The following is a 115343-nucleotide window of genomic DNA, read 5'->3' as shown; positions in this document are numbered from 1 at the left end:
TCCTTCATGAGATTGCGACCGACAATCCAGGGTTTGCGATTGATGAGAACTTTGAGTCACTCGGAGAAGACTTGAAGTTACCGGAACAATTTGAAGCACATCGCACGGCGATTGCGAATCATGTAACACCTATTACTGTACCGAAGGGGAGACTCGTATGATTCATTTATATCAAGCACCAAAAACAGCAGATGCACCGATCTTTTTACTATTACACGGAACAGGCGGGACGGAACAAGATCTTGTTGGACTCGTCTCTTTGTTAAATCCAGAAGCGGGTTACTTGTCCGTCCGTGGGGAAGTCTCGGAAAACGGAATGCCACGGTTCTTCAAACGACTCGCTGAAGGTGTTTTCGATGAAGAAGACCTCGCTTTACGAACAGCACGATTGATTCAATTTTTACGCGAGCAGGCAGTAGAACGTGATTTTGCCATCGATCGTCTGATTCCGGTCGGCTATTCGAACGGAGCGAACATTGCAGCGAATATGATGTTTGAAGAAGCACTATTTCAACAAGCAATTCTACTTCATCCGATGGTACCGCGTCGCGGAGTGACGTTACCTGACTTATCGAACGTCCGTGTCTTCATCGGAGCCGGCAGCAATGATCCGATTTGTCCGGCTCAGGAAACGGAAGAGTTGTCAGCACTCTTGACGGAGGCCGGTGCAACGGTCGACGTCACGTGGTCGAATTACGGTCACCAACTTGTCATGCCAACGATCGAAGCAGCAACGGATTGGTTAACACACTAAAAAAGGGCTGTCCCATCTGCTTCTCTTATAGAAGGCGATGGGGCAGTCCTCTTTTCGTTTCAAGCAGGGTGATCACTTTTTGGTCGAGAATAGACAATCAGTACACCGTGCTCAATAAGCTGGAGGGCAAGTGTCTGTTTCACTTCCTCTGATGCTTTCGTCTTGGCAAGTTGCCGGTAAAGCAGACGTAGTTCACGACGCATCGTCTTACGAATCAGCCACATGCTATCAATCGTCGTACACCAACTGGTAACGGTCTCGTGTCCGATGTAATATTGCGTCTGACGTTCAAGATAACGAATCCACCACTCGTCACGCGCCATTTTCAGTACGACACCCGTAAGCCCAAGTACAAGGATGGCGAGCGGAATGCTTTCGTACAAAGGAAGACGCCCAAGAACGGTACCAACATTCGTGACGAGGGCAAGCATCGCCCATCCTATGCATCCGATGACAAGCCAATATCCAAAGTTGAGAGTACTTCGATGTCGTAACGTTACTTTTGGCGTAAGCAATGAAGTGGCCATCAGAAACACCTCCTTGTTAAATAATCGAATTTTCTGACAATTTGTAGTTGTCCTTCTACTATAGTTAACTTTTCCCGAATCGTCTAGTCATTAGACATGGAAAATGTGTTTCTTTCTTGACGAAATTCGTGTACGCTAAGTGTAGAAGTGAGCGGTTACATAAAGGGGGATATCACGTCATGATGGATCAAGTTGTCTGGATTGCTGTCGGAATCGTTGCCGTTGCTGTTTTCTCAGCATCGAGCGTCGCAGCCTACATGGGTGTCAAAAACCAAGAAGATTAAGTATTCGAAAGCGGCTCATCCCGGAAATCTGGATGAGCCGCTTTTTTTGATTTAGTTATTTGCTGTCAAATCAGTTTTGAGTGCGTATGGCTTCAGTGCATCGCTCCAGCGGAGATAACCGCCACCAACGAGATGGAGTCCATCGTACGTCATCCGATTTTGCAGGTATCCTTGTTTGTTCGTCAAGGCTGGTCGCAAGTCGACGAATGGTACTTCAAGCGACTGCGCTAGATTTTGTAAATTCCGATTCAATGCTTCGACATCCCGGTTGATTCGGACGGAGTCGGAATATTTAGGAGCTACAGGAACGGTTGACTGGATAACGACGTCGATGTTATTTTTTCGAAGTGTCGTCACGATCGTCGTCATGTTCTCGGTAATTTGTGGAATGGGTGTATAGTGACGGATATCATTGATACCACCCATCAAGAAGACGCGTTTTGGTTTCATCTCGATGATCAAGTCGAGACGCGTCAGGAATCCTTCTGTCGTATCGCCGGGAATCCCGAAGTTAATGATCGTCGGATCTTCCATCAAGATGCGCCAATCGGCAAAATTCGTCATCGAGTCACCTAACATGACAGCGTTCGCGGATTTTGGGTATTGATAAGTATGGAATAGACTATTCAGACGGACATAGTTCGGATTCTTATCGTATTGGAAGGTCGTGACTGGAGTCGTACTCGTTGCAGGTAAGACGCTTTCGAATAGTTCGAGCGGTTTACGTCCCAGTAACAATGCAAGGAGAACGACGTTCAAGACGACAGATAGAATCAGGAGTGTCTTTTTCATAAACATTCGTTCCTTTCGAGGGAGTATAAGGGGTAGTGTAACATGAATCGGAATCCGTGGTTTGATAATATCAAAGGTTTTCTTGTCATTTTCGTCGTCATCGGTCACATGCTGACGGATTTACGGTTTGATTATGACGGAAAGTTACTCGAAACGGTTTATCTATTGATTTACTCGTTTCATATGCCATTATTCATTATTTTAAGCGGTTATTTCTTCCGCGAAAACAAATATTTGCGTGTCATTCAACTATTTGCCGTCTACTGTGTCTGGCAAATTCTGATCGGTTCCTGGGCGACGCTCGGCGAGGGACTACCGCTCCTGTCCGGTGAAAATATCGGGACACATCTACTGCGCCCGTACTGGGCACTTTGGTATCTGTTCGTCATGGTCGTCTGGTACATCGTGACACCATATGTCGTTCATTTACGCGGGTATGTCTGGTTCGGTCTTGCGTTTGCCTTACTGTACGGATTCGAACTCGAGAACACGGGCTTCTTAGCACTCCGTAAATTAATCATGTTCTATCCTTATTTCTTACTTGGGAATTATTTATCGGAGCATCAGTTCATTCGGATTTTCGAAATGCCGAAGAACTTCAAGCGTCGGATGAACGTCCGCTTGATTGGCGGAATCACGTTCGCAGCTGTCATGGCGTTCCTATTGTTTGAATCATGGCGTGATACACCGCAAGAAATCGTTGATTTCGCAAATGCCTTCAAGCATCGTTTCCCGTACGTCGAACAATATGATAGTGACGCGTGGATTGGTGTCCTTAAGCATAGCGTCATCTATCTTCTGTCGATCGCGGCTTCACTCGGCTTCATGATGTTGGTGCCGATGCGTCGCCTACCGCTCATCACACGCGCTGGAGAACTCAGCCTCTACGTCTACTTGCTCCACGTCTTCTTCGTCATGGCGTGGCGTCAATACGTGACGGATGCCTTCGTACCACAAGCATGGCTTGCCTTACTGATCATGATCGGCGCGGCTTTACTGATCGTTGGTATCATCATACACCCGCTCGTCGTCCGTGTCCTCCGTCCTTTGATTGAGATCGACATTCGCCCGATCGTCGAGAAACGGGAAGACCTTTCAAAATAAGACGGAATGCATTACACTTTAAGATAGATGGATTACTAGACGAAGGGCGTGGAAGGTATGTCATATAATTTAAATAACGCAGATGGTGTCGTGAACGTCTCGCAACAAGTCATCGAGGTCATCGCAGGCGTTGCTGTTCAAGAAACGGAAGGCATCGCGTTTACAGCAGATGATTCGAAACTGCAGGAAAAACAGATGGTCAAACTTGTGAAAGTCGAAGATGTCGGCGGCGATATCACAGTTAGCTTGTCCGTCCATATCAAATACGGCATGTCGATCATCAAGACAGCTGGAAAAGTCCAAGAACGGATCGCGCAAGACATGGAAAACATGCTCGCGTTCCAACCAAAAGCAATCAACGTCCGTGTCATCGGACTCTTAAAAGGATAAGGAAAACGTCTCGGCAACTTGTGTGCCGAGACGTTTTTTTATGAAGAAGGTGGGAGATAGCGAAGTCCGAAAGCATCGACATGTGGGGCGGTGCAGGAAAAACGGAGACGGATCGCGTGTTGGCTATGAGCGGGTAACGACAATCCAGGATGGGTAATGTCTGCGAGTGGTGTCTCATCATCCATCAGTTCAAAGGTAAGCGTATCGAGCGTCAGCGTCTGAGCGCTGGCATTACGAACGAGGACGGTCGCAGTCACAACGTCCGGTTCGCGCATGATCGAGACCGGTAATAACGACCACCCGTCTGCTGGTGGTGTCGGGTGCGAATAAGCAACTTGACGGATGATCCGCTGCTCAGCTTCTGTGAAGTCGTCCTCGATGAAGAGTTCCGTCAGCGTCTCACTCGAGAAGACGAGCTGCAGTGGCTCCGTCAACTGTTCGAGATCGACAAAACATTCGTCTTCTTCGAACGTCAACCAAAGCGGTAGCGTCGCCATCGGAAGGATGACTGGGACTTCTTCGATACTGAGTACTTTGCGAGCAACGAGCTCGTCACCAGATAAAGCAAGGACAACGAGATCATTCAGATGAAACGATCGGTCTAACGTGTTTTGGAACAGGGCGATGACGTGAAGCGGACGACGAGATAAGACTTGAAACAGATGGATCGCCATCTGATTGACGTGTAATTCAGGCAATTGTTTCGCGACGTGACGGAAGACGTATTCATCTTCCTTGACGATCGGCATGTCCTCCGTGAAATAGAGTGGGGGACGAAACGCTTCATTCGACGTGTGCATGGTGCAGCTCTCCTTCGCTATCCTGTGTCTGTTCGGCGCGGCAGATGCCAGAAAGGACCTGCTTCTCAAAACTCGCAATGGCATATTCGAAGTAATCCATTCCTTCCCGTTCAAAGATGCGAACGGGTTGTTCTTGACCATAACCCCGGAGGTGGATCCCTTCTTTTAATGTGTTCATCGCCGTCAAATGTCGTGTCCACTGCTCATCGAGTGCAAGGAGGATGAAACGTTTAACGGTCTCTTTTTCAGCCTCAACATGGGCAACGAGTAAGGCTTCGGTTTCCGCAATCAACGGCTCGAGTTGTCGTTTCATTTCGTCGATCGTTTCTAGTCGTTCTAAGGTGACCGGTTGATGAAGTAATTGTTCGAGCTCCGTCACGACGAAGGCGAGCGGCCATTCTTCCGGGACAAGATCGTCAGAAAGCGTTTGGTCGATGATCGACGGAAGAACACGTCCGGCAAACGGTTGGACGATGTCTTCAAGTGACGTCGCGTCAACGATTCTGTTGCGGAGATGATAGATGGCTTGTCGTTGTTCACTGATGACTTCTTCGAGCTGGACAAGTTCATCCCGGACACTCCGATTGACAGACTCACACGTCGACTGAGCAAATTGCAATAAATCCCGAACGTCACGCGTAGCAAGCGGACCGGAAGCAACTCGTACTTTTTGTTGTACGCGCGCTAGACGATCACGCGCGAAGCGACGAGGTAATTCATCTTCGAGCGAGAGATAAAATTGTGTCAATCCAGGGTCACCTTGACGACCTGCCCGACCACGGAGTTGATTGTCGATCCGAATCGACTCATGACGTTCAGTTCCGATGACGAACAAACCGCCTTGTTGTTGCGCCGTTTCGTCGAGTAAGATATCCGTTCCGCGTCCTGCCATGTTCGTCGCAATCGTGATCCGGCCTGCTTGTCCGGCAGAAGCGATGATCCGGACTTCTTGATCGACAGTTTTGGCGTTTAGGATCTCATAGGTAAGTCCGTGAGCGTCGAGTGTTTTCGCAACGCGCAGGGACTGTTCGATTGACGATGTTCCGATTAGAACGGGGCGTCCCGTGACGTGTGCCGATTTCGTCGCCAGTGCGATTGCTTCGAGTTTTTCGTCACGCGTCGCAAAGATGACGTCCTCTGCATCCATCCGGATTTTAGGACGATTCGATGGAATCGTTACGACGTCCATCCCGTACGTCTTTTGGAATTCTTCGCGTGACGTGGCTGCCGTCCCAGTCATTCCTGCTACTTGATGATAGAGGCGGAAGTAATGCTGAATCGTGATTTGCGCTGTTGTCCGGTTCTCCTCCGTGACTGGCACGCCTTCTTTTGCCTCGAGCGCTTGGTGTAACCCGTCGGAGAGACTACGACCCTCCATCAGGCGACCAGTAAAGAGATCGACGAGCGCGATTTTTTGATCCTTGATGATGTAATCGACATCCCGCTTGAGCACGACATGGGCACGTAAGGCTTGGATGACGTAGTGGAAGAGGACGGAATGCTCGGCCGCAAACAGATGATCAATCGCAAACGCTTCTTCAATCGTCTCGATTCCATGATCGGTCAAAGCGACCGCTTTGATTTCTTCATCAAACGTATAATCTCGTTCATCCTCAAACGTCTGGACGACATGACGGACGAGTTGTTGTAAACCTTCGTGGACGCTGTCTCGCTCCGCCATGATGAGTGGCGTTTTCGCTTCATCGATCAAAATGCTATCGACTTCGTCAATCAAAGCGAAGTGAAGAGGACGCTGCAGACGTTCCGTCGGTTCCATGATCAGATGGTCTCGTAAGTAATCGAATCCAAATTCGGTCCCGACACCATATGTAATATCCGCTGCGTAAGCAATTCGTTTTTCATCAAACGTAGCTTCCGCCGAGTTGATACCGACCTGAAGCCCCAAAAAACGGTGAATCTGACCGATTTGCTCGGCATCGCGTTGTGCAAGATATTCGTTGACGGTAATGACGTGAACACCTTTTCCGTGTAACGCTTGCGTAAAGCTCGCAAGGGAAGCAACGAGTGTCTTTCCTTCACCCGTCGCCATTTCAGCGATTTGTCCTTCGAGTAACGCAAGTCCGCCCATGAGCTGGACGTCATAATGTCGTAAGCCGAGCGTTCGTTTACTTGCTTCTCTGACAAGCGCGAACGCCATTGGTGTGATGGCATCGATTCGTTCCCCAGCTTGTAGCCGCTCACGTAATGAGACGGTCAACTCCCGTAACGCTTGATCTGATGTTTGCTCCATTTCTCGTTCTAGGCTATTGATCGTCGTTACAATTTTTTCATAACGATGAATTCTTCGACTTTGATCATTCAACAACTGTTTGACACGTTGAAACATCTTCGTCACTCCCTCATATGCTATGAGGTCATTATAGCAGTTAAAAAATGTAAAACGAATAGTAAAGAACGAAATAAGTAAAATATTCCCTTAAAATTGAAAGCGTTATCTAAAAAGTAAAATACCTCATATAAAAACAAAGAATCAGAAATATTTGATAACGCTTGCAAAGATTCGAGAGAACCAGTAGAATTATTCATGAGGCAAGTGCAATCGTTTGCGCAAAGTCATTCGATTTCTTGCCTTTCATGGACGATGGAAGAAAGGATGGATGTCGGATGGCACCAACGATCGAAGCGGTCATTTTTGATTTAGACGGCGTAATTACCGATACAGCAGAGTATCACTACTTAGCGTGGAAACAACTAGGAGAGGATTTGAATATCCCGTTCGACCGGGAGTTCAATGAGACATTAAAAGGTGTCAGCCGAATGGATTCACTCGAGCGTATCCTTGCGCTCGGTGGAAAACAGGACGCTTTTTCGGAAGATGAGAAGCTAGCACTCGCTGCGAAGAAGAATGAACACTATGTCACATTGATCCAACATATCTCTGAGCAGGATCTTCTTCCTGGAATCACTGCATTCCTCGATGAAATCCGAAACGCTGGGCTGAAGATCGGAATGGCGTCCGCTTCTAAAAATGCGCTGATGGTCGTCGAGGCATTAAAAGTTCGACACTATTTCGATGACATCGTAGACGCTGCGACCGTTGCACAATCGAAACCACACCCTGAAGTGTTTCTCCGTGCTGCAGAAGCACTCGACGTCGAACCGAGTCGTTGCATCGGTGTAGAAGATGCAACAGCTGGCATCACTGCCATCCACGCTGCCGGCATGTATGCCGTCGGAGTCGGACCGGAGTCGGCGCTCCATGAGGCAGACTATCGTGTCGATTCGACAGATTTGCTATCCCTTGAGCAAATCCTCGCTAGTCGCTCCCTTGTCTGAACCATTCCCTGATGGTGAAAGACATTCCTTGAAAGTTATGTGTATGCAAAAAGGATCGCTTCCCTGAGCGATCCTTTTTGGTATGGTGTTGATTTAAAGTGAAGCGAGAATCCCGTCCGCGATTGCTTGCGCGTAGCGTGACTGATACGTCGCGTTCGTGAGTTTCGCACGATCCGCGCTGTTTGAGAGGAACCCGAGTTCCGCTAAGATCGACGGTGCTTTTGTACCACGAATGACAGCATAGTTCGCATAGTGAACGTTCCGGTCGCGCATGCCAGCGTATGAGACGAGACGTTGCTGAACGTTACGAGCGAGGTTGATCGAAGAAGCTCCTTTATAATAGAAGGTCTCTGCTCCATATGCTTGTGTACTCGTTGAAGCATTAATATGGACACTGACGAACGCAGTCGTCGCATGACTGTTCGCTAGGGCACTCCGTTCTCCAAGTGACGGATAATAGTCGTTCGTATAGCGAGACATCGTCACATCGACTTTGCCAGCAAGCCGCTCAGCGACTTGTTTCGTCACCGCAAGGACGATGTCACGTTCAGCGACGCCGTAACGAACTGCACCCGCATCGTATCCACCATGACCTGGGTCGAGGACGAGTAATGGGCGATTCGATGGTGCCGGTTGGAACAACGTTAGATATGTTGCGTCGACATAACCGCTCTGACCACTTGCCGTGCGAACGGCGACGAAGCCTTTCGTTTGATGGCGTGAATTCGTGACAGCAACCGGTGTACCGCGTCCAAGACGAGCTACTTGACCACTGAGCGTCGATGCACTCGCACGGAGCGCAACGCTGCTACCTGACGGGATCAACACATACATCTTCGAACCACTATAATCGACGTTTCCAGTCGTCGAGGCAGGTACGGAAGTGCCCTTCTTGAGATACGTTCCCATGACATAACCCGTTTTTCCTTGGTACTGGACCGTGTGCCAATTCGATTTAACGGCGAGCGAATGGACGGCAGTCCCGCTCGGAATCGTCGTCAGTACTTTTCCGGACGTTGAAGGAGAAGTACGGAAATTCAAGCGATCCGTCGTCGTATAGACCGTCGTTTTTGCTGGGGCGGTCACTTTCTTTAGATAAGAACCAGACACATATCCCGTCTTATTCGCATAGGTCACTTTATACCAACTTCCAGTTTTAAAACTGGATTGTACGCCTGCACCTTTTGGGATCGTCAACAATCGTGTAGAAGACGTCGTTGCTGCACTGCGCAAGGATAGAGCATCCGTCGTCTTGTAAGACGTCTTCGTAAAGGACGTACCGCTCTCGATCTTCTTCAGGTACGACCCGGTCACATACCCCGTCTTTCCTTTATAAGACAGCTTATACCACGTGCCTTTACGATAGCTTGACGTGACTTTCGTCGTCTTCGGGATCGTCAGCAATTTTTTAGAAGACGTCGAGTTCGAACTGCGTAGATTCAAGGCATCTGTCGTCTGATACGAAGTTTTCGTAAAGGTTGTCCCAGAAGCAGCCGATACAGTAGAAGTAGAGGCGAAGCAACCGGATACCAACGAAAGTACTAGAGCGGTCCGAAGTGTTTTAGGTAATTTGCCCATTAAATTTCCAGTCTCCTTTTCGGTAAAATAAGAAAGATATATATTGGATTAGTAGAACTTAAGTATTATTAAAATAGTTAAATGTCGAAATTATATGTTCCGTTTTCACTCCTTTCTGTTAATATGAGGTGTAGCCAATTTATCGGTAAGGATATGAAAATATTACAGGATAATTAAATAATTAAAGAAATTATATATTATCAAGACAAATTATAGTTTAAAATATTTCAAAATACATACAAATGAAACATGATTGAAACATTAATGTATAAAAAAGGAAAGAGGGGCAAGGAATGGGTAACAGTGAACATATCTACCGCGAACTAATGGAAATCGAAGAGGAATACCGTCGCTTGCAGCGTCGTGCCGAGTATTTAATCTCGGAACTAAGTCGTGGAACGGGAGAACATTCGCAAGAAATCGCCGTCACACATGAGCGTCCGTTAAAACAACGTCGCGTCAATCAGCGTTATCCACTAGAAGTCTACGTACATCAAATCAGTGATTTAATGCGAGAGCGTGAATCAATGACAGCACGAGACATTCAAATGGAGCTCGAACTGCGTTACCGTCATCAAATTAGTAACATCTACCAACTGATGGCAAAAGTCGAACAGGCAAACCCTGCCATTAAAAAAGTCGGACGCGGTATCTATACATATGATCCAGCAGCTGAAGTACCAATCTTCATGTAAGAGCCGCTCGTCGGCTCTTTTTTTTTATGATATAATTCGCGCAGGAGCGTGATGTTACTATGTTATGGACTGCGTCCATCGTCTGTTTTATCGCCGCCTTACTGATCACACCCGTCGTGAAACGCTTTGCGATTGCAGTCGGTGCCGTTGACAGTCCAGACGCGCGAAAAGTACACGTCCGAATCATGCCGCGACTTGGCGGATTAGCGATCTATATCGCCTTCATGATCGGATATTTTATCTTACAACCTTCGAGTCCGTACGCGACGCATATTTTAGTCGGTGGGTTCGTTATTATTTTGACAGGTGCACTTGACGATCGATTCCAACTCAATGCCCGTTTGAAGCTGATGGGGCAAATCGTTGCCGCTGTCATCGTCCTCAACGGTGGGATTCGGATCGAGTTCATCAATCTACCGTTCGACCAACAGCTCTATCTCGGTTGGTGGAGTGTTCCATTGACGTTCCTTTGGGTCATCGGAATCACGAACGCCGTCAACTTGATTGACGGATTAGATGGACTAGCAGCCGGTGTCTCGAGTATTGTTTTGTTGACATTGATCAGTCTTGCCGTCATCCAAGGAAACGTCTACGTGACGATTGTCGCGATTCTCTTATTGATGAGTACGTTAGGCTTCTTGTTTCATAATTTTTATCCGGCGAAGATCTTCATGGGTGATACCGGAGCGCTCTTCCTCGGCTATATGCTCGGTGTCTTGTCACTTCTTGGGTTCAAGAATGTGACACTGTTCTCGCTTGCTGTTCCGGTCATCTTGCTCGGAATTCCGATCTCCGATACGTTGTTTGCGATCGTTCGGCGAGTATTGCAAGGAAAACCACCATTTGCACCGGATAAAGCCCATCTGCATCACCGGTTGCTTGATCTTGGCTTTACGATGCGACAAGCCGTTCTCGTCATTTACGGGCTGTGTGCCATCTTCGGGATGACGGCGATTCTCTTTTCACAGACGAATTCGCTCGGCGCCCTGGTCTCACTCATCATGTTACTGATCGTCCTCGACATTCTCGTTGAATCGCTCGGTTTGCTTGGCGAACGCTATCGACCATTGTTGAATTTGTTGGAACGTTTTACATCGAAATAACGTATACCATAAAAGACCGCTCATCCGTGTGAGCGGTCTTTTTTCAGAAAGGGAGTGCTCTATTGGAACAACAATTGAATCAACGCATCGTCTACTTAGATGTGTTACGAGGTTTTGCGTTATGCGGGATCTTATTCGTCAACATGCCGAGTTTTCTAGGCGATCGACCGAATGCGATGATGGGGGAAATAGACCAATCGATTCGTCTACTATTTGATCTCTTCATCCAGACGAAATTTTATACTTTGTTTAGCGTCCTGTTTGGAGCCGGTTTTTATTTGTTCATCAATCGGTTGCGCCAACGTGGTCTACCGATGACGATTTTCGCAAGACGGCTCGGGATTCTGCTTCTCATCGGTCTCGTGCATCTTGTCGTCTGGCAGGGAGATATCTTACATACGTATGCACTGACCGGTTTTATCTTGTTATTATTTGCAAAAACCAAGCCAATCACGAAACTCTTGTTTGCAATAGCATTCCAAATCTATGCCATTCTGCTCTATCTACTTATTTTTTGGGGAGCTCGTCAATTTGGCGATTCTCCCGTCGTCGAGCTGGAAAAGACACTTCAGTCGTTCGTCGCATCGCGCGATCTTCTCGGATTTTTGTGGCATCACGCGACGGTTCAATTACCGGAAGCCCTTATGAATTCCGGTGTCATTTGGCCGGAAATTTTATCATTGTTCCTGATTGGAGCCTACTTGATGGAACGTTTCAGTACACGACCGCCATCGAATCGTTTCCTCTGGTGGGCACTTGGAATCAGCTTACTGCTGACAGTTCCATCGTTCGCAGGAATCATTCAAGCGCATGCTGACGTACCGGACGGATCAATCAATCTGTTTTACGTCTGGCTATCAGGACGCACGCTTGCGATCACGTATGCCTGTGCTGTCGCCTTACTCGTTCGTGCTGGACGAATGCAATGGTTTGCTGGACTAGGTCGGATGGCATTGACGAATTATTTGATGCATACACTCGTCTTTACCGTGTTCGTCTTCTTCAGTGGACAACATGGAACGACGCCGTTATGGCAAGGTCTGTTACTTGTATTCCTACTTTTGATTACACAAGGTATCGCTTCGAACAAATATCTCCAGCATCATCCACAAGGTCCCATGGAGAAATTGTGGCGAAAAGGTACTTATGGTAATAAAAAACGATGAAGTTCACAAGAACTTAACAAATATTTTATACAATGAGAGATGGAGGTGAAGCATGAATCGTCTTATCGAAATCTTTCTTGTATCGTTCAAGCTCGGACTGACGTCGTTCGGAGGTCCAGTCGCCCATCTTGGGTATTTTTATGAAGAATATGTCAAACGGAAAAAATGGATTGATGAGAAAGCATACGCTGATTTAGTAGCACTCTGTCAATTCCTCCCCGGTCCCGCTTCGAGTCAGGTCGGTATGGGCATCGGTCTGATTCGTGGTGGAGTAGCAGGGGCGATCATTTCGTTTGTTGGCTTCACGTTACCGTCGAGTATCGCTTTGATTCTATTCGCGATTCTTGCGACGCAGTTCGATGTCGCAGAGGCCGGATTCATTCATGGCTTGAAGCTCGTTGCTGTTGCGATCGTTGCTGACGCCGTTCTTGGCATGGGAATGAAGCTTGCGACCGGTGTCAAACGCATGACCTTGATGTTGCTGGCGTTAGCCGGTGTACTGTTGATTGCACACCCGCTGGCGCAAGTCGGTGTCTTGTTGCTGGCAGGTCTTCTTGCATTCTTCTGGTTCAAAGAAGAGACGGCAACAGGTGGATCCTTGTCGATTCGCGTACCGCGCTTCCTTAGCGTCACCGCTCTCGTCTTGTTTTTCGTGTTACTCGTCGTCACGCCTTTTCTCGCTCAAGCAACGACAGGAACCATCCAATTGACGAGTATCATGTACAGTGCCGGAGCCCTCGTCTTTGGTGGCGGACACGTCGTCTTGCCGTTCCTTGAGCAACTGCTCGTACCGGGACTGATGAATACGGATACGTTCCTTGCTGGGTATGCCGCAGCGCAAGCGGTACCTGGACCACTCTTCACATTTGCGACGTATCTCGGTACGATCGTCTCTGGTGTATCCGGTGGTCTTCTTGCGACGCTTGCTATTTTCCTACCCGGATTCCTACTCGTTATCGGTGTCTTACCGTACTGGGATCGAATTCGGAAGAACCAAGCAGTTGGACGGATGTTGATTGGAGTCAACGCCGCCGTCGTTGGGATTCTACTTGCTGCTCTTTATGATCCGATCTTTACGTCAAGCATCAAGAGTGGTCTTGATTTCTTGATTGCCTTTGGTTTGTTCTGTTTACTCCGTTTTTATAAACAGTCGCCGTTACGGATCGTGTTGATTGGAGCCGCCCTTGGATTCCTATTCTTTTAAACCGCACAAAGAAGCAGTAGACATCGGTCTGCAGCTTCAAATTGTAGACAAACCCTCATTTTGTAATTGAAATGAGGGTTTGTTGTATGTAGTAGCGACTAAAATACGAATAAAACATGGATAACCGCATCGATTTTACGAACAAACCGGTCCTAAGAGACCAGTTGTTCCAATGTGATGATGACATGCTCTAATCAATGGTGGTGATCTGTCTTACCCGTCATAGAGAGTCCTCTTCCTTCTTCGTTTCTACTTTTTACACCCAGAAGAAAAAGGAGAGAAGCGTTTTGTTCACTCGAAATCGCTTCCTAGGGAAAAACAAGCAGGAGCGACCCTGCAACGAAGTGAAGCGGCGCGATGCTTGTCCCAGGAAAACGATTCGAGATGAACAAAAAAAGTGCAATCTTTCTCGCTAAGAGAAAAATTACACTTTGTCTTCGGTCTACTGCTTCTTTATTTTCACTTATACTATCGCGTCAGAGTCGAGTCAAAAAGACGAGTTCGATTTCTTCGTACCACTCGCGGCGGACTTCCGTGAAGCCAAAATGAGCATAGAGCGTAAGTGCTGGTAGATTCCGTGCACCGGTCATGACGTGTTTAGCGTGACTTTGTTCGAACACATGTTGTAGCAACGACTGTGCAATTCCTTGACGGAAGTATGCAGGGTCGACGACAAGTCGGGTGATTGTCAAATCATCAATCGTGACAGCACCAGTGACGACATCGTCGATCACATAAACAAAACCAATCGGTGATTCAGTGTTGATGTCATCAATCGTTTCGCGTAATGGCGGGAAATCAGTAGCGTCGAGTAATGCGGCTTCTATCTGATAAGCGCGACGTTGTAATTCCAGCAGTGATGCATGATCAGTTGCTTGGAGTGAACGAATCATTTGCAGCCTCCGACGTGATGCTGTCCGTCGTCTCATCGATTGGCAAATTGAGTTGTTCCTTCAATGTCGTCTTCGCGTCAGCCAGTGATGTTGGATCGAGCTGGTAATAATAAGCACCATTGATTTTCGTGTCCGTTCCTTTAAGATCAATCCGATTGATTGATCCGATTTTTTTAACGAATGGTTGCAATTGGAACGCTTCCGTCAACGACATGTTCGTCTGGAAGTTGTCACCGGTCGCATCCATTAAACTGTTCAATTTCGTGATTGAACCAAATGATGTCGACTGATCGATGATGGCTTCGACGATTTGTTGTTGACGTTTTGTCCGACCGATATCACCTTCAGGATCTTGATAACGCATTCGGGCATAAGCGAGTGCTTCCTCTCCGTTCAACGTCTGTTGACCCGGTTCCAATTTGACGCCATTGCGTTTATCGGACGAGTCGAGTGTATCAATCGGTAACTTGACGTCGACATCGATACCACCTAAGGCGTCAACGATTGCGACGACACCATTGAAGTTGATCGATGCATAATAGTCGATTGGAATATCGAGCAATGTCTCGACGGTTTCAATCGTTGAATCGATGCCACCAAAGGCATAAGAGTGATTGATTTTATCCTCATAGCCGACAGAAGGAATCTCGACGAGTGAATCACGGGGGATGCTAACCATATCAACAGTTTGATCGTCCTTGTTGAATGTCGCGACGATCATCGTATCGGCACGTGAGGAGGTGTCGCCAGGGCGTTCATCCGTCCCGACGAGCAGAACGGAAAAGTGGTCTTTCGTCAAATCAATGGCAGCTTCTCGTTTCTCAGACTTGTCACCGCGCGCTAAATCGACGTTTGCATCATTTGCAGTCTGGAACGTCTTATACGCGACGTAAGCGAAGGTCGCACCTCCACCTACGAGCACGACCAGAAAACTGATCACGAACACCTTAAACCACGAACGTTTTTTCTTTATCTGTTTTTTATTACTGCGGGTTCGCTCTTCCACCTTCATTAACTCCTAACATTACTGAATTTTTAAAAAACTTTAAAATTCTTTACAATCAGTATAGCAGGTCAGGAAATAATGTCACGTTCGAGGTAGCGCGTAGAGCCGCTTGACAAATCAGCTTGACCGTTCGTCATGTTCGTCATCCAGTCTAGAAAATCAGGGACATCGGCTGTCTTGACGAGGACGTCGATCTGAACCTGATCGAGGTAATGAATCTGATCAATCGGATGGACACTTGCCCGGAGTTCGTTCTCGAGCTTTCCGAGCCACGTGTAGTCGACGTTGACGGAAACAACGGTATGCTCGATTCGTTCGACGACACCGACCGCGTTAAGTGCTTCAGAGACACTCGAACCATACGCGCGAATCAGTCCACCACCACCCAGCTTGATGCCGCCAAAATACCTTGTTACGACGACGACCGTATCGCGCAAGTCACGCTTTTTTAAGACTTCGAGCATCGGAACACCAGCGGTTCCGCTCGGTTCACCATCATCATTCGCTTTTTGAATCTCATTTCGCTCACCGATGACGTAGGCAGAGCAATTATGGTTCGCATCGTGATGTTTTTTTTTCAGCTCGGAAATGAACGCCTGGGCTTGTTCTTCGGTCGTTGCACGGGCTAAATAGGTGATGAATCGTGACTTTTGGATAATGATTTCGTGGAAACCGTTTTCTTTTACTGTATAATAATTAGATAATGTCATAATCAAAAATGTCCTCCTCGTTAACTAGTTCTTTCTAGCATAACGACGTTCCAAGAGAGAGACAACCGTAGACGACTGGCAAGGAATGGAGGGAGTACCATGACGAATGAGATGAGGGAGCGGCTATCCTTGAATGATATCGTACAGAACATCATCGGCGTCGTAGAAGAGAGTCGGGAAGAAATCGTCCGGATTACGGAAAGTTCTCGCGAACAATATGCCGAAATTCAGCAAGAATTACGCGACCTGAAGATTCGGGTGCACGACTATATAAAAGAAGCAGAACGACTCGAACGCCATATCAAGGATGCGAAAGCGCGACTCGTCGTCGTCAGTAAGAACTTCGACAGCTACTCGGAACAGGATGTCCGGTCGGCCTATGAGACTGCGAACGCATTGCAACTCGAATCGTTCATCAACCAACGAGACGAGATGAATTGCCGAAAGCGTCGCGATGAGCTCGAACGCCGACTGATTCAGCTCGATGAGACAATCGAACGAGCGGATCAATTGATTGGACGTGTCTCGGTCGTCCTCAACTTCTTGACGGACGATATGCAGATGATGAATGAAAAATATGAAAAGGCGATGCAAAAACAGGAGATGGGTTTAAAAGTCTTCCAGTCCGCCGAAAATGAACGTCGCCGCCTATCGCGCGACATGCATGATGGTCCAGCACAGACACTTGCCCACGTTTTGATCCGGGCAGATTTAATTGAAAAGATTCACCAGCACAATGGGGCAGAGGCAGCTTTTGAAGAAATTCACCGTCTGCGGACGTTGATTCGGGATGGGCTTGCCGATATCCGTCGGATTATCTATGATTTACGTCCGATGACGCTTGACGATCTCGGATTCGTTCCGACGCTTGAACGTTATCTTCGCCATATTCAAGAAATTTCGAATATTCCGGTTCACTTCAATTATTTAGGAGGCGGTGAACGCATCGATTCGACGTATGAGGTCGCCGTCTTCCGAATCGTGCAAGAAGCAGTCCAAAATGCAGTTAAGCATTCCAAAGCGAGTGACATTCGTATTATCATAGAACAATATCAACATTCCGTACGAATCCATGTGAAGGATAATGGCGTTGGATTTGATTTTGATTCCATCGTCGCGTCGTGTGACGAGTCATTCGGACTCGTCGGCATGCGTGAACGGATCGAATTGATCGATGGTGAATTCGATATCGAGACGCAGCCCGGAAAAGGTACGGTCATCAAGGTAAAGATTCCAATTGAGGAATCTGAAGCGAGAGGGGAAACACTGTGAACAACGAGCAAGTGAAAGTAGTCATCGTCGACGATCATCAGTTATTCCGCGAAGGCGTTAAACGAATTCTTGATTTCGAAGAAGAGTTCGTCGTCGTAGCGGAGGGAGAAAGCGGAGCGGAAGTCATCTCGCTCGTCGAAACCCATCAACCGGATATCGTCTTAATGGATATCAACATGCCGCAAGTCAATGGTGTTGAAGCAACAAAACGTCTGATGGAAGTCTATCCGGACGTTCGTGTCATCATCTTATCGATTCATGATGATGAGACGTATGTCATGCACGCTCTTGGTGCCGGTGCAGTCGGTTACCTCTTAAAAGAAATGGCAACGGATGAACTCGTCAATGCGATTCGTTCCGTGTACCGTGAAGGTGGATACGTCCACCCGAAAGTCACGCCGAACTTGTTGCAGGAATATCGTCGTTTGATGAAGATGAAACAAACGATGGCGTCACAACCTGTTGAAAAACGGGTTGCGGAAGCACCACTGCACGTCTTGACACGTCGCGAATGTGAAGTCTTGCAATTACTGGCGGACGGATTCTCGAATCGTGCGATCAGTGACACGTTATATATCAGTGAAAAGACAGTCAAGAACCACGTTTCATCGATCCTTCGGAAGATGAATGTCCCGGACCGAACGGGTGCCGTCGTCGAATCGATCCGTCGCGGATGGGTCGTCGTCTGACATCTTGAAAGACAGGAGCAGAGGCTCCCGTCTTTCTTTTTTTATCCAGTAAATAATGCTACACTTATAAGCGATTGTGGCGTGTCGTATTTGGTAACGTCACGACGGAACTATAAAAGCGAGGAAATTCACGGATGAGCCAGATTGTGATCTTAACGGATAGCACAGCCTATCTGCCAACTACCTATTGTGAAGAACATCAAGTGCACGTCGCACCACTTAGTGTCATCTTCGACGGTGACGCCTACCGGGAAGGGTTTGATATCTCAGTAGCTGAATTTTATGAACGCATCCAGACGGGCAGCCTCCCGACGACCTCACAACCGAACATCGGTGATCTCGTGGCGTCGTTTGAGCAGTTACCAGAAGGAACGGATATCATCGGTATTACACTATCGAGCGGGATCAGTGGAACGTACCAAGCGTTACATACGATCAACATGATGGTGGATCATGTCAACGTCCATCCAGTCGATTCACGTATTTCCTGTATGCCGCAAGCGTTTCTCGTCCAAGAAGCCGTTCGTTTGCGAGATGCAGGAGCCACGGCAGAGACAATCGTTAATCGTCTTGAGACATTGAAGGAACAGATTCGTGCCTATTTCGTCGTCGACGATCTCGAACATCTCCAGCGTGGTGGACGTTTGAGTGTCGCGCAGGCATTTGTTGGCTCGTTCCTAAAAATCAAGCCAGTCCTTCATTTCGTTGATGGAAAAATCGTTCCGTTCGAAAAGATTCGAACGTTCAAGCGGGCGGTCAACCGGATTGAGGAAATGATGAAGGAAGATATCCACGGTGACGGTACAGGGTATGTCATCGGTGTCATCCATGCTGAGGATTCTGCGAAAGCAGAAGCAGAGATCGCCGAACTGAAGACACTTTTCCCGCAGGCACGCATCGAGATGAGTGTTTTTGGACCCGTCATCGGTACACACCTCGGACCAGGGGCAATCGGTGTCACATGGTATCACGCAGCAGAATAAGATAAGAGCGGAAGCAGTAGGAATTCTCTTCATGAGGATACCTGCTGCTTTTGTTTTGTTAAAATCCTTGAATTTCATGAATGCGTTTATCTAAAACGATTGATGAAAGTTTCGAGGCTGATGTTGTTTCGAATTGGTCAAGTCAAAAACTCAAAGAGAGCGGTGGAATGCCGACAAGGAGATAGCGAGCGTCCTCGAGAAAAGACGAAACAGAAAAGGAGAGATGACGATGGATCTTCGAGGACGACTCGTACCTGTTGAATGGATGGACACACCAAACGAAACATATCGATACATGCCAGCTGTGACGTGGCGTTGCCAAAGGTGTGGCGCGCTTCCGGTACGGGGTGCTTGTACGTGTGGAAAAGCCTGTTATTATTGTCGGAAATGTCTCGCCTACGGTAAACTGCGAAGCTGTGGACGGCTCGTGACAGATCGACGAAAACTTGATCCAGTGACACCAGCCCAACATGGACCGTTGACGTTGACGCCGGCGCAACTACGCGTTGCTCAAGCGATTCAACGAACGGTTCTAACTAACAAACGGCTTCTCGTCCATGCCGTGTGCGGCGCCGGGAAGACACCGATGCTCTTTCCGGGGATCGCCGACGCTCTCGCTAGCGGACGCCGTGTGCTTGTCGCAGCACCACGGGCAGATGTCGTTCGGGAATTGACGGGACATTTAAAACGAGCATTTACAGACGCTTCCATCGTCTCGTTGTACGGTGGTTCGTCTGAACGTCTCGAGCTCGGTGACATCACAGTTAGTACGACGCATCAATTGATTCATTACCGGAATTGTTTCGATGTCGTCTTTTTAGATGAGGTCGATGCGTTTCCGTACCGGCTTGACCGAACGCTAAATCGCTACGTCAAGCGAGCGATGACGAAAGACGCTGCACTGATCTTATTAAGTGCAACGCCTTCGTTTTGGCATCGGCGTTTTCCGACGGTGCGATTGATGCGCCGTTATCATGGGTATCCGTTACCAGTTCCGAAGCTCGTTGTACCTTATACAGAACAAATCGTGTTCGATTGGTTGGCACGTCATGCTGCTGTACCACGTCTTGTGTTCGTCTCACGCATCGCGGAACTCGAGCGATGGCAAAAACGATTCGCAACGGCAGGCTATGACGTCGAGAAAGTCCATGCTGCGGATTCGGAACGCGTTGAGAAGGTGCAGCGTTTTCGACAATCAACAGGAATCTTACTGACGACGACGATTCTTGAGCGGGGTGTGACGATCGAAAACGTTCAAGTCGCGATTCTGGATGCTGATCAAGGGTTCAGTACGGCAGCGTTGATTCAAATCAGCGGACGAGTCGGACGATCGTCGGCATATCCGGATGGTGACATTTTATTTTGCGCCAATGACCGGAGTGACGCGATGTACGAAGCAATCCATCAGATTAAGAAAGCGAACGCTGTGCGACCATGAGCCGATGCTTATTCTGTCAAGAGGTCTATCTACCTAGTTGGGAACTCGGAAATCTATGGACTAGGCAAGTGACCTGTCCGACCTGTAAAATAAAGTTTGTAAAAAGAGGGGAATGCGTCGATTGTGGGAAGCCAGGTTCGACGTGTTGTTCGGACTGCACAGAATGGCGAAAACAAGGGCTGACGCTCCAAACAACACCTCTTTATTTGTACAATGACGTAGCAAAAACCTTCATGTACCGGTTCAAGTTTCTCGGTGATACCGCGTTGCTTGAGATGTTTACCGATGACTTGAAGAAGGTAAAAATCAAACAAGCTGTTCTTGTGCCGATACCGTTAAGCATCGAGCGTCTCGCGGACCGTCGTTTCAATCAAGCAGAAGCGATCGCACGCCAGATGCGTGGAAAAATCGTTCCTTACTTGAGTCGAGTCGATGGACCAGCCCAAAGCAAGGCAGGTCGACAAGCACGACTTGCACGCAGCAATCCGTTTTGCGTCTCTGGAGACGTCAGGGGCAAGAACATCGTGCTCATTGATGACGTCTATACGACCGGTGTAACGCTTCGTCAAGCGATGATTCGGCTGAAGGAAGCAGGAGCAAAAGAAATTTCTGCTGTAACTTTATTTCGAAGTGTTTAAGAAAGCAACATTCCTGCCGATACTCTATACGAGGTGAAGGAAATGGATGTCATCAATTGTAAATCTTGCGGGAAGTTAGTCATGCGTCAATCTTCAGAACTGTGTATTGATTGCATACGAAAGGATCATACGGATTTTGAGAAGGTACGCGAATTTCTGCGAGAACGACGAAAAATCCGGACTTCACCTAAAGATGTCGAGATCGGAACGGGTGTCGGTCAAGATACCGTCTTCCGTTACATCAAGGAAGGGCGCTTATTGATCTCCGAGATTTCCCAAATGGAAATCATGTGTGAGAGTTGCGGGAAGCCCTCCCGTGAAGGCACGATTTGTGCCGCGTGTCGTGATCGTTTACGACGCGACCTCGCCCAGGCGATGCTTGACTCTTCTGACTCTTCGAAACCAAGGACGTATCGGACTTGAACTAAGAATCTTGTAGTCTAGAAAGCAGGTGTTCACATGCGAATTGATTCTACGAAATGGGTGAACATGCCCAAAACGTACGAAAGAACTCAATCAGTAGAAGGAACAAAAAACCAACGCACGAATCGTCCTGACGAAGTCAGTATCTCAACAGAAGCGCGTGCGCGTTTCAACGAGACACAGACGTCACGGACTGAAAAGATTGAATCCCTCAAACAGGCGATCCAGGATGGAACCTATAAACCGGATGCGAAAAAAATCGCGGAACGTTTCTTGAACCTGTAAGCGGGACATCGTAGACAATGGAGGCGACTCGGGGCACGGATGCGCGGGTCGTTTTTTATATGAATGGAACCTTTTTCAATTCGGAAGGAGAAACCGAATGCAACTCATCAATCAGCTCAATGAGGCGCACGCTCAATTGCTTGCGCTCGCAGAAGAGAAGAAGCAGGTCTTGATCGCAAATGACATGCGCCGCTTGTCTGAAATCGTTAAGGAAGAACCTGTACATATCAAGCGAATCGAAGGACTAGAACAAGAACGACTCGCACTCATGGGAAGCGTGACGATGACAGAGTGGATCAAGACGCACCCGGAAGATGTCGACTCGCTCCGAACGTTGTTGCAGACAATTGGTCAACTGCGACAGCTCAACACACTAAACGCAGAGTTACTAGAACAATCCCTGCACTATTTGGATTGGCACCTCCAACTCTTGATTCCGGAAGCGGACGACTTCACATATGGACAATCCGCACTGAACCAGACACACTTCAATCGAAACGCGTAAGGAGGAATACGGATGGGATCGACTTTCATGGGGCTTGAGACAGGGCGTCGCGCATTAACGACGAACCAGTGGGCCCTGCAATCGACTGGAAATAACATTGCGAACGCCGGAACGGAAGGATTCTCTCGTCAGCGTCTCGTCATGGGAACGACGGAGCAACTTTCGATTTCACTTGGATCTGGACGAAATGGGCAAGTCGGCACTGGTGTCCGCGGAGAAATGCTCGAACGCATTCGGGACGTCATGCTTGATAAGCAGTACCGGGATGAAGTGACGAAGGTCTCGTATTACGGCACGAAGGAAGCAGCATTTGGACGGATGGAAGATATCATCAACGAACCGTCGGAAACGGGTCTTTCAAAAGCATTCGACGGGTTCTGGGAATCCTTGCAGACCTTGTCGACGAATCCGCAAGACTCAGGCGCACGTAGTGTCGTCCGTCAAAAAGCAGAGACTCTCACGCAAACCTTCAATTACATGGCAAAAGCCATCAATCAAGTCAAATCAGACTTAAAGAGTGAAGTCGAGGTCTCGACGAAAAAAGTCAACGACCTCTTGCAAAAAATCCATAACATCAATACGGAAATCCATGTCGTCGAACCGCTTGGTGCTTTGCCGAACGCGCTCTACGATGAACGCGATCGTTACTTCGATGAGCTTGCTCAATATGTTGATTTCGAAAAAGTGACAGTAGACGCTCAGGCGATTGAAACAGGACAGATGGGGAATGCATTACGCAACGCAGAAGGACGAATCGACGTCAATATCAAGTTTCCGAACGGCGATAAACTGCTTGCTGTCGACTCCGATCTGCCGAAAGCTGGTACACTGACGTTCACGACGAACGATCAGGGACTGTATACAGGCTTTAAGTCTGAGACACAGACGTACACGTTTGATCAGCTAGGTGGCTTCTCAACAGGACGTTTAACAGGATTAATCGAAATGTACGGACAAGAACGAGACGGAAAAGCTGTCGGGGAATACGTCAAGATGGAAGACCAACTCGATGAAATGGCAAAGACATTCGCGGATGCCTTTAACGTAGCACACGCAACGAACGTGAAAAAAGATGGTACAGCGGGATCGAATGCTTTCTTCACGTCAACAAGTGGCGAAATCACGGCAGCAACGATTTCAGTCGGTGCAGACATCAAAGCAAGTCTCGATAACATCGCGACGTCGACGGACGGTAATATCGGGGATAGCCAAGGGGCATTGAAACTAGCCAAGATGAAGACGGCGAGCATCACATTCACGCAATCGAACACGACGACGACAATTGGCTCATTCTATCAGAATGTCATCGGTAACATGGCGGTCTCAACCGATCAGGTCGGACGCCTCGGTAAGAGTGCCGCTGTCTTAATGGAAAGTGCGGATCAGCGCCGTATGTCGATGTCTGCCGTCTCGATTGATGAAGAGATGACGATGATGATTCAGTATCAACATGCTTATAATGCAGCAGCACGAAATATTACAACCGTCGATGAGATGCTTGATAAAATCATCAACGGTATGGGACTTGTAGGACGGTGATGAATAGATGAGAGTAACACAAACGATGTTGACGAAAACAAATATCGGGCACTTATCCTCAAGCTATCAGCGCTTGAGCACGCTTCAGGAACAGCTGATCAGTGGCAAGAAGATTCAGCGTCCGTCGGAAGATCCAGTCGTTGCGATGCAAGGCGTTCGGTACCGGACGGAAGTACGGGAAGTGGAACAGTTCAAGAAAAATGCCAGCGAAGCAACCGGCTGGATGGACTTGACGGATTCTGCCCTCAACGAAGTCACGTCAGCGATGAGTCGGATTCGTGAGTTGACGACGCAAGCGGCGACGGATACGTATGATGCGACACAACGTAAAGCGATCCAGAGTGAGGTCGGTCAATTGATCGAACACATCGGGACGCTTGCGAACACGAAATACAATGAAAAAGGGATCTTCAACGGGACAAAGACGGATACACCATTCGTCTCGATGGACGGATTGCGCAATTATTTAGCCAGTGCAGCGGGACCGATCGAAGGCGTCTTCACGGATGGTGATCCGACAGGCAAGGAGACGGAAGCGATTCAGTATGAAGTCTCTTCCGGGATCGAGGTCCAAGTCAACATCTCTCCGATCAGCGTCTTCGGACCGGGAACGTTCGAAACGTTGAAAACAGTCTATGATGCGCTCGGTACGAACGCTGACAATAACGGCGCTGCCTTATCCGGGATGTTGAAGGATATCGATGCGATGCTCAACGGAGCGGTCGAGACACGTGCTGATCTCGGAGCACGCGTCAACCGGATGGATTTGAATACATCACGGCTCGAGGATCAAGAAATCATCGCAAAAACGGTTATGTCGAATAACGAAGACATCGAGGCGGAAAAAGTCATCATGGATCTAAAGTCATACGAGACGTTACACCGGGCAGCGCTTAGCGCCGGTGCACGGATCATCCAACCGACATTACTCGATTTCCTACGATAAGGAGTGAAGGCAGATGAATCTTCCACATCTTGAGATGCGTCAGACGGCGGCACGAATCGGAATGAACATCACACGTCCGCAAATCGAGCAGAAGCAGACACCTGCCTCCCTGTCGATCGAACAACCACGTGGGGAATTATCGATTGAAACGGTCGCAGCGCGTCTTGAGATCGATTCGACACAAGCTTGGATCGAGATGGGGCGCGTTCCTGCGCTTGAGTCCGTTCGACAGTATGCTACTTATGGACGACAAAAAGGACAGGAAGCTGTCGCAAAAGGAGCTTCCGAAGGCGATCAACTGATGCGGATCGAGCAGGGCGGGGGAACTGTCGCGCGAATTGCGAGAGCCAATGATACACCTCCTGCTGAAGTAACGACCCTCGGATTCATTCCACGGAGCCTCGATCGAGTCAAGACGACCTATACACCGGCTGAGGTACGATTAAGTTATACCGCGAATCGTCCGAAGATCGATGTCGAAACGCATCGACCGGAACTGACCGTAAAAGAAGGTCAGGTCGAGATTTACTTACAAGAACAAAATCAACTGAATATGTGGCCGGTTGGCGGCATATTCGATGGGGAAGGATAACGACATGCAGATCGAAACGGATTTTTTTGGAACCATTACGATTGACGAGACGGAAATCATCACCTTCGCGTCTGAATTACCAGGTTTTCCGGAAGCAAAACGCTTCATCTTGCTCCCGCTCGGAGAGGGTGTACCGTTCTGGTCGTTTCAATCGATTGATCAGCCGGAATGTGCCTTCGTCGTGACGAACCCATTCTGGATTGATCCAGAATACGTCTTCGAGTTACCGGAAGCAGCAAAAGAGCAACTCGGGATCGAGGATACGGCGCAAGTCGCCGTCTATACGACGGTCACGTTACGTGATCCGTTCACGACGTCGACGACGAATTTACGGGCACCCTTCGTCATGGAGACGAAACAACGCCTTGCAAAACAAATCATCTTGGACGATACATACACGAATCGTCACCTGATTGGTAGTCTGACGGAAGTAGGTGGTCACTGATGCTCGTACTGAAACGAAAGACGGGAGAAGCGATTCAGATCGGTGACGACATCGAACTGACGATTCTTGCGATTGAAGGCGATCAAATCAAGCTCGGCATCAAAGCACCACGACAGGTCGACATCCATCGCAAAGAAGTCTACTTGTCGATCCAAGAAGAGAACACGGAAGCGTCCCGCAGTACAGGATTGATTGGACAACTCTTGAAACAACAGGAAAAATGATTCCATTTGAATGTCATTGGAACGTATCTTTTTCGCAAACGATGCGCTCCAAACGAGGACGAACAGACTCCCTTTGCCTGAATCTAGCGCAAAGGGAGTCTTTCTTATCATGAAACAAATGCTGAAACGCGTTGAATCGTGTATAGTAATGGAGAGAAAAGAAACCTTTTGAGCCAAAGAGGGAGTTGTCAGGAATGAATGAGACGAAGCAGCTGAAAAAAGACGCGAACCGTGTATTAAAAGCGACGAGTCGCACCTTCTACATCCCGATCAGTCGACTATCGCAAGACTTACAGGAAGCGGTCGGTGCTGCTTATCTATGCATGCGCGCCATTGATGAGATTGAAGACCATGAGGACTTGGCAACGGACGTCAAGACGATGTTGCTCCGTGAGACAGCACTATTGATGCGAGGCACGTTTTCTGCGACAGCGTATCTTGAGTTGATTGCCCCGTATACGGCGCATCTACCGGAAGTGACACTCCGTCTACCGGAGTGGATCGCCTACTGTCCGGCTGCGATTCGTCCAAAGGTCCTCGATTCGACGGCAGAGATGGCAGAAGGCATGGCTGTCTGGGCAGAACGCGACTGGACGGTCGAGACGGAAGCGGATCTTGACGAGTATACGTATTATGTCGCAGGACTCGTCGGAGTCATGTTATCTGATATCTGGTACTGGAAGGCAGGAATCGTGACTGATAAACAGCAAGCGATCGGCTTTGGTCGTGGGTTACAAGCCGTCAACATTCTCCGCAACCAACAGGAGGATGCGGAACGTGGTGTCGGATACTTCCCACCTGGTTGGACGACGGATACGATGTTCGCTTATGCGCGTGAGAACCTCGCAGAAGCCGACGCGTACCTCGCTTCGATCCCAAAAGAGACGACGATCTATGAATTTTGTCATATCCCACTTGCACTTGCGCATGGAACACTCGATGCTCTTGCAAAAGGGAAAGAAAAACTCAGTCGTCCGGAAGTCTTGAAAATCGTCGGCGCTGCCGTATTAAAACGATAAGCCTATTAAACGAACAGCCGCCCGTTTTCCATTAGGAAAGCGGGCGGCTGTTTGGTTAGCGTAATAAATAAAGTGCTAGTCCGATCAGGGCAGAACCGGTCCAGATCAAGACAATCGTTCGTCCGTAAGGGAAACGATAGCCGGCACGACGGGAGACGAGCAGACCAATCGTCATGACTGTCAGGGCGATGAAAAAGGTTAGGAACAATGATAACTGTTGCATGTCATTCTCCTTTCATCAATGCAAATCTGACAAGTACGTCATGACTTTCTCTTCATACGCTTTCCGGTCGTGGGCATAGGACTGGACGTGTCCCCCGTTTTCCGTCACGTAGAGTTCCGACCGTGGAGCCGCCTTTTGGATCTTCATGCTTTCCGTCACCGGAATCGCATCATCGTCCTTTCCGTGGATCAAGAGGATTGGATACTCGATGCGTCGAACGGCTTCGATCGGTTTGACACGCTCCGGATTCAAGCCGGTCAGTGGTGGTGTGATTTCAAGGATGACCGGTGTGAACGGGAAGTTCGGTAACCCACTCCAAACCGGTAAGTTCGTCGATAGATAATTTTCTAGATCGCTAAACGGACTGTCCGCGATGACACCAACGACGTCAGCTTTTGGTGCCGTGACGAGGGAGGTTGCAGCACCCATTGAGATGCCATAGAGGACGACCGGTTTCGAAGACCGCGACTTCGCGTAGCGAACGGCCGTTAGCAAATCGTCTTGTTCCTTTGCGCCGACCGTCGAACGTTTTCCATCCGATTCACCGGATCCTCGAAAATCAAACGTCAGGACGTTATAGCCGGCGTCGTGAAACTTCTTGAATAACGGAAAGACCGGAACATCTTCTTGTTCCCGGTTCTTGCCGTAGCCGTGGGCGAAGACGACCGTCAACTTCGCATCTTCGCTTGGCATCCACCAGCCCGATAGGCGCGTCCGGTCTTTATATGAGCGGAAGGTGACGTCTTCATAGTCGAGCCCTTCCGCCTTTTTCGGTGTCGTCGTCAAGGCTTCGCGTTCCGGTTGCGTCAACGAGGATCCGACGTAACCAGAAATGCCGACCACGACGATGACGACAAGCGTCACGATGATGACCACCCCGCTGATGATTTTCTTACGATGTTTTTTCCACACCCGCGTTCCTTCCTTTCGTTCGGTTAATGGATATCTTTTTTCTTGAAGCGACCGCCATGAACATCATGGATGTTGCCGATCGCAATAAAGGCTTGTTCATCGAAGTCGCGCACGATGTCTTTGAGCTTCGATTCCTCAAGGCGACTGATGACACAAAAGATGACTTTTTTGCCGTCACCGGTAAAGGCACCTTCACCGTTTAAGTACGTCATGCTTCGACCGAGGCGATCCATAATTGCAAGACCGATCTCTTCGTAGTTCTCAGAAATGATCCAGACACTCTTCGACTGATCGAGACCGTCGATGACGACATCAATCGTCTTAAAGGCGACAAAATAGGTGATTAACGAATACATTGCCCGGTCCCAACCGAAGACAAATCCGGCAGCGCCGAGGATGAAGACGTTGAAGAACATCACGATCTCACCGACTGAAAACGGCGTCGAACGGCTAAAGGAGACAGCGAGGATCTCTGTTCCGTCGAGGGATCCACTCGACCGGATGACGATTCCAACACCAATTCCGAGAATCAAACCACCGAAGACGGTCGCGAGTAAGTCAACGCTCGTCAGTGGACCGATGTGTTCCAATAGTTTTGTTGCGATTGCCATGACGAAGATTGCGTATAACGTCGATAAGGCGAACGTTTTTCCGATTTGTTTGTAGCCGAAAAAGATGAACGGGATGTTTAAGAAGAACAGCCACAAGGCAAGCGTCGTGTCCGTCACTTTTGAGCCGATGATCGAGATTCCGACGATGCCACCATCGATGATGTTATTTGGAACAAGGAATCCTTTGAGTCCAAGCGCGAAGATGATGGCACCAATCGTCAGCATCAAGATTCGTCGAAAAAGCTGACCTTTCGTAGAACGGCGATGATGTTTCGTAGGTAGTGGTGACTGCATGCCATTCCTCCCTTCTGAAGTGAAACGCTTTACGATTACTATAACAAAAAAGCACGAAGACGTGTGTGAACGTCTTCGTGGAGAGGTCAAGGGCGATAGCGTAACGATTGGAAGAAACGCATGATCTGTTCCGCTTCTGTCGGATTCGTATATTCGCCGATATAATGTTCATCTTCCTGCCCGGTGATTCTCACCGTACAGGTGACGAGTTGTAAGCCTTCACTCAATCGAATCTCGAATGTTGCATCCGACAACGGTAACGACGTCTTCGTTGAGAAGTAGAGGGCGCGCGTACTCGTCTGATGAGCTTCGATGTCTGAGAAGGTTAAATCGAACGATTGCGCATGATGCGTCAACATGCGGACTTTTCCTGAAACAGAAAAGCGCGGTATCGTGTCGCTCGACAAGGAACAAGCTTCAATCGGATACAAAATCTCGCGCAGGAGGAATGACTCCATGACGTCAGCTGGGACCGGTCGACTAAACAAGTAACCTTGGATGCTTGGACAATTGAGCGTCCGGAATGTATCGAGCTGCCGGAGCGTCTCAATGCCTTCAGCGACGACGGTTAGATTGAACTCGCCTGCCATATAGAGAATGCTTTTGACGATCGCTTGGGCTTTTGCGTCATCCGTGATATGCGTCGCGAACTGCCGGTCGATCTTGATGACATTGATCGGATACCGTTGCAGATAGACCATCGAGGAATAGCCCTTCCCGAAATCGTCGAGTGCGATCCGAACACCGATTCGGCTGACGTATTCAAGCGTCCGACTCGTCATTGGATCATCCATGATCAAAGCCGCCTCAGTGATTTCGAGTTCCAGTAATTCAGGGGCCAATTGATACGTCGATAACATCCGCTCGATGTGATGTTCAAAACCAGGGATCAAGAATCGTTTCGGTGAGACGTTGACGGAAATCGGAACAAGCTCTGCCCCTGTCGTTTGCCAGTGTTGCATCGAACGACAGGCTGTCTCAACGACCCAGTCGCCAATCGCGACGTGTAACGCACTTTCTTCAGCAAGCGGAATGAAGTCGTTCGGTGGAATCCGTCCCCATTCTGGGTGCTGCCAGCGGATCAACGCTTCGAGTCCGACGATTTTACCGGTCCAACTATCGACCTTCGGCTGATATTCGAGGAACAGTTGATCGCGTTCGATCGCATAATGCAAATCTTGCTCAAGGCGATAACGACGGTAGTAATCGATATCGAGATTCGACGCGTAGTGGTGCATCGTACTGTGATTTTCACGACGCGACCGACGTAAGGCAGTGTACGAGTGTTTCAATAGTTCGACAGCGTCTGTACTGTCTTCCGGATAGCGACTGACTCCGACCGAGACACGAGCGAACAAGGCATACGGTTCGATCGAAATCGGTGTTTCCGATAAGTCGAGTAGCGACTGCGCGCATGTCGTTACGTCCTGTTTGTAACTCGTCGGCACGAGTAAGGCATACTCGTCACCACCGAGGTGTCCGAGAAATGTCTCGTCCGGTTTCGTTTGTTGTAATAAGGCAGCCGTTCCTTGTAACCATTGATCACCAGAACCGTGCCCGAAGGCATTGTTGATCTCGGCAATTCGGTTGAAGGAGACGGTGAGGACGAAGAATGATTGATCCTTCGTTTGCCAAGCATCGATTGTCTCGATCAGCGCTTGGCGGTTCGGCAGGCGCGTCACGGCGTCACGCAAAGCAAGTTGTCGCAGCTGTTCCTCATAAGCTTTTTGGAGCGTGATATCATGCATGATGCTATTCGTATAGGCAATCGTGCCGTCGAGCTGGAAGACTGGAATTTGCTGGTCCTCGATCCATTTGATGCGCCCATCCGGGAAATGAAGTCGGTACTGAATCGTACCAGCTTGTCCGTCGACTAGCCGTCCGATGAATTGCTTCATCGCTGTATGATCGCGCGCGTCCAGTCGTTCGAACAACCACTCCTGGCTGAGGATTAAGTCTTGCGGCAACTCCTCAAAGATATGAAGGAATCCTTGGGAGTGAAAAAGAATCCGTCCCGTGAACAGATCGATTTGCGAGATCGCGGCATTCACGGCTTCATAGATTTCGCGTGCCTGCGCCCGCTCCGTAACGAGTTGACGTCGTGCTTCATCGACTTCCGATAAATCATAGAGGACGACTGACAAATGATTCGGATGATGCGGGCGATGGAAGGCTTTCAGCCGTAACAGTTGGTATGTTCCGTCAGCTGTCAGTAAAGAGACTTCCATTTCGAATCGTCCTTTTTCACCCGCAATCAAGCGTTCCATCTCGAACCGGAGCGGGTCGAAGTCGCGCGGATGGATCCGGCTGAACAACTGTTCTTGATCGAGTGTCGTCGCATCCGCCTCTGAAAGTCCCAAAAAATGTAGCAGAGCAGGGGAGAACTCGATCGTTTGTTTTTGAACATCAAAGTGAAAGACAACGAGTTCCGGAATCTGTTCCGTCAGCTCAAGTTGGGAGCGAATCGATGAGACATCTTCTTCGAGTTGTTTCTCACGTGTGATATCACGGGCGACACCGTAGACACCGATCACTTGTCCGTCTTGTTCAACCGGCATGTTCGTAATCTTCAACGTGACCCGGTGTTGATCGGCATGGAGTCCTTGTGCTGTATAATGAACGGTCTCACCATTTAATGCGCGCGTGAAAAAGGACGTCACCGCTTCGACCTGATCAGGCGGATTGAAGACGGCAAAGTGCTCATAGAGCGTCTCAGCTGAATAACCGAGCATGTCTGGTAACTGTTCATTGAAATAGATGATCGTTCCAGAAGCATCGAATAAAAAGATTGCATCTGTCTGTTGCTGAAAGAAGGCTTCCGCCGTTTCCGGACGAAATACTTCAAGTCCACCGATATAGAGTGGGGCTGTGTCGGATTGACGAATCCGATTCATCGCTTCATGAAAAGCCATCCACGTCACCTCCTTACGATACTAACGTTCTCTTTACTAGTATCGGGTGAAGGAAATAGAAATTGCAACCTTCGTTCAAGGAATAGACTTATTTTTCAAAAAAGTGAATCAGTTTGTGAAATTCATGATTAAAAGACAATTGTCCTAACGTGAACACAAAAAAGCCGAAGCTCCGGTGAAAGAGCTTCGGTCTAATCTTTAAATCGCTAAATCGACGGATGTATCACTCGCATTCGGATCCGTATCGGTTCCTTGATCCGGTGCTCCTGGCATGTCGCCATCCGGACCGTGTCCGTGTCCGCGACCATGACCATCGCGCGCCGGACCTTTTTTGAGATCAGCGTAGCTCGAGACCGCATCCGCTCGTGACTGAATGTGTTCCTTGATTTGTTTTGCTTGTTTTTCTGTCAGCTTGCCATCTTTGACTTGTTGATCAATCGCAGCATTTTGCGCTGTTAGGACGGCTTTCTCGAAATCCGCGTAAGCAATCTTGTTCGCTTCCGCAAATTCAGGCAACGATTGCTCTGCAGCTTCGAACTTCGCTTCATCGAGTCCTAGTGCTTTTAGAATCGCGGATGTTGAGTCACCGAAGACACCACCCGGTCCATGGTCACCACGCTTACCGTGATCACCGCGATCCGGTAGATCGTCGTAGCTCTTCGCGTCCTTGTATTCTTCTGTCAGACGAGATTTGATTTCCGTCGCTTGCTTTTCGGTCATCTTCCCGTCTTTGACCATCTGATCGAGTTGGTTTGTCTGTTCCGCAAGCAATGCTTTTTTGTAGTCAGCGAACTTGATTGCTTGTGCTTTTGCGTAGGCCGCAAGCGATTGATTCGCCGCATCAAATTTCGACTGGCTGAGTCCGAGTGCTTTCAAGACGTCAGCAATCAACGATTCATTAAAGAAACCTGGTTCACCGTGACGCCCCATCGGCATCTTGTCTTTTAACTCATCATAGCTTTTGACGCCACTGAACCGTTCCGTTTGACGCTTCAGCATGTCGTCGGCTTGCGATTGCGTTAAATCACCGGATTTGACGAGACTTGCGAGTTGTTCCTTCGCTGCAGCGAGTTCCGCTTTCTTATAATCAGCGAACGAGATGCCTTTTGCTTTTGCGAGATCAGCAATCGATTGTCCTTTTTCACGGGCAGCGTCTGCCTCGGCTTGTGTCAGGTTCAATTTTTTCAAGAGTAACGTCATATCGTGTTTTTTCATACCTTCGAAGTGGTGCCCGTGTTTCGCTTGTTTTGTTGTGCTCGAGTCGTCGTTCGTCGCAGCGTATGCGGATGCTCCTCCGACTGTTAATGCGCTGATTGTCAATGCAGTGATCCATTGTTTTTTGAATGTCATGGGATGATCACTCCTTTCACCTTTTATGGTAGAGGGTCACGAAAGAGAAGTTGTGAGGAAGTTGCAAAGAAACTGCGAAGAAAGGCAAATGCGGATAAAAAGGCGCTACACTAAGAGTGGAGGGATGATAATGAACGTACTATTGATTGAAGATGAACAAAAATTAGCGCAGGTGACGGCACGCTTCCTCCGTCACCATGCGTATGACGTGACGATTGCTGGTTCGTTAGCAGAGGCGAAACAGTGCTTGACGACAACGTTTGACGCTGTCTTGATCGACGTCCGCTTACCGGACGGTGACGGCTGGTCGCTTGTTCAGAGCATTAAATCACAAGTGCAGCCACCGGTCGTCTTCATGATGACGTCACGCGGAGAGGCAGATGATCGGGTATTCGGGCTCGAACTTGGTGCCGATGACTATCTTGTCAAACCGGTCGTCCTAAAGGAGTTGACGATTCGGCTCGAGCGAGCATTAAAAGTTCGTCCGGTCGTCCGCCATGCGTTCGGTGACTTGACGATCGATGAGAAGGGACGTCAAGTAAAGACAGGGGAACGCACGGTCAGTCTCGCGAAGATGGAGTTCGAACTGTTGCTCTATTTCATCGAACATCTCGGGGAAGCACTTAGTCGGGATCAGATTCTCGATGACGTCTGGGGCTATGCATTTGGTGGCGATACACGGACTGTCGATACGCACGTTAAACAACTGCGCGATAAGCTACCCGTCATTAAACAACAATTGAAGACGGTGCACCGGGTCGGCTATCGATTGGAGGCGATCGAATGAAACGACGTCCTTTGATGCGTAAGTTCTTATACGCTGTCGTCGGTCCGTTACTCGTCATGGGAGTTCTCAGTTTCGTCTTGACGGCGTTCCTCGTTAACCGATTCGCAGAAGGTGAACGCTACGACCAGCTCGCGCGCGAAGCGAACATCATCAAACAGTCCCTTGAAGCCGATACTCCGATTCCGCTTGATATCCAAGGATTTTTGACGACGGACGGATTGACGCAACGGATTGGTGCGCGCGGACCCGCTGGACGATTACCGTTTCTTGATAACCTAAAGAAGGAAGACGTCATCGAAGTGCAAGACGAACGGTTACTGACTTATCAGCTGACTGTTGACGAAACGCGAATCACGACGGTCCGCCAAGCACCGCTGGCGAGTAGTGCGCTGAGTGGGGTCTATCTCGCGATTGGACTCGCGTTACTCGTGACGTTACTGCTCGCGTCGTTGCTTGCCTACTACATGGGACGACATCTGACGCGACCAATCGTGACGCTTCGTTCTGTTGCTCAAAAGATTGGTGCCGGCGAAACGGACGTCGTCTTACCAACGCGACCGAAGGATGAAGTCGGAGAGTTGATTGACGCCGTCGATGAGATGCAGACACAACTGAAGCAGAAGGATCATTTACAAAAGACATTCATTGCCGGGATCACCCATGACTTGCGCACGCCACTCGCGATCATCCGAAATGAGACCGAAGCACTCGCAGCAGGAGTCATTCCGCTCGCTGAACTGCCTGACGTGACGACGAGCATCATCGAGGAGACGGACCGACTCGGTCATCTGATTGATGAGACGTTGCTTTATTCGAAGCTTGCCGGTGGGCGGATGCCGCTTGACGTCACCGAGGTGGCAGTTGATGAATTAGTGACAGCGACAGTCGAACGCCTGCGTGGCACGTTTACGCAAGCGGGACTTATACTTGTGACAGATCTCAAGCCGATAAAACAGTCACTTGATCCACGAATGTTCGAACGTGTCTTGATCAACTTCTTGATGAACGCGCGCTTTGCTTCACCGATTAACGGAACGGTCACGGTTCGCTTAACGGATACTGAATTGACAGTTGAGGATGAAGGGGCGGGGGTCCGCGCCGAAGACCGGGCGACGATTTGGGATGTTTACGTCAAACAAGAAGGCAGTGCTGGGCATGGACTGGGTCTTGCAATCAGTCGGATGATCCTTGATAGTCATCAATTCGAGTACGGTGTTCGAGACCGGAGTGGTGGGGGAGCAGTTTTTTATATAAAGCTATTTCTACGCGAAAAGCAGGGCACCTTTAATTAAAAGGTGTCCTGCTTTTTCAAAGAAATACTTATTAATGTTCTTTTCGAACACCTTTAAACGGTGATGAACTACTTGTTTTTTGATCTAAAAAACGACCAGTTTTTGTGTCTCTTTTTACATAATTGCCGTTAGGAGCTTTGAATTGACTTCGTCCTTTAACAGCTCCTACTCGACCTTTTCCTGGAGCACCATTTTTCGCCATAGTTTCACCTTCTTAATAATTAGGATGTCTAAATCTTACTTTTTAAAAGCTGTTTCGTCAACAAAAATAATTATTTTTTGTCCCAAAATAATTATTTTTGTCCCAAAGAGTGTTATAATATGCTCGAGGGGAAGTGATTAAAATGAAGAAAAAAAACATACTAAATTTAATTAAATATCATACTGAGAAAAACGATCTTCAATTTAGAAAAGAGGCAACAGAAATTGCACGTTATTTTGATCAAATTGGAGATCATCAACTCGCTGAATATATCATGGGTCAACTATCTACGGCTAATACGTTTGTTCCTCAAATGAATTCTTTTGAAAGTCATTTTTTAAAGGAACTTGATTTAGATAATGAACCGTTACCGCTTCCAAAATTAATTGCAGAAGATGTAAAAGGAATCATTAATGCAGTTCATCATAGAGTTGGTATTAATAAATTTTTATTTAAAGGTACTCCTGGAACTGGAAAAACTGAGACGGCAAAGCAATTAGCACGCTTACTTGAACGAACATTATACATCGTTGAGTTTAGCGAATTGATTGATAGCAAAATGGGACAGACTTCCAAAAATGTTGTAACTGTATTCAACGAAATCAATCGCATGCCTTATCCGTCAAAAGTAGTTATTCTTTTTGACGAAATAGATGCTATAGCTCTAGATAGAATTAATTCGAATGATGTTCGAGAGATGGGAAGAGTTACTTCAACAATTTTGAAAGAAATCGAGAAACTGAATGAGGAAGTTGTATTAATTGCTACTACAAATCTGTTTGAAAATTTTGATAAAGCATTAATTCGAAGATTTGATTCTGTAATTGATTTTGATCGTTATAGTAAAGAAGATTTGATAGAAATTGCTGAAGTTTTATTGAACTCACTGCTTAAAAAATTTAAAGGAGCAAGTAGAGAGATGCGCTTGTTTAGAAAGATTTTATCAAGTGTTGAAAAGATACCAAATCCTGGTGAGTTGAAAAATATAATAAAAATTGCCTTAGCCTTTAGTGATCCAACTAATGAGTACGATTATCTAAGAAGGATTCTTAGTTCGATTACTAATCGTGAAACACCATGGAGTATACAAGAACTTCATTCGAAAGGTTTTACTTTAAGGGAAATTGAAATTTTGACAGGAGTTTCAAAGAGCCAAGTTTCACGAGAGTTGAAAGAAGGGTGATGTAAATGAATCAAATATTGGAATTGAAAGGTCGGTTTGAACAGAAAGCTAATAGCAGCAGGCCGGGTGCACCAAAACTTCCTAAAGGTGCATCTGTGAATGCGACACATCTAGAAAGCTTAAAACAAGACTTACTTCGCTTAATTAGTTTCTGGGCTACGGAGGAAATATTTGAAGGAGCATTAGTTAGCGTTTATTACAATAAAATTGTTGCTAAAAGCAATCGCTTAAACAGCGTTTTCGCCAATGGGAACATGTCTACCAACGATACGATTGTCGGTGCTAAATTTTCAGATGGACGAATTAAAAAGCATATTATTACGCACTATATTTCGATGTCTTCTTTAGAACGTGCAGTTGAAGTTTTTCAAAAGGCAAAAATGATTTTACTAAACGAGTTTCATGGGAGTATTTCTGAAGAAACATTAAACAAATTAGAAAACGTTAATTTTTCTAGTTATGGAATATCAAAGAGCAAATTTCAACGTGTAGTAGTAGATATTTTTTATGTAGAGAAATTTGATGTAGAAACAAGTGAGGTTGATTCAGCGAAAACATCAATTGTTACAATATACGATACCCAGAACAACACAAAAAACTTACTTGAAAAAATTGGTGTTAAGGTTTTGGATATGCGAATTATTAACGAAACTACTGTGTTGCTGGATGAAATAGATTTAGCTTTATTACTTCAAAAAGCTCCCTATTTAGTTGCAATGGTAACAGAAAACATATCTGATTTAGCACCTATTGATTTTCGAGAATATATAGAATCGGATGCTGCATCAATTCCTTTACCAGCAGAAGAACCGACGATCGGAGTTATTGATACATTATTCGATGATCGAGTTTATTTTAGTGAATGGGTCGAGTTTCATAATATGATTGATAGTCACATTCCAATTGAGCCCAGTGATTATAAGCATGGAACTGCTGTTAGTTCAATCATAGTCGATGGACCGACATTAAATCCGAATTTAGACGATGGCTGTGGCAGATTTAGAGTAAGGCATTTTGGTGTTGCTACAGGAAAAGCGTTTAACTCATTCACTATCATTCGGCAAATAAAAGAAATAATTACAAGTAATCCTGATATAAAGGTATGGAATTTGTCTTTAGGCTCTAATGACGAAGTGAATGAGAACTTCATTTCAGCAGAAGGTGCAGTATTAGATCAAATTCAATTTGAGAGTGATGTCATATTTGTAATTGCTGGTACGAATAAACGCGTAGTAGACACTAATATCAGTAAACGAATTGGTGCTCCGGCAGATTCTATCAATTCAATGGTTGTGAATTCGGTAGATAGAGAAAAGGTGCCAACATCATATTCGAGACATGGTATAGTGCTGTCCTTTTTCACAAAACCAGACGTTAGTTACTACGGAGGATCGAAAGGGGATTATATATCAGTATGCGAGCCATTAGGAAAAGCTCTAGTCAGCGGCACATCATTTGCGACACCATGGATTGCACGTAAACTTTCATATCTTATTGATATAGTCGGACTTAATCGAGAGGTAGCTAAAGCACTTATAATTGATGCTTCGATTGGATGGGAAAAAACGCCAGAGACTTCACAACTGGCATTAAAAGGTCACGGTGTTGTTCCGATTAGAATAGAAGATATCGTAAATACAACTGAAGATGAAATTAAGTTCATCGTATCAGGTGTTTCTGAAAAATATGAAACGTTCAATTATAATTTTCCTGTACCAATTCATAACGGAAAACATCCATACATCGCAAAAGCGACAATGTGCTATTTTCCCAAATGCTCTCGAAATCAGGGTGTTGACTATACCAATACTGAATTAGATATATATTTTGGAAGAATAAATGATAAAGGTAAGTTGATGCCGCTTAATGGTAATAAGCAAAGTCTAGGTGAAGATGGTCACTACTTACGTGAAGAATCAGCACGTAAACTTTTTCGGAAATGGGATAATATAAAACACATCAAAGAAGAAGTGAAAAGTCGTAACAATCCTAAAAAAGTATATAGTAATTCTATGTGGGGAATGAGCATAAAGACCAAGGAAAGATTGAATGCAAGAGACGGAGATGGAATAAGATTCGGAGTAGTCGTGACGTTGAAAGAAATTAACGGCGTTAACCGAATTGATGATTTTATTCAGCGGTGTTCTTTAAAAGGATGGCTTGTAAACCGTATCAATGTGGAAGAAAGAATTGATATCTATGAAACTGCAAATGAGACGATTGAATTAGAATAGACTTTCTTCACTCAAAAAGACGTATGATTTTCTTTTTCCGTTCTAAGGAACTGTAAGAAAATCATACGTCTTTGATTGATTAATCACTTAATTATTCGCCTTCGTTCGCATGAACGAGACTTGGTTTAACGAGAGTATAGAATTCATCGCTCATCCCGACACGGCTCCCCATTTGGCAAGCGAGTTCGAGTGTTTCTTTATAGAAGTTCGCGACGAGATCGTGATTCTTGATGTGCTCATCTTGCATCGCTTTTTTGACCCCAAGGACGACTTTTTCGATTTGCTCATCGGCATCATTACGGACCGGGACGACGTTTTCAGGAAGATCGACTTCCTTATCGTGTCCGTTGAAGCGGAACGATGCACCAAATCCGAGGTGCTCGAGGAAGAAGTGCGGTAACAGTTTACTAGCGAAGAACTGATGCCATTCCGTCTCTTTCATCGCTTCCATGTCACGCTTGAACGACGTTGTTGCTAGTGCATAGCGATCGTGTGTATCCTTCATGAACTTCTCGAGGATCGGAACTTGCATTGCAAACGCATTTTTGAGCAAGTTATCGAGCTGTTCTTGCGTTAATTGTTCTTGTTCAGTCATCGCTTTAACCCCATTTCGTTTCGTTATCCTTATCGTAAGAAATTTAGACAATTCCGTCAAATCTTTTTCGAGAATAGAGTTTACCTATTTCACAAAAGGGAATCCATAACTATCGATCATTTCAAGGAGGAGTCAGCATGAAACGAATCGCAATGACAGGAGTCTTACTCGGAGCATGTCTGACTCCGGTGACGGGCTTTGCCGCAAGTAACGTGACATACAATAAAGGGGTCGTCGCGAACAAGACGTTCGGCTACACAGTCAAGACGACAGATGCGTTGAAAAAGGCAATCCAGCAAGACAAAGTCGAACTCGTCAAGAACAAGACAGTCAAATCGAAATACGGTGTCGTCACGCGGAGCGGTACATTCGCGTTGTACTATAAAGTCAAAGGAGCGGATCAGCTGCTCGTCAACTTGAACTACGAGCCGAAGAAGCTCTCGAAAAAACAGTTCGACCGTGAAATCGGATATGGTACATATCTCGGGACGAAAGGTAGCAAAACGTACTACTACGTCTTACCGACGGAAGCCGTCAAAGGTGCTGTCGGCAAGAAAGCGATCGAGAACTTGATCGTCAAGGACGTCCCGCAGATGATGAAGACATTTAAACTGCAATGAGCACTAGCTTTTGCTAGTGCTTCTTTTGTTCGTTCGGTATAGTTGAAAATGAGGTGAATGAATATGGAATGGAACGTCACAGACGTCAAACAAACAACAGATGTATTACAACTCGAAAAATGTGTCAACGATCACGATGGCATTGAATTAAAAGTCGCAGCCGATTGGGTTGGCGAGAACGATTTTGCGATCTATGATGGTGAGCAATTAATTGGATACTTGCAAGCATTCGCGTATTTACCGACGGAATGGGAATTAAACGTCTTCGTTGATCCCGATTACCGAAAACAAGGCATCTTCACAGCACTCGTTGAAGCAGCACGTGCGCGGGCGACAGAAGCGGGCGTCGAAGCCTTCACGTTCGTCATTGATGATGCTAGTGAATCAGGTCAAGCTGTTCTTGGACGGCTAGGGGCTGAGTACCGGATGACAGAGTACAACATGATCTTGAAGAAGGCGCAGTTGTTCTTAAAAGCAGATCCCGATTTCGAACTACGGGAAGCGACAGCGGACGACCGTCCGTTCATCGTCGAGACACTAGGAAAATCGTTCGGTAACACGGACGAAGAAGCAGAATCGATCTATCAAGCAATCGAATCTGACGATCGGATCACGTTCATTGGTGTCGCCAGCGGCAAACCGGTCGGTGTTATTCGTGCTTATCTCGCTTCTGATACACAAGCGAGCATTCACGCGTTCGCGGTTCGTCCGGAAGCCCAAGGAAATGGCTACGGGAAAAAGATGCTGAAGCTGATGGTGCAAGCGTTATTCCGGACAGGACGGACACAGCTCGAGCTTGACGTCGAAACGGATAACGACCGGGCGCTTGATCTTTATAAAGAGGCAGGATTCGTCGTCCATCGTGGCTATCAGTTCCACGTGTTGGCGGTTTAAAATAATGAGCGATTGACGGAAATTCCAGTGCATGCTGGATGCTCAAGTTGCTCCACTCCTACAGGAAAAAGCGCAGTTGCGCTGTCAGAGACAAACAAGACCCGGCTCTTCGCCTAAAGCGAGAGAGTCGCGGCTTGTGTCTCGCCTGAGGAAAGGGAGCAAGACTTGAGTACATTCGTCGATCGTTTTTTTTTTTGTTGATATTATTACAGAAACTAAACAAAAACGTTGGAACCTTTTCTGTAATCCGTCGTATACTAGACATATGGAAAAAAAGAGGAGGCGACGTCATGGAGAGTCGACAGGAATCATTGCGGACGTTGAAGTGGGTATCAGGTGGAATGGAAGCTGTGCTCGGGATTCCGCTTTTGGGTGGACTGATTGTCTTTGGAACAGGTTACAATGCTCTGTGGTTAATGCTCGCGTTTCACATCGTCGTCGTCGTATTGACGGCACGTGCTGGTAACGTCTCAAAAGGGAACATCGTCGGGATCGTCGCATCAACGGTCGGTGTCATTCCGGTCGTCGGGATGCTCTTACACATGGCAGCAGCAATTACGATCTTACTCGATGCGGCATTTGGGAATCGAATCTTTACGAGCGTCACACGGACACATGTAAAACACGTCGAACCGATTCGACCACGTCCGGTCCGTCGGGAACAAGAAAAACAAGAAGACCATCCGTTCTGAGTTTTTTTCGTTGACAGCGAAAAACAAGCCGTGTAAAGTAAACAACAAGTTAAGCCATATCAATTACATCGACGACGCGGAGTAAGTATCGTCAACACTGCCGACCAAGCGAGTCAGGAATGGTGAGAGCCTGACACGGTAAGCTGAACGAGAATGGACCGCTGAGAGCCTGTTGAACCTTCGAGTAGACAGGACGGTTGCCCCCGTTACCGGGCTAGCTGGTTGTTGGACCAGCGACAAGTGGAGACGATTTTTCGTCTCAATCAGAGGTGGCACCGCGCGGATACAGGCGTCCTCTATGCATTAGCTGTTAGCTATGCGTAGAGGGCGCCTTTTGTTGTACGTCAAGGTATGCCGAATCATCCAACGCTCATCATATTTCTCAGGAGGCACTACACATGAAAAAGACATTGATCGCAGCGGCGAGCACGGCATTCCTGTTAGCAGGATGTGCAACGACAGAACCAGCAGAAGATAAACAAGCAGATAAGAAGGTCCTGCATACGATGGAAAGTTACGATCTCCTGTCGGTTGACCCGGCAGATGCCATCACGTCAAACATCTTCAACCAAATCTACGAAGGACTCTATCGCTTCGACGCGAACAACGAACTCGTTCCGGCGGCAGCGAAATCACATAGCGTGTCAGAGGACGGAAAAGTCTATACGTTCAAGCTTGACCCGAATGCCAAATGGTCGGACGGAAAGCCCGTCACAGCGGAGAACTTCCGCTATGCATTCGAACGTGTCGTCAAAACGAACTCACCATTCGCTTACTTGCTTGAACCTGTCGAAAAAACGACAGCCGTCGACAACGAGACACTCCAAATCGAACTGAAACGTCCGACACCGTACTTCCTTAGCATGACGACGTTTGGCACGTATATGCCAGTCCGGGAAGATATCGTCAAAGCTGAAGGCGACCAGTTCGGAACGGATCCGAAAACAAACGTCTACAACGGACCGTTCACGTTCAAGAAGTATCAAGCGGAGCAAGGTTATACGCTTGCGAAGAACGCTGAGTACGCAGACCGGAAAAACGTCAAGATCGATGAAGTCGACGTGAAGATCATCAAGGATCCGATGCTTGCAATCAACTTGTTCGAATCAGGTGAACTCGATGTCGCACCACTTAACTCTGAGAACGTCATCACGTATAAAGATCAAAAAGAGTACAACACGTTCAGTGACTCGCGGATGTTCTTCATCCGGATGAACGAAAAGACAGACGCTTTGAAAGACAAGAAAACACGTCAAGCAATCGACGCAGCGTACGATAAAAAAGCGATGACAGAGACATTGCTCGGAAACGGTTCACTGCCAGCGGATTACATCGTACCGCAAGAACTTGATCCAAAGTATGACAATGCGCGTCAAATCGAATCGTCATATGATGCAACAGCGGCAAACAAAGTACTCGCAAACCAAAACCTTGAATTGACGATGTTGATTGAAGACGACGATGTCTCGAAAAAAATCGGTGAGTACATCCAAGGGGCGTTGAAGAAACAGAATGTCAATGTTAAATTGTTGTCACTACCGAAGAAGGAACGTCTCGCACGTGAAGGACGAGGAGACTATGATTTGTCACTCGCGAGCTGGGCTCCAGATTATCAGGATGCGACGACATACCTGAATTTGTTCACGACCGGTAATCCATTTAACATGATGGACTACTCGAACAAACAGTATGACCGTCTCTTAAAACAGGCAGAAAGTGAGCTCGATCAAGACAAACGTCTTGCATTACTCAGTAAAGCGGAAAGCTTATTGCTCGACGATCAAGCGATCTCGCCGGTCTACCAACGGAAGAATGCCTTCTTGCAAAACACAGAAGTTAAGAATCTTGCCCGTCACAATGTCGGAACGGATATTTCATATAAGTATGTGGAGATTGAGCGGAAGTAAGAAAGAGAGAGTGGTGGACGATTCAGTCCATCACTTTTTTTTTGGACTTTTGTCATAAGACTGGAAATCACTTTTTTAAATCAGGTCAACTGACTTAAAACGGTTACAAAAGAAACCGATAGAGAGAACGATGAAAGAAGATACAGGAAAGGAAGTTTCGGTTATGCGTAAATTACGAAGTAACTTGAAGGTACGGTTATTCTTTTGGGTCTTAGCAATCTCAGTCATCACGAGCGGTATCTCAGCCCAACTCGTGCTCTATCTCCATCGTGGACTTGACGTCGCGGATACGAAAGCGATCTGGTTCGGAGCAGGGATCGGCTTATTGTTATCGTTGATTGGAACGTCATTGATTCAATTGATCTTGCGTCAACCAATCAAAGCGATTGAAAAGGCGACTGAGACGGCGCGAGAAGTCGCAAACGGCAACTTCAATGTCGATTTCGAGGAAGCAAAGCGCGGGGATGAAGTCGATCAATTGATGCACGAACTCGAAGTCATGGTCTTACATATCCGCAAACAAGCAACACAGATGGGGAGCTCGAGCGATAAGCTGACAGCATCAGCGCAAGAAATCGCAGCAGCAGTCCAAGAAGGCAATGCGTCCGGTGAAAGCATTCGTTCAGCGATGGCAGAGCTATCAGCGAAGATGAATGAAAATGTCGATCAAGCCTACTTGTCAATGGATGCGCTTGGCGCTGTTAAACGAACGATGGATGACGTTGCAAAAGAGATGAACGAAGCGTTGAAATCAGCAACGGTCATGCAGACGGAAGCACAAAATGGTAAGACACTTGCGACCGATTCTGTTGAAGCGATGCATATGATTTCGAAGAAGATGGAACAGTCAGCGACGCTGAACGGTCGTCTGACGGATATGACAGGTGAGATCTCACGGATCACCGATGTCATCAGTGACATTTCAGCACAGACGAATTTACTCAGTTTGAACGCATCGATTGAAGCGGCACGAGCGGGCGAAGCAGGACGTGGTTTTGCCGTCGTCGCAGCAGAAGTTAAAAAATTAGCGGAACAGACAGCAACGTCAGCGAAAGAAATCACCGATTTGATTTCTGGTGTCAAACGTCTTGTTAATGATACGGCAAACGCAATGACCGATGTCCAAAGTGAAGTTGCGACAGGTGTTGGACTTGTTGAGCAGGCAGGCTCGTCATTTGAAGAGATTCATCATTCGACGGAGAACGTCTATTCACGCGTTAAATCGGTTGACCAGCTTGTCGTCAAATCCGATCAAGAGATTGATCAGGTCGGTTTAACGACTGCGAATATCTTGGCAATGGTCGAAGAAGCTTCGAAACATGCAGAACAAGTCTTACAGGCGTCGAGCCATCAAGCGGCATCGCTCGGTGAAGTGAATGGTGCGATGGAAGAACTTGTGGCGGTAGCGGAGCAATTACAAGCAGAGACAGGTGCGACGCGTCTTTAAACTATTAGGAAATCGTACATCTAAATCGGATGTGCGATTTTTTTGCATTTTTTTGAAGAAAGTTGTTAAACATTTCGAGTGGACGACGATATATAGGGTGGAAGCAGTCATCGACCTAATCCACTGTGTCACCCTTGGGCCGGCCAGGGGGCACATCTCGGAGAAGACGGATCTTCAAAGAGACAAAAAAAATTATCCTATGGAGGGAAATTACAATGATTATCAATCACAACATTACAGCGCTTAACACGCACAACAAATTGTCTGCGGCTTCTGCAGCGCAAAGCAAATCAATGGAGAAACTTGCTTCAGGTCTTCGCATCAACAAAGCTGGAGACGATGCAGCAGGTCTTTCAATTTCTGAAAAAATGCGTGCTCAAGTTCGTGGACTTGATCAAGCTTCACGAAATGCACAAGATGGTATTTCAATGATTCAAACAGCTGAAGGAGCTTTAAATGAAGTACACGCAATTTCTCAACGTATGCGTGAGTTAGCGGTTCAAGGTGCTAACGAAACAAATAATAGCGATGATAAAGGCGCGATTCTAGATGAATTAGAGCAGTTAGAAACTGAAATCAATCGTGTTTCTAAAACTACAGCATTCAACGATAAAAAATTATTGAATGGTGATCTATCTGCTAAGCTAGATTCAACTTCTGAATTAAAAGTAGGTACTGCAGCAGGTGTAGGTTCTGTAATTTCTGCAATTGATGTATCTGGAGCTTTAGCTAATCGTGACTATCAGTTTTCATACGATGATACAACTGATAAGTTAACGTTAACAAGAAGTGGAGATAACGTTGCTCAAACTATTACGTTACCTGCTACTGCTGGCGACTCTAAAACCCTATCGTTTAATGAATTGGGAATTAGTTTAACAGTTAGTGGTACAACTACAGCAGACCTTATTGGTGCAGCATTAGAAACAACAGCTACTGATACGATTAAAACTGCAGCAGGAAGTGGAGCGGCAGAATTTTTAATTGGTACAAAAGGAGGATCAGATGAAACTCTATCTGTATCTTTCGGAAAATACGACGCATCGACAATTGGTAACATTGAATCTGCGAATGGTTCAGATACCATCGAACTAGCTTTAAATAAATTACAAGCTGCTAATGGATTAAGTAAATCTAATTTTGAAAACTTAATTTCTACAATGGATCGTTCAATTAAAGATATTTCAACACAACGTTCTTCTTTAGGTGCTAATCAAAACCGTCTAGAACATACAATCAACAACTTAAAAACATCGTCTGAAAATATCACAGCGGCTGAATCACGCGTTCGTGACGTTGATATGGCGAAAGAAATGATGAACCAAACAAAGAACTCGATTCTTGCACAAGCTGCACAAGCAATGTTGGCTCAATCGAATCAGACACCGCAGGGCGTTCTTCAACTCCTTCGATAATTGATTCTACCGGGCGTCTAATCTGGTAACGGATTAGAACATGACTGGGTGAATTGCTGGAACTCCTGAGAGCCTTGGTGTACGACAACGTGGCTGGAAACGGCGAGCGTGACCGTTTTGAAAAACATCAAGGATTGGACAATCAGCAGCCAAGCACCTGTAGGGAAACCTTGGTGAAGGTTCAACGACTAGGATAGACGACCTAATGGACTTGTCCGATGGTTATGAAATCCGTACTCCGTAAACGGCGGGGGAAGTGCCCAGCTCCTAGGATATCTAGGATGAAGATATAGTCTTATCATTAGCGAAAGCTAATGCGCGTAGCAAGCGAACCAACAGCCGCAAGGCGTTCTCCAATTACTCCGTTAATCGTAATTGGCACATATTGATTGTTCAGGTCACGGACGCGTTCCGTGACCTTTTTTGTTATTGTTGTTTGACTAAAAGGTTTTATAAATCAATTAGTATAAAGAATTGAGTGATTAAACCGATACACTACATAGAGAACAAAATAAGGAGTGACCGACTATGAATTCCATCAATACGGAAATTCGCCTTCATCTGCCTTCGAACGTCCTACCGTACGAAGCGACACGGAATGTGTTTGTGGAAGCGAATCAGGAAGCGTTAGCAGAAGAAGGAGTCGTCGTTCTACCGACACCCCAACACATTACGAAACTTGAAACAGCGATGGAACAAGCGAACATCAAACTTGAACTTCAACGGACAGGACTGAAGTTCGTTAAACATGAACAATTGAACGAATATTACATTCAAGTCGTTGATACGAATAATAACGTCGTGCAGGAAATTCCGAGTAAAAAGGAACTTGATTTTTTTGCGGCATTCATGGAATTTAATCAATTAATCGATAAACGGATTTAACCGAAAGGACTGATTGGATGGCAGGTATTCGACTGAGTGGTCTTGCAAGTGGAATAGATACAGAAACGATGATCAAACAATTGATGCAGGCGGAGCGAGCGCCGGTTGATCGGTTATCGCAAAAGAAACAGACGTTGACGTGGCAACGCGATGCGTACCGGGAGATAAACCGGGCGCTACTTGATTTCCGAACAGCGGCAAGCGACATGCTCTTATCAAAGAACTATCAATCGAAGACCGTTACGAGCTCGAATCCGACGGCATTGACGGTAACGGCGAGTCCAGCCGCATCAGCTGGTAGTGTGACGATTGACAGTATTGATCAGCTGGCCAGTGCAGCATCCGTAACTATCGTTGCAGCAAGCGGGAAAAAGAGCGATGCGACCCTTGAAGAAAGTGGAATGTTCACAAAAGACGCGAACGGAAAAATCAATGTCCAAATCAACACATTTGATGCTTTAGGCGTAGCCGTGACGGAGACGTTACAGCTAGATGCGACTCAAAAAATTTCGGACTTAACAGCGGCAATCAACGGTAAAACAAGTCTCGGTATGAACGCGGTCTTTAATGATTTAACAGGAAAATTCGTCTTAACGAAAACGAGTACTGGTAACTTAAATCCCTCAGGAGCCGATATTTCTATCGTAGATGCTTCGACTAATACTGCGAAGGTCAATTCAGAGAATGCGACATTCGGCCGTGAAGGACAGAACGCCAAGTACACGATTGGTGGACAACAACTCGAACAAACAACGAATACGTTCACGCAGAACGGTCTGACGATCACGTTGAACAACGTCGCGACGACGGCAACAACGATCAATACGACGCTCGATACACAGAAAAACTTCGACTCGATCAAGAACTTCGTCGACAAATACAATGATGTCATCGATAAGATGAACAAAAAAGTCCGTGAAGAAAAGTATCGTGATTTTCAGCCGTTGACGGATGCGCAGCGCAAGGAACTGAGCGAGGATGAAGTCAAGAAGTGGGAAGAAAAAGCAATCAGTGGTGTTCTGAAGAACGATAGTTACTTACAGGACGGTATGAATCAGTTCCGGAGCGCGATCTCTTCAAAAATCGATACGGGTTACTCCTATACGTCAGGTACAGATACGATACAACTTCAGTATATGTCGCAAATCGGAATTACCTCAACGAGTGACTTCCGCGATGGTGGGAAACTGAAAATCGATGAGACGAAGCTGAAGAAAATGCTTGAGGAAAAGCCGGAAGGAGTCTATAAGCTGTTTACTGCTGATGCACCGGAGCCGACGAAGGATGCGCAAGGGAATACGATTTTGAATCCAAATGGCCTTGACGGTTTTGTCCGTCAGATTCAGGGCTTCGCGACAACACTTCGCGATAAGATTTCCGGAGTTGCCGGACGTGATGGAGCAGTTGCGACGACCTATCGCCTCGGAAAGTCACTCGCTGATCTCGATAAGAGCATGCTGACATGGGAAGACAAGCTAAAACGAAAAGAAGACAGTTACTATCGCCGATTTGCGGCGATGGAACAAGCGATGAACCAAGCGAATAGTCAATCGGCGACGCTTGCGAATTATCTCGGACAAGGATAAAAAAGGAGGAAACGCGATGAACCCTTATGCTACGTATCAGACGAACTCGGTAACGACGGCGTTACCTCAAGACTTAACACTGATGTTATATGAAGGATTAATCAAATTCTCGATGCTCGCAAAACGAGCAATTGAACAGAAAATGATTGAACAAAAAAATACGAATATCCAAAAAGCTCAAGCAATCATCAGTGAGTTACAATTGACGCTCAATCAATCGATTGCCCTGTCAAAAGACTTGAACAGTTTGTATGACTACATGCAAACACGGTTAATTGATGCGAATGTTAAAAATGATCTCGTTGCAATCGACGAAGTGATCGGCTTTGCCGAAGAATTCCGCGAGACGTGGAAAGAAGCGATGAAACTCGCACGGCAACGATGAGTCCGCTCGATCCGCTTCGCCTGAAGACAAAACGATTGATCGAACTGCTTGATCAAACGCCGAATGAAGAGACGTATGACGAATGGATTGAGAAGATTCAAGGTCTCTTGAACGAACGAGAAGCGTTCATTGCCGCCCACTCGAATCTACTTGCCGGTGCCAATCAAGCCGTCATCCAGGAACTCGTCGCTGATAGTCGGAAAATCGACTTGAAATTATCAGCAGAAACGGCTAAATTAGGGGTACAAATCAGTCAGTTACGTCAGACGCAAACGAGTCGTAAATCGTACGTTGATCCGTACGAAGAAGTCGATCATAGTTTTTCACCGTATTTTGATTCTCGTCAGTAACTTTCTTGTGTGAGGGAGGGATCTTTCGTGACCAAGCGGGAAGACAAGAAGCGTCCCGTACCGCAGCCGTATTTCCAATCGGATGGCTCGTACGATCAGTTCATCGAACCGGACGTCGAATCGGAATCATGGGAAGAGTTCGAACGCCCTGTCTCCGATGCACCGGATGCCTATGAAGAAGAAAAATATCGTCGTGAGTCATAAGCTTATGAAAAATGCCCTGTCCATTTACTTGGACGGGGCATTTTGCCGTTCATTTAAAGCGGTAGGCATTCTTCTCTTCTTGCTTGACGGTATACATCGCTTCATCGGCCCGGATCAAGAGTAGACTCGTCGTCCGACCATCGTCAGGGTAACGAGCGATACCAATCGACGGCGTCACTTGCATCGCTGTTGCGTCAAAAAAGAACGGATCGTTCAAGCGAAGGAGGACGTTTTCTGCATATGTGATCGTTTCCGCGCGACTGCGAGCGAGGAAAACGATGAACTCGTCACCACCGAGTCGTGCCGCCAAATCGTCATGCGTTAAATCGAGCTGCAGGCGACGTGCTGTCTCCTGGAGAACGTAATCTCCAGCATCATGCCCGTAGCGGTCATTGATCTGCTTAAAGCCGTCGAGATCGATGAATAGCAGTGAGCCTTCCGTCAGTGTTGCGAGCTGTGGACCAAGGTGATCCTCGAAGTAACGGCGATTTGGAAGAGCCGTCAAGGCGTCGTGATAGCCGAGTTCTTGTAACCATTTCTCCTGCGATAAGGCTTCCGTTAAGTCAGACAGGATGACGTACAAATCAGCTTCACCCGGAATCGGGATTAACGTTACTTCGAACGTCCGACCGTCGACGGGTCGCATCAAGAGTTGTTTTTCACCAGTTTCGAGCTTTAAGAATGCCACAATTAATTGCTCAACTAAGGCATCAGGAACGTAACCGTGTGGGAAGTAACGTTCTGCCGCCGGGTTCATCGCTTTCTCATGCCCATTGCCATCAAGTCGAATGATTGGTTGCGGGTGAGCGAGGAATAGACGGCGATACTCTTCCTTTCGGAGTTCCAGTTGTGCTGTATGACGATCGATTCGGTGCGTCAGGTCAACCTCGAACGTTTCGAGCTCCGTTAGTAATTTTCGATTGAGCCGTTCGGAGAAAAACTGCCGAAACATAAACAACGAGAATAATACAATTAGCGTCGGGAAGTAGACATCCTGCGCGATCGGTAAGAACGTCACACCGGCAAGTAAGACGAGCAAACTAATATACGGCAAATAGGGTCTTCCGAGTCGATCGCGTGCCGGTTGTTTCGGTGGCACATCCCTGAAGTAGACAGCAAGATCAAACAGACTGACAGCGTAGAGCGGAAAGAAACAGGCGGCAAACGTCAATTCATTACGAATGAAAAATGTATAATAACCAAGATTCGCGACGATGAATAACATCATTGCGCGAATCAGTCGCTTATGTATCGGACCGCGCAGTCCCGTCGCATACAAAATCAAAAAAAAGAACAACTGCGCAATAAAACTGATTGAATAGCCGAGCATGGCGACGAACTCGATGTCAGAGCGCGCGAACGTCGGCAAGTGCCTGAGGATGACTGTGTAGCCGAAGACGAAGACCATGCCGAACAAGAGCACACCATCGATGTAGAGAAGGCGTGCATGCCGGATCGATGACCAGTCGATCAAGCGGGAAAATGCGATGGCGGTCAGAATCAAAAAGGCAGTCAAAGTCAAGTTGGCAACAGAATCGACTTCCGGTGGATGCGGAATGAAGGTCAGGATGAAATTGATCCAGAGTCCACTGGCGAATAAGAGAATCGCGATGCCGACTGAACGTTCCGGATGTTTCGGGAAGAACCAATACCTGACTTTAACAGCGACGAAAGTAACGCCGAGTAGCGTCGAAAGGACCGCGACGGGTGGAACGAATGGCGTTCCGCTGACGAGCACCATCAAGCCGTAGCTGATCAGTAGGTAAACAATGGGTAACGTCGGTCGCATCACAGACCTCCTTTCCTGAAGCGGTGTGTTTGCTTGTTTCGACGAGCGGTGAAAAAAATCCTTGTCTCGTCTGATGACGAACAAGGATTAGTCCTGCTCTTGCACCCATTCCCAGTGGATTCGTGCGTCTTTTTTAATTTTGTCAGTCGCCGTCTTGCTTTGGAATAAGCGGCTGTACCAGAGGCGAGCCGTGTCTTTCTCTTTCGTCACGGCGTACAGGTCGGCGATCCGTAGCAGAAGGACGTCTTCTGGAATCCCGCTCTCTTTGACGGACGTATAGTTGTCGTACAGCGGAAGATACTTCTCGATTGCTCGACTCGCCCAAAGTTGTTCTTCGTCCGTTTGACCAGTCAAACGGTGTAACCAGGACAAACGCACACCAAGCATCGCTTGGATTGCCGGTTTTTGCTCCGTCACTTGAGCCGTGTAGAGGCAAAGTTTATAGAGCTGAATCGCCTGCTCGATCGTCCGCTCGGTGCTAGCGAATGGTAAGACGGGAAGCGTCGGTAGTATGTGATCCTGCAATGTCGCTCGTACGTCTAACGATAACTTCCCGAACGACTCGTGGAAAAAGAACCGGCAATGGCTACATTGAATCGGTTCGTAGAGATAGACATTGACGCCTTGATAGCGGGTGAATCCATCAAAATCAGTCGAAGCGACACGGATATGTCGTGACAGGACCCGTTTCGTTTCCGTCGTCTGTAAGCAATAGGGGCAGGTACATTTTTTGAGATATAGGTCTGGCATGTAGGGGAACTCCTCTAATCTGAATTATACGAAGACGTTGACGAGCATGCCTTTGATTTCGCCGATTTGGTCGAGGATATCAAGACGGCGCGACTCACCCGAGATGACCGTATCCGTTAACTGAAGAAGCTTCGCGTCGACCTGTTCGACGACCTTATAGATTTTCGTCCGACCGCGACGATTGAAGCCGCGCTTCTCTTCGAGTTGTTGTGATTGGTCGAGAGCATCTTTTAAGAAGTCTTTGATTTTTTCTTTATAGCTTTCGAGGTGCTCGATTGTCTGGCTCTCAGCGAGCAATTGCCCATGTTCTTCGACGAGCGCGAGCTTCTGTTGAAGACGCTCGTAGCCTTTGTGGTCGCGTTTCTCCTGCATCAAGGCAGAGAAGGTCGTCGACGCCTCGACTTCACGAGGACCGCCTTTAAGCGATTGTAGGCGTTGCGTTTCTTGGATGCGGCGGATATCCATCGGATCTGCCTCCTTAGTTGAGTAGTTGTAAGACGCCTTGCGGCAGGGCGTTTGCTTGAGCAATCATGGCCATACCCGATTGGTTGAGGATGTTGAACTTCGCGTATTCCATCATCTCCCGTGCCATATCGGTATCGCGAATCCGTGATTCTGAAGCCGTCAAGTTCTCGGCGCTGACACTGAGGACGGATGACGTCGCTTCAAAGCGGTTCTGGATTGCCCCGAGTTGTGCCCGTTGCTGGGAGACCGTATCGATCGCTTTCGTATAATGGCTGATTGTGTCGTTTGCATCCGCTGCCGTCATGACGCTAAGGGCGTACTCCGGTGCGTCACCGCTCGGGAAATCAAGCGGGCGAATTGAAGGATCAGCTTGTGTCGTTGAACTGATATCAAGCGCAAGGGCTTGCATGTCGTTAATCGTAATTGAGATCCCTTCGTTTGCTCCTGCGTTCGTTTGGATGAACAGGGCATTATCGGCATCGTTGAACTTACCACTCAACAATTCTTTGCCGTTGAACTGTGTCGTCTTCGCAATCCGTGAGACCTCGTTCGTCAGCTGGTTAATTTCTTCTTGGATTGCAGTCCGGTCTTCTGTTGCGAGCGTACCGTTACCAGCTTGAACTGCCAGTTCACGCATTCGTTGCAACAGGTTATGTGTCTCACTCAAACCACCTTCAGCCGTTTGAATCATCGAGACACCGTCAAGAACGTTCTGTTCGGCTTTATCGAGTGCTTTCAAGCGATTGCGCATCTTCTCCGAGATTGCAAGACCAGCTGCATCGTCCGCTCCCCGGTTGATCTTCTGACCGCTCGACAATTTATCCATTGTCGTCTTGACATTCGTCTGGTTGATGCTGAGATTGCGATAAGCCTTCAAGGCTTGAACGTTATTCGTGATTCTCATTCGTATTCCATCCCTTCGTATCGTTGATGATGTACGGCGCGCGCAAGTGGTCGTTCATCGGTCTGAGCCGCTTGCCAAGTGATGCGTAAATCTTCTGCTAGTTCAAGTAGTTCGTCTAAGACGCTCGGTGTCTTATAGACCTGTAACGTCTGCTCGGCAAGATAGTGGTAGAGCGCGTCCAGTTGTGCCGTGATGATGCCGCCGTCGTCGTGTAATCCTGCCTGCAATTTGTCGAGTAACTGATAAGCTTTTTGTAGGCGTTCGTTCACCTCGTCAAAGCGGTTTGCGTCACGTGCGAGAATGGCTTGGTCGTATTGAAGGACGAGTCCCGTCAACATCACTTCCGTCAGCTGTTGTGGGGTCATCGCGTAGAGTTCTTGTTCTGTCATGTTTGCCGTCCTTTCGCGTTGTCGAGTTCTTCGATCAATAAGAGCAGTTCAGCCATCACGTCATACAGTTGCGGTGGAATCGCGGTCCCGAGATCAAGGTCGAGCAAGTGACCGAGTAATGAAGTGTCGTGTTCGATTGCGACTCCGTTCGCGCGAGCTTCCTGCAAAATACGGTCCGCTGCTTGTCCGCTTGCCCGAGCGACGACGACCGGTGCTTGACCGGATGCTTCATCGTAGCGGAGGACAGCAGCGGTCTTGCGTCCGGTTAAATCGATTTTCTGATACATAGCGGTCTCTCCTTTTTAGATACGGTAGTCGTAGCCACGTGGTGTCTCGTCTTGTTTGACGGTCTCTGTGACCTGCTCACGCGTGAATGGACGGAACTGAATCCGAACGTCCTGATAACCGGTTGCTTGCAGAGCGTCCGTCGTTCGGTCGAGGAACGGGGTCGCTAGTTGCTCAAGAACCGAGAAATCATTTTCAATTGTGATCTGCATCTTCCGGTTGACTGTCTCAACCCGGACACCGATTTCTCCGAGACGTGGGGTATTGAGCTGAACGTACAACGTATTGTTTTCCCAGTCGATCACTTCGTCTGGACGTTTATTTTGTAAGTGAACGTGTAGTCCTGCCGTTGCTTCGACGAGTTGTACCGGTAAGGCGAGCAGAATTTGGTTCAACTGTTGTTGGTTATCCGGTTTATTGACTTGTTGTTGCGCCGCAAGGAACGTCTGCAATTTGGCAGCTTCCGGATTCGCTGCTGGTGTACTGAGTTTCAGTTCTGCCGTCTGGAGTTGCAACGTCTTTTGGACGGTCTCCTGCAAGAGGCGAGGACTGTTCTGTTGTGGCTCATACGGTACAGCTTTTGTTGCGATCGGCGCTGGTAGCGATGGTGCTTGTGGCGGTAGTCCCTGCATCTCCGGTAAGTAAGTCGGACGCACGTTCGCTGGCGCGTAACGGAAGGCTTCAAACGCAATCCGAACTTCCTGTAAGACGGCTTTTGCTTCTGTACCGCGTCCGAGTAGTGCCAGTTCTGCGCCGCGTTCGAGTTTCGATAAGAAGTGAATCAACTGTTTTTCGTCTTTCATCGACGTATGCAGTAAAGCATCGGTTTGCTGGAAGACTTGTTTTAAGCGTTGCGCTGTACTCTCGATGACGGCGACCATCTGGACCGGACGTGTCTCAACGAGTGGTTCGATTTGGCGAAGTTGCGAGACGATTGTTCGTTGTTGGCTCTTGAAATCATTCGTGATCTCAGCGAGCCGTGGCGTCACTTCGCGGACGAGCGTCAAGGCGGAGCGGACCGGTGCCGTTTGCCCCGATGTTGGTTCCGGTTGACTGGCCCGTGCCGTCAGACCAATCAATTGCTCGCGAACACTTATCTTCGGCTCAAGCTGCTTTTGCGGGAAGTAGGGCGCCAGTTGTTTACGAACCGTCTCAATCTCGCCTTGTTCAAGCGTCGCGACGAGTGCTGGTCGTTTTTCTGCTGGTAAGTGTTCGATGTATTGCCGGATGTGGAGTGGAGACGCCGTTTCGATCTCGCGTTGCGTCGGCAAGGTGACGCGAGCGACGTCAAGCGCGACAGCTTTCTCGAACGTCGGCTGCTCCTTTAAAGCGTCACGTTCCGGCAGGACGTCCGGATAGTCTTCTGTCGTTGCAAGGAGACTTGCGATTAAGACGTCGGCGTCTGCAGGCAGCGTCGTGTCTGGTCGCGACACGAGTTCGAGTGCCAAATCCTTATATGTTCCTTGAAGTGCTGTCACGAGCTGGGCGACGATTTCCGGAGTTTGCGGCAACTGACCGCTTGCGAGTAACTTCGCGACGGCTTGTTTCAGTTCCGCTGGTACGCCTTCGAGTAAGGCTGGATCGACGTTTGATGGAACAGACAGGACGGGTGGCGTCTCCGCGTCCGGTGTCGCTGGAGTCAGTTGTTCGATCAGGTAACCTTCTGCCGTTTGTCCTTTGACCTTGAACTGGAAATCACCTGTCGGAACGTCGCCTGTGAAGGTCATCTCGATCTTATCCCGACCGACCTGGACGAGAGCCGTATGCGGACCGGTCTGCTCAAGGACCGTTCCTTTATAGGTCTTCGTATCCGAAAGCGGCGTCTGACCAGGGGATTGCGCCGGACGTGCCGGGTTCAATTGGATGTTCATCGAGAAGCCTCCTTGTTTTTTAAAACTTTCATCTTATTATATATCGGCAGAAACCAAAAAGGATTGAGCGAATTCATCGCCCAACCCTGATTTTTTTACGGTTACTCTTCAAGATTTGATTGCATTAAAGCGTTCCTCTAATGTCATCGCGTTCAATTGTTGATAACGAGCCATCAGCTCGCCAGTTGCTTTCATTTGGTTGCGGACGATGTAAGGAGAGGCGTTTACGGGAAGGATCATGCCATTACGAGTCTTGAGCTTCGTCTGTCCGTCTTCCTCGATGACTTCGGACATGTGGCTCCAAGCGTACCACTCGCAATCATCACGTTTCGGTGATTTCGTTGGGAAAAACACGAGGCCAAGTGTCGGTTCAATGACGACTGGGACTTTTCCTTTTACAGATGCGACACGTTTTGCTGTCACGATGCGTTCCTCGATGGAACTGTTGTATTGCCTGCAGGAAAGCTGCAGTAGTTGATACGGCCGAAGCGGTGTCATGATGGTCGAGCCATCCTCGAGTACGATGATGGATTGCTTCATCATGTCGTAGCACGGGAGAATCGCCACCGTCCGTTTCGTGATTCGATACTTTTCGTCATTATGGAATGGTCGCATTCGACTACATCCTCCTTAAGATAGGACAATGGATAAAATAGGTAATTACTAACGATATAATACAATAATACAACTGTAATGACAACGTAATTTTTTAAAATATAGACCAATAAGTAGGGAATATTATTCATTTTTCGGAATGAATTCAAATTAATCAGAATTTTTAATTGTCAATAATTCCTTCTTTTGATAGACTAAGCCGTAGAGAGCTTGCTCTCGAACTCTGGTTTGCGAAGGGAACGTGAATTCGAATGGAACAAGGTAAAGTAAAATGGTTTAATGCTGAAAAGGGTTATGGTTTCATTGAAACGTCTGATGCTAAAGACGTATTCGTACACTTCTCAGCGATTCAAGCTGATGGTTACAAATCACTTGAAGAAGGCGAAGAAGTGGAATTTGAAATCGTTGAAGGCGATCGTGGTCCACAAGCTGCGAACGTTTCAAAGATCTAATCCAATAGCAGCCGCCACCGTTTTTAGGCTATTCGCCTAAAAGCGGTTTTTGTTTTGAATTCGATTGAAACGGGTATATACGTTAACATCAACATGCTTCAATATTATCGTACGCTAAGAACCGATGGGAACGTTCATGACAATGTCATCGTTTTCATGGTATTCCTTCACTTATCGTGCTATAATAAAAACGAACCAAAGAATTTCGAATATTCAGAAGGAAACGACTGAAGCATCTCGAATTCATAGGTTCAACCGGTTACTTAAGGAGGAGTTTACATGATCTACAACATTCGCGGTGAAAACTTGGACGTCACAGATGCTCTCAAGGATTACGTCGAGAAAAAGCTTGAAAAGTTAACTCGTTATTTTACAACTCCTACGGAAGCGCAAACGGCTTATGTCAATCTCAAAGTCAACAATGAGAAGCAAAAAGTCGAAGTGACGATTCCAATGCCAAACCTCTTGCTCCGTGCAGAGGATGTCAATGGCGATATGTATGCAGCGATCGACCTCGTCGTCGATAAGCTCGAACGTCAGATCCGGAAACACAAAACAAAGTTGAACCGGAGAGGGCGCGCTAAAGAAGGTGGCATCGGAGAGTACTTCAAAACGCTCGAAGGACCGGAAGCGGAAGCGCCTGTCTATGAAGAGGACGAGGCAGAACTCGAACTCGTTCGGACGAAGCGTTTCACACTCAAACCAATGGACACGGAAGAAGCAATTCTTCAGATGGACATGCTCGGACACGCATTCTTCGTCTTCTCAGACGCAGAGACGGGCAACACGAACGTCGTCTACCGTCGTAAGGATGGTCGTTACGGTTTGATTGAACCAGAATAATGAATACAACAGGGACTCGCTCTTACGGGCGGGTCCCTTTTTGATATGATGAAAAACTATTTCTAAACAAGGTACGTTTGCTCTATGACAAAAGACCGAGACCGCTCCTCGGTCCGCTTGTTGAAATTTGACGTCGTATTCGGTACACTGAATAAAGGAAAAATCTCGGAATTCTGTTCGTTCAAAGAATCGTTCGAAGTAAGGGGACTGTAAGGCATGGCTAATTTTCTAAAAGAATTATTTGCACCAACGAAACGTGTCCTGAAGAAAGCCGAAAAAGCAGCAGACGCTGTGGAATCATTCGAGACACAAATCGGTGCGTTATCGGATCAAGAACTCGAAGGAAAAGTCGTTGAATTCCGTGAGCGTCTCGCTAACGGAGAAGACTTAGATGATATTTTACCGGAAGCTTTCGCCGTCTGTCGCGAAGTTTCGACACGCGTTCTCGGCATGCGCCACTACCGCGTTCAGTTAATCGGTGGATATGTCCTACACAACGGTGATATCGCCGAAATGAAGACCGGGGAAGGTAAGACGCTCGTTGCGACACTCCCTGTTTATTTAAATGCCCTCGCTGGCAACGGCGTTCACGTCGTTACTGTCAACGAATATCTCGCGAAACGTGACCGTGACATCATGGAGCCTCTTTACGCGGCACTTGGTCTATCGGTCGGCTTGAACCTCTCAAGCATGTCGCGTCAGGAAAAACAAGCAGCCTATAGCTGTGACATCACGTACGGAACGAACAACGAGTTCGGTTTCGACTACTTGCGTGACAACATGGTCCTGTATAAAGAAGACCGTGTTCAGCGACCGCTCCACTACGCCGTCGTCGATGAAGTCGACTCGATCCTCGTCGATGAAGCGCGGACACCGCTCATCATCTCAGGGTCTGCTGAGAAATCGACAGCTCTCTATTCGCAAGCGGATACGTTCGCGAAAATCATGAAAGCAGATGAAGACTACACGGTCGACATCAAAACGAAGAGTGTCCTGTTGACAGAGCAAGGAATCGACCGGGCTGAGAAATACTTCGGCATCGATAACTTGTTTGGTCTCGAGCACGTCTCACTCAACCATCACTTGAGTCTCGCACTCCGGGCGAATGCCGTCATGCACCGCGACGTCGACTATATGGTCCGTGAAGACGAAGTCATGATTATCGACCAGTTCACAGGTCGTGTCATGGAAGGGCGTCGTTACTCAGAAGGTTTACACCAAGCGATCGAAGCGAAGGAAGGCGTCGAGATTCAACGCGAATCGATGACCCTTGCGACGATCACGTACCAAAACTTCTTCCGGATGTACACGAAGCTTGCCGGGATGACCGGTACAGCGAAGACGGAGGAAGAAGAGTTCCGTAACATCTACAACATGCATGTCGTACCGGTGCCGACGAACAAACCGGTCGTCCGAAACGATATGCCAGACTTGATCTTCAAGACGATGAACGGGAAGTTCGCTGCCGTCGCTGACGAAATCGAACGTGCCCACCGCGAAGGACAGCCGGTCCTAGTTGGTACGGTTGCCGTTGAGACGTCTGAGTTGCTCAGTAACATCCTGAAGAAACGCGGCATCCGTCACGAAGTCTTGAACGCGAAGAACCACGCGCGTGAAGCAGAAATCATCGAGAACGCCGGTCAAGCGAACTCGGTCACGATCGCAACGAACATGGCTGGTCGTGGTACCGATATCAAGCTTGGTGATGGTGTCTTAGATAAAGGTGGTCTCTTCATTCTCGGTACAGAGCGTCACGAATCACGCCGTATCGATAACCAGCTCCGTGGTCGTGCTGGTCGTCAAGGGGACCCGGGGGCATCACAATTCTATCTATCACTTGAAGATGAATTGATGCGTCGTTTCGGTTCAGACTCGTTGCAGTCGATGATGGATCGTCTCGGAATGGATGATTCGCAACCGATCGAGAGCCGGATGGTATCTCGTGCTGTTGAATCCGCTCAAAAACGCGTTGAAGGAAATAACTTCGATGCACGGAAACAAGTCCTCGGATACGATAACGTCATGGCGGATCAACGGAAAGTCATGTACGCGGACCGGGCAGCGATTCTTGATGCTGGTTCGGTGTCAGACATCGTCCGTCCGATGATTGAATCAACAATCGAAGCGGGCGTCCATCAATATACGCCGGTCGAGTTCGTACCGGAAGAGTGGAGCATCGGTGCGCTTGCAGAGTGGGCAAACCAAACGCTTGCGATCGAAGAGAAGGTCACGGAAAGCGACCTCTTCGGAAAAGAACGCGAAGAAATCATCGAGTTGCTCAAAGAGCGGACATTCGCACACTACGAGCACAAACGGTCAGAAGTACCAGCCGAAGCATTCGATGAGTTCGAAAAAGTCATCGTCCTTCGTGCGGTTGACCAACACTGGATGAACCACATCGATCAGATGGATCAACTCCGTGAAGGGATTCACCTCCGGGCATACGGTCAAAACGACCCGCTCCGTGAATACCAATCGGAAGGTTCGATGATGTTTGATGCAATGAACGCTGCAATCGCTGAAGAAGTGACGCAATTCGTCCTTCGTGCGGATCTCGACCCGAACCTGAAACGCGAAAAAGTCGTCCAAGACGAAGTCGCTGTTTCTGGTAAGGAAGACAAAGCGGTCAAGAAAAAACCGGTCCGGAAAAATCCAAACGACCAAATCGGACGCAACGATCCGTGCTGGTGTGGATCCGGTAAGAAATATAAAAACTGTCACGGCCGTCAGGCATAAGTGATGAATCGACTGAAAGAGAGGCAGGAGATTCCTGCCTCTTTTCACGGAAAGAGAAGGTGGAACACATGGAATTAGCAGAAATTCGCAACACCGCCGAGTGGATGGAAAAGAAACTCGACGAATATAAGGCATCACTCGACCTCGAGTCGAAGATTGCCCGAATCGAAGAACTTGAAAACGAGATGACGTATCCGGACTTCTGGAACAACCAGGAATCGGCACAGAAAGTCATCGATGAGTCGAACGGCTTAAAAGCGATGGTCGACAAATACAAGGAACTTGAAGCAGGTCACGAGAACGTCGCTTTGACGTACGAATTGATCAAGGAAGAGCCGGATGCGGATCTTCAAGAAGAGCTCGAGTCAGAACTCGGCGACCTCAAGAAGAAGTTCGAAGACTTCGAACTCCAAATCCTCTTAAACGGGGAATATGACGCGAACAACGCAATCCTCGAGTTGCACCCAGGTGCGGGTGGGACCGAGTCACAAGACTGGGCATCGATGTTGCTCCGGATGTACCAACGTTTCTGCGACAAGCAGGGCTGGAAAGTCGAAACGATGGACTATCAACCAGGTGATGAAGCCGGTGTCAAATCGGTCACGCTTCGTATTCAAGGGCACAATGCCTATGGATACTTAAAAGCCGAAAAAGGGATCCATCGTTTAGTCCGGATCTCACCGTTTGACTCATCAGGTCGTCGTCATACATCGTTCGTCTCGTGTGATGTCATGCCGGAATTCAACGATGACATCGATATCGAAGTCCGTACGGAAGACTTACGGATCGATACGTACCGTGCCTCTGGTGCCGGTGGTCAGCACATCAATACGACGGACTCGGCTGTCCGGATCACACACGTTCCAACAGGCGTCGTCGTCTCATGTCAACAAGAACGTTCGCAGATCAAAAACCGTGAAGCGGCAATGAAGATGTTGAAAGCGAAACTCTACCAACGTGAAATCGAAGAGCAACAAAAGAAACTCGACGAGATCCGTGGTGAAAAATCGGATATCGCGTGGGGTAGCCAAATTCGTTCGTACGTCTTCCACCCATACAGCATGGTCAAGGATCACCGGACGAACTATGAAGTCGGGAACACACAAGGAGCAATGGATGGTGACATCATGGGCTTCATCGATGCGTACCTCCGTCTCATGAATATGTAAGACAACCAACCAGTCGGACGATGTTCGACTGGTTTTTTGACCGTCAAAGGGGGAAAAGTGATGAATGAGCAAAGTCGGGTCAACAAACATGCGTGGGAGTATCGAGCCTATGAGTTTTGGGAGAAACGCGATGGAACGCCGTCAGAATATGCTGCAATCATCAAACAAGAACCAGCAGCATGTCTGAAGAAACACCGGCATTATTTCGAAGACGTCGCGGGGAAGACGATCGCGAACATCTGTGGTTCAAATGGACGCAAAGCTGTTCCGTTAGCGTTACTTGGAGCAGACGTCACGGTATTCGATATCTCAGAGGAGAATGCTACGTACGCGCTTGAACTGGCGCACTACGCTGAGACGGAAATCGAGTACATCGTTGGTGATATCTATGCGATTGATCTTACGCGATACAGTGATACGTTTGATATCCTCTACTTAGAAGGCGGTATCTTACATTACTTCGCTGATCTAGAGCGTTTCTTACAGATTCTCTTTACGATCTTGAAGCCGAGTGGTCAGTTGATCCTCAGTGATTTTCATCCGGTCGGGCGCTGGATTGATACGGATTTGACATATAGACCGCGCTATTTTGATCAAGCGTTACAAACAGGCGACTTGGCGTACAAATCGCACTTTACGGATCAGGAACAAGTCGATTTTCCAGACGTATCGGTCCGTTACTTTACGCTGAGTGAAATTCTAAATGACGTCATCGCGACGCGATTTATGTTGCAACAATTCGAGGAGCATCGCGGATGGAACGGTGAGAACATTCCGGCGGAGTTCACGCTCCTGGCAACAAAACCACTTGAAGGGAGCAATCTTTGATGATTATTCGGAAAGAAGGCTTCAAGGACGCAGCGGGAATCCGGCTTGTCCATGAAGCAGCATTCGAGCAACCGAACGAAGCAAACCTCGTCGATGCGTTACGTGAGGACGAGGCGGCGCAACCGGTCTTCGGTCGCGTCGCGGTGACTGATAAAGGGGAAATCGTCGGTCATGTTCTGTTGAGCCGGATCCAGATCGATGACATTCCGTCGCTTGCCTTAGCGCCGGTCGGCGTGTTGCCGGTCTGGCAACGTAAAGGAATCGGTTCCGAGTTGATCCGCCAAGTGATCGAGGATGCGCGGGAAGCTGGCGAATCACACATCGTCGTGCTCGGTCACGACAGTTACTATCCACAGTTCGGTTTTGAACGGGCGATCGACTACGGCATCGAGCCACCGTTCCCGGTCCCACCGGAAGTCTTCCTCGTTCTTGCGCTCGAACGGAACGCTTTGCGTGGCGTGAATGGAATCGTCCGCTACAGTCCGCCCTTTAGTGCGGTATAAAGGGAACACTGTGAGTTGTTCCGCCTATCTAGTCGTTGTCTGACTTTTCCGCTAAAATGAAACACGAGAATCAATCGATAAGGGGAAATGGAATGTCATGACATCGACACGTCAGGAAGTCGTGCGCGATTATGCGTATTTGTTAATTGGGTCCTTGTTCGTCGCAAGTGCCTTTAGTTTATTTTTAGCACCGAATCAACTCGCCTCTGGTGGCGTCAGTGGCTTATCGATCGTCTTAAACGATCTGTTTGGGATCTCACCCGGATTATTCCAGCTCGTCGCAAACGTCGTTTTACTCGCGATCGGCTGGATGATCCTCGGGATGGGCTTTGGCGTCAAATCACTCGTCGGTTCGATCTTCTTACCAGTAGTTATCCTCGTGTACGAGCGGTTCGACGTTCCGGCAGCGACGATGAATCCGATGCTTGCTGCGATTTTTGGTGGTGCCGGTGTCGGAATCGGACTTGGTCTGATTTTCCGAGGGCGTGCTTCGACTGGTGGGATGGACTTGATCGCCCAAATCCTGCATCGCTTCACGAAGTTGCCGCTCCATCTGTGTATTGCTTTGCTCGACGGAACGATCGTCATCAGTGCGGCGACGATCTTCTCGCTTGAAATTGGATTGTATGCACTCGTCGCTTTGTTCATCACGATCAAGATGATCGACGTCGTCCAGCTCGGGATCACGAACGACAAGCTTGCCTATATCATCTCTGATCAGCGAGAAGCGCTAGTCAAGGAAATCTTCGAGACGCTCGATCGCGGCGCGACCGAAATCGAAGCGGCAGGCGCATTCACACGGACGCGCAAACCAATGCTGATGGTCGTCGTCCGGCAAGGGGAGATCACGACGCTTAAAGAGATCGTCAAACACATCGACCCGTCGGCATTCCTCGTCGTCAGTGAGGCGCATGAGGTCCTTGGACTCGGTTTTACGGATGACAAACGCTATCGGAATGTGCCGTAATTGTTCCGAACTCGTGAAGTTTTTGTGAAATCACGCTTAACTCTTCCGGATAACGGTTATACTCTAACTAGGTCAGAAGTGTTTACGTAGATACTTACAAGAGGGGGATATCCGGATGAAGCTGAAAAACTTGTTACTCGCGTTAGGGTTAGGGACGACACTTGCGCTCGCAGCATGTGGCGGTAGTGACGATTCAAGCTCTAGCGATTCGTCAAGCACAAAGGAAGAGTCGACGATGAACGATGATTCGTCGAAGACAGAGACGGCAGTCGACGCGGAAAAAATCTTCGCGAACAACTGTGCATCGTGTCACGGGAACAACCTTGAAGGGAACGTCGGACCGAACCTGACGAAGGTCGGCTCGAAATATTCTTCAGAGGAAATCCAAGAAATCATCAAGAACGGGAAAGGGCAAATGCCTGCTGGACTCCTAAAAGAAGATGAAGAAATCGTCGCTGTTGCCGACTGGCTCGCTGACAAAAAATAATTATGGGATATGATGGGGTACGAGATGACACACACGACATGTGTTCGTCATTCGTGCCTCTTTTTTGTGGTATAATCGCCTGAAATGACATTTGATTGTAATGTGCGTTCAATTTTGTCCCTGTTATAATGGTGGTCGGTAGGTTTTTAGACCTATCCATTCAGCATCAGTAAATAAGTAAGGATGTGAAGTACGTGATCAAGATGCAACGAATCAGTAAGATTTATCCGAACGGCGTCACGGCACTCCGTGAGGTCGATTTGACGATCAATCAAGGCGAATTCGTCTATATCGTCGGTCCGTCGGGTGCGGGTAAATCAACATTCATGAAAATGATGTACCGCGAAGAGAAACCAACGAGCGGTTCATTTTTGTTTAAAGGAATCGAAGTCGGGAAGCTCAAAAACCGTCAAATCCCCGAACTTCGTCGCCAAATCGGCGTCATCTTCCAAGATTTTAAATTACTCCCGTCACTGACGGTTTATGAAAATGTCGCCTTTGCACTAGAAGTCGTAGGGGAAGACAAAGCACAAATCCGGAAGAAAGTACTCGAAGTACTCGATCTCGTCAAGCTCAAGCATAAAGAGCGCAACTATCCGGACGAATTATCTGGGGGCGAACAACAACGGATCTCGATCGCGAGAGCCATCGTCAACCGTCCGTCACTCGTCATCGCCGATGAACCGACTGGAAACCTGGACCCGGATACAGCATGGGAGATCATGGAAGTATTCGAAGAGATCTATCGCCGTGGGACAACGGTCGTAATGGCGACACACAACCGGGACATCGTTAACAAGATGCGTCATCGTGTCTTAGCGATCGATGGAGGAAAAATCGTCCGAGACGAAGAGAAAGGAATGTACGGCTATGAAGTTTAATGGATTCCGTCATTTACGGGAAGGGGCAAAAGGTCTCGTCCGGAACGGCTGGATGACATTCGCTTCTGTCAGTGCCGTTACCGTCACGTTACTTCTCGTAGGAATATTCGCGATGCTCATGTTCAACGTCAACAAGATTTCCGATAACGTCGAAAAAGACGTCGAAATCCAAGTGTTCGTCGAACGAGAAGCAGACCAGTCGAAGATTGATTCAGTAGGTGATTCCCTCAAGCAGATGCCGGGTGTCAACTCTGTTCGTTATAGTTCGAAAGAAGAAGAACTGGACCGCTTCAAGGAGCAACTTGGCGAAGGATCACAAGCCTATCAGTCGGTTGAAAAGGATAATCCTCTTCACGACCGATATATCGTCAAAGCTACCTCACCAAAAGAGACAGAAACACTTGCAAATTCCATCAAAAAAATGGAAAATGTAGATAGTGTCGAATATGGTAAGGACTATGTTAAAAAGATGTTTAACTTCCTTGAAGGAGTTCGGATCGGTGGAATCATCCTGATCGTCGGATTGACGTTCATGGCGATGTTCCTCATTTCGAACACAATCAAAGTCACGATCTTCTCTCGTCGCCGGGAAATCGAGATCATGCGCCTCGTCGGAGCGAAAAACGGATTCATCCGTGCACCGTTCTTCGTCGAAGGATTATTGATGGGCATATTAGGTGCCATCATCCCGATCGTCGTCGTCTACTTCGGTTACGAAGTCTCCTACAACGCGATCCAACCCCAACTAACTACTGTGAATGCGGGAATCTTCTCGCTGATTCCACCAGGTGAACTGTCGGCACAAGTCGTCTTGATCCTGCTCGGACTCGGTGCATTCATCGGTGTATGGGGATCAACGACATCACTCGGTCGTTTCTTGAAGATTTAAATCAGTCACTCAAAAATAAAATAGAGGAGAGATGCTTCTCATGAAAGTCCGATTCTATTCTGCCGTCCTGAGCTTAGCTTTGATTGGAACTAGTGTGTCCGTTGATGCCGCGTCGAAAGAAGATTTGCTGAAGGAACAACAGGAGGTCGAAAGCCGTCTAAAAGAGACGGAACGATCACAGAATCAGACATCAGAGAAGTTAATCTTGACGAAACAGGAGCGCAAGGAAGCCCGTGCGCAACTGGATGAAGTCAACAGCCGTTTGGATGATTTAGCGCTTAAAATAGCCGATCAACAAGCGGCTGTTGCTGCATCTAAAGAACAATTGCGTCTGACGGAAGAAGCGATTTCCGAGACGCTAAAGGAACTGCACCAGCAAGAGGATTTGCTCGGAAGCCGATTGCGTGCCGTCCAGCAAAAAGGAGATGTCAAATACATCGAGGTCTTGCTCGACGCGAAGGACTTCGGTGATCTGATTTCGCGTTTCAGTACGGTCAGTGAGATCATCAAACAAGATGATAATGTCTTACAAGCTTATAAGGCGAACGTCAAACAACTGAACGAACAACGTTCTGAACAGGCATTGTTGCTCGAAAGCCTGAAACAGGAACAACGAAAGTTGCTCGTGCTTCAGACGCGCATCATTGCCGAGTCTGAGCTGAAGCGAAAGCTCGTCGTCCAGTTGAACACGAAGGTCAAGGAACTGCAACAAGAGCAGTTCTCGAAAGCCGAGGAAGCAGAAATCCTGGCTGATCAGCGCCGCCTGATTCAAAACGAATTGATTGCTCTGCAGGAAGCAGAACGTAAAGCAAAAGAAGAGGCGAAACGCAAAGCGGAAGAAGCGGCACGGGCTGCAGAAGCCAAACGTCAAGCAGAAGCCGCTGCAGCTGCACGCGCGGCAGAAGCGAAAGCGAACCAAGAAGAGTCAACGAAAGTAGAGACACCGGAAACGGAGACGTCGGTTCCTGAAGTCGAGGCGCCTACTGCAACACCGGATACGAGCGCTGATGTTGATGTCAGCCGACCGTTCCACTTACCGGTCAAAGGCTATGTCTCGTCACCATTTGGACCACGGAACAATCCATTGACAGGGAAACCGGAGCTTCATACAGGCATCGATCTCGTCAATGCAAAAGGAACACCGATCCATGCGGCGGCAGGTGGTATCGTTCTGCGTGCAGGTAGTGCGACCGGTTACGGAAATGTCGTCATGGTGACGCATTTGATCGATAGACAAGTCTATACGACCGTTTATGCGCATCTTGACTCAATCAGTGTGTCTGCGGGTCAAACGGTTATGCCAGGTCAGACGGTCGGTACGCTTGGCTCAACCGGTTGGTCGACAGGACCGCATCTGCATTTCGAATTGCATAAGGGAGAGTGGGCGGTCGGACAACCGAATGCAGTCGATCCGGCACCGTACATCTTTTGACATCCCATAGAATACCGAAAAGATAGGGTAACCTATCTTTTTTTGCTATACTGAAAAAAATACTGCGTTTTTTAATGGAAGTGGGGAATCAAGCGTGAAAAAATCTACAACAGCAGTCATCGCGGTCAGTACCTTCGGGCTTGGTTTAGGGGCAGGTGCTGTCGGGATGTTAGCGGCTGGCGGAACGGATTCCGTCTCGACATCATCGTCGTCTGCGAATGCGACGGGTGATTGGAAAAAAGTCGATCAGGTGCGTCAAATGATCGAACAGAACTATCTAGAGGACGTGACGGATAAAGAATTATTAGACGGTGCGTTATCCGGTATGGCGGAAGTGCTCGACGACCCGTATTCGGTCTATATGGATGAGTCGGAGACGGCATCGTTCAATACGAATCTGTCGTCTTCGTTTGAAGGGATCGGCGCAACGCTTGAACAAAAAGGTGAGTCGATCGTTATTGTCTCGCCAATCAAAGGGTCACCCGCTGAAAAAGCCGGTATCAAGCCAGGCGACGTCATCTTAGAAATCGATGGTAAGTCGACGAAAGGGCAAAAAACGGATCAGGCGGTCAAAAAAATTCGTGGTGAAAAAGGAACGAACGTCGTTCTGACGATTCAGCGCAGTGGTCAAGACGCGATGGACATCACGATCAAACGGGATACGATTCCGATTGAGACGGTCTATACGTCGACGGAAGACGTTAACGGGAAGAAGATCGGTGTCTTGCAAGTGACACAGTTCTCAGAACCGACGGCAGAAGAGTTTGAGAAGGGTCTTGCGAAGCTCGAGAGTCAGAACATCGATGGACTTGTCATCGACGTCCGGGGGAACCCAGGTGGTCTCCTGACGGCTGTCTCAGACATGATTGCGCCGTTCATTCCGAAGGACGTTCCAATTTATCAAGTCGAGAACAATAAAGGGGAGCGTCAGCAGGAATTCGGGAAGGCAGACGAGAAGAAACCTTATAACATCGTCGTTCTCGAAGACGGCGGATCAGCGTCCGCGTCCGAGATTTTGGCAGCCGGTCTGAAAGAAGGAGCAGGAGCTGAAGTCGTCGGAACGAAATCGTTCGGTAAAGGAATCGTTCAAAGTGCCTACGACCTGAAGGACGGTAGCGATTTGAAGTTAACGACGAACAAATGGCTGACACCGGACGGCAACTGGATTCACAAAAAAGGAGTCAAGCCGACGATTGAAGTCAAACAACCGGCTTACTTCAACGTGACGAAGATTTTGACTGATCAAAAGTCACTCGCAGTCGGCGATTACGGTAAATCGGTCGAAAACGCTCATCTGGTTCTCGAAGCAATCGGTTACGAGCCAAAAGGACAGGAAGGGTATTTTGGTGACACGATGAAACAAGCTGTCGAAGCCTTGCAAAAGGATGCGAAGCTTGAGGTCACTGGAAAAATCGATCAGCAGACGGCGGGTGAGATGGAGACACGTCTCCTGAAGAAACTCGAGGACGACAAAAATGATGTCCAGCGAAAAAAAGCACTCGAGGTCGCTGCTCAATAATAAGGAATGGAAAGAGGTCTGAATGCGCTTGGAATTACTCGATGATATTGGTTGGACCGCGATTAGTCTCATCGCCAGTCCGACCTTGTGGTTAGCACTCCTTGTCAGTTGGGTCATCGGCATCCGGCGTGTCAAACGGGAACGCGGTCTGTTCCGCTCCCGAACACACGGAAAACGAAGCGATGTTCTCGAAACACTTTTACCGGGTTTACTCGTTGGTCTCGTCTTGTCCGTCGTCAGCGGATGGCTTGGATTAACGGTGACTCCGCAATATGCTCTGTTGTTACTAGGACTCTCAAGCGTGTTGTTGTTGATTGGCATCGTTCGCTTGAACGTACCGCTTTGGCCAATCGTCTTGCTTGGACTTGCTGGCTGGTTCGTAATGGATGCACGTCTTGATCCGGTTCGAGCCGTTGAGCCGAAAATGATTTTATTACTTGCGACGTTAACGCTTGTTGCTGAAGGTCTCCTCGTCTGGTGGCGAGGGCAAAGACGCCTGTCACCGTCACTCGTCGTCTCGAAGCGCGGTCGGTTCATCGGTGGCTTGTCAGCGAATAAGCTTTGGCTCTTGCCGTTGCTCGTCTTCGTTCCGGGCGACGTGCTTGAAACATGGTGGCCACGCTACAGCTTCCCGGAACTCGTTCCGGTCATTCTGTGGTTACCGATTGGCTTTAGCTTCCTCTTTACCGGTAAGTTGCCGAAAGAGTTGATACGTCCACTCGTCCAAGGCCGTTTGATCACGAGTCTCGTTGCGATTCTATTGACGGTGCTTGCGTACGTCACGGGGCAAGCTGAATGGCTGTACGGCATCCTCTTATTGCTCGTCCTGCACATTCTGTTGCATCAACGGGTCAAGCGCTTGAACCGGGCGCAGACACCGTTGTTCCTCAACGGAACGCGTGGAGCGGTCATTCTCGGAACACTTCCTGATAAACCGGCTGCCGAGATGGGCTTGATTCCGGGTGAAGCCATCTATAAAGTCAACGGTGAGAAGGTCGACTCGGAAGCGTCGTTCTACGAAGCGATTCAAAAACACAAGCCGTATTTGCGTCTTGAAGTCATGAACCACAACGGAGACATCCGTTTTGCGCAACGTGCCTTCTATGAACAAGATCATCATGAGCTCGGTATCCTGTTCGTGAACGAGCCAGTTCATAGTCGTACGAAGGTTCGATCCCTGCATTAAAGCGTACATCCCTGTCACGGAACATCCGTGATGGGGATTTTTTGTGTAGGTGAAAAAATCGATCCTCAACACTCGGAGCAAAAAGAAACTTTTGCATTTTCGAAAAAAAGGGTAACTTCCTAAAAGGAGCACTTCATAATCGAATGTTTGTTCGTAAAGTGGTACAATAAAAATAGATTTTTTACGTGATGAGGGGGAAGCAAACGATGGATTTTGAACTCGTTTCACCATTTGAGCCAGGCGGTGATCAGCCGACGGCAATCGAAAAATTGGTGACTGGGCTAAAACAAGGCGAACGACATCAGACGTTGCTTGGGGCGACCGGTACAGGGAAAACGTTCACAGTGTCGAACGTCATCAAGGAAATCAAGAAACCGACGCTCGTCCTTGCCCACAACAAAACACTAGCGGGACAACTCTACTCGGAGTTCAAGGAATTTTTCCCGAACAACGCGGTCGAGTACTTCGTTAGTTTTTATGATTATTACCAACCGGAGGCGTATGTTCCGTCGACCGATACGTTCATCGAGAAGGACTCTTCGATTAATGATGAAATCGATAAGTTGCGTCACTCGGCAACGTCCGCCTTGTTCGAACGGGAGGACGTCTTGATCGTTGCCTCTGTCTCGTGTATCTACGGTCTCGGTAACCCGGAAGAATACAATAACCATGTCTTGTCACTTCGTGTCGGCAATGAGATGGGGCGTAACGAGATGCTTCGTCGCTTGATTGACATTCAATATGAGCGAAACGATATCGACTTCCAGCGTGGACGGTTCCGCGTCCGAGGAGACGTCGTTGAGATCTTCCCGGCGTCACGCGACGAACAGTGTGTCCGGGTCGAGTTCTTCGGTGACGAGATTGAGCGGATTCGCGATATGGATCCGTTGACAGGTGAGATTGTCGCGGATCGTGAGCACATCTCGATCTTCCCGGCGTCCCACTTCGTGACGGGGGATACCCGTCTGCAGAAGGCGATCGCGAACATCGAGAAGGAACTTGAAGTTCAGCTTGCGAAGTTACGTGAAGACAATCAGTTACTTGAGGCACAACGACTCGAACAACGGACGAACTATGACCTTGAGATGATGCGTGAGATGGGCTATTGCTCAGGGATTGAGAACTACTCACGTCACCTGAACTTGATGCCGGAAGGGGCAACACCGTACACATTGCTCGATTACTTCCCGAAAGACTTCTTACTCGTTGCTGACGAGTCACACGTGACGTTGCCGCAAATTCGCGGGATGTACAATGGCGACCAGGCGCGGAAACAAGTTCTCGTTGATCACGGTTTCCGTTTACCGTCAGCAAAAGACAACCGTCCGCTACGGTTTGAAGAGTTCGAAGAAAAGGTCAGTCAGGCGATTTATATCTCGGCGACACCTGGACCGTATGAACTCGAACATTCAAAAGAGATGGTTGAGCAAATCATTCGTCCGACGGGTCTTGTCGATCCGACAATCGAGATTCATCCGATTACCGGACAAATCGATTACTTGATGGATAACATTCGCGATCGCGTGGCGAAAAATGAGCGTGTCCTCGTCACGACGTTGACGAAGAAGATGTCGGAAGACTTGACCGATTACTTGAAAGAGAATGGCGTCAAGGTCAACTACATGCACTCGGAGATCAAGACACTTGAACGGATTGAAATCATTCGTGACTTACGGCTCGGGAAGTACGATGTCCTTGTCGGGATCAACTTACTCCGAGAAGGACTTGATATTCCGGAAGTTTCGCTCGTAACGATTCTCGATGCCGATAAGGAAGGTTTCCTCCGCTCGGACCGTTCGCTCATCCAGACGATTGGTCGGGCAGCACGGAACTCGGAAGGACACGTCATCTTATTTGCCGATAAAATCACCGATTCGATGCAACGAGCAATCGATGAGACGGAACGGCGTCGCGCGATTCAGATGGCATTCAACGAAGAACATGGCATCACGCCGCAGACAATCAAAAAAGATGTCCGTGGTGTCATCAGTACGACGATCGAGAGCGACGATACCGTCGAAAAACTCGAGAAGTTCAACAAACTCAAAAAACCGGAGCGCGAAACGTTACTCGAACAGCTCGACCAAGAGATGCGTCAAGCGGCGAAGGACATGCAGTTCGAACGAGCTGCCGAGCTCCGCGATCTCATATTAGAATTGAAAGCAGGTGCCTAAGTTGGGAGAAAAGAAGAATCAGATTATCATCAAAGGCGCTCGCGTCAATAATCTACAAAACATCGATGTCGAAATTCCCCGTGACCAGCTCGTCGTCTTGACGGGTTTGTCCGGGTCAGGGAAATCGTCGCTTGCGTTTGACACGATTTACGCTGAAGGACAACGCCGTTACGTCGAAAGTTTATCTGCTTATGCCCGTCAGTTCCTTGGACAGATGGATAAACCGGATGTCGACACGATTGAAGGACTAAGTCCAGCGATCTCGATCGACCAGAAAACGACGAGTAAAAACCCACGATCAACGGTCGGAACCGTCACGGAGATCTATGACTATCTGCGTCTGTTGTACGCACGGATCGGGAAACCGATCTGTCCGAATCATGGAATCGAGATTTCGAGTCAGACGATCAGTCAGATGGTTGACCAAGTAATGGAGCAACCAGAACGGACGCGTCTGCAAATCCTCGCGCCGATCGTCTCCGGACGAAAAGGAACGCACGTTAAAGTCCTCGACGATCTCAAGAAAGAGGGCTTCGTCCGTGTGCGCATCAACGGAGAGACACTTGATCTCGCGGAAGAGATCACGCTTGAGAAAAATAAAAAACATTCGATTGAAGTCGTCGTCGACCGTGTTGTTGTTCGACCAGACGTCGAAGCCCGTCTCGCCGATTCACTTGAAACAGCGCTTCGCCTTGCTGACGGTCGTGCCATCGTCGATACGATGGATGGAAACGAACTCTTGTTCAGTGAACACCATGCTTGTCCGATTTGCGGCTTCTCGATTGGTGAACTCGAGCCACGGATGTTCTCGTTCAACTCACCGTTTGGTGCTTGTACGTCATGTGATGGACTGGGGACGAAGCTTGAAGTCGACGTCGATCTCGTCGTGCCACATCCCGATAAGTCATTGAACGAAGGGGCAATCGTTGCCTGGGAACCAACAAGTTCGCAGTATTATCCTCAATTGCTCAAAGCGGTTTGTGACCACTTCAAGATTGATATGGATACACCGTTCGAGCAGTTGTCAGAAGAACACCGCGAAACGATCTTAAACGGAAACACAAAAGAAGAGATTCACTTCCGGTATGAGAACGACTTCGGGATGGTTCGAAATACAAATCTTTACTTTGAAGGGGTCCTCAATAACTTACAACGTCGCTTCAAAGAAACGTCATCTGATTATATCCGTGAACAGATGGAAGGCTACATGGCGAAGAAGGCGTGTCCGACATGTAAAGGACACCGCTTGAAACGGGAATCACTCGCTGTCAAAGTATCCGATCACCATATCGGTGAAGTGACGAAGATGTCCGTCAAACAAGCGGTCATGTTCTTTGACGAACTACCAGAGAAATTGAGTGAGAAGGATCAGACGATTTCGCGGATGATCGTCCGGGAGATTCATGAACGGGCGTCGTTCCTCGAAAACGTTGGTCTCGATTACCTGACGATCTCGCGTGCAGCGGGAACTTTATCCGGTGGGGAAGCACAACGGATTCGTCTTGCGACCCAAATCGGTTCGCGTCTGACGGGCGTCCTCTACGTCCTCGATGAACCATCGATTGGTTTGCACCAGCGCGATAATGATCGCTTGATCAATACATTAAAAGCGATGCGTGACCTCGGGAACACGTTGATCGTCGTCGAGCACGATGAAGATACGATGATGGCATCGGACTACTTGATTGATATCGGACCAGGTGCCGGGGATCATGGTGGTTTTGTCACGGCAGCTGGTAAACCAGAAGAATTGATGAAGGATGCGAACTCGCTGACTGGTCAATATTTGTCCGGGAAGAAGTTCATCCCTGTCCCATCGACACGCAAAGAGCCAGACGGTCGGATGCTCCACATCCACAAAGCGTCGGAAAACAACCTGAAGAATGTTGATGTCGACATTCCGCTTGGTTTGTTCGTTGCTGTGACGGGTGTGTCGGGATCCGGGAAATCGACATTGATCAATGAGATTCTCTATAAGACGATTGCCCACGAGATGAACCGGGCGAAGGAAAAACCAGGTGCCCATAAAGGCATCACTGGTCTTGACCAAATCGACAAGGTCATCGACATCGATCAGTCGCCGATTGGTCGAACACCGCGTTCGAACCCAGCGACCTATACTGGCGTCTTCGATGATATCCGTGACGTCTTTGCTTCAACGAATGAAGCAAAACTCCGTGGATACAAAAAAGGACGCTTCAGTTTCAACATCAAAGGTGGACGCTGTGAAGCGTGTCGTGGAGACGGAATCATCAAGATCGAGATGCACTTCTTACCGGACGTCTATGTACCGTGTGAAGTCTGTCATGGGAAACGTTATAACCGCGAAACACTAGAAGTAAAATATAAAGGCAAAACGATTGCCGATGTCCTTGAGATGACGGTCGAAGATGCACTCGCGTTCTTCGAAAACATTCCGAAGATCACCCGGAAACTGCAGACGATTGCTGACGTCGGTCTGACGTACATGCGTCTCGGTCAACCTGCGACGGAACTGTCCGGTGGGGAAGCACAGCGCGTCAAACTGGCGTCTGAGTTGCATAAGCGTTCGACCGGTAAAACGATCTATATTCTCGATGAGCCGACGACAGGACTGCACGTTCACGATATCGCGCGTCTCCTGAAAGTCTTGCAACGTCTCGTCGACAATGGTGATACGGTACTTGTCATCGAACACAACTTAGATGTCATCAAGACAGCGGATTACTTGATTGATCTTGGACCAGAAGGGGGCGACGGTGGCGGAACAATCGTAGCTGCCGGTACACCGGAACAGATCGCTGAAGTCAAAGCATCATATACGGGACATTATCTCGCTCCAGTCCTTGAACGGGATGCGGCACGAATTGAATCGTGAAACTTTTGTGGATGAGGATTCGTAGGGAGGAACTAAGGGAACTTAAACGAAAGTATTATGTAACACACGTTTGAGGTTCAAGAATAGGAGGGAACGGTTCATGAAGCAAGATATGCGTCAATTAATATTGGAGCAAGTCAAAGAAGGGAAGTTAACGATTGATGAGGCACTTGATAAACTCGAGCGACTCGAAGCGATCGACGAACGTGCTACTTCTGCAAGTGAACATAAGTACGTCGATGAACCAGAACAGTATGATCGGGTCGACCAGTATTCCGTCGATTCGCTGACGACGAAAGTCATGTCAGCCTTCGATAATCTCGTCAGCCGGATCAAGGACAGTGATCTTTCACTCAATCAGGCGTCAGGTCCGAACGTTACCTACGTCAAACAATTCCCATTCAGCGGAGAGACGGTTCATGTCGATTTGTTCAATGCGAACTTGGTTGTTGAACCGAGTGATCTTGAGGAATGTGAGTTGACGGTGACGGGGCGTCCGCTTCGTCGCCAACAGGTGACGGAAGAGCAAGCGCTTGAGCAACTTCAGGCAGCCGTCCAACATGCGGTTTCAGCAAATACGCTCTCCATCCGTCTAAAGGATAAGAGTGTCCGTGCGACGGTCCACCTGAAAGTGCCACGTCGCCATTACGAATCATTCGTTTTACAGACGTTGAACGGTGAGATTTCGTTATCGTCACTCGATACGACGTCCGCTCAACTGATGACAGCGAACGGTCGAGTCAACGTTCGTGACCTCTTCAGTGAAGATGTCAAAGTATCAACAGCAAACGGCTCGATCGAAATCGAAGAGTCAGAGTTGAAGGTCTTGAAGGCGAAAACAGCAAACGGTCAGATCATCACGACGGGTGTCTTCGAACGCTCGGAACTGAAAACAGCGAACGGAAATGTGCGTTGCGAACTGAAGACAGCGCAAAACGCGAAAGTCAAAGCGTCGTCGCTTGCTGGAAGCATCGCCTTGATGTTGCCGCATGGCGCTGAAGTCTATGGTGAGCTCGAGACGAACTTCGGTGGTCTCAACTGTAACCTCGACGACATGGAATTAATCCGGGATCAAAAAGAGATCGTTAACCGGAAGCTCCATTTCGTATCAGGTCGCGGTCGTTCACCAAAAATTGAAGTCGAAGCCGATACGAAGACAGGTACGATTTCTGTTACGCACGGTGTTCACCTCAGTCCACAAGCTTTATAAGCATACTAGCGCAACTTCTTGAAAAAGAGGTTGCGCTTTTTTTATGGCATCGTATCCGCTGACGCCGTATCCGCGTTGCGTGCTTTCCTCAAGCGAGACACAAGCCGCGGCTTCGTCTGCACATACAAAAACACCTATCCTCATCGAAGAAGATAGGTGTACGTTAAATCAATAGTCGTAATCTTGATCCATCATTGGTTCATCGAAGTTCATGTTCTCGATATTGTTCATATCGTAACCGAACGAGAGTAAGGCAATGACGCCGATGATCGCAAGAACGATCGAGACGAGAATCAAACCAATGCCGAGCCAACTCTTTCCACGTGCGCGATTCCAATAGAAGATGATCGCAAGGACGTAGGAGATGAACGACCCACTGATGAAGATCCCGATAATCGAAATGATGAAGAATAAAAGAGCTGTTTGATCTTGATTACGGGAGTACGCTTTCCACATATCAATCAACGAGATGATGAGATAGACGAAACCAGCAATCGCGAGAACTGCAAATAAAATGATGACTAAAATGAATCCGATACCACCGCCTGACATCACGGCAAAACCTCCTTCAAAATATTAACTCTTTATTCCATTCCCAAGAAATCAAGCTTCTAATCCAATTCCATGAACCGAATAAAAATATGGTACAATACTTCAAGTGAAAGGGGCTGATGAAGCGTGCAACCAAAAGTGCGAACAGCTGAAATCGTAAAACAATTTAATCTCCACATCGTTACGGGAGAAGAGGGCTTACATCGCCCGATTCTGACGGCCGATTTGTGCCGACCTGGCCTTGTGCTTGCCGGTTATTATGCCTATTACCCGGCGGAACGTCTTCAAATTCTCGGTAAAACGGAATTGACGTTCTTCAATAATTTAACGTACGAGGAACAACGCGAACGAGCGAACGTCCTTTGTACGGATGAAACACCTGGTATTTTGATCACACGTGGATTTGACGTACCGGAAGCAATCATCCAAGCCGCAGATGAGACGAACGTGCCACTGTTGACGACAAAAGGGCATACGACATCGGTCGAGTCACAGATCACGAACTTCCTTGAAGCGGAACTCGCGCCAACGACAGCGATGCATGGTGTCCTCGTCGATATCTATGGTGTCGGTGTTTTCATTAAAGGTGCAAGTGGTGTTGGTAAATCGGAAACGGCACTCGAACTCGTCAAACGCGGTCACCGCCTGGTAGCGGATGATTCGGTCGAGATTCGTCAAACAGGTGACGGGATTCTAGTCGGAACCGCACCGAAATTGATTCAACATCTACTTGAGATTCGTGGAATCGGAATCATCGATGTGATGACATTGTTTGGTGCAGGTGCTGTTCGCTCGCACAAGAAGATCAGCCTCGTCTGTAACCTCGAGATTTGGGATCAGTCGAAAGTCTATGACCGCGTTGGTCTCGATCAAGAGACACTCCAAATCATCGATACGGAAATCCCATTCCTGACGATTCCGGTACGCCCCGGTCGAAACCTTGCTGTCATCATTGAAGTCGCAGCGATGAACTATCGTCTGAAAAACATGGGCATCAACACAGCAGAAGAATTCGCGGGACGTCTCGCACAAGCAATTGAAGATGGGAATGGTGGTCTTTGATGGGAACTTTAGCCTCGGTACAACCAACGTTTGACCGCGTAGCGATTGAGATTGGTCCAGTACCGATTTACTGGTACGGGATCGTCATCGCGCTCGGTGCTGTCGTCGGACTGTTGATTGCGATCTTCGAATCGAAGCGGATTGGCTTTAATGAAGAGTATGCCGTCGATGTCGTCATCTGGTCGATTCCGATCAGTATCATCTGTGCCCGGATTTACTACGTCGCGTTCGAGTGGAACTACTATAGTCAGCATCTTGACCAAATCATCAACATTCGCCAAGGTGGAATTGCGATTCACGGTGCGATTATCGGTGCGATCTTGACGGTCATCATCTATACACGTAAGAAAAAGATTTCGTTCTGGCAAATTGCTGATATCTTGGCACCGTCACTCTTGTTCGGTCAAGCCGTCGGACGCTGGGGTAACTTCTTCAACCAAGAAGCGCACGGTGGCGAGACGACGTGGTCGTATTTACAAGATACGCTGCACTTACCGAACTGGATCATCAATCAGATGTACATTGATGGGACGTACTACTTACCGACGTTCCTCTATGAAAGTATTTGGAACATCATCGGTGTCATTCTGTTGATCGTTTGGCGGATGAAGTTCAATCCACGTCGTGGGTATGTCTTCCTCGGTTATCTTGTCTGGTATTCAATCGGACGTTTTTATATCGAAGGACTCCGGACGGATAGTTTGATGATGGGCGATGGACTCCGGACGGCACAAATCGTCTCGATCTGTCTAATCATCTTCGGTGTCATCATGATGGTCGTTCGCCGCAACGCCGTTCGTTACTTGGACGGTTCGAAAAAGGAGGCGAAGTAATCGATGATTCGCACACTACTGTTTGATTTAGATGGAACGTTGATCGACACGAATCCTTTGATCTTAAAAAGCTTCGAGCATACACTCAGTTACTATTATCCGGACCGGACGTTCACGGAAGCGGAATTGCTTCCGTTCATCGGTCCGACGCTAGAAAAATCATTCTCAGCATTGAACGCAGAAGAATGGAAAGAGATGGTTGCGTTTTACCGCAGCTATAACATCGCCATGCATGACGCGCTCGTGCTCGAGTATCCGGGTGTGCTCGACGGCTTACGTCGCCTGCATGAAGCAGGCTACAAGATGGCGGTCGTCACGTCGAAGAGCCGTCGTGTCGCCCTACGCGGCATCGAGTTGTTCGGTTTGACGTCACTGTTTGACGCCGTCATCGCAGCCGACGACGTAACAGAAGAAAAGCCAGCGGTCGAACCGTTCGAAAAAGCGATGCAGTTGCTTGGGGCAACGGCAGACGAGACGATCATGGTCGGAGACAACGATACGGACATTCTCGGTGGTAAGAACGCGGGACTGAAGACGGTCGCAGTCGGCTGGGCAATCAAAGGACGCGCGTACTTAGAGGCACTCGAGCCGGATGTCATCATCGACTCGATGGATCATCTCGCTACGTGGCTGGAGGAACAAAATGGCTCGGCGAACTGATCGCTTTCAGGTCGGAACGACGAATCCGCTCTGGCACATGTACCGGACCGTGTCGTTCTTTAAAGTGATGTGGTGCTTTACGATCGTTACGATTGGTCGGTTTACGCCATCGCTACGTTTCAAGAACGCGCTCTACCGGACCTGTCTTCGGATGAAGATCGGTGAGAAGACGGCACTTGCCTTGATGGTGATGCCAGATACAATGTTCCCAGAACGGATCACGATTGGTGACAATACGATCATCGGCTTCAATACGACGATTCTCTGTCACGAATATTTGACGACGGAGTACCGCTTAGGCGATGTCGTCATCGGAAGCAACGTTTTGATTGGTGCGAACGTCACGATCCTACCGGGTGTAACGATCGGAGATGGCGCCGTTGTCGGTGCTGGGTCCGTCGTTCACCGGGACATCGCACCGAACGAACGCGTCTCGAGTCAGCCACTTCGTCGGCACGAAATGTGACAAAACTGTGAGAAGGAAGAAGGAAAAAAGATGACGCACATCCGCTTTACGTATAAGACAGGAAAGTATTTCGGAAGATTATTCGCCGAACGTCCACAAGGTCTCGTCGTTGAGGTATTGGCTGTTGAAAAGCATCCTGTTCAAGGAGATCTCCATCAACCGAATCAAGTCGATGTCCCACTCTTTCATATCCGAACTGCCTTGCATAAGCACGAAAAGATCACGGTTTCGCCCGCAGTCGTTTATGCATATGAAGGAGAGATTCCGGATTATGCGACAAGCTTACGGCAAGCATATGACAAGGACGTGGCACGTCTTGAGGGACTGAATCCGGAAACGGATGCTTTTGTACGAAAATGCTTAGAGAATTACAAAGAACTGGAATCGATTTATGCGAAACGCTGGGGATGAACTCCGGCGTTTTTTTCTGTTGCATGCCTCCTAGAGATAGGGTATTCTTGTGTCTGCAACTACGAAACCAGTTTACTATTTATGGGGGCTTGAATCATGATGGAATTAACCAAATACAAAGCAGACCCCTTTGCGATAACAGCGCGCCAAGCGGAACTTTTTTATTTCCGCGGACGGAAGGCGCACCGGGAAGGGCGACTGGACGAAGCCGTCTATCATTTAGATGAGGCGACGACACTTCAGCCAGCGGACATCCGCTATTTGCTCCGTTATGCCCGTGTCTTATTCGAGACAGGAGAAATCAATCATGCGAATGATGTCTTGAAACAGATTCGTGCACTCGACGCATCAAATACGGAAGCACTCTTTTATTTAGCGAATAACTACGCACACGTCTCACTTTATGAAGAAGCGCGACAACATGCGATGGAATATTTAGAGCAAGCACCAAACGGTAAACACGCGGAGGCATCGGCCGCACTCGTGGAATTGATTGATCTCGAACAAGAGATGGAAGACGATGAAGAAGACGAATTGATTCGTCTGCACGGTCAGGCACAGCGCCAGATCGATAAAGGGATGCTGTTCGCGGCACAGGAGACGTTGACTGGACTGATTGCTCAGTACCCGACGTTCTGGCCTGCCTACAACAACCTCGCGATCGTCAAGTTCTATTTAGGAGAGAACGATCAAGCATTCGCTTCCCTCGAACGGGTCCTTGAAGGAAACCCGGGCAATTTGCATGCCCTTTGTAACACGCTCGTCTTGTTACACGAGATGGGACAGGACGAAGAGGCGCACCGTCTCTCTCGTCAGCTCGAACACGTCCGTTCCGTGCATCTGGAGACACGGTATAAGGTTGCCTCAACGCTCGCAATCATCGGTCGTTACGATATCGCCTATGAAGAGTTGAAGTTACTCGAACGTCGCGGTTATCGCGGAGATCCGCTCTTTGGGCACTGGTTATCAATCTCTGCTTATAAAACAGGGCATGTCGAAGAAGCAGCAGCTTTCTTGAAGTCAGACGAAGCACAAGCGTTAAAGGAAGAAACGGATACGTATGACATCCGCCACAACTTACAGTTTCGTTCAGCACTTATTCAAGCGCTGAAGACAGAAGATGATGTCTCACGCATCTTTACGGCACTTCTCCTTGGCAAACTGAACGATGCTGAAGCACGGCTTGCGTTGTCGATGATGCCAGAAGTGACGGACCGCGAAGATGTCCTTTTGTTAACGGAACAAATCATCATCGAGATGGAAGGTCGGACTGATGTCGTGGATGAACGCATTCACCGGGCATTACAGACGATTCGCCTAGCGGAACGATTTGTTTCAGACGAAGAACGAATGAGTCTTGAAGGTGATTTTTACGAACGCTTCGCGCAACTCGTCTTAAGCGGCGAGTCATTTGATTCAATCGAAGCATCGGCGGCATCACTCCTCTATCTGTTCCATGATTTGCGGGACGGGATGTTGATCGAAGAATGTGCATCGCTCGTCGATTGTGCGTTTGATCATGTTGCATCGATGATCCGCACACATGAACGGATGCTGGCACCGCTACAAGCAAAGTGTTAGACGTTTAGGCGATTCTCACCTATACTCAAACTACAATGACATTTAAAAATGGGGTGGAATCATGGCGGAAACAGAACAAAAAATTTATGACGTCATCATCATCGGGGCAGGTCCTGCTGGGATGACAGCTGCACTTTACGCATCACGTGCGAACCTTTCGACATTGATGATCGAACGCGGGATTCCGGGCGGTCAGATGGCGAACACAGAAGATATCGAGAACTACCCAGGATACGATAGCATCCTCGGACCAGATCTCTCACAAAAAATGTTCGACCACTCGAAAGCATTCGGCGCAGAATATGCGTACGGAGACGTTCGGAGCATTGAAGACGGTAAAGCATACAAAACAATTCATGCACACAACAAAGATTACTACGCACGGGCGATCATCATCGCGTCTGGTGCACAATATAAAAAAATCGGCGTACCGGGTGAAGAAGAGCTCGGCGGTCGCGGTGTCTCATACTGTGCCGTTTGTGATGGTGCGTTCTTTAAAGAAAAAGAACTCTTCGTCATCGGTGGAGGCGACTCTGCGGTTGAAGAAGGCGTCTACTTGACACGCTTCGCGAAAAAAGTCACGATCGTACACCGTCGTGATGAGCTTCGTGCTCAAAAAATTCTTCAAAAACGTGCGTTCGACAACCCGAAAATCGACTTCATCTGGAACCATACGGTCAAACAGATTAACGAACAAGACGGGAAAGTCGGCGGCATCGAGCTGATTAACACAAAAACAGCTGACGTGACGACGCATCCGATCGATGGTGTCTTCATCTACATCGGGATGAACCCAATCACGGGCTACGTCCAAGATCTCGGTATCTTGAACGACCAAGGGTATGTCGTAACGAACGAAGCAATGGAAACGAACATCAAAGGAATCTTTGCTGCTGGTGACGTTCGTGAGAAAACACTTCGTCAAGTCGTTACAGCGACAAATGATGGTTCGATTGCAGCGCAAAATGCACAGCATTTCATTGAAGCGTTGCTTGAAGAATTACAAGAATCCTCACACGCATAATAACGAACCAGTTTCATTGAAGGAGACTTCAGTGAAGCTGGCTCTTTTTTTATGATATACTGAGAAAGAAGTGAAAAATACACACGGAACTGTTGTCTGGAGGGCGAAAAGATGGAACAGAATCAACCGCAACTTGTCATCATCACGGGTATGAGTGGGGCTGGGAAGACTGTCGCAATGAACAGCTTTGAGGACTTAGGCTATTTTTGTGTCGACAATCTACCCCCGACGTTATTGCCGCATCTCATCGAAGTCATTGGACAAGTGCGTCCTAAAATCGCCGTTGCCATCGATACCCGCGCGCGTGATTTCATCGACAGCTTTTTTGTCGTCTATGAGGATTTAAAGAAAACAGACTTACAAATCCGGATGCTCTATCTCGATGCACGAAACGATGTCCTTGTCCGTCGTTACAAGGAATCACGCCGTTCGCATCCACTTGCACCAACGGATTCACCGTTGATTGGGATTGAACGTGAGCGGACGTTGCTTGAAGGATTCCGTGATAAGGCACAGATGCTGATTGATACGAGTGACATTAAACCACTAGCGTTGAAAGAACGTCTTTTGAAGGAGTTCACGGAAGGCACACGGATTCCGTTCACGGTCAACGTCATGTCGTTCGGTTTCAAACATGGCTTACCGCTCGATGCTGATCTCGTGTTTGACCTGCGCTTCTTACCGAACCCGTTCTATATTCCAGAACTGCGTCCAAAGACAGGACTCGACGAGGAAGTAGCGTCGTATGTCATGCAATGGCCGGAAGCCAAGCTGTTTTATAAAAAACTTGTCGACTTGCTCGAGTTCTTGATTCCGCAATACGAGCGGGAAGGGAAGTCGCAACTTGTCATCGCCCTCGGTTGTACAGGTGGGAAGCACCGATCGATTACGTTCGCTGAAGCGATTAGTAAAGAATTCGCGACGCAGTATCATATCGAGACGAATCACCGGGATTATGTGCATGCGAAGGAGGAGAAGTGATGAAATGGGAACGCAAAGTCGTTGCCGTCGGTGGTGGAACAGGACTATCGACGCTTCTTCGTGGACTAAAACATTATCCACTCGACATCACAGCCATCGTCACAGTCGCTGATGACGGCGGAAGTTCTGGTCGTCTGCGGACAGAATTCAACATGTTGCCGCCAGGCGATATTCGAAACGTCATCGTCTCATTATCGAAATCGGAAACGTTGATGGACCGAATCATGCAATACCGGTTCGAGACAGGGGAAGGTCTGCATGGACATTCGCTTGGGAACTTGATGTTAACGGCAGCGACGCAACTCTGTAACGGTTCGTTCGTCGAAGCGATTGGTGTCATGGGTCAGCTATTGAACGCGGAAGGAAAGGTCTATCCGGCAACAGAACGGACAATTACGTTATGTGCCGAGTTCGAGGACGGGACAATCGTCAAAGGCGAGTCGCTGATTCCGAAAGTCGGTAAGAAGATTGAACGAATCTTCCTTGAGGAACAAGACGTCCGTCCGGTACCAGAAGCGATTCAGGCAATTCTCGATGCTGATGTGATCGTTCTAGGTCCAGGCAGTCTCTATACGAGTATCATCCCGAACGTCTTGATCGACGAGATCCGGGAAGCGATCCAACAATCGCTTGCTCCGGTCGTCTATATCTGTAACGTCATGACGCAACCTGGCGAGACGACAGCGTTCACAGCCAATGAACACTTGGCGGCACTCGAACGTTTCCTCGGACAAGGGGTCGTTGATACAATCATCGTCAATAATGAATCGATTGATGCGAGTTACCTGAAGAAATATCAGAAGGATCACGCAGACATCGTCACCTATAATGAAAAACAATTCGAGCTCGCAGGCGTTGAAGTGCTTGCAGACGATATCGTCGATTACAATCATCATTTCATTCGTCATGACTCGGATGCGGTCGCAAGCCTCGTCATGAGAAAAGTATTGTCGATTCGACGGATGCGTCAACTCGAAGGAAAGGAGGAGTTGACATGAGCTTTGCCTCAGAAGTCAAAAAAGAATTAACGCAGATTCCGATCACCGATCACGAGATGAAGGCGGAACTCGCAGCACTCGCTCGGATGAACGGAGCGATCTCGTTCGGTCTCGGACGTGGTCTGACACTCGATATCTCGACCGAGAATGCTTCGATTGCCCGTCGGATCTACTCGCTTTTGAAAAAAGCATATGGTGTCCATCTCGATCTGCTCGTGCGGAAAAAAATGCGTCTGAAAAAGAATAATGTCTATATCGTCCGTGTTAAACAACAAGCGGATAAGATTTTGCAAGACCTCGGGATTTTAGGGGAAGGGTTCACGATGATTCGTTCAATCAGTGATACGATCTTAAACGATGAACGGAAGGCACGCGCTTATTTAAGAGGAGCGTTCCTCGCTGGTGGTTCGCTCAACAACCCGGCGACGTCGTCGTATCACTTAGAAATCTTCAGCTTATACGAAGAACATAATGCGGCGCTACGCGGTCTATCGAACGTCTTTGATTTAAACGCGAAGGCGATTGAGCGGAAAAAAGGGCACATCCTCTACATCAAGGAGAGCGAAAAAATTTCTGATTTCCTGAAGCTCGTCGATGCGACACAATCGATGCTGCGGTTCGAGGACGTGCGGATCTTGAAAGACATGCGCAACTCGGTCAATCGTCTCGTCAATTGTGAGACAGCAAACCTCAACAAGACAGTCGGTGCGGCATTACGCCAAGTCGAAAACATCAAGTTCCTCGAGCGGACAGTCGGTCTCGACGTCTTACCCGACAAGTTGAAAGAGATTGCGATCTTGCGTGTCACGCACCAAGACGTGACGTTACAAGAGCTCGGTGAGATGGTCGAAAGCGGCTCCATCTCAAAATCAGGCATCAATCACCGGTTGCGGAAGATTGATCAAATCGCAGAAAAAATCCGAAATGGCGAGTCGATGACAGGGGCCTTATAAGAGGGTCGCTTGCGGGATGAACCATAGTCTACTATAATATATAGTCGATGCAACTAAATGTTCGAATTAAGGAGTTTTTGAAATGGCTAACGAAAAGAAACGTATTTCGCTGACTGTAGACGCGAAGTTTGATGAAGTATTAACGAAAAAAGCAAAATCAATCGGTGTACCAAAAAGCACACTCGTTGCGTTCGCAACATCTTTATTCCTGAAACAATTACAAGCAGAAGAAGAGCTTTCGCCACATGCGAACGCGATCTACTCGCTGATTCGTGAAAACCACGATATCGTTTCAGACATCACAGACTTGATCGACTGATCATCGACCTCTCGTTCTACACGGAACGGGAGGTTTTTGTATGCAACGATAAACGACAAGACTTCGCTTTATCGTAGGAGTCTTCGTCTCGTCTTTTCATCTCACTAATTATGAAAAGGCGCATTAAAAAAGTGCCTCCCGAAGGAGACACTCCAGATGACTTATGCACGTTCCATAACGCGGTCGATGAGACCGTAGTCAGCAGCAGCTTGTGCTGACATGAAGTTGTCACGCTCTGTATCGCGTTCGATGACTTCAAGTGGTTGTCCTGTGTTTTCAGCCATGATTTTGTTGAGGTGTTCACGCATTTTGATGATACGCTCTGCATGGATTTTGATATCCGATGCTTGACCTTGTGTACCACCGAGTGGTTGGTGGATCATGATTTCAGCGTTTGGTAACGCGAAACGTTTTCCTTTTGCGCCCGCTTGGAGCAAGAATGCACCCATCGATGCTGCCATACCGATACAAATCGTAGAAACTTGTGGTTTGATGAAGTTCATTGTATCGTAAATCGCCATACCAGCAGTGATCGAACCACCTGGGCTGTTGATGTAAAGCGAGATTTCTTTATCTGGATCTTCTGCTGCTAAGAACAGAAGTTGGGCAACGACTGAGTTGGCGACGTTGTCGTCAATCGCGCTCCCGAGAAGAATGATGCGGTCTTTTAGCAAACGTGAGTAGATATCGTAAGCACGTTCCCCGCGGTTTGTTTGTTCGATGACTGTTGGAATTAACATAGTCTTTGCCTCCTTATAGTTGGTATGTAGCTTCCTATTCGACTTATCCTTATCATAATCCTTTGGTCAATATTGGTCAAAAGATACGATGCGACTTTTAGGTATTTTTCCATTACAAAGGCAAATGAAACATATCAATATAGAAAAAAGGCAACGCCATTGCTGGCATTGCCTTGTAGTTGAATAAATGGTACACCCGGAGAGATTCGAACTCCCGACACCTGGTACCGGAAACCAGTGCTCTATCCCCTGAGCTACGGGTGCATCTGATGTACTGAACAATTAATAGTATATCGACATTTTTTCAGAAAAGCAATAGGGAAGCATGACTTTTCTTTTCCCTAGCCACTCAAGAAGGGTTCGCAGGATGTTTTTCAAAACGTTTCTTCTATAATAAGAAGCAGAGGAGGGGAATCGATGGATCAACGCCAGGAACAGACGCAAAAAATGACGTTATCGGCGTCACAACAGTATCAGTTACATGTACTCGAGCAACCCGCGGCTGAACTCGAGGAGGAATGGCGACGGTTGAAACGACGAATGCACCGCCATTACCCGAATCAGGTTTCGCTAGAAGTCGAGCAAGTGACGGGAAACGTGGCGTCCTATGAAGAGGAGCTTCTTGCACAAATACGTTTAGAATCAGTCAGACAGGAAATAAGATATATGGCGGAACAACTCATTGTGTATTTAGAAGCGGACGGTTTAATGCGAACATCGGACGAGCAGCTTGCTGCATCCTTCTCAACTGATGTCGCATCGATTAAAGAAGCACGAATGCTCCTCCAACAATGTGAACCGGTCGGCATCGCTGCCCGCTCGGAACGCGAGTGCCAGTGGTTACAGGCAATCGAGCTAGATGATACGGAACTGATCGAACTGACGGATCGGTTGCGACATGAATCGGCGAACCAGGTGTTCACTAGGTTCAGTGAACCGGATCGAACGCGGTTGCGAAAACGACTGACGCGACTAAGCCGGACCCCAGATCTTCGAAAGGGAGAACGAACAGTCACAGCGGAGGCGCGAATTCATGTGTTGGATGGAGAACTTCATATCGACTGGATGACACTTGACACGGATCAGACGTGGCTCGAATTAAAAGAGGCAACGCCTTTTTTGCGCGCTTACGAACGACGGCGTGTCACGTTGCATGCCATCCTCTCGGTCTTGCTTGAACAACAAGGACGCTGGTTCAAGGGCGAACTGCATCTTGAGCCACTGACCAAAAAACAAGTCGCAGAAGCAACGGGACATCATCCATCGACAATCGGTCGAGCGATTGCTTCGAAGTACGTCGAGACAGTACATGGTCTCGTTGCCCTAGAAGACTTGTTCGTCTCACGGACGACGACTGGGGATTCGAGTTTTTTAATCAAACGACGAATCGCCGAATACATTCAGCAAAGCGATCGACCGTTAAGTGATCAGCAATTGACGGAACGCCTGCAGGAAGACGGTCTAACAGTCGCGCGACGGACGGTCGCAAAATACCGGGCAGCGCTTGGATTGACCCGAAAAACGATGCAGCAAAGGAAGGCGCAATCAGAATGGGATTAAAACGACACAGACACTTAACACTCTATTCACGTCCGGGATGTACGCTATGTGAAGAGGCCGCCATCTTACTCGACTTCGTACTCGATGAGTTTCCGGAATGGACGTTCGAGGAAGTCAACATTGATCAGGATGAAGCGCTCAGTCTACGGTTCTTATACGAGATTCCCGTCGTCATGCATGACGAGGAAATCTGGAGTTATGGCAAATTCGACACGGAAACAGTAAGAAAACGCTTACTTCAAAAAACTTGAGAAACGAGACTTGCAAGGCGAGAAATGGACTGTTATGATAACGGTGTACCAAGTGGGACACGTTATGACATGCGGGACAAAAAGCGTCCAGCTACTTGAGAGGAGAGGGAAATACATGATTCGGCAGTTAGTCCAGATCCAAAAACGAATCGTGCCTGATCTGATCGAAGAAATGCAGACACGCTACGACATCCTTCATTATGTGCGACTGATGCAACCAATCGGACGACGTACGCTTGCGACAAGCCTTGGCTTGACGGAACGCGTCTTACGGCGGGAAGTCGACTTTTTGAAGCAACAAGATCTCCTAGAGGTCGCAACGCAAGGGATGTCCTTAACGGATGAAGGACGAAATGTTCTTCGCAGCATGCACAGCATCATGGGAGAACTCGCAGGAATCTCAGACATGGCGAAAGCCTTGAAAGAGAGACTCGGGGTACGGGACGTCGTCATCGTACCGGGTGATTCCGATGAGACCTTCTGGGTACAACGAGACATGGGGCGGGCGACCGTCGCACGACTCAAGCGAGAGCTTTCTTCAGACCATCACAATACGATCGCTGTCACAGGCGGTACGACGATGGCTTCCGTCGCGGCGATGATGTCGCCAGACAAGGAACACCGTCCAATGACGTTCGTTCCGGCACGCGGAGGACTAGGAGAAACGCTCGAACTACAAGCGAACACAGTATGCTCACGGATGGCGTCACGCGCTCAAAGTGATTATCATCTGCTTCACATCCCGGACATGGTCAGTACAGAGACGTTCGTCAAGATGATCGAAGAGCCGAGCATAAAAAATGTGCTTCAAATGATTAAAGGTGCTTCAATCGTGGTACATGGAATTGGTGAGGCGAAAACGATGGCAAAACGTCGTCGCGCATCTGAGGATCTCCTGACCCGACTGGAACATGAACAGGCAGTAGCGGAAGCATTCGGTTATTACTTCGACCGAGACGGGAACATCGTGCACCGGGTCAAGACAGTTGGTCTCCAACTGGATGACTTGAAGCAAGTCGAACACGTCATCGTCGTCGCAGGTGGTCATTCGAAGGCAGAAGCGATCAACGCCTATGTCAAACAGTCGCCTGACATCATCCTGATTACGGATGAAGGCGCAGCAGCTTCGATTTTGAAAGGGTAACCCCCTTTTGAATAATAGATAACTCGCTTTACATTAAAAGGAGGAAAATTATCATGGCAGTAAAAGTTGGTATTAACGGATTTGGACGTATCGGACGTTTGGCACTTCGTCAAATTCTTCAATTCGATGGAATCGAAGTAGTCGCGATCAACGACCTTACAGACACTAAAATGCTTGCACACCTTCTCAAATATGATACGACTCAAGGTCGTTTCGATGGCGAAGTTGAAGTACACGACGGTTACTTCCTCGTCAACGGTAAAGAAATCAAAACACTTGCTAACCGCAACCCAGAAGAACTCCCATGGGGCGAGCTCGGTGTTGACATCGTTCTCGAATGTACTGGTTTCTTCACAGACAAAGAAAAAGCTGAGCTTCACTTGAAAGCTGGCGCTAAAAAAGTTGTTATCTCTGCACCTGCAACTGGCGACATGAAAACAGTCGTCTTCAACACGAACCATGAAATCCTTGACGGAACTGAAACAGTTATCTCTGGTGCTTCTTGTACTACTAACTGTCTCGCGCCAATGGCTAAAGTTCTCCAAGATCAGTTCGGAATCGTTGAAGGTCTCATGACTACGATCCACGCTTACACTGGTGACCAAAACACACTCGACGCTCCACACCCTAAAGGTGACTTCCGTCGTGCACGTGCGGCAGCAGCAAACATCGTTCCTAACTCAACTGGTGCTGCAAAAGCAATCGGTCTCGTTCTTCCAGAACTTCAAGGTAAACTTGACGGATCTGCACAACGTGTACCAGTCGCTACAGGTTCACTCACTGAGCTCGTAACTGTACTTGACAAAAAAGTTTCTGTAGAAGAAATCAACGCAGCAATGAAAGCAGCTGCTAACGAGTCTTACGGTTACACTGAAGACGAAATCGTTTCTTCTGACATCGTTGGTATCTCTTACGGATCACTCTTCGATGCAACACAAACTAAAGTCATGACAGTCGGCGACAAACAACTCGTTAAAACAGTTGCTTGGTATGACAACGAAATGTCTTACACTAGCCAACTCGTTCGTACACTCAAACACTTCGCAGAAATCGCTAAGTAATTCGAGCAATTAAATAGCAATTGAATAAGAGCGGAAACGATATCAGTCTCCGCTCTTATTGCGGAAAAAAGCGGGAGGGGCATTCGCCCCTCACTATACGTAAGAGACGGAGGACGAATGTATGAATAAGAAATCGATTCGCGACATCGATGTACAAGGAAAACGCGTATTTACACGCGTGGATTTCAACGTACCGTTGGAAGACGGTAAAATCACGGATGACACACGGATCCGTGCTGCACTCCCAACGATCAAACACTTGATCGATGGCGGAGCAAAAGTCATTCTCGCTAGCCACATGGGTCGTCCAAAAGGCGAAAAGAACCCTGAGTTCTCACTTGCACCAGTCGTAGCACGCCTCAGCGAATTGCTTGGTAAAGACATCAAGCTCGTTGAAGAAGCATACGGTCCAGTTGCAGAAGAAGCAGTCAGCAAACTCGAAAACGGCGATGTCGTCGTCTTAGAGAATGTTCGCTTCTACCCTGGTGAAACGAAAAATGACGAAGAGCTCGCTAAAGGATTCGCGAAACTCGCTGACGTCTTCGTCAACGACGCGTTCGGCGCAGCACACCGTGCACACGCATCGACAGAAGGTATCGCACACCATGTCGACACAGCAGTTGCCGGTCTTCTCATCGAAAAAGAACTTCAAGTTCTCGGTAAAGCTCTTTCTAACCCGGATCGCCCGTTCACGGCAATCATCGGTGGTTCGAAAGTTGCGGATAAAATCGGTGTCATCGATCACTTACTCGACATCGTCGATACGTTGATCATCGGTGGCGGCTTATCGTACACGTTCCTCACAGCTCGTGGTATCGAAGTCGGTACTTCACTTCTTGAGGTCGACAAAATCGACCAAGCGAAGGAATTCATGAAAAAAGCAGAAGAAAAAGGCGTTAAGTTCCTCATGCCTGTCGACTGTGTCATCACGAAGGAATTCGGAGAAGAAACATATGTCGGACCACGTGACATTACAGAGATCCCAGCAGATCACATGTCACTTGATATCGGTCCAAAAACGGTTGAACTCTATGCAGAGGCAATCAAGAACTCGAAACTCGTCGTCTGGAACGGACCGATGGGCGTATTCGAACTCGATAAATACGCAAACGGTACAAAAGGTGTCGCGCAAGCTCTTGCGGACAGCGATGCGTACTCAATCATCGGCGGTGGCGACTCAGCTGCTGCGGCAGAGAAATTCGGTCTTGCTGACAAAATGAGCCACATCTCTACAGGTGGTGGAGCAAGTCTCGAATTCATGGAAGGGAAAGCTCTTCCTGGTGTCGAAGCGCTAAACGACAAGTAATCTAAGTTCACAAGGGAGTGTTTCTCAATGCGTAAACCAATTATCGCAGGTAACTGGAAGATGAATCTGACGCTCAAGGATGCAGTCGCATTCGTTGAGGAAGTCAAAGGAGCTGTACCTGCTTCGACGACAGTCGACGCAGCCGTCTGTGCGCCAGCAGTATTCTTGGCACACTTGACAGAAGCAGCAGCTGGTACGGATCTTAAGATCGGTGCTCAAAACATGTACGACAAAGAGAGCGGTGCCTTCACTGGTGAAATCAGCCCGCTCATGCTCAAAGAACTCGACGTGACATACGTCATCCTCGGTCACTCTGAGCGTCGTGAGTACTTCGGCGAAACAGATGCGTTCATCAACAGCAAAGCGAAAAAAGCGTTCGAGCACGGTCTCGTTCCAATCGTTTGTGTAGGTGAAACACTGGAAGAGCGTGAAGGCGGCAAGTTCGAAGACGTCATCCGCGAACAGACAGCAAACAGCCTCAAAGGTCTTACTGTCGACCAAGTGAAAAATCTCGTCGTCGCTTACGAGCCTGTCTGGGCAATCGGAACAGGTAAATCAGCGACAGAACAAGATGCACAAGATTCTTGTAAATTCGTCCGTGACGTCGTTGCATCTGAATTTGGTGCTGAAGCAGCAGAAGCTGTCCGCATCCAATACGGTGGTAGCGTCAAACCGGAAAACATCAAAGAATATATGGCTCAACCAGACATCGACGGCGCGCTCGTCGGCGGTGCAAGTCTTGAGACAGGATCGTTCCTCAAACTGTTGGAGGCGATTTAAATGACAAAACGTCCAGTCGCACTGATCATCCTTGATGGTTTTGGTATGCGTGACGAGGAGTTTGGAAATGCTGTTACGGCGGCAAACAAACCGAACTTCGACCGTTACTGGGGTCAATACCCGCATACGTTGTTGAATGCGAAAGGCGAATACGTCGGTTTGCCTGAAGGTCAAATGGGGAACTCAGAAGTGGGTCACCTCAACATCGGTGCAGGTCGCGTCGTCTATCAATCGCTATCCCGAATCAACAACGCAGTCAAGGATCGCTCGTTCTTCTCGCGTCAAGCGATGAACGATGCGGCAGGTCACGTGAAGAAATACGGTTCAGCGCTTCATATCTTCGGTTTGGTTTCTGACGGTGGGATCCACAGTCATATCAACCACTTATATGCGGTGCTCGAATTCGCGAAACTTCACGAAATCGAAAAAGTCTACCTCCATGCTTTCACGGACGGACGTGACTGCGACCCACAATCGGGCGCTGGTTTCCTCCGTGACGCGCAAGCGAAGATGGACGAATTGAATGTTGGACAATTCGCGAGTATTTCTGGTCGCTACTATGCGATGGATCGCGATAACCGTTGGGAGCGCGTCAAGAAAGTCTATGACGTCATCACGTTCGGTGAAGGTCCAACGACGAAGGATCCAATCGGCATGGTTGAAGCTTCGTACAAACAAGACGTAACGGATGAGTTCATCGAACCAACTGTTGTCGTGCAGGAAGACGGTACGCCAGTCGCACCGATCCACGATAACGATGCGATCGTGTTCTTCAACTATCGTCCTGACCGTGCGATTCAGCTTTCAAAAGTCTACAAAGAGAAAAAAGGCTTCGACGGATTCGAACTTCCGGACAACGCACCGAAGAACCTGCTACTCGTCTCGATGACGAAGTACTCGGATGCGCTTGATACGGACATCGTCTTCCCGCCTGAAGACATCAAAAACACGCTTGGTGAGACATTGTCAAAACAAGGTCTCAAACAGCTACGCATCGCGGAAACGGAAAAGTATCCGCACGTCACGTTCTTCTTCAACGGACAACGTGAAGAACCATACGAAGGGGAAGATCGGATCTTGATCCCTTCACCAAAAGTCGCGACATACGACTTGAAACCAGAGATGAGCGTCTATGAAGTTACAGATGCGCTCGTCGATGCAATCAACTCGGACAAACACGACGCCATCATCCTCAACTTCGCTAACCCGGATATGGTCGGTCACTCGGGTATGCTCGAGCCGACGAAAAAGGCGATCGAAGCAGTCGATGAGTGTCTTGGGAAAGTCGTTGACTTGATTCTCAGCAAAGGCGGCGCGGCAGTCATCACGGCTGACCACGGGAACGCGGATAAAGTCCTCAATGCAGACGGCAGTAAGATGACGGCGCATACGACAGAACCCGTTCCATGTATCGTGACGGTCGAGGACGTTGAACTCCTTGAACCACTTACAGGTGCACTCGCTGACCTCGCACCAACGGTCCTTGATCTCCTCGGAGCGGACCAACCAGCAGAGATGACTGGTAAATCGATCGTATTGAAAAAATAATCCCGTCGATCGAAGTAGCTACAGCACATATTTCTTACACACAAAAGGAGCGAATTTAAATGTCAATGATTACAGAGATTTACGCACGCGAGATTCTTGATTCACGCGGTAACCCAACAGTAGAAGTAGAAGTTTATACAGAAGATGGCGGTTTCGGTCGCGCACTCGTACCATCAGGTGCATCAACTGGTGAGCACGAAGCAGTCGAACTCCGTGATGGCGACAAAGCACGTTACCTCGGAAAAGGTGTTTTGAAAGCTGTTGACAACGTCAACGAAAAAATCGCACCAGAAATCATCGGTTACGATGTCTTCGACCAAACTGGAATCGACAAAAAAATGATCGATCTCGACGGTACGAAAAACAAAGGTAACTTCGGTGCTAACGCAATCCTTGGTGTTTCTATGGCTGCTGCACGTGCTGCTGCAGATGAGCTTGGTCTTCCACTTTACACGTACCTCGGTGGATTCAACGCGAAAACATTACCAACACCAATGATGAACATCATCAACGGTGGATCACACGCAGACAACAATGTGGACTTCCAAGAGTTCATGATCATGCCTGTCGGTGCTCCAACATTCAAAGAAGCACTTCGTATGGGTGCTGAAATCTTCCACGCGTTGAAATCAGTTCTTAGCGGAATGGGTCTTAACACAGCAGTTGGTGACGAGGGTGGATTCGCTCCAAACTTGAAATCAAACGAAGAAGCAATCACAGTTATCCTTGAAGCAATCGAAAAAGCTGGCTACAAAGCAGGCGAAGATGTTTACCTTGCAATGGACGTCGCTTCTTCTGAGTTCTACGATAAAGCAGCTGGAAAATACAACCTCGCTGGCGAAGGCAAAGTCCTTTCAACAGAAGAGCTTGTTGAATTCTACGCACAACTCGTTGACAAATACCCAATCATCTCAATCGAAGATGGCTGTGACGAAAACGACTGGGATGGTCACAAACTCCTTACAGATCGTATCGGACACAAAGTTCAACTCGTTGGTGATGACTTGTTCGTAACAAACACTGAGAAACTTGCTGAAGGTATCGAAAAAGGCATCGCTAACTCGATCCTCATCAAAGTTAACCAAATCGGTACGTTGACTGAAACATTCGACGCAATCGAAATGGCTAAAAAAGCTGGTTACACAGCTGTCGTTTCTCACCGTTCTGGTGAAACAGAAGATTCAACAATCGCTGACATCGCTGTTGCGACAAACGCTGGTCAAATCAAAACTGGTTCACTTTCACGTACAGACCGTATCGCGAAATACAACCAACTTCTCCGCATCGAAGACATGCTTTCAGACGTTGCTGTCTACGACGGAATCAAATCATTCTACAACCTCAAGAAGTAATTTCAGGTTGATCGTTTGAACAAGCTATAAGGAAAACCTCCTATTCGTGTGATACGTACACACGGATAGGAGGTTTTTTGTATATCATGCAATGTCAAACATGAAAACCATTTTTGTCATGAAAACTATACTGAACTGTCAAAAAATTGATTCATCCTAGTAGATGACTAAAATGTTATACTCATAAATAAGTGCAAATCAAATAGTTATAGGGATTAATAACATCTTGCTCGATGAAGGTGAAAAATACGTCTAAAGGAGATAAGATCATGTTAAGTTCAGATTTAGATATCCGTTTAGAACCACGCATTCAAGAGTTATATCGACTACACAAGGAGCGTTCAGCCAACATTGACTGGAGCTATCACGAGTTCATTCCGTGGGATAAGGCGATGTCGTTTAAACGTGTTCCTTGGGACGAAAGCCAAGTCACGCTTCCGGAAGGTGTCATCGTCGCGATCGAAACGGCATTGCTGACAGAGGTCAACTTACCTTGGTATACGTCGCACTTAGACTATACATTTAAGAACTCGATGGAAGTCATCAATGATTTCGTCCGGACGTGGACAGCAGAAGAAGATCAGCACTCGAACTTACTCGAGACGTATTTACTCGTTACGCGAAACGTCAATCCGACACGACTTCATCAGTTAAGAAGACGCGTCGTTGAAAGTGGCTGGTTCCCGGACTTTACGAATCCGTTAGCGACGATGGCGTATACGTCACTGCAAGAGTTAGCGACACTCGTCTTTTATAACAACGTCGCGAAAATCGCAGGAGCACACGACAAGGACTTAGCAACATTACTCCGTCGCCTAGCGAAGGACGAAGCGCTGCATTACGCGTTCTATCGTGACACGGTTAAAGCACACTTAGAGCTCGATCCAAACTTCATCGTCTTCTTCGAAGATGTCATCATTAACTTCTCGATGCCAGGTGCTGTCATGCCGGACTTTACAGAACGTATGAAGACGATTGCTGTTGATACGAACTATGGACCACTCCAATACTTCGACCAAGTATTAGACGTCGTCGTCAAATACTGGGGGATCGCTGACCTGGAGCCGACAACCGAAGAAGCGAAACAGTCTCAAGCGAACATCATGAAGTATCATGGACGTTTGAAGCGCATCAAGGAACGTCAGGAACGCCAAGTCGAAAAAGCGAAGCTCGACGTCTAAGGAGGCAATGAACATGAAGTGTGAAATCTGTGGAACTGAAACGAACAACCAAGTCAGTTACTTGGAACTCGACACGTGGGAATTCAACTCATTGAACAAAGAAGCAAAAGATTTTTATCCGATCTGTTTTGATTGCTTTGATAAGCATACGAACCAGTTCATTGATCAGGAAATGGATCTCGAATTACGTAAAAAGCGTTCGCAAATGGTCAACAAAGAAGTAGAAGCTGAAATCGAAGCGATTCTTGAGGTTGAAAATTAAGTACTCTTTTCATATGTGAAGAAAAGTATAACCGGTAGTGCTGCGGCTCTATCGGTTTTTTACTGTCTACAAAAAAGCAGCTATTTCTTCTTTCACGGAAATGCGTGAACGAAAAGATAGCTGCTTTTAACATACGATCAATCTTCAATGAATGTAACGAGATAATGATGGGCAGAATGAAGCGGTGCACGGGTTACGAAAAAGTCCGGGAGATCGACATCGATTCCTAATTCGCGCAGTGTATCGGGATCCAAACATTCCTGAATCAAACGTTTGATGTCTTGTAACAGTTCATCGTGCAAGTTCGCTTCCTTCGGAAAGGCACGTTTCGCGTCATCGCGCAACAATAGCACGATCGGTGGTAGACCTCGTAAGAGATCGACCTGAAGGGGTTGCTGATGACGTTCGAAATAATCATTCAGACAACTGACGACCCTCATCGAGTGTTCTTCTTTCATCCGATCCCAACTCTCTGTATGTGACTGTAACTCTCTAGCTATTCCCTAATTAAAGCGAGGATATGCAGGGAAACTGGAAATCCAGCATTACGAGAACGCTGTTCGGGGTAGAACTAGAGGGAAGGGGGAATCGACATGCTATTTCGGTTTTTGTTTTTAGGGCTTGATACGTCGATTGGTGACATCCCGTTGCGCCTCATCTATTTTACGGAACTCATACTATTCATCGGCTTGTATCAAATCACGAGCCGGTTTTCGCGTCAGAGTCTGATTTTTGGAACGGCACTTGGGATTGGCGGACTGATTGCCATCTTACCCGGTGCGCTCTATATCATCCGTTATAATCCGGAGGATGCCGTCATTGATGTCACGTTCCTATTGATTTATTTGTTTGAGCCGCTGGCAATCGTTGCGTTCGTTGTTGCTTTGATTCGACGTTTGTATACAGAGAAGAAAAATAAAAAGAATCAAAGCGAAGATATTCATTGATTTTCGTCCAAGATGTCACTTTCCGCGGGCGGAAGGCAAGCCTCCTCGTCGCGTAATGCTCCTGCGGGGTCTTACCTATTCCGCTATTCCCGCAGGAGTCTCCGTCTTTTCTGAAAATCAATCGTCTAGTGCTATCTAATCTGACAATCAATACACCGTAAGATGGCGTGACGCTGTCTTACGGTGTATTTGCGTATACCTCCAAATACTTTCTTTCAATAGTGTAAGGAAGAGTAACTGGAAGAATATTCTATAATAGAGGGAGAGCGAAATCAGATCTTAGTTGGTTTCGTAAGATCCTGGTGATTATAGGAGTGACTTGTATGCAGAAAGTATTATTTGGTTTATCCATTTTGAACAGTGTCTACATTACGAATAACTTATTTACGTATTCCGATAGTTTTTTGAATGCACCACTCGGCATCACGACCGTTATTGCTGTGACGTTGATGTTTCTAAACGACAGCGTCAAAAAAGATAAACCGTCATTGTACACGAAAGCGACGGATGGGTTAGGATTCATTAATATTTTGATTGGTCTTTCACTGATTGTCTTTATTTAAGACATGATTCAAAGTGATGATCATACGGAATGATTGTAAGTCTGACGCCGCGTCAGGCTTCTTTTTTATAGTCCAATCCGAGGACTCGAAAAAAATAAAATATATTTTATATAAAAAAGATTGATGTGTAACCGGTTACACAATATGATGATTCTTGTAAGCGTTATCAAAAGAAAGAGGTGGCGAAACATGTCGACCATCCGGGAAGTAGCGAAAGCGGCACATGTCTCCGTCGCGACGGTCTCACGCGTCATGAATGAAAAGGGTTATGTCAGCGAGAAATCGCGTAAGGCGGTGCTTCAGGCAATCAAACAATTGGATTATCGACCGAATCGGGTCGCGCGATCGTTGTTCCAAAAACGGTCCGGACTGATCGGTTTGATCGTTCCAGACATCACGAACCCGTTCTTCCCACAACTCGCTCGAGCTGTGGAAGATATGGCACATCAACATGGTTTTCAGGTCATTTTGTGTAACACAGACGAACAGTTTCAGAAAGAACGCGAATATATCAAGTCACTCGAGGCGATGCATGTCGACGGATTGATCATCACGACGAACTACTCGAATAATCCGAACTATGAAGAACTCGAAGTGCCGGTCGTAGCGTTAGACCGTGTGTTACAAGGAGCTATTCCGACGGTGACGTCAAACGGATACGAGGGCGGGAAGAAGGCGGCTTCGCTTCTACTGGAAGCTGGTGCAACTGAATTAGCCGTCATCAGTGGTCCATCGAAACTCCCGACGATCAAAAAACGACGGGACGGTTTCGAAGAGATCGCCGGAACTCATCTCGTTGCAAGCATCGAGTCACCGTTCCACTTTCAAGGGGCGCTCGACGCAGCGAACTATCTCTTTGATCACTATCATTGCAACGGGATCTTTGCTGCGAGTGATGTCATTGCCGCAGCAACGGTGCAAGTCGCTGCAGAGCGCGGGATCACGATTCCGGACGAACTACAAGTTATTGGCTATGACGGTATCGAACTCGGTCAAATGATTTCACCACCGTTGACGACGATTGCGCAGCCGATCTATCAAATGGGAGAGCTGGCCGCGAAACTCTTGATTCAACGGATTGAGGGCACACCGATTGCTGCCGTTCATCATGAGTTGACGGTTGAGATCATCGAACGGGAAACGACGAAACGGAAGGATGAGGAAGCATGAAACAAATCAGTGTCATCGGCAGTATCTCGATGGATCTCGTCGTTGAAAGTAAACGCCGCCCAGGCGCAGGTGAAACGGTCATCGGGGATGCCTTTCATACCGTACCGGGCGGAAAGGGTGCGAACCAAGCCGTAGCAGTCGCGCGTCTCGGCAGTACCGTCGAAATGATCGGTTGCGTCGGCAGTGATGCGAACGGCGAAGCGATCCGCGAAAACTTCAAGACGCAAGGGGTACAGACGACACACTTGCAAACGATTGAAGGGGAACGGACAGGAACTGCACATATCACGCTCGCTGAAGGCGACAACTCGATCGTCGTCGTCCAGTCTGCCAATCAACATGTGCAATTTACGCCTGACGTACTCGCACCGATTCTGACGGACAGTGAAATCATCTTACTCCAGCTCGAGATTCCAATCGAAACGGTCGAGACTGTGGCTCGCGAAGCACATGCAGCCGGCATTCCAGTCGTCTTGAATCCAGCACCCGCGATGTCACTCAGTCCGGAATTGATTGAACACGTGACGTACTTAACGCCAAACGAACATGAATGTGGCTTGATCTTCGGACAAGACCAGCCGATCGAACATTGGCTGATGGAATACCCGAATAAACTGATTGTGACCGAAGGCAGTCGTGGGGCACGCTTCTACGACGGAGAGTCGATCGTGACGATTCCAGCAATCGAGACGACGGTCGTCGATACGACAGGAGCAGGGGATACGTTCAATGGCGCCTTAGCCGTCGCGTTAACCGAAGGACAACCACTTGTTGAGGCAATTCGTTTCGCGAACCGGGCAGCCGGCTTATCCATCCGCGCGCTCGGCGCTCAAGGCGGCATGCCGACACGGGAACAGATGGAGGGAGACGCATGAAGAAACACGGTATCTTAAACAGTCATATTAGCAAAGTTCTGACCGATCTTGGTCATACCGATACGATCGTCATCGCCGATTGCGGCTTACCGATTCCAGACGGTGTTGCACGAATCGATTTAGCACTTGAACTTGGCACACCGTCATTTCTCGATGTCGTCCGTGTCGTTGCTGGTGACATGGCGATCGAACAACTGACACTCGCGACGGAGATCAAGGAAGCGAATCCGAACGTCCTTGAGGCACTGGAAGACATGAAGATCGAGAGAACGTTCGTCTCACACGAGGAGTTCAAGAAATTGACGCAGCAGGCGAAGGTCATCATCCGGACCGGGGAAGCGACACCGTACGCAAATGTCATCTTCCATTCCGGCGTAATCTTTTAAGGGGGTCGAGTAATGCGTATCGAGATGACAGGTATTAAAAAAGCATTCGGTCCTGTTCCCGTCCTCAAAGGCGTTGACTTCGACCTCGCAGCGGGTGAGATTCATGCCTTGATGGGAGAGAACGGTGCCGGGAAATCGACATTGATGAAGATTTTGACCGGTGTCCATAAAGCGGACGCGGGGACGATTCGCGTCGATGGACAGGACGTCGAGTATAAGAACCCGAAGCTTGCCGAAGAGGCGGGGATTGCCTTCATCCACCAGGAGCTGAACATCCTCCCGGATTTGACGGTGACGGAGAACTTGTTCCTCGGACGGGAACTGAAGTCACGCTTCGGGATTCTCAAGCAAGGGGAGATGAAGCGCCAGGCAGAACGGGAACTCGCCGAATTGAACGTCTTCATGGACGTCGATCAGCTCGCCCGGACGTTATCGGTCGGTCAACAACAGATGATCGAAATCGCGAAAGCCTTGATGACGGACGCGAAGGTCATCATCATGGATGAACCGACAGCCGCACTGACAGAGCGGGAAATTCGCGCTTTATTCAGCGTCGCGACGGCACTGCGTAATCAAGGCGTCTCGATCGTCTATATCTCGCACCGGATGGAGGAAATCTTCGAGCTTTGCGACCGGATCACGGTCTTACGGGACGGGATTTCCGTCTCGACGCACGCGATTCCCGATACATCGTTCGAACAGATCGTCCGAGAGATGGTTGGTCGTGAGATGGGAGAACGTTATCCGGATCGTGACGTTTCGATTGGTGCGACCGTCCTTGAGGTCAAACAGGCGAGCGGGAAACGGTTTGACGATGTTTCGTTCTCCGTCAAGGCGGGTGAAATCATCGGCTTCTCAGGTTTGATGGGTGCTGGGCGGACGGAAGTGATGCGCGGATTGTTCGGGGTCGATCGCCTGAAAGAGGGGACGATCGAACTGAACGGACAGTCGCTGAAGATTAAGACACCGTACGACGCGATCCGACAGGGCATCGGCTTTTTGACTGAAGACCGCAAAGGCGAAGGGTTGTTCCTCGACTTTTCACTGCGTGAGAACATTTCGCTGCCGACGATTCGTTCGTTATCAAGATCTGGTGTCATCAAAGATCAGGCAGAACGTGATTTTGCGGAAGGGTACTTGAAGTCGCTCTCGGTCCGCCACAGCTCGATGGACCAACCGGCGAAGTCACTGTCCGGGGGGAACCAACAGAAGGTCGTCCTCGCGAAATGGCTCGGGACACAACCGAAAGTCTTGATTCTCGACGAACCGACACGTGGTGTCGACGTCGGGGCGAAGAAAGAGATTTACCTCATCATGAACGAACTCGCTGCGGCGGGGGTCGCAATCATTATGGTCAGCTCGGACCTCCCGGAGATTCTCGGGATGAGCGACCGGGTCTACGTCATGCGCGAAGGCAAGATGAGCGGCATGTTGACACGACAGGAAGCGACGCAAGAAAGCATCATGACACTTGCGACAGGAGGACAATGATATGGAATTGATGCAAGGCAAGGTAACGGAAGCAAAACCGAGACGTCTTGGGATCGGACAAAAGCTTGGACCACTCGCAGGATTGTTCGCGATCGTCCTCGTCGTCTCGATCATGGAACCGGACTTTTTAACATTGAATAATTTATTTAACATCTTACGGCAAGTCTCGATCAATGCCTTGATTGCCTTCGGGATGACGTTCGTCATTCTGACGGGTGGGATTGATTTATCGGTCGGCTCGATTCTTGCGCTCTCGTCCGCCTTCGTCGCGGGTCTGATGACGGACGGAACGTCAGCGTTGATCGCTGTTCTTGCCGGATTGATCGTCGGAGCTGTCATGGGTGCGTTGAACGGAATGGTCATCTCACTCGGGAAAGTCGCACCGTTCATCGCAACACTTGCGACGATGACGATCTTCCGAGGCTTGACGCTCGTCTATACGGACGGGAAACCGATCACCGGACTTAGCCAAGGTGGCTGGTTCGAACTGTTTGGACGCGGCTACTTCTGGATCTTCCCAGTACCGGTCCTAACGATGTTGCTTGCCTTTGCGGTTCTCTACTTCATCTTGAAAAAGACGACGTTTGGTCGCTATACGTATGCGATCGGCGGTAACGAAGAAGCAGCGAAGTTGATGGGGATTCAAGTCAATAAAGTCAAAATCATGATTTACTCACTCTCTGGCTTGATGGCAGCACTTGCCGGAATCATCCTGACGTCTCGTCTGAACTCGGCGCAGCCGACGGCAGGGACATCGTACGAACTCGACGCCATCGCAGCGGTCGTCCTTGGCGGGACGAGCCTCTCAGGTGGTCGTGGCTGGATTGTCGGTACCTTGATTGGTGCCTTGATCATCGGAACACTGAACAACGGACTCAACTTGCTAGGTGTCTCCTCGTTCTTCCAACTCGTCGTCAAAGGTTTAGTCATTTTGTTCGCGGTACTCGCGGACCGGAAACAAGCAGCGTAACCCACACTCAAAAAGGAGGAATTACAGATGAAAAAACTACTTGCAGTCGTCATGATGGCATTAATGGTCTTCGCAGCAGCCTGTTCGACGGAACAGCCAGGCAGCAGCAACGGCGAAACGAAGAAGAAGACGAAGGACTTCAAGATTGGTCTTTCGATTTCAACCCTCAACAATCCATTCTTCGTCTCGTTAAAAGAAGGGGCAGAACAAGAAGCCAAAGCACAAGGCGCAACACTTCAAGTCGCCGATGCACAAGATGATGCAGCAAAACAAGCAAGCGACATCGAAGACATGGTGCAAAAGAAAGTCGATCTCATTTTGATCAACCCAACGGACTCAGCAGCAGTCGGTGCAGCCGTCCAAACAGCAAATGATGCAAACATCCCCGTCATCACAGTTGACCGGAACGCAGAAGCAGGCGATGTCGTCGCACACATCGCGTCGGATAACGTCGCGGGTGGGAAACAAGCTGGTGAGTACATGATCGAACTCGTTGGCGATAAAGCGAAAGTCGTTGAACTTGAAGGAATTCCAGGAGCATCCGCAACACGCGACCGCGGTAAAGGGTTCCATGAAGCGGTCGACGGTAAACTTGACGTCGTCGCAAAACAAGCAGCAAACTTCGACCGGGCAAAAGGATTGTCGGTCATGGAGAACATCCTCCAAAACAACAAAGACATCAAAGCCGTCTTCGCGCACAACGATGAGATGGCACTCGGTGCGGTTGAAGCGTTAAAAGCAGCGGGTCTGAATGATGTGAAAGTCATCGGCTTCGATGCAACGGATGATGCGGTCAAAGCCGTCAAAGACGGAAAAATGGCAGGAACGATCGCTCAAAAACCGACTGAAATCGGCAAGATGGGTGTCGAAACAGCAATCAAGCACTTAAAAGGCGACAAAGTCGAGAAGAACATCCCAGTCGATCTCGAATTGATCAAACAATAAGGAGATGAGACACCTGAGTCGACGATTCAGGTGTCTCTTTTCGTCAGGCAGAGAAGGCAGGAAAAAGTTCCTAAATCTATTCCTTGTTCCCGTACTTGTTTTTCTCTATAATGAAAGAAGCGTATATTACTGAAGGAGGATCATCGATGATCATTCATAACGTGGCTCTTGTCGGCCTCATCGTCGTTTCCGTTCTTCTCATCATCGTCGTTCTATTGATGTCGGGTCGTACGACCGGACTCGGAGCATTGACGGGTGGAGCAGAACAATTATTTGGTCGCCAAAAAGCTCGTGGCTTGGATGCGGTCCTAAATCGTGTGGCGTCTATCTTAGGAGCATTACTCTTCATCTTGGCGTTACTCGTCGCTTTTTATAAGTGAGCATTGAAACGACAGCCGTATGATCGCGCTGTCGTTTTTTGTATTTCTCGATATTCATTTTTTTCGGATATGGGGTATAGAGTTAGAGGGGGAATCATTTTATGAAAATCACTTTACCGAAACCATTCTTTTTCGAAGCCGGCCCACGTGCCGTTTTACTATTACACGGATTCACGGGATCGAGCGCGGATGTCCGCATCCTCGGTCGCTACTTGCAAAAGCAGGGCTATACGTCCCTCGCACCACAATATAAAGGGCACGCTGCCCCACCCGAAGAGCTGACGAAGACCGGGCCAGCCGACTGGTGGCAGGATGTCCTTGCCGGATATCAGGAACTCGTCGATAAAGGCTATGACGAAATCGCCGTTTGCGGACTGTCGCTTGGTGGCGTCATGTCGCTAAAGTTATCGATGAACCGTCCGGTCAAAGCGGTCATCCCGATGTGTGCACCCGCCTACATCAAAAGTGAAGAAGTCATGTATGCAGGAGTCACCGAGTACGCACGAGAATTCAAGAAGCGAGAAGGCAAATCGCAAGAAGAGATCGACCAAGAGATGGCGTCCTTTGAACCGATGCCGACCTTGAAGGACTTGCAGGAACTGCTGCGTGAGACACGCGATTCGCTAGAGGACGTCTACGCACCGACGCTCGTCGTCCAAGCGCGCAATGATCACATGATCAACACCGACTCTGCGAACATCATTCATGATGGAGTCAGTGCCTTCCAAAAAGAACTGATCTGGTATGAGAACTCAGGTCACGTCATTACGCTCGACAAAGAAAAAGACCAGCTCCACTCTGACATCTTGGACTTCCTAGAGTCATTGAACTGGAGCAAGTAACTGGAGGTGTCACGTTGGAATTACGTGAACGAATACTAACGGTCATCACGACGGAAGAACGTCCGTTGTCGATTGATCAATTAACGAAAAAACTAGAACTAGCGGATACGGAAGCATTCAAGGAATTGATTCGGACGCTAAACGCGATGGAAGACGAAGCGTTGATCGCCCGGACACGCTCGAACAAATACGGAACGCTTGCGCAAATCGGTCAAGTCGCAGGGAAGATTTCCGTTCACCAACGCGGATTCGGCTTCGTCTCACCGGAAGACGGCTCAGAAGGTGATATCTTCTTGCCGGCACCGGAACTGAAGAACGTCTATAACGGCGACCGTGTCCTCGTCAAAGTGTTTGCCGAGTCAAACGGCGGCGACCGTCGCGAGGGGAAACTACTCAAGATTCTCTCACGCGGACCAGCCGATTTCGTCGGAACGTTCGTCAGTCCAAAAGGACGGATCGAATCGATCGCCTACATCGAACCGGATGATACGAAATTGACGTTCTTACCGGTCGTTGCGAACGAAGATACACTCGGTGCCGTCGATGGCCATAAAGTCCTCGCCCGAATTACGAAGTATCCCGATGGTCGCTACGCGGGAACGGCGAAAGTCTTGAAAATCATCGGTCACAAGAATGACCCAGGCGTCGACATCTTGTCGATCGTCCATAAGCACGGCATCAACGTCGACTTCTCACCGGAAGCGATCGCTGAGGCGAACGCTGTACCGGATCAGATCGATGAGAAAGATTTAGTCGGACGCGTTGATCTACGGAACGAATTGACGGTGACGATTGATGGGGCGGACGCGAAAGACCTCGATGATGCGGTTCACGTTAAGAAATTAGCGAACGGCAACTTCGAGCTCGGTGTCCATATCGCTGACGTCTCGCATTACGTCAAAGAAGATTCAGCACTCGACGAAGAAGCGCGTGAGCGCGGAACGAGTGTTTATCTCGTCGACCGCGTCATCCCGATGATTCCGCACCGGTTATCGAACGGGATCTGCTCGCTCAATCCGCACGTCGATCGCCTGACGCTCAGCTGTATCATGGAAATCGATGCGAACGGTGCTGTCGTTAACCATGAGATTTTCCAGAGTGTCATCAAGACGACAGAACGGATGACGTATACGGACGTCCGGAAAATCGTCGAACGCGAAGACGAAGAAGTGATCGCGAAGTACCAAGATCTCGTCGAGTACTTCGACAAGATGGCGGAACTCGCAGCAATCCTGCGCGAACGTCGCTCGCGTCGTGGGGCGATCAACTTCGACTTCCCAGAAGCGAAGGTTCTCGTCAACGAAGAAGGCAAGACGAGTGAGATCATTCTTCGTGAACGGTCGGTCGCAGAGAAGCTGATCGAAGAGTTCATGCTTGCAGCAAACGAAACGGTCGCCGAGCACATTCAGCGTCAAAAACTGCCGTTCATGTACCGGATTCACGATGAGCCAAAAGCAGAACGTCTCGATACGTTCTTCAAGTTCATCGGTAACTTCGGCATCAACGTCGAACGCAAGGGTGAGTCAGTTGCACCGAAAACGTTACAATCGATCCTCAACGCTGTTGAAGGCGAGCCGGAAGAAGCCGTCGTCAGTACGGTCATGCTCCGTTCGCTCCAACAAGCGAAATACGACATCGAACCGATCGGTCACTTCGGTCTGTCGACGGACTACTACACGCACTTCACGTCACCGATCCGTCGTTACCCAGACTTAATGGTCCACCGTTTGTTGCGTGAATATGTCATCTACAATGACAAGTCGCAGAAGACGCAAGACCGTTACTCAGAGATCCTCCCGGAAATCGCGGATCATTCGTCAAAACGCGAGCGTCGTGCGGTTGATGCGGAGCGGGAAACAAATGCGTTGAAGAAAGCCGAGTATATGGAGCAACACATCGGCGAGACGTTTGAAGGTGTCGTCAGTGGCGTCACGAACTTCGGGATGTTCGTCGAATTGCCGAACACGATCGAAGGACTCGTCCACATCCAAGCGATGACAGATGACTTCTACCGCTATGATGAAGCGAACTATCAGCTGATCGGTGAGCGGACGAAGCAACAGTTCCGGATTGGTGATGTCGTCGAGATTAAGGTTACGAACGTCAACATCGATGAACGTACGATCGACTTCAGCGTCGTCGGGATGCCAGAACGGCAACCGAAGAAACGGTTCGAGTCGAAGACGATTCGCTCAAGCGGCGGACGTCCGGGACAAAAACGCGACGATAAGAAGAAAGATGACCGTCGCGGCAAGTCAAAACGTCCGGGCAAGTCGAAAGACCAGTCAAAAGGCAAAGGCTTCGCGCTGAAAGATAAAAAGGATAAGCCGCCATTCCATAAGGCGGTCTCGAATAAGAAACGGAAGCGCAAATAAGCGCTTCCGCATCGGAAATGTGGTGAATGAACATGCCAAAGGGAACAGATTCGAAAGTCTTAGCGAATAACAAACGGGCCTCGTTCGATTACGCGATCGAGGATACGATCGAAGCCGGTCTCGTCTTGACGGGAACGGAGATCAAATCGGTCCGTAAAGGAAAAATCAGTATCGGGGACGCGTTCGTCCGGTTCGACGGGGGAGAAGCGATTCTTTGGAACTCAAACATCGCCCACTTCGAACAGGGGAACCGCTACAACCATGAGCAGCTCCGCCCTCGGAAGCTGTTGTTGCACAAGAAACAGATAGCAAACTTGATCGGAGCGGTCTCACGGGACGGTTACACGATCGTACCGCTGAAGGTCTACATCAAGAACGGTTACGCAAAATGCTTGATTGGACTCGGACGCGGGAAGAAGAAATTTGATAAACGCGACGACCTGAAGAAGAAGGATGCGAAGCGTGATATCGACCGGGCACTGCGCGATAAGCAAAAGTATTGAACCCGTAACACTTTTCTGCTAGAATATTAGTATTCGGAAAGCCCCAATTTTATATCTTGGGGACGTTACGGATTCGACGGGGGTAGTTCGGTCTTCTGTGGCGTGTCGAGGGGTCGGCCTCGTTAAAACGCACCAGCCATAACTGGCAAAACTAACACACAACTCGCAGCAGCTTAATTGCCGCTACGGATCCTAGCAGCCGTCGCCTGGTCGGCTGATTTCTAGGGTCTCACTTTAAACAGGCTACGCTTGGACCCTTCCGTCTGGAGGGAAAGAGAAGAGATGGAATCAGACTGGTCGGACGGACGCCTGTCAATTGGCAGCCTGACGACGAGATCCCAATAAATTGACTACACACGTAGAAGCTTAAGTATACGATGCCTTCGGACGTGGGTTCGACTCCCACCGTCTCCATACGACGAAATCAGCGGATTTCAAAAAAAGTGTCAAAATCCCTAAAAGGATTTTGACACTTTTTGTTACTATTTTAATGTATAAAATTCTTAATAAATTATTTTTAATTTAAATTGAATTTTTTTTGTAAATTTTTTATTCTTTTATTTACTGATGGGTGTGTAGAAAATAGCTCTAACCATTTTCTTCTTCCGTTGAATTGAGAAGTCGCGAATTTTCTTTGGGATGGTAACAAATCCGGTTCGCCATGTAGTTGTTGAAGAGCTGACATCATTTTTTGAGGGTTTGTTAACCGAGCTGCCAGAAAGTCAGCTCCAAATTCTCTTTTTCGTGAATACATTTTTAAGATTAGATTAGCAAAAAATAAAAGTACTAAAGTTACGACGGCTTCCAAAAGCCAAATTAACCAAACAAATGGTTCAGTATCTCTATCTGAAATTAAAATTGAAGCCCATTTATAAAATGTGATTGGTAGTAAGATTGTAGCTAATAAAATATTTATAAAAGCTTGAAGAAGTGTTTGTGTCACCATATCTCCGTTTTTAATGTGAGCAATTTCATGCGCAATAACTGCTTCAATACCACTTGAATCCATTTTATGTAGTAATCCAGATGAAATAGCAATTAAACTACTATTTTTTGATCTTCCTGTTGCGAAAGCATTCATATCAGAGGATTCATAAATTGCTACTTCAGGCATTTTTTTAAACCCTGCTTTTGTAGCAAGTTGATGTGTAGTTTGGAAATACCACTCATATTCTGGGCTGTAATGTTGATCATCTTGAAAAACAAATAAATTAAATGCCTTTTTGGCAGATCTTTTTGAAAAAAGTAAACTTACAAAAGGCATTGTACACGAATAAATGAGTAAAAAAGGTAATAATCCAATAATATCGCCATTAGTAATAAATAATAATGTAACTATAAGAGAGATGTTTAAAAAACTAAATAGAAATAATCTTTTCCATAATCCACTATTTATTTTTATTGAATCCATAAAATTCCTCCTAATTGGTTTTAGATAGTAATATGATAATGCTAATTATAAAATTTTACAATTTATTATTTTTATATGTAAATCATTTCTCTTAGGATTACTTATTAACTTATGTACTTATAAAAATTCTGATTTAAAATTTTACTTAGCAAAAAAATACACGGAAGAGTATTGTAAAAATATAGATTAGGAATGGAGCTGAAACCTATGATACGACGTGCCACGTTAATGGACGGAAAGTCCTTATCGGACTTGATGCGACGAATTGATCGGGAAACGAAATATATGCTGTATGAGCCAGAGGAACGTGTTCTCTCGACGGAACAGGCAGAGGCGTTCATCGAGAAATTCGGTCAGGCTGCGAACTCAGATATTTTCGTCGTGGATGTTGACGAACAACTTGTCGGGTATGTGCTTGTCGTTGGTGGTGAGCCGAGTCGGATCCGTCACCGGGCGAATCTTGTCATCGGTTTGCTCGATGCCTATACGGGTCGTGGACTCGGTGCGGGTCTACTTGAAGCGGTTGATACCTTTGCCATTGAAGCAGGTCTTATCCGACTCGAGTTGACGGTTCGAAAGGACAACTTGCGAGCAATCGAGCTCTATCATAAGTTTGGCTTCAACATCGAAGGCACACGGATCGCATCACTCTTCATCGATGGCGAATACGTCGATGAACTGGCGATGTCGAAGATCTATACGACGGAAGAACACTAAAAAAAGATGCTCAGTGGACTTATCTCTAAAAAGAGACGAGACCATGAGCATCTTTTTTATTGCGATATTTTATGTTGTTCGAAATCGATCTCAAGAACATTTTTCGCATAATCCTTACCCCAGTCATACATCGCGTCTAAAATCGGCATTAAGCTATGTCCGTGCGATGTCAACGAGTATTCGACCTTAGGTGGTACGACCGGATAGACTTCTCGGTGAATGATATGGTGGTCTTCGAGTTCCCGTAGTTGATTGACGAGCATCCGTTGCGTGATGCCGGGCATCAGACTTTTCAGTTCTCCGAAGCGTTTCGTTCCTTCCTTGCCTAAGTGCCAAAGAATGAGCATCTTCCATTTTCCCCCAATGATTGAGAGGGTTAGTTCCTTCTCACAATTAAACTGACGGTCTTCAAAATGTGGCATCGATCCACCTCCTGCTCCAGTATAGACTTTCTTCCGGTCGACAGTATACTTTTCCGCACTATGTATGAAAAACCGCACTATGTAAATTAAAAGTGCGTACTTCTCAAGAATGCTCCTGCGGATTATATTTAGTCCTGTTCCTTCTTGAACGTCGGAAGGAAGTGTCAGGTACGACAATACAGAGAAGAATGGGAGAGATACAAAATGAAATTACAACTCGCAATTGATTTAGTCGATACAGCAGGTGCAATCGCTTTAGTCAAAGAAATCGGGGAAGACAATTTAGATATCGTTGAGATCGGCACACCGGTTGTCATCAACGAAGGGCTTCGCGCCGTCAAAGAAATGAAAGAGGCGTTCCCGAACTTAACGGTTCTCGCTGACTTGAAGATCATGGATGCTGCTGGCTATGAAGTCAGCCAAGCTGTCGCACACGGTGCTGACATCGTGACGATCCTTGGCGCTGCTGAAGACATGTCGATCAAAGGGGCAGTCGAAGAAGCAAAAAAATCAGGCAAACAGATTCTCGTCGATATGATTGCTGTGAAAGATATCGCAACACGTGCAAAAGAACTTGATGCGTTAGGCGTCGACTACATCTGTGTCCACACAGGTTACGATCTCCAGGCGGTCGGTCAAAACTCATTTGAGGATCTTGCGACAATCAAGTCGGTTGTGACGAACGCAAAAACAGCTGTTGCGGGTGGCATTAAGATGGAGACGTTACCGGAAGTCATCGCTGCACGTCCTGATCTGATCATCGTCGGTGGAGGAATCACAGGACAAGACGATAAACAAGAAACAGCGTCAACGATGCACCGGATGCTGCAAGAGGCGTAAATGACACACATTCAAACAATTATCGAAGAACTGACTTCGACAGTTGAAGCAATCGATGCGACGGAGACAAAAGAACTGGCAGACACTGTGCTGCAAGCGAACCGAATTTTTCTCGCAGGAGCTGGTCGCTCCGGCTTGATGGGGAAAGCGTTCGTCATGCGGCTGATGCACATGGGACTCGACGCGTATGTCGTCGGCGAGACGGTCACGGCGAATTTACGCAAGGGTGACTTGTTGATCGTCGGTTCCGGATCAGGTGAGACGAAAACATTGATTCCAATCGTCGAAAAAGCACAGCAACTCGGGGGAACCGTTGCCGTCGTCACGATCAATCCAACGTCGACGTTAGCACGATTAGCCGACTTGATCGTCAAACTGCCTGGAGTTTCAAAAGAACGAACGGCATCAGCGGACGAGACGGTTCAACCGATGGGATCGTTGTTCGAACAGACGATGTTGTTGTTCTATGATGCCTTGATTCTGCAAATCATGGAAGACAAACAGCTCGATTCGCAGACGATGTACGGGAAACACGCCAATCTAGAATGATGCACACGAAACAGACTAGTTCTCTTCAATAGAAGGGAGCTAGTTTGTTTTTTGTATGTAGAAATTTATACATTCGAAGATTTTTCTTCCCCTCTTTTCGCAGTTTCTTTAAAAGCTTAATCCATAAGCATGCGATACTAAAAGAAAGGAAAAAAGAGGAAAAGGAGATTGTCATGCGATTTCAATCGATTGGTGTAATCAGTGCCTTACTCGCTGCAAGTATCTTGACGGGTTGTACGGAACCAGACCAAAGTCCACCAGTGAATCAGCTTAGATCACACTGGATCGAGGATAATACTGCTGAAGATGTAGATAATCCCGATGCCATCGTGCAACGCATCAAAGCGAAGGACTTTTCAGAAAAGGATTCGTTTGAAGCGGATTTTCGTCGTCACGTGACGATTTACTTTAAAGATGGAACGAAAGCGTACCCGACTGAACGCGATATTTGGAGCAGTATCGCCCTCGGGAATCGTGCTTACGTGACGCTGCATTACCCAAAAGGCGCGAACCGTCTTGCTGTATTAGAGTATACCAAGCAAGAGACGAACTGGATTTTAGGAGGCGTCGTATATGACGACGTTCAAAATATTAAGAAGAGTAGTTCTGCTCGCGGTTTGAATTTACCGTTCTCAACATTCCAAGCGATTGCCAGTAGTTCAACTCCTAATGGAGACGATAGGACTTGGTTTTTCCACACGAAGTCTCAAATGATTCTTCTAACCGTTGTTCCGAAGCAAGATGTTCGAGGCGAGGACTGGAAGGAAACGACGCTTGCAAACGGACAGACGGCTTACTTCCAGCAAAAACAAAAGAGAGCGAACCTTTATTACGTCGAGGACAATCAAATCGTTCTCCTGTCCGGTAACGTATCGTTAGCACAATTAAAAAAATTAGCACGATCGATTGCTCCTGTCGACTCTACTGATTTTCCGTATTCCTAAATAAAAATCCGGACGCTGCGGCATCCGGATTTTTGTTTACCATTTGAAGTCGAAATCAGCACCGACATCTTTTGCAAGGTGGGCATCTGATCCATAGACGAGCGGAATCGATAACGACTGCGTGACTTGCAGGAGTTCCGGGTAAGGATAGGAAAGACCACATAACGGCTTACGAAGTCCGGCCGTGTTGACGTCGAGTGTGAAGTTCGCCTGACGAATCTTCCGTAACGTGTCGTCGAGGTTCGACGGATTCGACTCAAGCGGATAGGCTTGGATGAACTTCGTCGGTAACGTCAAGTGACCGAGGCGCTTCGGCTGGTGTGCACCGAGGTCCGTCATGACGAGGGCTTGGATACCTTCATAATACCGTTCGTGGACGGCTGTGACGCTCCCTAGTTTCGTGACGATCTCACCGAAGCTTTCCTTGCTGAAGTCGACGCCATAGTACTGCTCATCGATATATAAGTAGTGCAGTGAGAGAATGCCGTCGGTCAAGACGTCAGCGT

At 48.0% G+C, this 115343-nt stretch carries 119 protein-coding genes, 1 tRNA gene, 1 other RNA gene, 1 pseudogene and 1 other annotated feature (2 of these 123 only partly in view); of the genes and pseudogenes, 92 read left to right on the top strand and 30 right to left on the bottom strand.

Annotation, left to right across the window (positions count from 1 at the left end):
* Together K6T22_RS13725 and K6T22_RS13720 are read left to right on the top strand one after the other, a co-directional pair.
* On the top strand, positions 1–161 hold the 3' portion of the coding sequence (locus K6T22_RS13725) for a VOC family protein (RefSeq protein WP_238237808.1). The gene continues 775 nt to the left of window position 1, outside the view; only the last 161 of its 936 coding nucleotides appear in the window; its start codon lies beyond the left edge, outside the window; it ends in the stop codon at positions 159–161.
* Positions 158–754 carry an alpha/beta hydrolase gene (locus K6T22_RS13720; RefSeq protein WP_238237807.1) on the top strand — a complete coding sequence of 199 codons (597 nt, stop codon included), beginning with the start codon at positions 158–160 and terminating at the stop codon, positions 752–754. The genes K6T22_RS13725 and K6T22_RS13720 overlap by 4 nt, the downstream gene beginning before the upstream one ends.
* Before the next feature lie 59 nt (positions 755–813).
* Here K6T22_RS13720 and K6T22_RS13715 read toward each other — a convergent pair whose 3' ends face one another.
* Positions 814–1281: a hypothetical protein gene (locus K6T22_RS13715; protein ID WP_238237805.1), complete on the bottom strand. Its 468-nt coding sequence runs from the start codon at positions 1279–1281 to the stop codon at positions 814–816.
* 335 nt (positions 1282–1616) lie between these two features.
* Positions 1617–2357 (bottom strand): SGNH/GDSL hydrolase family protein, encoded by a 741-nt coding sequence (locus K6T22_RS13710; RefSeq protein WP_238237803.1) that lies wholly within the window; start codon positions 2355–2357, stop codon positions 1617–1619.
* A 42-nt stretch (positions 2358–2399) separates the two neighbouring features.
* Here K6T22_RS13710 and K6T22_RS13705 point away from each other — a divergent pair, with 42 nt between their 5' ends.
* Both K6T22_RS13705 and K6T22_RS13700 read left to right on the top strand, forming a co-directional pair.
* Positions 2400–3461, top strand: coding sequence for an acyltransferase family protein (locus K6T22_RS13705; RefSeq protein WP_238237802.1), 1062 nt, complete (start codon positions 2400–2402; stop codon positions 3459–3461).
* 57 nt (positions 3462–3518) lie between these two features.
* Positions 3519–3851, top strand: a complete 333-nt coding sequence (locus K6T22_RS13700) for an Asp23/Gls24 family envelope stress response protein (protein ID WP_029342549.1) — start codon at positions 3519–3521, stop codon at positions 3849–3851.
* A 38-nt stretch (positions 3852–3889) separates the two neighbouring features.
* Here K6T22_RS13700 and K6T22_RS13695 read toward each other — a convergent pair whose 3' ends face one another.
* On the bottom strand, positions 3890–4651 hold the full coding sequence (locus K6T22_RS13695; RefSeq protein ID WP_238237800.1) for an SLAP domain-containing protein: 762 nt from the start codon (positions 4649–4651) through the stop codon (positions 3890–3892).
* Entirely contained in the window at positions 4635–6998 is a 2364-nt protein-coding gene (gene secA2, locus K6T22_RS13690) for an accessory Sec system translocase SecA2 (protein WP_238237799.1), read from the bottom strand. Before secA2 ends, K6T22_RS13695 begins: the two co-directional genes overlap by 17 nt.
* A gap of 278 nt (positions 6999–7276) precedes the next feature.
* Between secA2 and pgmB the strand changes: the two genes are divergently transcribed.
* Positions 7277–7948 carry a beta-phosphoglucomutase gene (pgmB, locus tag K6T22_RS13685; protein ID WP_238237797.1) on the top strand — a complete coding sequence of 224 codons (672 nt, stop codon included), beginning with the start codon at positions 7277–7279 and terminating at the stop codon, positions 7946–7948.
* Positions 7949–8041: 93 nt separating this feature from the next.
* Here the strand turns inward: pgmB and K6T22_RS13680 are convergent, their stop codons facing one another.
* Positions 8042–9526: an N-acetylmuramoyl-L-alanine amidase family protein gene (locus tag K6T22_RS13680; protein WP_238237795.1), complete on the bottom strand. Its 1485-nt coding sequence runs from the start codon at positions 9524–9526 to the stop codon at positions 8042–8044.
* 293 nt (positions 9527–9819) lie between these two features.
* On the opposite strand from K6T22_RS13680, the gene K6T22_RS13675 reads away from it, so the two are divergent.
* The 4 genes from K6T22_RS13675 (at position 9820) to chrA (ending at position 13694) form a co-directional block, all read left to right on the top strand.
* Positions 9820–10221 carry a Rok-like winged helix domain-containing protein gene (locus K6T22_RS13675; protein WP_035410150.1) on the top strand — a complete coding sequence of 134 codons (402 nt, stop codon included), beginning with the start codon at positions 9820–9822 and terminating at the stop codon, positions 10219–10221.
* A gap of 59 nt (positions 10222–10280) precedes the next feature.
* Positions 10281–11324, top strand: coding sequence for a glycosyltransferase family 4 protein (locus tag K6T22_RS13670; RefSeq protein ID WP_238237794.1), 1044 nt, complete (start codon positions 10281–10283; stop codon positions 11322–11324).
* A gap of 62 nt (positions 11325–11386) precedes the next feature.
* Positions 11387–12490, top strand: coding sequence for a DUF418 domain-containing protein (locus K6T22_RS13665; RefSeq protein WP_238237793.1), 1104 nt, complete (start codon positions 11387–11389; stop codon positions 12488–12490).
* Positions 12491–12542: 52 nt separating this feature from the next.
* Positions 12543–13694, top strand: coding sequence for a chromate efflux transporter (gene chrA / locus K6T22_RS13660; RefSeq protein WP_238237792.1), 1152 nt, complete (start codon positions 12543–12545; stop codon positions 13692–13694).
* Positions 13695–14170: 476 nt separating this feature from the next.
* Here chrA and K6T22_RS13655 read toward each other — a convergent pair whose 3' ends face one another.
* From K6T22_RS13655 to K6T22_RS13645, 3 genes are all read right to left on the bottom strand, one after another.
* Positions 14171–14587 (bottom strand): GNAT family N-acetyltransferase, encoded by a 417-nt coding sequence (locus K6T22_RS13655; RefSeq protein WP_238237791.1) that lies wholly within the window; start codon positions 14585–14587, stop codon positions 14171–14173.
* A complete protein-coding gene (locus tag K6T22_RS13650; protein ID WP_238237790.1) occupies positions 14562–15593 on the bottom strand; it encodes an LCP family glycopolymer transferase in 1032 nt (343 codons plus the stop codon). Before K6T22_RS13650 ends, K6T22_RS13655 begins: the two co-directional genes overlap by 26 nt.
* A gap of 68 nt (positions 15594–15661) precedes the next feature.
* Complete coding sequence (locus K6T22_RS13645; protein WP_047393173.1) at positions 15662–16303, bottom strand: YigZ family protein; 642 nt, start codon at positions 16301–16303, stop codon at positions 15662–15664.
* A 99-nt stretch (positions 16304–16402) separates the two neighbouring features.
* Between K6T22_RS13645 and K6T22_RS13640 the strand changes: the two genes are divergently transcribed.
* The 14 genes from K6T22_RS13640 (at position 16403) to K6T22_RS13575 (ending at position 27301) form a co-directional block, all read left to right on the top strand.
* A complete protein-coding gene (locus tag K6T22_RS13640) occupies positions 16403–17575 on the top strand; it encodes a sensor histidine kinase (RefSeq protein ID WP_029342538.1) in 1173 nt (390 codons plus the stop codon).
* Positions 17572–18264, top strand: a complete 693-nt coding sequence (locus tag K6T22_RS13635) for a response regulator (RefSeq protein ID WP_029342537.1) — start codon at positions 17572–17574, stop codon at positions 18262–18264. The genes K6T22_RS13640 and K6T22_RS13635 overlap by 4 nt, the downstream gene beginning before the upstream one ends.
* A 134-nt stretch (positions 18265–18398) precedes the next feature.
* On the top strand, positions 18399–19247 hold the full coding sequence (locus tag K6T22_RS13630; RefSeq protein WP_238237789.1) for a DegV family protein: 849 nt from the start codon (positions 18399–18401) through the stop codon (positions 19245–19247).
* A gap of 229 nt (positions 19248–19476) precedes the next feature.
* Positions 19477–20685, top strand: coding sequence for a helicase-related protein (locus K6T22_RS13625; protein WP_238237788.1), 1209 nt, complete (start codon positions 19477–19479; stop codon positions 20683–20685).
* Between the two features lie 233 nt (positions 20686–20918).
* Positions 20919–21323: a ComF family protein gene (locus tag K6T22_RS13620; protein ID WP_238237787.1), complete on the top strand. Its 405-nt coding sequence runs from the start codon at positions 20919–20921 to the stop codon at positions 21321–21323.
* Between the two features lie 81 nt (positions 21324–21404).
* Positions 21405–21746: a hypothetical protein gene (locus tag K6T22_RS13615; protein ID WP_238237785.1), complete on the top strand. Its 342-nt coding sequence runs from the start codon at positions 21405–21407 to the stop codon at positions 21744–21746.
* A gap of 36 nt (positions 21747–21782) precedes the next feature.
* Complete coding sequence (gene flgM / locus K6T22_RS13610; protein ID WP_035410118.1) at positions 21783–22031, top strand: flagellar biosynthesis anti-sigma factor FlgM; 249 nt, start codon at positions 21783–21785, stop codon at positions 22029–22031.
* A gap of 97 nt (positions 22032–22128) precedes the next feature.
* Positions 22129–22536, top strand: coding sequence for a flagellar protein FlgN (locus K6T22_RS13605; RefSeq protein ID WP_238237784.1), 408 nt, complete (start codon positions 22129–22131; stop codon positions 22534–22536).
* 12 nt (positions 22537–22548) lie between these two features.
* Positions 22549–24075, top strand: a complete 1527-nt coding sequence (gene flgK / locus K6T22_RS13600; protein WP_238237783.1) for a flagellar hook-associated protein FlgK — start codon at positions 22549–22551, stop codon at positions 24073–24075.
* Positions 24076–24082: 7 nt separating this feature from the next.
* Positions 24083–25021 (top strand): flagellar hook-associated protein FlgL, encoded by a 939-nt coding sequence (flgL, locus tag K6T22_RS13595; RefSeq protein ID WP_238237782.1) that lies wholly within the window; start codon positions 24083–24085, stop codon positions 25019–25021.
* A gap of 13 nt (positions 25022–25034) precedes the next feature.
* The gene (locus K6T22_RS13590; protein ID WP_238237781.1) at positions 25035–25613 is read left to right on the top strand and encodes a DUF6470 family protein; all 579 of its coding nucleotides are present in this window, start codon (positions 25035–25037) and stop codon (positions 25611–25613) included.
* Between the two features lie 4 nt (positions 25614–25617).
* Positions 25618–26058, top strand: coding sequence for a flagellar assembly protein FliW (gene fliW, locus K6T22_RS13585; RefSeq protein ID WP_238237780.1), 441 nt, complete (start codon positions 25618–25620; stop codon positions 26056–26058).
* Positions 26058–26282, top strand: coding sequence for a carbon storage regulator CsrA (gene csrA / locus K6T22_RS13580; protein ID WP_035410102.1), 225 nt, complete (start codon positions 26058–26060; stop codon positions 26280–26282). Before fliW ends, csrA begins: the two co-directional genes overlap by 1 nt.
* Before the next feature lie 194 nt (positions 26283–26476).
* Positions 26477–27301 (top strand): squalene/phytoene synthase family protein, encoded by an 825-nt coding sequence (locus tag K6T22_RS13575; RefSeq protein ID WP_035410098.1) that lies wholly within the window; start codon positions 26477–26479, stop codon positions 27299–27301.
* A 55-nt stretch (positions 27302–27356) separates the two neighbouring features.
* Here the strand turns inward: K6T22_RS13575 and K6T22_RS13570 are convergent, their stop codons facing one another.
* From K6T22_RS13570 to K6T22_RS13550, 5 genes are all read right to left on the bottom strand, one after another.
* Positions 27357–27524: a hypothetical protein gene (locus tag K6T22_RS13570; RefSeq protein WP_238237779.1), complete on the bottom strand. Its 168-nt coding sequence runs from the start codon at positions 27522–27524 to the stop codon at positions 27357–27359.
* Positions 27525–27539: 15 nt separating this feature from the next.
* A complete protein-coding gene (locus K6T22_RS13565) occupies positions 27540–28436 on the bottom strand; it encodes an alpha/beta hydrolase (RefSeq protein ID WP_238237778.1) in 897 nt (298 codons plus the stop codon).
* A gap of 23 nt (positions 28437–28459) precedes the next feature.
* Complete coding sequence (locus K6T22_RS13560) at positions 28460–29341, bottom strand: YitT family protein (protein ID WP_238237777.1); 882 nt, start codon at positions 29339–29341, stop codon at positions 28460–28462.
* A gap of 86 nt (positions 29342–29427) precedes the next feature.
* Positions 29428–32253, bottom strand: coding sequence for a sensor domain-containing protein (locus tag K6T22_RS13555; protein ID WP_238237775.1), 2826 nt, complete (start codon positions 32251–32253; stop codon positions 29428–29430).
* Between the two features lie 198 nt (positions 32254–32451).
* Positions 32452–33603 carry a hypothetical protein gene (locus K6T22_RS13550; RefSeq protein WP_238237773.1) on the bottom strand — a complete coding sequence of 384 codons (1152 nt, stop codon included), beginning with the start codon at positions 33601–33603 and terminating at the stop codon, positions 32452–32454.
* A 130-nt stretch (positions 33604–33733) separates the two neighbouring features.
* Here K6T22_RS13550 and K6T22_RS13545 point away from each other — a divergent pair, with 130 nt between their 5' ends.
* Together K6T22_RS13545 and K6T22_RS13540 are read left to right on the top strand one after the other, a co-directional pair.
* Positions 33734–34390: a response regulator transcription factor gene (locus K6T22_RS13545; protein ID WP_238237771.1), complete on the top strand. Its 657-nt coding sequence runs from the start codon at positions 33734–33736 to the stop codon at positions 34388–34390.
* On the top strand, positions 34387–35682 hold the full coding sequence (locus K6T22_RS13540; protein WP_238237769.1) for a HAMP domain-containing sensor histidine kinase: 1296 nt from the start codon (positions 34387–34389) through the stop codon (positions 35680–35682). The genes K6T22_RS13545 and K6T22_RS13540 overlap by 4 nt, the downstream gene beginning before the upstream one ends.
* A 31-nt stretch (positions 35683–35713) precedes the next feature.
* Here the strand turns inward: K6T22_RS13540 and K6T22_RS13535 are convergent, their stop codons facing one another.
* Complete coding sequence (locus tag K6T22_RS13535; protein ID WP_238237768.1) at positions 35714–35884, bottom strand: hypothetical protein; 171 nt, start codon at positions 35882–35884, stop codon at positions 35714–35716.
* 142 nt (positions 35885–36026) lie between these two features.
* On the opposite strand from K6T22_RS13535, the gene K6T22_RS13530 reads away from it, so the two are divergent.
* Positions 36027–37067, top strand: coding sequence for an AAA family ATPase (locus K6T22_RS13530; RefSeq protein ID WP_238237766.1), 1041 nt, complete (start codon positions 36027–36029; stop codon positions 37065–37067).
* 5 nt (positions 37068–37072) lie between these two features.
* Positions 37073–39301 carry a S8 family peptidase gene (locus K6T22_RS13525; protein WP_238237764.1) on the top strand — a complete coding sequence of 743 codons (2229 nt, stop codon included), beginning with the start codon at positions 37073–37075 and terminating at the stop codon, positions 39299–39301.
* Between the two features lie 91 nt (positions 39302–39392).
* Here the strand turns inward: K6T22_RS13525 and K6T22_RS13520 are convergent, their stop codons facing one another.
* Entirely contained in the window at positions 39393–39896 is a 504-nt protein-coding gene (locus tag K6T22_RS13520; protein ID WP_035410079.1) for a hypothetical protein, read from the bottom strand.
* Between the two features lie 137 nt (positions 39897–40033).
* Here K6T22_RS13520 and K6T22_RS13515 point away from each other — a divergent pair, with 137 nt between their 5' ends.
* From K6T22_RS13515 to K6T22_RS13465, 11 genes are all read left to right on the top strand, one after another.
* A complete protein-coding gene (locus K6T22_RS13515) occupies positions 40034–40516 on the top strand; it encodes a hypothetical protein (protein ID WP_238237763.1) in 483 nt (160 codons plus the stop codon).
* Positions 40517–40579: 63 nt separating this feature from the next.
* Complete coding sequence (locus tag K6T22_RS13510) at positions 40580–41410, top strand: GNAT family N-acetyltransferase (protein ID WP_238237761.1); 831 nt, start codon at positions 40580–40582, stop codon at positions 41408–41410.
* A gap of 290 nt (positions 41411–41700) precedes the next feature.
* Positions 41701–42102: a hypothetical protein gene (locus K6T22_RS13505; RefSeq protein ID WP_238237759.1), complete on the top strand. Its 402-nt coding sequence runs from the start codon at positions 41701–41703 to the stop codon at positions 42100–42102.
* A 62-nt stretch (positions 42103–42164) separates the two neighbouring features.
* Positions 42165–42402 (top strand) — a binding site (T-box leader).
* A gap of 98 nt (positions 42403–42500) precedes the next feature.
* Entirely contained in the window at positions 42501–44009 is a 1509-nt protein-coding gene (locus K6T22_RS13500) for a peptide ABC transporter substrate-binding protein (protein ID WP_238237758.1), read from the top strand.
* Between the two features lie 163 nt (positions 44010–44172).
* Complete coding sequence (locus tag K6T22_RS13495; RefSeq protein ID WP_238237756.1) at positions 44173–45456, top strand: methyl-accepting chemotaxis protein; 1284 nt, start codon at positions 44173–44175, stop codon at positions 45454–45456.
* Positions 45457–45671: 215 nt separating this feature from the next.
* Positions 45672–46871: a flagellin N-terminal helical domain-containing protein gene (locus K6T22_RS13490; RefSeq protein ID WP_238237754.1), complete on the top strand. Its 1200-nt coding sequence runs from the start codon at positions 45672–45674 to the stop codon at positions 46869–46871.
* A 528-nt stretch (positions 46872–47399) separates the two neighbouring features.
* Positions 47400–47756 (top strand): flagellar protein FlaG, encoded by a 357-nt coding sequence (locus K6T22_RS13485; protein ID WP_029342512.1) that lies wholly within the window; start codon positions 47400–47402, stop codon positions 47754–47756.
* A gap of 17 nt (positions 47757–47773) precedes the next feature.
* Positions 47774–49342: a flagellar filament capping protein FliD gene (fliD, locus tag K6T22_RS13480; RefSeq protein WP_238237753.1), complete on the top strand. Its 1569-nt coding sequence runs from the start codon at positions 47774–47776 to the stop codon at positions 49340–49342.
* A 16-nt stretch (positions 49343–49358) separates the two neighbouring features.
* Positions 49359–49727: a flagellar export chaperone FliS gene (gene fliS, locus K6T22_RS13475; RefSeq protein WP_035410054.1), complete on the top strand. Its 369-nt coding sequence runs from the start codon at positions 49359–49361 to the stop codon at positions 49725–49727.
* On the top strand, positions 49691–50077 hold the full coding sequence (locus K6T22_RS13470) for a hypothetical protein (RefSeq protein ID WP_231496899.1): 387 nt from the start codon (positions 49691–49693) through the stop codon (positions 50075–50077). Before fliS (K6T22_RS13475) ends, K6T22_RS13470 begins: the two co-directional genes overlap by 37 nt.
* A 27-nt stretch (positions 50078–50104) precedes the next feature.
* Positions 50105–50281, top strand: coding sequence for a hypothetical protein (locus K6T22_RS13465; RefSeq protein WP_169738097.1), 177 nt, complete (start codon positions 50105–50107; stop codon positions 50279–50281).
* Between the two features lie 49 nt (positions 50282–50330).
* Here K6T22_RS13465 and K6T22_RS13460 read toward each other — a convergent pair whose 3' ends face one another.
* The 8 genes from K6T22_RS13460 to K6T22_RS13425 all read right to left on the bottom strand — a co-directional run bounded on the left by K6T22_RS13460 (position 50331) and on the right by K6T22_RS13425 (position 57349).
* Entirely contained in the window at positions 50331–52070 is a 1740-nt protein-coding gene (locus K6T22_RS13460) for a sensor domain-containing diguanylate cyclase (RefSeq protein ID WP_238237752.1), read from the bottom strand.
* 87 nt (positions 52071–52157) lie between these two features.
* Positions 52158–52820, bottom strand: coding sequence for a DUF2225 domain-containing protein (locus K6T22_RS13455; RefSeq protein WP_238237751.1), 663 nt, complete (start codon positions 52818–52820; stop codon positions 52158–52160).
* 24 nt (positions 52821–52844) lie between these two features.
* Entirely contained in the window at positions 52845–53285 is a 441-nt protein-coding gene (locus tag K6T22_RS13450; RefSeq protein ID WP_029342506.1) for a YaaR family protein, read from the bottom strand.
* Positions 53286–53298: 13 nt separating this feature from the next.
* Positions 53299–54189, bottom strand: a complete 891-nt coding sequence (locus K6T22_RS13445; RefSeq protein ID WP_238237750.1) for a flagellin N-terminal helical domain-containing protein — start codon at positions 54187–54189, stop codon at positions 53299–53301.
* A complete protein-coding gene (gene fliS / locus K6T22_RS13440) occupies positions 54186–54578 on the bottom strand; it encodes a flagellar export chaperone FliS (RefSeq protein WP_238237749.1) in 393 nt (130 codons plus the stop codon). Before fliS (K6T22_RS13440) ends, K6T22_RS13445 begins: the two co-directional genes overlap by 4 nt.
* The gene (locus tag K6T22_RS13435; RefSeq protein ID WP_029342503.1) at positions 54575–54865 is read right to left on the bottom strand and encodes an EscU/YscU/HrcU family type III secretion system export apparatus switch protein; all 291 of its coding nucleotides are present in this window, start codon (positions 54863–54865) and stop codon (positions 54575–54577) included. Before K6T22_RS13435 ends, fliS (K6T22_RS13440) begins: the two co-directional genes overlap by 4 nt.
* 15 nt (positions 54866–54880) lie before the next feature.
* Positions 54881–56734, bottom strand: coding sequence for a hypothetical protein (locus K6T22_RS13430; RefSeq protein WP_238237748.1), 1854 nt, complete (start codon positions 56732–56734; stop codon positions 54881–54883).
* Between the two features lie 108 nt (positions 56735–56842).
* A complete protein-coding gene (locus K6T22_RS13425) occupies positions 56843–57349 on the bottom strand; it encodes a competence protein ComK (protein WP_029342501.1) in 507 nt (168 codons plus the stop codon).
* A 251-nt stretch (positions 57350–57600) separates the two neighbouring features.
* Here K6T22_RS13425 and K6T22_RS13420 point away from each other — a divergent pair, with 251 nt between their 5' ends.
* The 16 genes from K6T22_RS13420 (at position 57601) to K6T22_RS13345 (ending at position 77482) form a co-directional block, all read left to right on the top strand.
* Entirely contained in the window at positions 57601–57801 is a 201-nt protein-coding gene (locus K6T22_RS13420) for a cold shock domain-containing protein (RefSeq protein WP_035410038.1), read from the top strand.
* Between the two features lie 279 nt (positions 57802–58080).
* Complete coding sequence (hpf, locus tag K6T22_RS13415) at positions 58081–58644, top strand: ribosome hibernation-promoting factor, HPF/YfiA family (protein WP_035410035.1); 564 nt, start codon at positions 58081–58083, stop codon at positions 58642–58644.
* Between the two features lie 216 nt (positions 58645–58860).
* Positions 58861–61380, top strand: coding sequence for a preprotein translocase subunit SecA (gene secA / locus K6T22_RS13410; RefSeq protein WP_238237747.1), 2520 nt, complete (start codon positions 58861–58863; stop codon positions 61378–61380).
* A gap of 68 nt (positions 61381–61448) precedes the next feature.
* Positions 61449–62549: a peptide chain release factor 2 gene (prfB, locus tag K6T22_RS13405; protein WP_023469245.1), complete on the top strand. Its 1101-nt coding sequence runs from the start codon at positions 61449–61451 to the stop codon at positions 62547–62549.
* Between the two features lie 60 nt (positions 62550–62609).
* Positions 62610–63377, top strand: a complete 768-nt coding sequence (locus tag K6T22_RS13400) for a class I SAM-dependent methyltransferase (RefSeq protein WP_238237746.1) — start codon at positions 62610–62612, stop codon at positions 63375–63377.
* Complete coding sequence (locus K6T22_RS13395) at positions 63377–63880, top strand: GNAT family N-acetyltransferase (protein WP_238237745.1); 504 nt, start codon at positions 63377–63379, stop codon at positions 63878–63880. Before K6T22_RS13400 ends, K6T22_RS13395 begins: the two co-directional genes overlap by 1 nt.
* 97 nt (positions 63881–63977) lie before the next feature.
* Positions 63978–64847, top strand: a complete 870-nt coding sequence (locus tag K6T22_RS13390; RefSeq protein WP_023469242.1) for a YitT family protein — start codon at positions 63978–63980, stop codon at positions 64845–64847.
* Between the two features lie 115 nt (positions 64848–64962).
* Entirely contained in the window at positions 64963–65334 is a 372-nt protein-coding gene (gene cccB / locus K6T22_RS13385; protein WP_201247400.1) for a cytochrome c551, read from the top strand.
* A gap of 194 nt (positions 65335–65528) precedes the next feature.
* Entirely contained in the window at positions 65529–66215 is a 687-nt protein-coding gene (gene ftsE / locus K6T22_RS13380) for a cell division ATP-binding protein FtsE (RefSeq protein ID WP_035410018.1), read from the top strand.
* The gene (ftsX, locus tag K6T22_RS13375) at positions 66205–67104 is read left to right on the top strand and encodes a permease-like cell division protein FtsX (RefSeq protein WP_238237744.1); all 900 of its coding nucleotides are present in this window, start codon (positions 66205–66207) and stop codon (positions 67102–67104) included. The genes ftsE and ftsX overlap by 11 nt, the downstream gene beginning before the upstream one ends.
* 40 nt (positions 67105–67144) lie before the next feature.
* Positions 67145–68536, top strand: coding sequence for a M23 family metallopeptidase (locus K6T22_RS13370; protein ID WP_238237742.1), 1392 nt, complete (start codon positions 67145–67147; stop codon positions 68534–68536).
* Positions 68537–68630: 94 nt separating this feature from the next.
* The gene (locus tag K6T22_RS13365; protein WP_238237741.1) at positions 68631–70055 is read left to right on the top strand and encodes a S41 family peptidase; all 1425 of its coding nucleotides are present in this window, start codon (positions 68631–68633) and stop codon (positions 70053–70055) included.
* A 22-nt stretch (positions 70056–70077) separates the two neighbouring features.
* Positions 70078–71241 carry a PDZ domain-containing protein gene (locus K6T22_RS13360; protein ID WP_238237739.1) on the top strand — a complete coding sequence of 388 codons (1164 nt, stop codon included), beginning with the start codon at positions 70078–70080 and terminating at the stop codon, positions 71239–71241.
* A 206-nt stretch (positions 71242–71447) separates the two neighbouring features.
* Complete coding sequence (uvrB, locus tag K6T22_RS13355) at positions 71448–73415, top strand: excinuclease ABC subunit UvrB (RefSeq protein ID WP_238237738.1); 1968 nt, start codon at positions 71448–71450, stop codon at positions 73413–73415.
* Between the two features lies 1 nt (position 73416).
* A complete protein-coding gene (gene uvrA, locus K6T22_RS13350; protein ID WP_238240121.1) occupies positions 73417–76272 on the top strand; it encodes an excinuclease ABC subunit UvrA in 2856 nt (951 codons plus the stop codon).
* Positions 76273–76372: 100 nt separating this feature from the next.
* A complete protein-coding gene (locus tag K6T22_RS13345) occupies positions 76373–77482 on the top strand; it encodes a DUF4097 family beta strand repeat-containing protein (RefSeq protein WP_056062976.1) in 1110 nt (369 codons plus the stop codon).
* Between the two features lie 168 nt (positions 77483–77650).
* Here K6T22_RS13345 and K6T22_RS13340 read toward each other — a convergent pair whose 3' ends face one another.
* The gene (locus K6T22_RS13340; RefSeq protein ID WP_050678702.1) at positions 77651–78034 is read right to left on the bottom strand and encodes a hypothetical protein; all 384 of its coding nucleotides are present in this window, start codon (positions 78032–78034) and stop codon (positions 77651–77653) included.
* Positions 78035–78160: 126 nt separating this feature from the next.
* Here K6T22_RS13340 and hprK point away from each other — a divergent pair, with 126 nt between their 5' ends.
* From hprK to K6T22_RS13285, 11 genes are all read left to right on the top strand, one after another.
* Positions 78161–79096: an HPr(Ser) kinase/phosphatase gene (hprK, locus tag K6T22_RS13335; protein WP_023469231.1), complete on the top strand. Its 936-nt coding sequence runs from the start codon at positions 78161–78163 to the stop codon at positions 79094–79096.
* Positions 79096–79929, top strand: a complete 834-nt coding sequence (gene lgt, locus K6T22_RS13330) for a prolipoprotein diacylglyceryl transferase (protein WP_238237737.1) — start codon at positions 79096–79098, stop codon at positions 79927–79929. Before hprK ends, lgt begins: the two co-directional genes overlap by 1 nt.
* 3 nt (positions 79930–79932) lie before the next feature.
* Positions 79933–80589, top strand: a complete 657-nt coding sequence (gene ppaX / locus K6T22_RS13325; protein WP_238237736.1) for a pyrophosphatase PpaX — start codon at positions 79933–79935, stop codon at positions 80587–80589.
* A complete protein-coding gene (locus K6T22_RS13320) occupies positions 80573–81055 on the top strand; it encodes an acyltransferase (RefSeq protein ID WP_053454175.1) in 483 nt (160 codons plus the stop codon). The genes ppaX and K6T22_RS13320 overlap by 17 nt, the downstream gene beginning before the upstream one ends.
* 30 nt (positions 81056–81085) lie before the next feature.
* Positions 81086–81466, top strand: a complete 381-nt coding sequence (kapB, locus tag K6T22_RS13315) for a kinase-associated lipoprotein B (protein WP_238237735.1) — start codon at positions 81086–81088, stop codon at positions 81464–81466.
* Between the two features lie 96 nt (positions 81467–81562).
* A complete protein-coding gene (locus K6T22_RS13310) occupies positions 81563–83047 on the top strand; it encodes a tetratricopeptide repeat protein (protein WP_238237734.1) in 1485 nt (494 codons plus the stop codon).
* A gap of 61 nt (positions 83048–83108) precedes the next feature.
* Positions 83109–84071 carry a thioredoxin-disulfide reductase gene (trxB, locus tag K6T22_RS13305; protein WP_023469225.1) on the top strand — a complete coding sequence of 321 codons (963 nt, stop codon included), beginning with the start codon at positions 83109–83111 and terminating at the stop codon, positions 84069–84071.
* 111 nt (positions 84072–84182) lie between these two features.
* Positions 84183–85052 (top strand): RNase adapter RapZ, encoded by an 870-nt coding sequence (rapZ, locus tag K6T22_RS13300; protein ID WP_050678698.1) that lies wholly within the window; start codon positions 84183–84185, stop codon positions 85050–85052.
* On the top strand, positions 85052–86050 hold the full coding sequence (locus K6T22_RS13295; RefSeq protein ID WP_035409984.1) for a gluconeogenesis factor YvcK family protein: 999 nt from the start codon (positions 85052–85054) through the stop codon (positions 86048–86050). The genes rapZ and K6T22_RS13295 overlap by 1 nt, the downstream gene beginning before the upstream one ends.
* Complete coding sequence (gene whiA, locus K6T22_RS13290; protein WP_238237733.1) at positions 86047–87003, top strand: DNA-binding protein WhiA; 957 nt, start codon at positions 86047–86049, stop codon at positions 87001–87003. Before K6T22_RS13295 ends, whiA begins: the two co-directional genes overlap by 4 nt.
* Before the next feature lie 82 nt (positions 87004–87085).
* Positions 87086–87322 (top strand): hypothetical protein, encoded by a 237-nt coding sequence (locus K6T22_RS13285; protein WP_023469221.1) that lies wholly within the window; start codon positions 87086–87088, stop codon positions 87320–87322.
* Between the two features lie 161 nt (positions 87323–87483).
* On the opposite strand, the pseudogene clpP reads toward K6T22_RS13285, so the two are convergent.
* Both clpP and K6T22_RS13275 read right to left on the bottom strand, forming a co-directional pair.
* Positions 87484–88068, bottom strand: a pseudogene (clpP, locus tag K6T22_RS13280) (ATP-dependent Clp endopeptidase proteolytic subunit ClpP); the annotation flags it as partial.
* 182 nt (positions 88069–88250) lie between these two features.
* Positions 88251–88326 (bottom strand) — tRNA-Arg (locus K6T22_RS13275).
* 153 nt (positions 88327–88479) lie between these two features.
* On the opposite strand from K6T22_RS13275, the gene K6T22_RS13270 reads away from it, so the two are divergent.
* The 10 genes from K6T22_RS13270 to K6T22_RS13225 all read left to right on the top strand — a co-directional run bounded on the left by K6T22_RS13270 (position 88480) and on the right by K6T22_RS13225 (position 98507).
* Positions 88480–89622 (top strand): RNA polymerase factor sigma-54, encoded by a 1143-nt coding sequence (locus tag K6T22_RS13270; RefSeq protein ID WP_238237732.1) that lies wholly within the window; start codon positions 88480–88482, stop codon positions 89620–89622.
* Positions 89613–89873, top strand: a complete 261-nt coding sequence (locus tag K6T22_RS13265; RefSeq protein WP_238237731.1) for a glutaredoxin family protein — start codon at positions 89613–89615, stop codon at positions 89871–89873. Before K6T22_RS13270 ends, K6T22_RS13265 begins: the two co-directional genes overlap by 10 nt.
* Before the next feature lie 118 nt (positions 89874–89991).
* Complete coding sequence (locus K6T22_RS13260; RefSeq protein ID WP_238240119.1) at positions 89992–91017, top strand: sugar-binding transcriptional regulator; 1026 nt, start codon at positions 89992–89994, stop codon at positions 91015–91017.
* A 53-nt stretch (positions 91018–91070) separates the two neighbouring features.
* Positions 91071–92078: a type I glyceraldehyde-3-phosphate dehydrogenase gene (gene gap, locus K6T22_RS13255; RefSeq protein WP_035409970.1), complete on the top strand. Its 1008-nt coding sequence runs from the start codon at positions 91071–91073 to the stop codon at positions 92076–92078.
* Positions 92079–92199: 121 nt separating this feature from the next.
* Positions 92200–93384: a phosphoglycerate kinase gene (locus K6T22_RS13250; protein ID WP_050678694.1), complete on the top strand. Its 1185-nt coding sequence runs from the start codon at positions 92200–92202 to the stop codon at positions 93382–93384.
* A gap of 27 nt (positions 93385–93411) precedes the next feature.
* Positions 93412–94164: a triose-phosphate isomerase gene (gene tpiA, locus K6T22_RS13245; RefSeq protein ID WP_238237730.1), complete on the top strand. Its 753-nt coding sequence runs from the start codon at positions 93412–93414 to the stop codon at positions 94162–94164.
* Complete coding sequence (gpmI, locus tag K6T22_RS13240; protein ID WP_238237729.1) at positions 94165–95712, top strand: 2,3-bisphosphoglycerate-independent phosphoglycerate mutase; 1548 nt, start codon at positions 94165–94167, stop codon at positions 95710–95712.
* A 59-nt stretch (positions 95713–95771) separates the two neighbouring features.
* Complete coding sequence (gene eno / locus K6T22_RS13235; RefSeq protein ID WP_035409961.1) at positions 95772–97064, top strand: phosphopyruvate hydratase; 1293 nt, start codon at positions 95772–95774, stop codon at positions 97062–97064.
* A 269-nt stretch (positions 97065–97333) separates the two neighbouring features.
* Positions 97334–98245 (top strand): acyl-ACP desaturase, encoded by a 912-nt coding sequence (locus tag K6T22_RS13230; protein WP_238237728.1) that lies wholly within the window; start codon positions 97334–97336, stop codon positions 98243–98245.
* A 13-nt stretch (positions 98246–98258) separates the two neighbouring features.
* Complete coding sequence (locus K6T22_RS13225; RefSeq protein WP_230088506.1) at positions 98259–98507, top strand: hypothetical protein; 249 nt, start codon at positions 98259–98261, stop codon at positions 98505–98507.
* A gap of 137 nt (positions 98508–98644) precedes the next feature.
* On the opposite strand, the gene K6T22_RS13220 is transcribed toward K6T22_RS13225, so the two are convergent.
* Entirely contained in the window at positions 98645–98965 is a 321-nt protein-coding gene (locus K6T22_RS13220; RefSeq protein ID WP_023469210.1) for a hypothetical protein, read from the bottom strand.
* A 135-nt stretch (positions 98966–99100) separates the two neighbouring features.
* Between K6T22_RS13220 and K6T22_RS13215 the strand changes: the two genes are divergently transcribed.
* From K6T22_RS13215 to ssrA, 13 genes are all read left to right on the top strand, one after another.
* Entirely contained in the window at positions 99101–99454 is a 354-nt protein-coding gene (locus K6T22_RS13215) for a hypothetical protein (RefSeq protein ID WP_238237727.1), read from the top strand.
* A gap of 323 nt (positions 99455–99777) precedes the next feature.
* On the top strand, positions 99778–100017 hold the full coding sequence (locus K6T22_RS13210; RefSeq protein ID WP_238237726.1) for a hypothetical protein: 240 nt from the start codon (positions 99778–99780) through the stop codon (positions 100015–100017).
* A 189-nt stretch (positions 100018–100206) separates the two neighbouring features.
* Positions 100207–101187, top strand: coding sequence for a LacI family DNA-binding transcriptional regulator (locus K6T22_RS13205; RefSeq protein WP_064299430.1), 981 nt, complete (start codon positions 100207–100209; stop codon positions 101185–101187).
* Positions 101184–102062 carry a ribokinase gene (gene rbsK / locus K6T22_RS13200; protein ID WP_238237725.1) on the top strand — a complete coding sequence of 293 codons (879 nt, stop codon included), beginning with the start codon at positions 101184–101186 and terminating at the stop codon, positions 102060–102062. Before K6T22_RS13205 ends, rbsK begins: the two co-directional genes overlap by 4 nt.
* Positions 102059–102448, top strand: a complete 390-nt coding sequence (rbsD, locus tag K6T22_RS13195; protein ID WP_238237724.1) for a D-ribose pyranase — start codon at positions 102059–102061, stop codon at positions 102446–102448. The genes rbsK and rbsD overlap by 4 nt, the downstream gene beginning before the upstream one ends.
* 12 nt (positions 102449–102460) lie before the next feature.
* Positions 102461–103939, top strand: a complete 1479-nt coding sequence (locus K6T22_RS13190) for a sugar ABC transporter ATP-binding protein (protein ID WP_238237723.1) — start codon at positions 102461–102463, stop codon at positions 103937–103939.
* Position 103940: 1 nt separating this feature from the next.
* Positions 103941–104909 (top strand): ribose ABC transporter permease, encoded by a 969-nt coding sequence (gene rbsC / locus K6T22_RS13185; protein ID WP_052019102.1) that lies wholly within the window; start codon positions 103941–103943, stop codon positions 104907–104909.
* A gap of 27 nt (positions 104910–104936) precedes the next feature.
* A complete protein-coding gene (gene rbsB / locus K6T22_RS13180) occupies positions 104937–105854 on the top strand; it encodes a ribose ABC transporter substrate-binding protein RbsB (RefSeq protein ID WP_214723887.1) in 918 nt (305 codons plus the stop codon).
* A 146-nt stretch (positions 105855–106000) separates the two neighbouring features.
* Positions 106001–106234, top strand: coding sequence for a preprotein translocase subunit SecG (secG, locus tag K6T22_RS13175; RefSeq protein WP_023469201.1), 234 nt, complete (start codon positions 106001–106003; stop codon positions 106232–106234).
* Positions 106235–106335: 101 nt separating this feature from the next.
* Entirely contained in the window at positions 106336–107076 is a 741-nt protein-coding gene (locus K6T22_RS13170) for an alpha/beta hydrolase (protein ID WP_035409936.1), read from the top strand.
* Between the two features lie 14 nt (positions 107077–107090).
* A complete protein-coding gene (gene rnr, locus K6T22_RS13165; protein ID WP_238237722.1) occupies positions 107091–109451 on the top strand; it encodes a ribonuclease R in 2361 nt (786 codons plus the stop codon).
* Between the two features lie 32 nt (positions 109452–109483).
* Complete coding sequence (smpB, locus tag K6T22_RS13160; protein WP_029342464.1) at positions 109484–109954, top strand: SsrA-binding protein SmpB; 471 nt, start codon at positions 109484–109486, stop codon at positions 109952–109954.
* A 58-nt stretch (positions 109955–110012) separates the two neighbouring features.
* Positions 110013–110371, top strand: a transfer-messenger RNA (tmRNA) gene (gene ssrA / locus K6T22_RS13155).
* Positions 110372–110471: 100 nt separating this feature from the next.
* Here the strand turns inward: ssrA and K6T22_RS13150 are convergent.
* Complete coding sequence (locus K6T22_RS13150) at positions 110472–111365, bottom strand: zinc metalloprotease HtpX (protein WP_238237720.1); 894 nt, start codon at positions 111363–111365, stop codon at positions 110472–110474.
* A gap of 207 nt (positions 111366–111572) precedes the next feature.
* Between K6T22_RS13150 and K6T22_RS13145 the strand changes: the two genes are divergently transcribed.
* A complete protein-coding gene (locus K6T22_RS13145) occupies positions 111573–112082 on the top strand; it encodes a GNAT family N-acetyltransferase (protein ID WP_238237718.1) in 510 nt (169 codons plus the stop codon).
* Positions 112083–112138: 56 nt separating this feature from the next.
* Here the strand turns inward: K6T22_RS13145 and K6T22_RS13140 are convergent, their stop codons facing one another.
* Positions 112139–112504 carry a transcriptional activator HxlR gene (locus tag K6T22_RS13140; protein ID WP_238237717.1) on the bottom strand — a complete coding sequence of 122 codons (366 nt, stop codon included), beginning with the start codon at positions 112502–112504 and terminating at the stop codon, positions 112139–112141.
* A 204-nt stretch (positions 112505–112708) separates the two neighbouring features.
* On the opposite strand from K6T22_RS13140, the gene hxlA reads away from it, so the two are divergent.
* From hxlA to K6T22_RS13125, 3 genes are all read left to right on the top strand, one after another.
* Positions 112709–113344, top strand: coding sequence for a 3-hexulose-6-phosphate synthase (hxlA, locus tag K6T22_RS13135; protein ID WP_047393348.1), 636 nt, complete (start codon positions 112709–112711; stop codon positions 113342–113344).
* Positions 113345–113893 (top strand): 6-phospho-3-hexuloisomerase, encoded by a 549-nt coding sequence (gene hxlB / locus K6T22_RS13130; RefSeq protein ID WP_238237716.1) that lies wholly within the window; start codon positions 113345–113347, stop codon positions 113891–113893.
* A 173-nt stretch (positions 113894–114066) separates the two neighbouring features.
* Positions 114067–114837: a hypothetical protein gene (locus K6T22_RS13125; protein ID WP_238237714.1), complete on the top strand. Its 771-nt coding sequence runs from the start codon at positions 114067–114069 to the stop codon at positions 114835–114837.
* A gap of 36 nt (positions 114838–114873) precedes the next feature.
* Here the strand turns inward: K6T22_RS13125 and hisJ are convergent, their stop codons facing one another.
* Positions 114874–115343, bottom strand: the 3' portion of a protein-coding gene (gene hisJ / locus K6T22_RS13120) for a histidinol-phosphatase HisJ (protein ID WP_238237712.1). 325 nt of this gene lie beyond the right edge of the window; 470 of the gene's 795 nt are visible here — the last part of the coding sequence; its start codon lies off the right edge, out of view; its stop codon occupies positions 114874–114876.

The sequence above is a fragment of the Exiguobacterium acetylicum genome, from assembly GCF_022170825.1.
Taxonomy (GTDB): Bacteria; Bacillota; Bacilli; order Exiguobacteriales; family Exiguobacteriaceae; genus Exiguobacterium_A; species Exiguobacterium_A acetylicum_B.
The sequence above is the reverse complement of the archived record's forward strand: the minus strand, read 5'-3'. Positions and strand labels throughout refer to the sequence as shown.

Bases quoted from the DNA above. Each gene is read 5' to 3' on its own strand.
- K6T22_RS13560 (WP_238237777.1), bottom strand. From the start codon at position 29,341: ATGCAGTCACCACTACCTACGAAACATCATCGCCGTTCTACGAAAGGT.
- K6T22_RS13490 (WP_238237754.1), top strand. From the start codon at position 45,672: ATGATTATCAATCACAACATTACAGCGCTTAACACGCACAACAAATTG.
- fliS (WP_035410054.1), top strand. From the start codon at position 49,359: ATGAACCCTTATGCTACGTATCAGACGAACTCGGTAACGACGGCGTTA.
- rbsD (WP_238237724.1), top strand. From the start codon at position 102,059: ATGAAGAAACACGGTATCTTAAACAGTCATATTAGCAAAGTTCTGACC.
- K6T22_RS13500 (WP_238237758.1), top strand. From the start codon at position 42,501: ATGAAAAAGACATTGATCGCAGCGGCGAGCACGGCATTCCTGTTAGCA.
- gpmI (WP_238237729.1), top strand. From the start codon at position 94,165: ATGACAAAACGTCCAGTCGCACTGATCATCCTTGATGGTTTTGGTATG.
- chrA (WP_238237792.1), top strand. From the start codon at position 12,543: ATGAATCGTCTTATCGAAATCTTTCTTGTATCGTTCAAGCTCGGACTG.
- K6T22_RS13570 (WP_238237779.1), bottom strand. From the start codon at position 27,524: ATGCAACAGTTATCATTGTTCCTAACCTTTTTCATCGCCCTGACAGTC.
- flgK (WP_238237783.1), top strand. From the start codon at position 22,549: ATGGGATCGACTTTCATGGGGCTTGAGACAGGGCGTCGCGCATTAACG.
- fliS (WP_238237749.1), bottom strand. From the start codon at position 54,578: ATGACAGAACAAGAACTCTACGCGATGACCCCACAACAGCTGACGGAA.
- K6T22_RS13625 (WP_238237788.1), top strand. From the start codon at position 19,477: ATGGATCTTCGAGGACGACTCGTACCTGTTGAATGGATGGACACACCA.
- K6T22_RS13495 (WP_238237756.1), top strand. From the start codon at position 44,173: ATGCGTAAATTACGAAGTAACTTGAAGGTACGGTTATTCTTTTGGGTC.
- K6T22_RS13205 (WP_064299430.1), top strand. From the start codon at position 100,207: ATGTCGACCATCCGGGAAGTAGCGAAAGCGGCACATGTCTCCGTCGCG.
- K6T22_RS13445 (WP_238237750.1), bottom strand. From the start codon at position 54,189: ATGAGAATCACGAATAACGTTCAAGCCTTGAAGGCTTATCGCAATCTC.
- K6T22_RS13540 (WP_238237769.1), top strand. From the start codon at position 34,387: ATGAAACGACGTCCTTTGATGCGTAAGTTCTTATACGCTGTCGTCGGT.
- K6T22_RS13680 (WP_238237795.1), bottom strand. From the start codon at position 9,526: ATGGGCAAATTACCTAAAACACTTCGGACCGCTCTAGTACTTTCGTTG.
- K6T22_RS13220 (WP_023469210.1), bottom strand. From the start codon at position 98,965: ATGAAAGAAGAACACTCGATGAGGGTCGTCAGTTGTCTGAATGATTAT.
- K6T22_RS13485 (WP_029342512.1), top strand. From the start codon at position 47,400: ATGAATTCCATCAATACGGAAATTCGCCTTCATCTGCCTTCGAACGTC.
- hxlB (WP_238237716.1), top strand. From the start codon at position 113,345: ATGACACACATTCAAACAATTATCGAAGAACTGACTTCGACAGTTGAA.
- K6T22_RS13550 (WP_238237773.1), bottom strand. From the start codon at position 33,603: ATGACATTCAAAAAACAATGGATCACTGCATTGACAATCAGCGCATTA.
- K6T22_RS13705 (WP_238237802.1), top strand. From the start codon at position 2,400: ATGAATCGGAATCCGTGGTTTGATAATATCAAAGGTTTTCTTGTCATT.
- K6T22_RS13295 (WP_035409984.1), top strand. From the start codon at position 85,052: ATGAAATGGGAACGCAAAGTCGTTGCCGTCGGTGGTGGAACAGGACTA.
- flgL (WP_238237782.1), top strand. From the start codon at position 24,083: ATGAGAGTAACACAAACGATGTTGACGAAAACAAATATCGGGCACTTA.
- gap (WP_035409970.1), top strand. From the start codon at position 91,071: ATGGCAGTAAAAGTTGGTATTAACGGATTTGGACGTATCGGACGTTTG.
- K6T22_RS13140 (WP_238237717.1), bottom strand. From the start codon at position 112,504: ATGCCACATTTTGAAGACCGTCAGTTTAATTGTGAGAAGGAACTAACC.
- prfB (WP_023469245.1), top strand. From the start codon at position 61,449: ATGGAATTAGCAGAAATTCGCAACACCGCCGAGTGGATGGAAAAGAAA.
- rbsK (WP_238237725.1), top strand. From the start codon at position 101,184: ATGAAACAAATCAGTGTCATCGGCAGTATCTCGATGGATCTCGTCGTT.
- K6T22_RS13215 (WP_238237727.1), top strand. From the start codon at position 99,101: ATGCTATTTCGGTTTTTGTTTTTAGGGCTTGATACGTCGATTGGTGAC.
- K6T22_RS13125 (WP_238237714.1), top strand. From the start codon at position 114,067: ATGCGATTTCAATCGATTGGTGTAATCAGTGCCTTACTCGCTGCAAGT.
- K6T22_RS13150 (WP_238237720.1), bottom strand. From the start codon at position 111,365: ATGGATTCAATAAAAATAAATAGTGGATTATGGAAAAGATTATTTCTA.
- K6T22_RS13425 (WP_029342501.1), bottom strand. From the start codon at position 57,349: ATGCGACCATTCCATAATGACGAAAAGTATCGAATCACGAAACGGACG.
- K6T22_RS13675 (WP_035410150.1), top strand. From the start codon at position 9,820: ATGGGTAACAGTGAACATATCTACCGCGAACTAATGGAAATCGAAGAG.
- K6T22_RS13395 (WP_238237745.1), top strand. From the start codon at position 63,377: ATGATTATTCGGAAAGAAGGCTTCAAGGACGCAGCGGGAATCCGGCTT.
- K6T22_RS13655 (WP_238237791.1), bottom strand. From the start codon at position 14,587: ATGATTCGTTCACTCCAAGCAACTGATCATGCATCACTGCTGGAATTA.
- K6T22_RS13530 (WP_238237766.1), top strand. From the start codon at position 36,027: ATGAAGAAAAAAAACATACTAAATTTAATTAAATATCATACTGAGAAA.
- secA (WP_238237747.1), top strand. From the start codon at position 58,861: ATGGCTAATTTTCTAAAAGAATTATTTGCACCAACGAAACGTGTCCTG.
- K6T22_RS13450 (WP_029342506.1), bottom strand. From the start codon at position 53,285: ATGGATATCCGCCGCATCCAAGAAACGCAACGCCTACAATCGCTTAAA.
- K6T22_RS13715 (WP_238237805.1), bottom strand. From the start codon at position 1,281: ATGGCCACTTCATTGCTTACGCCAAAAGTAACGTTACGACATCGAAGT.
- uvrB (WP_238237738.1), top strand. From the start codon at position 71,448: ATGGATTTTGAACTCGTTTCACCATTTGAGCCAGGCGGTGATCAGCCG.
- fliW (WP_238237780.1), top strand. From the start codon at position 25,618: ATGCAGATCGAAACGGATTTTTTTGGAACCATTACGATTGACGAGACG.
- secG (WP_023469201.1), top strand. From the start codon at position 106,001: ATGATCATTCATAACGTGGCTCTTGTCGGCCTCATCGTCGTTTCCGTT.
- K6T22_RS13710 (WP_238237803.1), bottom strand. From the start codon at position 2,357: ATGAAAAAGACACTCCTGATTCTATCTGTCGTCTTGAACGTCGTTCTC.
- rbsC (WP_052019102.1), top strand. From the start codon at position 103,941: ATGGAATTGATGCAAGGCAAGGTAACGGAAGCAAAACCGAGACGTCTT.
- K6T22_RS13345 (WP_056062976.1), top strand. From the start codon at position 76,373: ATGAAGCAAGATATGCGTCAATTAATATTGGAGCAAGTCAAAGAAGGG.
- eno (WP_035409961.1), top strand. From the start codon at position 95,772: ATGTCAATGATTACAGAGATTTACGCACGCGAGATTCTTGATTCACGC.
- whiA (WP_238237733.1), top strand. From the start codon at position 86,047: ATGAGCTTTGCCTCAGAAGTCAAAAAAGAATTAACGCAGATTCCGATC.
- K6T22_RS13210 (WP_238237726.1), top strand. From the start codon at position 99,778: ATGCAGAAAGTATTATTTGGTTTATCCATTTTGAACAGTGTCTACATT.
- K6T22_RS13700 (WP_029342549.1), top strand. From the start codon at position 3,519: ATGTCATATAATTTAAATAACGCAGATGGTGTCGTGAACGTCTCGCAA.
- K6T22_RS13535 (WP_238237768.1), bottom strand. From the start codon at position 35,884: ATGGCGAAAAATGGTGCTCCAGGAAAAGGTCGAGTAGGAGCTGTTAAA.
- hxlA (WP_047393348.1), top strand. From the start codon at position 112,709: ATGAAATTACAACTCGCAATTGATTTAGTCGATACAGCAGGTGCAATC.
- K6T22_RS13670 (WP_238237794.1), top strand. From the start codon at position 10,281: ATGTTATGGACTGCGTCCATCGTCTGTTTTATCGCCGCCTTACTGATC.
- K6T22_RS13605 (WP_238237784.1), top strand. From the start codon at position 22,129: ATGCAACTCATCAATCAGCTCAATGAGGCGCACGCTCAATTGCTTGCG.
- K6T22_RS13370 (WP_238237742.1), top strand. From the start codon at position 67,145: ATGAAAGTCCGATTCTATTCTGCCGTCCTGAGCTTAGCTTTGATTGGA.
- K6T22_RS13515 (WP_238237763.1), top strand. From the start codon at position 40,034: ATGAAACGAATCGCAATGACAGGAGTCTTACTCGGAGCATGTCTGACT.
- K6T22_RS13615 (WP_238237785.1), top strand. From the start codon at position 21,405: ATGCGTCAATCTTCAGAACTGTGTATTGATTGCATACGAAAGGATCAT.
- K6T22_RS13590 (WP_238237781.1), top strand. From the start codon at position 25,035: ATGAATCTTCCACATCTTGAGATGCGTCAGACGGCGGCACGAATCGGA.
- K6T22_RS13460 (WP_238237752.1), bottom strand. From the start codon at position 52,070: ATGCGACCGACGTTACCCATTGTTTACCTACTGATCAGCTACGGCTTG.
- smpB (WP_029342464.1), top strand. From the start codon at position 109,484: ATGCCAAAGGGAACAGATTCGAAAGTCTTAGCGAATAACAAACGGGCC.
- K6T22_RS13435 (WP_029342503.1), bottom strand. From the start codon at position 54,865: ATGTATCAGAAAATCGATTTAACCGGACGCAAGACCGCTGCTGTCCTC.
- rapZ (WP_050678698.1), top strand. From the start codon at position 84,183: ATGGAACAGAATCAACCGCAACTTGTCATCATCACGGGTATGAGTGGG.
- trxB (WP_023469225.1), top strand. From the start codon at position 83,109: ATGGCGGAAACAGAACAAAAAATTTATGACGTCATCATCATCGGGGCA.
- pgmB (WP_238237797.1), top strand. From the start codon at position 7,277: ATGGCACCAACGATCGAAGCGGTCATTTTTGATTTAGACGGCGTAATT.
- K6T22_RS13270 (WP_238237732.1), top strand. From the start codon at position 88,480: ATGGATCAACGCCAGGAACAGACGCAAAAAATGACGTTATCGGCGTCA.
- K6T22_RS13360 (WP_238237739.1), top strand. From the start codon at position 70,078: ATGCGCTTGGAATTACTCGATGATATTGGTTGGACCGCGATTAGTCTC.
- K6T22_RS13320 (WP_053454175.1), top strand. From the start codon at position 80,573: ATGGCTCGGCGAACTGATCGCTTTCAGGTCGGAACGACGAATCCGCTC.
- K6T22_RS13390 (WP_023469242.1), top strand. From the start codon at position 63,978: ATGACATCGACACGTCAGGAAGTCGTGCGCGATTATGCGTATTTGTTA.
- K6T22_RS13285 (WP_023469221.1), top strand. From the start codon at position 87,086: ATGGCTAACGAAAAGAAACGTATTTCGCTGACTGTAGACGCGAAGTTT.
- K6T22_RS13250 (WP_050678694.1), top strand. From the start codon at position 92,200: ATGAATAAGAAATCGATTCGCGACATCGATGTACAAGGAAAACGCGTA.
- K6T22_RS13230 (WP_238237728.1), top strand. From the start codon at position 97,334: ATGTTAAGTTCAGATTTAGATATCCGTTTAGAACCACGCATTCAAGAG.
- K6T22_RS13310 (WP_238237734.1), top strand. From the start codon at position 81,563: ATGATGGAATTAACCAAATACAAAGCAGACCCCTTTGCGATAACAGCG.
- K6T22_RS13525 (WP_238237764.1), top strand. From the start codon at position 37,073: ATGAATCAAATATTGGAATTGAAAGGTCGGTTTGAACAGAAAGCTAAT.
- lgt (WP_238237737.1), top strand. From the start codon at position 79,096: ATGGGAACTTTAGCCTCGGTACAACCAACGTTTGACCGCGTAGCGATT.
- ftsX (WP_238237744.1), top strand. From the start codon at position 66,205: ATGAAGTTTAATGGATTCCGTCATTTACGGGAAGGGGCAAAAGGTCTC.
- K6T22_RS13510 (WP_238237761.1), top strand. From the start codon at position 40,580: ATGGAATGGAACGTCACAGACGTCAAACAAACAACAGATGTATTACAA.
- K6T22_RS13420 (WP_035410038.1), top strand. From the start codon at position 57,601: ATGGAACAAGGTAAAGTAAAATGGTTTAATGCTGAAAAGGGTTATGGT.
- K6T22_RS13145 (WP_238237718.1), top strand. From the start codon at position 111,573: ATGATACGACGTGCCACGTTAATGGACGGAAAGTCCTTATCGGACTTG.
- ppaX (WP_238237736.1), top strand. From the start codon at position 79,933: ATGATTCGCACACTACTGTTTGATTTAGATGGAACGTTGATCGACACG.
- K6T22_RS13630 (WP_238237789.1), top strand. From the start codon at position 18,399: ATGAGCCAGATTGTGATCTTAACGGATAGCACAGCCTATCTGCCAACT.
- K6T22_RS13265 (WP_238237731.1), top strand. From the start codon at position 89,613: ATGGGATTAAAACGACACAGACACTTAACACTCTATTCACGTCCGGGA.
- K6T22_RS13720 (WP_238237807.1), top strand. From the start codon at position 158: ATGATTCATTTATATCAAGCACCAAAAACAGCAGATGCACCGATCTTT.
- fliD (WP_238237753.1), top strand. From the start codon at position 47,774: ATGGCAGGTATTCGACTGAGTGGTCTTGCAAGTGGAATAGATACAGAA.
- K6T22_RS13645 (WP_047393173.1), bottom strand. From the start codon at position 16,303: ATGACATTATCTAATTATTATACAGTAAAAGAAAACGGTTTCCACGAA.
- K6T22_RS13455 (WP_238237751.1), bottom strand. From the start codon at position 52,820: ATGCCAGACCTATATCTCAAAAAATGTACCTGCCCCTATTGCTTACAG.
- K6T22_RS13505 (WP_238237759.1), top strand. From the start codon at position 41,701: ATGGAGAGTCGACAGGAATCATTGCGGACGTTGAAGTGGGTATCAGGT.
- K6T22_RS13430 (WP_238237748.1), bottom strand. From the start codon at position 56,734: ATGAACATCCAATTGAACCCGGCACGTCCGGCGCAATCCCCTGGTCAG.
- csrA (WP_035410102.1), top strand. From the start codon at position 26,058: ATGCTCGTACTGAAACGAAAGACGGGAGAAGCGATTCAGATCGGTGAC.
- K6T22_RS13640 (WP_029342538.1), top strand. From the start codon at position 16,403: ATGACGAATGAGATGAGGGAGCGGCTATCCTTGAATGATATCGTACAG.
- K6T22_RS13545 (WP_238237771.1), top strand. From the start codon at position 33,734: ATGAACGTACTATTGATTGAAGATGAACAAAAATTAGCGCAGGTGACG.
- secA2 (WP_238237799.1), bottom strand. From the start codon at position 6,998: ATGTTTCAACGTGTCAAACAGTTGTTGAATGATCAAAGTCGAAGAATT.
- K6T22_RS13520 (WP_035410079.1), bottom strand. From the start codon at position 39,896: ATGACTGAACAAGAACAATTAACGCAAGAACAGCTCGATAACTTGCTC.
- K6T22_RS13695 (WP_238237800.1), bottom strand. From the start codon at position 4,651: ATGCACACGTCGAATGAAGCGTTTCGTCCCCCACTCTATTTCACGGAG.
- cccB (WP_201247400.1), top strand. From the start codon at position 64,963: ATGAAGCTGAAAAACTTGTTACTCGCGTTAGGGTTAGGGACGACACTT.
- K6T22_RS13575 (WP_035410098.1), top strand. From the start codon at position 26,477: ATGAATGAGACGAAGCAGCTGAAAAAAGACGCGAACCGTGTATTAAAA.
- K6T22_RS13225 (WP_230088506.1), top strand. From the start codon at position 98,259: ATGAAGTGTGAAATCTGTGGAACTGAAACGAACAACCAAGTCAGTTAC.
- tpiA (WP_238237730.1), top strand. From the start codon at position 93,412: ATGCGTAAACCAATTATCGCAGGTAACTGGAAGATGAATCTGACGCTC.
- kapB (WP_238237735.1), top strand. From the start codon at position 81,086: ATGACGCACATCCGCTTTACGTATAAGACAGGAAAGTATTTCGGAAGA.
- K6T22_RS13400 (WP_238237746.1), top strand. From the start codon at position 62,610: ATGAATGAGCAAAGTCGGGTCAACAAACATGCGTGGGAGTATCGAGCC.
- rbsB (WP_214723887.1), top strand. From the start codon at position 104,937: ATGAAAAAACTACTTGCAGTCGTCATGATGGCATTAATGGTCTTCGCA.
- K6T22_RS13620 (WP_238237787.1), top strand. From the start codon at position 20,919: ATGTACCGGTTCAAGTTTCTCGGTGATACCGCGTTGCTTGAGATGTTT.
- hpf (WP_035410035.1), top strand. From the start codon at position 58,081: ATGATCTACAACATTCGCGGTGAAAACTTGGACGTCACAGATGCTCTC.
- K6T22_RS13555 (WP_238237775.1), bottom strand. From the start codon at position 32,253: ATGGCTTTTCATGAAGCGATGAATCGGATTCGTCAATCCGACACAGCC.
- flgM (WP_035410118.1), top strand. From the start codon at position 21,783: ATGCGAATTGATTCTACGAAATGGGTGAACATGCCCAAAACGTACGAA.
- K6T22_RS13340 (WP_050678702.1), bottom strand. From the start codon at position 78,034: ATGTCAGGCGGTGGTATCGGATTCATTTTAGTCATCATTTTATTTGCA.
- K6T22_RS13170 (WP_035409936.1), top strand. From the start codon at position 106,336: ATGAAAATCACTTTACCGAAACCATTCTTTTTCGAAGCCGGCCCACGT.
- K6T22_RS13190 (WP_238237723.1), top strand. From the start codon at position 102,461: ATGCGTATCGAGATGACAGGTATTAAAAAAGCATTCGGTCCTGTTCCC.